At 43.6% G+C, this 115,343-nt stretch carries 110 protein-coding genes (1 of these 110 only partly in view); 17 read left to right on the top strand and 93 right to left on the bottom strand.

Translation table 11 applies throughout. The annotated features are described in order from the left end of the window. The 34 genes from NQ117_RS17305 to sucC all read right to left on the bottom strand — a co-directional run. Positions 1-893, bottom strand: the 5' portion of a protein-coding gene (locus NQ117_RS17305; protein WP_258279265.1) for a protein-glutamate methylesterase/protein-glutamine glutaminase. Its footprint begins 508 nt before the window's first position; 893 of the gene's 1,401 nt are visible here — the first part of the coding sequence; the start codon lies at positions 891-893; its stop codon lies off the left edge, out of view. Between the two features lie 93 nt (positions 894-986). Continuing rightward, positions 987-1,889, bottom strand: coding sequence for a MinD/ParA family protein (locus NQ117_RS17300; RefSeq protein ID WP_375163095.1), 903 nt, complete (start codon positions 1,887-1,889; stop codon positions 987-989). Between the two features lie 2 nt (positions 1,890-1,891). Next, on the bottom strand, positions 1,892-3,199 hold the full coding sequence (gene flhF, locus NQ117_RS17295) for a flagellar biosynthesis GTPase FlhF (protein ID WP_258279263.1): 1,308 nt from the start codon (positions 3,197-3,199) through the stop codon (positions 1,892-1,894). Further along, positions 3,196-5,229: a flagellar biosynthesis protein FlhA gene (gene flhA, locus NQ117_RS17290; protein WP_258279262.1), complete on the bottom strand. Its 2,034-nt coding sequence runs from the start codon at positions 5,227-5,229 to the stop codon at positions 3,196-3,198. The genes flhF and flhA overlap by 4 nt, the downstream gene beginning before the upstream one ends. Positions 5,230-5,255: 26 nt before the next feature. Further along, positions 5,256-6,350, bottom strand: a complete 1,095-nt coding sequence (gene flhB, locus NQ117_RS17285) for a flagellar biosynthesis protein FlhB (protein ID WP_258279441.1) — start codon at positions 6,348-6,350, stop codon at positions 5,256-5,258. Between the two features lie 8 nt (positions 6,351-6,358). Continuing rightward, entirely contained in the window at positions 6,359-7,153 is a 795-nt protein-coding gene (gene fliR / locus NQ117_RS17280; protein ID WP_258279261.1) for a flagellar biosynthetic protein FliR, read from the bottom strand. A gap of 11 nt (positions 7,154-7,164) precedes the next feature. After that, on the bottom strand, positions 7,165-7,434 hold the full coding sequence (gene fliQ / locus NQ117_RS17275) for a flagellar biosynthesis protein FliQ (protein WP_258279260.1): 270 nt from the start codon (positions 7,432-7,434) through the stop codon (positions 7,165-7,167). A gap of 71 nt (positions 7,435-7,505) precedes the next feature. After that, entirely contained in the window at positions 7,506-8,261 is a 756-nt protein-coding gene (fliP, locus tag NQ117_RS17270; protein WP_258279259.1) for a flagellar type III secretion system pore protein FliP, read from the bottom strand. A gap of 8 nt (positions 8,262-8,269) precedes the next feature. Further along, the gene (locus NQ117_RS17265; RefSeq protein ID WP_258279258.1) at positions 8,270-8,812 is read right to left on the bottom strand and encodes a flagellar biosynthetic protein FliO; all 543 of its coding nucleotides are present in this window, start codon (positions 8,810-8,812) and stop codon (positions 8,270-8,272) included. 4 nt (positions 8,813-8,816) lie between these two features. Further along, the gene (locus tag NQ117_RS17260) at positions 8,817-9,179 is read right to left on the bottom strand and encodes a response regulator (protein ID WP_028595567.1); all 363 of its coding nucleotides are present in this window, start codon (positions 9,177-9,179) and stop codon (positions 8,817-8,819) included. A 29-nt stretch (positions 9,180-9,208) separates the two neighbouring features. Further along, positions 9,209-10,483, bottom strand: coding sequence for a flagellar motor switch phosphatase FliY (gene fliY, locus NQ117_RS17255; RefSeq protein WP_258279257.1), 1,275 nt, complete (start codon positions 10,481-10,483; stop codon positions 9,209-9,211). After that, a complete protein-coding gene (gene fliM, locus NQ117_RS17250) occupies positions 10,473-11,471 on the bottom strand; it encodes a flagellar motor switch protein FliM (RefSeq protein ID WP_258279256.1) in 999 nt (332 codons plus the stop codon). Before fliM ends, fliY begins: the two co-directional genes overlap by 11 nt. Before the next feature lie 61 nt (positions 11,472-11,532). After that, positions 11,533-11,988, bottom strand: coding sequence for a flagellar basal body-associated FliL family protein (locus NQ117_RS17245; protein ID WP_258279255.1), 456 nt, complete (start codon positions 11,986-11,988; stop codon positions 11,533-11,535). Beyond that, positions 11,985-12,209: a flagellar FlbD family protein gene (locus NQ117_RS17240; RefSeq protein WP_258279254.1), complete on the bottom strand. Its 225-nt coding sequence runs from the start codon at positions 12,207-12,209 to the stop codon at positions 11,985-11,987. Before NQ117_RS17240 ends, NQ117_RS17245 begins: the two co-directional genes overlap by 4 nt. A gap of 90 nt (positions 12,210-12,299) precedes the next feature. Continuing rightward, complete coding sequence (gene flgG / locus NQ117_RS17235) at positions 12,300-13,118, bottom strand: flagellar basal body rod protein FlgG (protein ID WP_258279253.1); 819 nt, start codon at positions 13,116-13,118, stop codon at positions 12,300-12,302. Positions 13,119-13,207: 89 nt separating this feature from the next. Next, entirely contained in the window at positions 13,208-13,600 is a 393-nt protein-coding gene (locus NQ117_RS17230) for a TIGR02530 family flagellar biosynthesis protein (RefSeq protein ID WP_258279252.1), read from the bottom strand. After that, the gene (locus NQ117_RS17225) at positions 13,597-14,118 is read right to left on the bottom strand and encodes a flagellar hook capping FlgD N-terminal domain-containing protein (RefSeq protein ID WP_258279251.1); all 522 of its coding nucleotides are present in this window, start codon (positions 14,116-14,118) and stop codon (positions 13,597-13,599) included. Before NQ117_RS17225 ends, NQ117_RS17230 begins: the two co-directional genes overlap by 4 nt. 42 nt (positions 14,119-14,160) lie before the next feature. Then, entirely contained in the window at positions 14,161-15,483 is a 1,323-nt protein-coding gene (locus NQ117_RS17220; RefSeq protein WP_258279250.1) for a flagellar hook-length control protein FliK, read from the bottom strand. 72 nt (positions 15,484-15,555) lie between these two features. Continuing rightward, entirely contained in the window at positions 15,556-16,479 is a 924-nt protein-coding gene (locus NQ117_RS17215; RefSeq protein WP_258279249.1) for a MotE family protein, read from the bottom strand. A 51-nt stretch (positions 16,480-16,530) separates the two neighbouring features. Then, positions 16,531-16,977 (bottom strand): flagellar export protein FliJ, encoded by a 447-nt coding sequence (gene fliJ, locus NQ117_RS17210; protein WP_258279248.1) that lies wholly within the window; start codon positions 16,975-16,977, stop codon positions 16,531-16,533. Between the two features lie 3 nt (positions 16,978-16,980). Beyond that, entirely contained in the window at positions 16,981-18,318 is a 1,338-nt protein-coding gene (fliI, locus tag NQ117_RS17205; protein WP_258279247.1) for a flagellar protein export ATPase FliI, read from the bottom strand. Further along, on the bottom strand, positions 18,308-19,159 hold the full coding sequence (locus NQ117_RS17200; protein ID WP_258279246.1) for a FliH/SctL family protein: 852 nt from the start codon (positions 19,157-19,159) through the stop codon (positions 18,308-18,310). The genes fliI and NQ117_RS17200 overlap by 11 nt, the downstream gene beginning before the upstream one ends. After that, the gene (gene fliG, locus NQ117_RS17195) at positions 19,152-20,165 is read right to left on the bottom strand and encodes a flagellar motor switch protein FliG (RefSeq protein WP_258279245.1); all 1,014 of its coding nucleotides are present in this window, start codon (positions 20,163-20,165) and stop codon (positions 19,152-19,154) included. The genes NQ117_RS17200 and fliG overlap by 8 nt, the downstream gene beginning before the upstream one ends. A 7-nt stretch (positions 20,166-20,172) precedes the next feature. Further along, positions 20,173-21,765 (bottom strand): flagellar basal-body MS-ring/collar protein FliF, encoded by a 1,593-nt coding sequence (fliF, locus tag NQ117_RS17190; RefSeq protein ID WP_258279244.1) that lies wholly within the window; start codon positions 21,763-21,765, stop codon positions 20,173-20,175. 40 nt (positions 21,766-21,805) lie between these two features. Continuing rightward, positions 21,806-22,111, bottom strand: a complete 306-nt coding sequence (gene fliE / locus NQ117_RS17185; RefSeq protein WP_258279243.1) for a flagellar hook-basal body complex protein FliE — start codon at positions 22,109-22,111, stop codon at positions 21,806-21,808. Positions 22,112-22,146: 35 nt separating this feature from the next. Further along, a complete protein-coding gene (flgC, locus tag NQ117_RS17180) occupies positions 22,147-22,599 on the bottom strand; it encodes a flagellar basal body rod protein FlgC (RefSeq protein WP_144990996.1) in 453 nt (150 codons plus the stop codon). Between the two features lie 3 nt (positions 22,600-22,602). Further along, the gene (gene flgB / locus NQ117_RS17175) at positions 22,603-23,007 is read right to left on the bottom strand and encodes a flagellar basal body rod protein FlgB (protein WP_144990998.1); all 405 of its coding nucleotides are present in this window, start codon (positions 23,005-23,007) and stop codon (positions 22,603-22,605) included. Between the two features lie 296 nt (positions 23,008-23,303). Further along, positions 23,304-24,701 (bottom strand): ATP-dependent protease ATPase subunit HslU, encoded by a 1,398-nt coding sequence (gene hslU / locus NQ117_RS17170; RefSeq protein ID WP_258279440.1) that lies wholly within the window; start codon positions 24,699-24,701, stop codon positions 23,304-23,306. Between the two features lie 30 nt (positions 24,702-24,731). Continuing rightward, positions 24,732-25,274: an ATP-dependent protease subunit HslV gene (hslV, locus tag NQ117_RS17165; protein ID WP_192023507.1), complete on the bottom strand. Its 543-nt coding sequence runs from the start codon at positions 25,272-25,274 to the stop codon at positions 24,732-24,734. Between the two features lie 69 nt (positions 25,275-25,343). Further along, positions 25,344-26,672: an FADH(2)-oxidizing methylenetetrahydrofolate--tRNA-(uracil(54)-C(5))-methyltransferase TrmFO gene (gene trmFO, locus NQ117_RS17160; RefSeq protein ID WP_258279242.1), complete on the bottom strand. Its 1,329-nt coding sequence runs from the start codon at positions 26,670-26,672 to the stop codon at positions 25,344-25,346. A gap of 51 nt (positions 26,673-26,723) precedes the next feature. After that, positions 26,724-28,814: a type I DNA topoisomerase gene (gene topA, locus NQ117_RS17155; RefSeq protein ID WP_258279241.1), complete on the bottom strand. Its 2,091-nt coding sequence runs from the start codon at positions 28,812-28,814 to the stop codon at positions 26,724-26,726. Positions 28,815-28,876: 62 nt separating this feature from the next. Next, positions 28,877-29,995 carry a DNA-processing protein DprA gene (gene dprA / locus NQ117_RS17150; protein ID WP_258279240.1) on the bottom strand — a complete coding sequence of 373 codons (1,119 nt, stop codon included), beginning with the start codon at positions 29,993-29,995 and terminating at the stop codon, positions 28,877-28,879. 309 nt (positions 29,996-30,304) lie between these two features. Beyond that, on the bottom strand, positions 30,305-31,243 hold the full coding sequence (gene sucD, locus NQ117_RS17145) for a succinate--CoA ligase subunit alpha (protein WP_258279239.1): 939 nt from the start codon (positions 31,241-31,243) through the stop codon (positions 30,305-30,307). Positions 31,244-31,269: 26 nt separating this feature from the next. Then, positions 31,270-32,430 (bottom strand): ADP-forming succinate--CoA ligase subunit beta, encoded by a 1,161-nt coding sequence (sucC, locus tag NQ117_RS17140; protein ID WP_258279238.1) that lies wholly within the window; start codon positions 32,428-32,430, stop codon positions 31,270-31,272. 477 nt (positions 32,431-32,907) lie between these two features. On the opposite strand from sucC, the gene NQ117_RS17135 reads away from it, so the two are divergent. Continuing rightward, the gene (locus NQ117_RS17135) at positions 32,908-34,455 is read left to right on the top strand and encodes a YifB family Mg chelatase-like AAA ATPase (protein WP_258279237.1); all 1,548 of its coding nucleotides are present in this window, start codon (positions 32,908-32,910) and stop codon (positions 34,453-34,455) included. A gap of 392 nt (positions 34,456-34,847) precedes the next feature. On the opposite strand, the gene NQ117_RS17130 is transcribed toward NQ117_RS17135, so the two are convergent. From NQ117_RS17130 to NQ117_RS24075, 18 genes are all read right to left on the bottom strand, one after another. Next, positions 34,848-35,249 (bottom strand): YraN family protein, encoded by a 402-nt coding sequence (locus tag NQ117_RS17130; protein ID WP_258279236.1) that lies wholly within the window; start codon positions 35,247-35,249, stop codon positions 34,848-34,850. Continuing rightward, positions 35,242-35,556, bottom strand: a complete 315-nt coding sequence (locus tag NQ117_RS17125) for an EscU/YscU/HrcU family type III secretion system export apparatus switch protein (protein WP_258279235.1) — start codon at positions 35,554-35,556, stop codon at positions 35,242-35,244. The genes NQ117_RS17130 and NQ117_RS17125 overlap by 8 nt, the downstream gene beginning before the upstream one ends. Continuing rightward, positions 35,553-37,523 (bottom strand): flagellar hook-length control protein FliK, encoded by a 1,971-nt coding sequence (locus tag NQ117_RS17120; RefSeq protein WP_258279234.1) that lies wholly within the window; start codon positions 37,521-37,523, stop codon positions 35,553-35,555. Before NQ117_RS17120 ends, NQ117_RS17125 begins: the two co-directional genes overlap by 4 nt. Positions 37,524-37,614: 91 nt before the next feature. After that, positions 37,615-38,277, bottom strand: a complete 663-nt coding sequence (locus NQ117_RS17115) for a ribonuclease HII (RefSeq protein WP_258279233.1) — start codon at positions 38,275-38,277, stop codon at positions 37,615-37,617. 138 nt (positions 38,278-38,415) lie between these two features. Further along, entirely contained in the window at positions 38,416-38,808 is a 393-nt protein-coding gene (locus NQ117_RS17110) for a hypothetical protein (protein WP_258279232.1), read from the bottom strand. Between the two features lie 243 nt (positions 38,809-39,051). Continuing rightward, positions 39,052-39,912, bottom strand: a complete 861-nt coding sequence (ylqF, locus tag NQ117_RS17105) for a ribosome biogenesis GTPase YlqF (protein WP_258279231.1) — start codon at positions 39,910-39,912, stop codon at positions 39,052-39,054. A 34-nt stretch (positions 39,913-39,946) separates the two neighbouring features. Then, on the bottom strand, positions 39,947-40,564 hold the full coding sequence (lepB, locus tag NQ117_RS17100; RefSeq protein ID WP_258279230.1) for a signal peptidase I: 618 nt from the start codon (positions 40,562-40,564) through the stop codon (positions 39,947-39,949). Between the two features lie 121 nt (positions 40,565-40,685). Beyond that, on the bottom strand, positions 40,686-41,027 hold the full coding sequence (gene rplS, locus NQ117_RS17095; protein WP_192023494.1) for a 50S ribosomal protein L19: 342 nt from the start codon (positions 41,025-41,027) through the stop codon (positions 40,686-40,688). Between the two features lie 312 nt (positions 41,028-41,339). Then, positions 41,340-41,540 (bottom strand): Ni2+-binding GTPase, encoded by a 201-nt coding sequence (locus NQ117_RS17090; protein ID WP_258279229.1) that lies wholly within the window; start codon positions 41,538-41,540, stop codon positions 41,340-41,342. 21 nt (positions 41,541-41,561) lie between these two features. Next, positions 41,562-41,981 carry a GNAT family N-acetyltransferase gene (locus NQ117_RS17085; protein WP_258279228.1) on the bottom strand — a complete coding sequence of 140 codons (420 nt, stop codon included), beginning with the start codon at positions 41,979-41,981 and terminating at the stop codon, positions 41,562-41,564. 419 nt (positions 41,982-42,400) lie between these two features. Beyond that, positions 42,401-43,186: a tRNA (guanosine(37)-N1)-methyltransferase TrmD gene (gene trmD, locus NQ117_RS17080; protein ID WP_258279227.1), complete on the bottom strand. Its 786-nt coding sequence runs from the start codon at positions 43,184-43,186 to the stop codon at positions 42,401-42,403. Then, positions 43,186-43,704 carry a ribosome maturation factor RimM gene (gene rimM, locus NQ117_RS17075; protein WP_258279439.1) on the bottom strand — a complete coding sequence of 173 codons (519 nt, stop codon included), beginning with the start codon at positions 43,702-43,704 and terminating at the stop codon, positions 43,186-43,188. Before rimM ends, trmD begins: the two co-directional genes overlap by 1 nt. A 133-nt stretch (positions 43,705-43,837) precedes the next feature. Beyond that, positions 43,838-44,068, bottom strand: a complete 231-nt coding sequence (locus NQ117_RS17070) for a KH domain-containing protein (RefSeq protein ID WP_144991030.1) — start codon at positions 44,066-44,068, stop codon at positions 43,838-43,840. 23 nt (positions 44,069-44,091) lie between these two features. Continuing rightward, entirely contained in the window at positions 44,092-44,364 is a 273-nt protein-coding gene (gene rpsP, locus NQ117_RS17065; protein ID WP_144991032.1) for a 30S ribosomal protein S16, read from the bottom strand. Positions 44,365-44,403: 39 nt separating this feature from the next. After that, the gene (ffh, locus tag NQ117_RS17060) at positions 44,404-45,777 is read right to left on the bottom strand and encodes a signal recognition particle protein (protein WP_258279226.1); all 1,374 of its coding nucleotides are present in this window, start codon (positions 45,775-45,777) and stop codon (positions 44,404-44,406) included. Positions 45,778-45,796: 19 nt separating this feature from the next. Continuing rightward, the gene (locus tag NQ117_RS17055) at positions 45,797-46,156 is read right to left on the bottom strand and encodes a putative DNA-binding protein (protein WP_258279225.1); all 360 of its coding nucleotides are present in this window, start codon (positions 46,154-46,156) and stop codon (positions 45,797-45,799) included. Positions 46,157-46,375: 219 nt separating this feature from the next. Beyond that, complete coding sequence (locus NQ117_RS17050; protein WP_258279224.1) at positions 46,376-48,127, bottom strand: glycoside hydrolase family 19 protein; 1,752 nt, start codon at positions 48,125-48,127, stop codon at positions 46,376-46,378. A gap of 197 nt (positions 48,128-48,324) precedes the next feature. Beyond that, entirely contained in the window at positions 48,325-49,977 is a 1,653-nt protein-coding gene (locus NQ117_RS24075) for a glycoside hydrolase family 19 protein (RefSeq protein ID WP_309137888.1), read from the bottom strand. A 597-nt stretch (positions 49,978-50,574) separates the two neighbouring features. Between NQ117_RS24075 and NQ117_RS17030 the strand changes: the two genes are divergently transcribed. From NQ117_RS17030 to NQ117_RS17020, 3 genes are all read left to right on the top strand, one after another. After that, positions 50,575-51,330, top strand: coding sequence for a MerR family transcriptional regulator (locus NQ117_RS17030; RefSeq protein WP_258279223.1), 756 nt, complete (start codon positions 50,575-50,577; stop codon positions 51,328-51,330). Positions 51,331-51,453: 123 nt separating this feature from the next. Next, on the top strand, positions 51,454-52,032 hold the full coding sequence (locus NQ117_RS17025) for a thymidine kinase (protein ID WP_258279222.1): 579 nt from the start codon (positions 51,454-51,456) through the stop codon (positions 52,030-52,032). A gap of 161 nt (positions 52,033-52,193) precedes the next feature. Continuing rightward, the gene (locus NQ117_RS17020) at positions 52,194-53,417 is read left to right on the top strand and encodes an MFS transporter (protein ID WP_258279221.1); all 1,224 of its coding nucleotides are present in this window, start codon (positions 52,194-52,196) and stop codon (positions 53,415-53,417) included. A gap of 130 nt (positions 53,418-53,547) precedes the next feature. Here the strand turns inward: NQ117_RS17020 and ftsY are convergent, their stop codons facing one another. The 12 genes from ftsY to NQ117_RS16960 form a co-directional block, all read right to left on the bottom strand. Beyond that, positions 53,548-54,555, bottom strand: a complete 1,008-nt coding sequence (ftsY, locus tag NQ117_RS17015; RefSeq protein WP_258279220.1) for a signal recognition particle-docking protein FtsY — start codon at positions 54,553-54,555, stop codon at positions 53,548-53,550. Positions 54,556-54,569: 14 nt separating this feature from the next. Further along, positions 54,570-58,142, bottom strand: a complete 3,573-nt coding sequence (gene smc, locus NQ117_RS17010; protein ID WP_258279219.1) for a chromosome segregation protein SMC — start codon at positions 58,140-58,142, stop codon at positions 54,570-54,572. Between the two features lie 202 nt (positions 58,143-58,344). Continuing rightward, positions 58,345-59,043 carry a ribonuclease III gene (gene rnc / locus NQ117_RS17005; RefSeq protein WP_028595615.1) on the bottom strand — a complete coding sequence of 233 codons (699 nt, stop codon included), beginning with the start codon at positions 59,041-59,043 and terminating at the stop codon, positions 58,345-58,347. A gap of 12 nt (positions 59,044-59,055) precedes the next feature. Then, positions 59,056-60,291 carry a beta-ketoacyl-ACP synthase II gene (gene fabF / locus NQ117_RS17000; protein WP_258279218.1) on the bottom strand — a complete coding sequence of 412 codons (1,236 nt, stop codon included), beginning with the start codon at positions 60,289-60,291 and terminating at the stop codon, positions 59,056-59,058. Between the two features lie 134 nt (positions 60,292-60,425). Further along, on the bottom strand, positions 60,426-60,662 hold the full coding sequence (gene acpP / locus NQ117_RS16995) for an acyl carrier protein (RefSeq protein ID WP_028595617.1): 237 nt from the start codon (positions 60,660-60,662) through the stop codon (positions 60,426-60,428). 108 nt (positions 60,663-60,770) lie between these two features. Beyond that, the gene (gene fabG, locus NQ117_RS16990) at positions 60,771-61,517 is read right to left on the bottom strand and encodes a 3-oxoacyl-[acyl-carrier-protein] reductase (protein ID WP_258279217.1); all 747 of its coding nucleotides are present in this window, start codon (positions 61,515-61,517) and stop codon (positions 60,771-60,773) included. 227 nt (positions 61,518-61,744) lie between these two features. Beyond that, complete coding sequence (fabD, locus tag NQ117_RS16985) at positions 61,745-62,677, bottom strand: ACP S-malonyltransferase (protein WP_258279216.1); 933 nt, start codon at positions 62,675-62,677, stop codon at positions 61,745-61,747. 35 nt (positions 62,678-62,712) lie between these two features. Further along, positions 62,713-63,705, bottom strand: a complete 993-nt coding sequence (locus NQ117_RS16980) for a beta-ketoacyl-ACP synthase III (protein WP_258279437.1) — start codon at positions 63,703-63,705, stop codon at positions 62,713-62,715. A gap of 11 nt (positions 63,706-63,716) precedes the next feature. Further along, positions 63,717-64,715 carry a phosphate acyltransferase PlsX gene (plsX, locus tag NQ117_RS16975; RefSeq protein ID WP_258279215.1) on the bottom strand — a complete coding sequence of 333 codons (999 nt, stop codon included), beginning with the start codon at positions 64,713-64,715 and terminating at the stop codon, positions 63,717-63,719. Continuing rightward, positions 64,699-65,307 (bottom strand): transcription factor FapR, encoded by a 609-nt coding sequence (fapR, locus tag NQ117_RS16970; protein ID WP_258279436.1) that lies wholly within the window; start codon positions 65,305-65,307, stop codon positions 64,699-64,701. Before fapR ends, plsX begins: the two co-directional genes overlap by 17 nt. 302 nt (positions 65,308-65,609) lie before the next feature. After that, the gene (gene rpmF / locus NQ117_RS16965) at positions 65,610-65,783 is read right to left on the bottom strand and encodes a 50S ribosomal protein L32 (protein ID WP_258279214.1); all 174 of its coding nucleotides are present in this window, start codon (positions 65,781-65,783) and stop codon (positions 65,610-65,612) included. A 52-nt stretch (positions 65,784-65,835) separates the two neighbouring features. Then, positions 65,836-66,348, bottom strand: a complete 513-nt coding sequence (locus NQ117_RS16960) for a YceD family protein (RefSeq protein ID WP_258279213.1) — start codon at positions 66,346-66,348, stop codon at positions 65,836-65,838. Positions 66,349-66,612: 264 nt separating this feature from the next. Between NQ117_RS16960 and NQ117_RS16955 the strand changes: the two genes are divergently transcribed. Further along, positions 66,613-67,875: a nucleotidyltransferase gene (locus NQ117_RS16955; RefSeq protein WP_258279212.1), complete on the top strand. Its 1,263-nt coding sequence runs from the start codon at positions 66,613-66,615 to the stop codon at positions 67,873-67,875. Positions 67,876-68,024: 149 nt separating this feature from the next. Here the strand turns inward: NQ117_RS16955 and NQ117_RS16950 are convergent, their stop codons facing one another. After that, positions 68,025-69,107: a YlbL family protein gene (locus tag NQ117_RS16950; protein ID WP_258279211.1), complete on the bottom strand. Its 1,083-nt coding sequence runs from the start codon at positions 69,105-69,107 to the stop codon at positions 68,025-68,027. Between the two features lie 119 nt (positions 69,108-69,226). On the opposite strand from NQ117_RS16950, the gene NQ117_RS16945 reads away from it, so the two are divergent. Further along, the gene (locus NQ117_RS16945; RefSeq protein ID WP_258279210.1) at positions 69,227-70,633 is read left to right on the top strand and encodes a nucleoside recognition domain-containing protein; all 1,407 of its coding nucleotides are present in this window, start codon (positions 69,227-69,229) and stop codon (positions 70,631-70,633) included. Positions 70,634-70,647: 14 nt separating this feature from the next. On the opposite strand, the gene coaD is transcribed toward NQ117_RS16945, so the two are convergent. From coaD to NQ117_RS16925, 4 genes are all read right to left on the bottom strand, one after another. Further along, complete coding sequence (coaD, locus tag NQ117_RS16940; RefSeq protein ID WP_258279209.1) at positions 70,648-71,151, bottom strand: pantetheine-phosphate adenylyltransferase; 504 nt, start codon at positions 71,149-71,151, stop codon at positions 70,648-70,650. After that, the gene (gene rsmD, locus NQ117_RS16935; RefSeq protein ID WP_258279208.1) at positions 71,148-71,738 is read right to left on the bottom strand and encodes a 16S rRNA (guanine(966)-N(2))-methyltransferase RsmD; all 591 of its coding nucleotides are present in this window, start codon (positions 71,736-71,738) and stop codon (positions 71,148-71,150) included. The genes coaD and rsmD overlap by 4 nt, the downstream gene beginning before the upstream one ends. Before the next feature lie 274 nt (positions 71,739-72,012). Continuing rightward, positions 72,013-72,606, bottom strand: a complete 594-nt coding sequence (locus tag NQ117_RS16930; RefSeq protein WP_258279207.1) for an NAD(P)H-dependent oxidoreductase — start codon at positions 72,604-72,606, stop codon at positions 72,013-72,015. An 89-nt stretch (positions 72,607-72,695) separates the two neighbouring features. Then, the gene (locus NQ117_RS16925) at positions 72,696-73,334 is read right to left on the bottom strand and encodes a copper amine oxidase N-terminal domain-containing protein (protein ID WP_258279206.1); all 639 of its coding nucleotides are present in this window, start codon (positions 73,332-73,334) and stop codon (positions 72,696-72,698) included. Positions 73,335-73,828: 494 nt separating this feature from the next. Between NQ117_RS16925 and NQ117_RS16920 the strand changes: the two genes are divergently transcribed. Then, a complete protein-coding gene (locus tag NQ117_RS16920; protein ID WP_258279205.1) occupies positions 73,829-76,111 on the top strand; it encodes a PA14 domain-containing protein in 2,283 nt (760 codons plus the stop codon). A 191-nt stretch (positions 76,112-76,302) separates the two neighbouring features. Here NQ117_RS16920 and NQ117_RS16915 read toward each other — a convergent pair whose 3' ends face one another. From NQ117_RS16915 to NQ117_RS16905, 3 genes are all read right to left on the bottom strand, one after another. Beyond that, positions 76,303-76,824, bottom strand: coding sequence for a GNAT family N-acetyltransferase (locus tag NQ117_RS16915; RefSeq protein ID WP_258279204.1), 522 nt, complete (start codon positions 76,822-76,824; stop codon positions 76,303-76,305). 49 nt (positions 76,825-76,873) lie between these two features. Next, positions 76,874-77,854 carry a hypothetical protein gene (locus NQ117_RS16910; RefSeq protein WP_258279203.1) on the bottom strand — a complete coding sequence of 327 codons (981 nt, stop codon included), beginning with the start codon at positions 77,852-77,854 and terminating at the stop codon, positions 76,874-76,876. 329 nt (positions 77,855-78,183) lie between these two features. Further along, positions 78,184-78,531 (bottom strand): hypothetical protein, encoded by a 348-nt coding sequence (locus NQ117_RS16905; protein WP_258279202.1) that lies wholly within the window; start codon positions 78,529-78,531, stop codon positions 78,184-78,186. A gap of 428 nt (positions 78,532-78,959) precedes the next feature. Between NQ117_RS16905 and NQ117_RS16900 the strand changes: the two genes are divergently transcribed. The 5 genes from NQ117_RS16900 (at position 78,960) to NQ117_RS16880 (ending at position 81,986) form a co-directional block, all read left to right on the top strand. Further along, the gene (locus NQ117_RS16900) at positions 78,960-79,805 is read left to right on the top strand and encodes a helix-turn-helix domain-containing protein (RefSeq protein WP_258279201.1); all 846 of its coding nucleotides are present in this window, start codon (positions 78,960-78,962) and stop codon (positions 79,803-79,805) included. A gap of 64 nt (positions 79,806-79,869) precedes the next feature. Further along, positions 79,870-80,232, top strand: a complete 363-nt coding sequence (locus NQ117_RS16895; protein WP_258279200.1) for a VOC family protein — start codon at positions 79,870-79,872, stop codon at positions 80,230-80,232. A gap of 66 nt (positions 80,233-80,298) precedes the next feature. Further along, a complete protein-coding gene (locus tag NQ117_RS16890) occupies positions 80,299-80,784 on the top strand; it encodes an SRPBCC family protein (RefSeq protein WP_258279199.1) in 486 nt (161 codons plus the stop codon). 83 nt (positions 80,785-80,867) lie between these two features. Continuing rightward, on the top strand, positions 80,868-81,275 hold the full coding sequence (locus tag NQ117_RS16885) for a VOC family protein (RefSeq protein WP_258279198.1): 408 nt from the start codon (positions 80,868-80,870) through the stop codon (positions 81,273-81,275). A gap of 372 nt (positions 81,276-81,647) precedes the next feature. Continuing rightward, complete coding sequence (locus NQ117_RS16880; RefSeq protein WP_258279197.1) at positions 81,648-81,986, top strand: L,D-transpeptidase; 339 nt, start codon at positions 81,648-81,650, stop codon at positions 81,984-81,986. Between the two features lie 98 nt (positions 81,987-82,084). Here NQ117_RS16880 and NQ117_RS16875 read toward each other — a convergent pair whose 3' ends face one another. The 7 genes from NQ117_RS16875 to NQ117_RS16845 all read right to left on the bottom strand — a co-directional run bounded on the left by NQ117_RS16875 (position 82,085) and on the right by NQ117_RS16845 (position 92,802). Continuing rightward, entirely contained in the window at positions 82,085-85,459 is a 3,375-nt protein-coding gene (locus tag NQ117_RS16875) for a GH36-type glycosyl hydrolase domain-containing protein (RefSeq protein ID WP_258279196.1), read from the bottom strand. Between the two features lie 34 nt (positions 85,460-85,493). Next, a complete protein-coding gene (locus NQ117_RS16870; protein ID WP_258279195.1) occupies positions 85,494-87,665 on the bottom strand; it encodes a glycoside hydrolase family 3 N-terminal domain-containing protein in 2,172 nt (723 codons plus the stop codon). A 94-nt stretch (positions 87,666-87,759) separates the two neighbouring features. Further along, on the bottom strand, positions 87,760-88,521 hold the full coding sequence (locus NQ117_RS16865; RefSeq protein ID WP_258279194.1) for an alpha/beta hydrolase: 762 nt from the start codon (positions 88,519-88,521) through the stop codon (positions 87,760-87,762). 30 nt (positions 88,522-88,551) lie between these two features. Beyond that, positions 88,552-89,547: a LacI family DNA-binding transcriptional regulator gene (locus NQ117_RS16860; RefSeq protein WP_258279193.1), complete on the bottom strand. Its 996-nt coding sequence runs from the start codon at positions 89,545-89,547 to the stop codon at positions 88,552-88,554. Between the two features lie 134 nt (positions 89,548-89,681). Beyond that, positions 89,682-90,500, bottom strand: coding sequence for a carbohydrate ABC transporter permease (locus NQ117_RS16855; RefSeq protein WP_258279192.1), 819 nt, complete (start codon positions 90,498-90,500; stop codon positions 89,682-89,684). A gap of 45 nt (positions 90,501-90,545) precedes the next feature. Next, positions 90,546-91,445, bottom strand: coding sequence for a carbohydrate ABC transporter permease (locus NQ117_RS16850; RefSeq protein ID WP_258279191.1), 900 nt, complete (start codon positions 91,443-91,445; stop codon positions 90,546-90,548). Between the two features lie 118 nt (positions 91,446-91,563). Next, positions 91,564-92,802 (bottom strand): sugar ABC transporter substrate-binding protein, encoded by a 1,239-nt coding sequence (locus NQ117_RS16845; RefSeq protein ID WP_258279190.1) that lies wholly within the window; start codon positions 92,800-92,802, stop codon positions 91,564-91,566. An 874-nt stretch (positions 92,803-93,676) separates the two neighbouring features. Between NQ117_RS16845 and NQ117_RS16840 the strand changes: the two genes are divergently transcribed. Together NQ117_RS16840 and NQ117_RS16835 are read left to right on the top strand one after the other, a co-directional pair. After that, on the top strand, positions 93,677-95,005 hold the full coding sequence (locus tag NQ117_RS16840) for a S1 family peptidase (protein WP_258279189.1): 1,329 nt from the start codon (positions 93,677-93,679) through the stop codon (positions 95,003-95,005). Between the two features lie 25 nt (positions 95,006-95,030). Beyond that, the gene (locus NQ117_RS16835) at positions 95,031-95,483 is read left to right on the top strand and encodes a hypothetical protein (RefSeq protein ID WP_258279188.1); all 453 of its coding nucleotides are present in this window, start codon (positions 95,031-95,033) and stop codon (positions 95,481-95,483) included. A 308-nt stretch (positions 95,484-95,791) separates the two neighbouring features. On the opposite strand, the gene NQ117_RS16830 is transcribed toward NQ117_RS16835, so the two are convergent. Beyond that, complete coding sequence (locus NQ117_RS16830; RefSeq protein ID WP_258279187.1) at positions 95,792-96,697, bottom strand: BsuPI-related putative proteinase inhibitor; 906 nt, start codon at positions 96,695-96,697, stop codon at positions 95,792-95,794. A gap of 77 nt (positions 96,698-96,774) precedes the next feature. Further along, positions 96,775-97,746, bottom strand: coding sequence for a phosphotransferase enzyme family protein (locus NQ117_RS16825; protein WP_258279186.1), 972 nt, complete (start codon positions 97,744-97,746; stop codon positions 96,775-96,777). Between the two features lie 136 nt (positions 97,747-97,882). Between NQ117_RS16825 and NQ117_RS16820 the strand changes: the two genes are divergently transcribed. Beyond that, positions 97,883-98,227 carry an LSm family protein gene (locus NQ117_RS16820; protein WP_258279185.1) on the top strand — a complete coding sequence of 115 codons (345 nt, stop codon included), beginning with the start codon at positions 97,883-97,885 and terminating at the stop codon, positions 98,225-98,227. 132 nt (positions 98,228-98,359) lie between these two features. Here NQ117_RS16820 and NQ117_RS16815 read toward each other — a convergent pair whose 3' ends face one another. The 5 genes from NQ117_RS16815 to NQ117_RS16795 all read right to left on the bottom strand — a co-directional run bounded on the left by NQ117_RS16815 (position 98,360) and on the right by NQ117_RS16795 (position 103,743). After that, the gene (locus NQ117_RS16815; RefSeq protein ID WP_258279184.1) at positions 98,360-99,571 is read right to left on the bottom strand and encodes an MFS transporter; all 1,212 of its coding nucleotides are present in this window, start codon (positions 99,569-99,571) and stop codon (positions 98,360-98,362) included. Between the two features lie 188 nt (positions 99,572-99,759). Further along, on the bottom strand, positions 99,760-100,599 hold the full coding sequence (locus NQ117_RS16810) for a GAF domain-containing protein (RefSeq protein ID WP_258279183.1): 840 nt from the start codon (positions 100,597-100,599) through the stop codon (positions 99,760-99,762). 209 nt (positions 100,600-100,808) lie between these two features. Beyond that, positions 100,809-101,093 (bottom strand): hypothetical protein, encoded by a 285-nt coding sequence (locus NQ117_RS16805; protein WP_258279182.1) that lies wholly within the window; start codon positions 101,091-101,093, stop codon positions 100,809-100,811. A gap of 968 nt (positions 101,094-102,061) precedes the next feature. Further along, positions 102,062-102,943 (bottom strand): NAD-dependent epimerase/dehydratase family protein, encoded by an 882-nt coding sequence (locus tag NQ117_RS16800; protein ID WP_258279181.1) that lies wholly within the window; start codon positions 102,941-102,943, stop codon positions 102,062-102,064. A 122-nt stretch (positions 102,944-103,065) separates the two neighbouring features. Continuing rightward, entirely contained in the window at positions 103,066-103,743 is a 678-nt protein-coding gene (locus NQ117_RS16795) for a YitT family protein (protein WP_375163084.1), read from the bottom strand. Between the two features lie 658 nt (positions 103,744-104,401). Here NQ117_RS16795 and hmpA point away from each other — a divergent pair. Beyond that, a complete protein-coding gene (hmpA, locus tag NQ117_RS16790) occupies positions 104,402-105,616 on the top strand; it encodes an NO-inducible flavohemoprotein (protein ID WP_258279180.1) in 1,215 nt (404 codons plus the stop codon). 269 nt (positions 105,617-105,885) lie between these two features. Here hmpA and NQ117_RS16785 read toward each other — a convergent pair whose 3' ends face one another. From NQ117_RS16785 to NQ117_RS16775, 3 genes are all read right to left on the bottom strand, one after another. Next, the gene (locus NQ117_RS16785) at positions 105,886-106,605 is read right to left on the bottom strand and encodes an HAD family hydrolase (protein ID WP_258279179.1); all 720 of its coding nucleotides are present in this window, start codon (positions 106,603-106,605) and stop codon (positions 105,886-105,888) included. A gap of 152 nt (positions 106,606-106,757) precedes the next feature. Further along, a complete protein-coding gene (locus tag NQ117_RS16780; protein WP_258279178.1) occupies positions 106,758-108,770 on the bottom strand; it encodes a S9 family peptidase in 2,013 nt (670 codons plus the stop codon). Between the two features lie 174 nt (positions 108,771-108,944). Further along, on the bottom strand, positions 108,945-109,520 hold the full coding sequence (locus tag NQ117_RS16775) for a delta-aminolevulinic acid dehydratase (protein WP_258279177.1): 576 nt from the start codon (positions 109,518-109,520) through the stop codon (positions 108,945-108,947). Positions 109,521-109,848: 328 nt separating this feature from the next. On the opposite strand from NQ117_RS16775, the gene NQ117_RS16770 reads away from it, so the two are divergent. Next, positions 109,849-110,514: a class I SAM-dependent methyltransferase gene (locus NQ117_RS16770; RefSeq protein WP_258279176.1), complete on the top strand. Its 666-nt coding sequence runs from the start codon at positions 109,849-109,851 to the stop codon at positions 110,512-110,514. Positions 110,515-110,625: 111 nt separating this feature from the next. Here the strand turns inward: NQ117_RS16770 and NQ117_RS16765 are convergent, their stop codons facing one another. From NQ117_RS16765 to NQ117_RS16750, 4 genes are all read right to left on the bottom strand, one after another. Next, a complete protein-coding gene (locus tag NQ117_RS16765) occupies positions 110,626-111,888 on the bottom strand; it encodes a glycosyltransferase family 2 protein (RefSeq protein ID WP_258279175.1) in 1,263 nt (420 codons plus the stop codon). Then, a complete protein-coding gene (locus NQ117_RS16760; protein WP_258279174.1) occupies positions 111,885-114,164 on the bottom strand; it encodes a glycosyltransferase in 2,280 nt (759 codons plus the stop codon). The genes NQ117_RS16765 and NQ117_RS16760 overlap by 4 nt, the downstream gene beginning before the upstream one ends. A gap of 73 nt (positions 114,165-114,237) precedes the next feature. Beyond that, positions 114,238-114,900, bottom strand: coding sequence for a glycosyltransferase family protein (locus NQ117_RS16755; RefSeq protein ID WP_258279173.1), 663 nt, complete (start codon positions 114,898-114,900; stop codon positions 114,238-114,240). 2 nt (positions 114,901-114,902) lie between these two features. Next, positions 114,903-115,232 (bottom strand): alpha-helical endospore appendage domain-containing protein, encoded by a 330-nt coding sequence (locus NQ117_RS16750; RefSeq protein WP_258279172.1) that lies wholly within the window; start codon positions 115,230-115,232, stop codon positions 114,903-114,905. Between the last annotated feature and the right edge of the window lie 111 nt (positions 115,233-115,343).

Below are 115,343 nucleotides of genomic sequence, written 5' to 3'. Positions count from 1 at the left end.
TTTGACAACAATTCCTTAAGAGCTCTTGGTCCCCCGGTTGATGTCCCTACGGCAACAATTTGACTGTAATTCGTGTTGTTAGACATCCGCTTAGACATGTTGAAACGGGAACTTTGATGTTCAGAAGGTGCTCGGTGCTGATCCACCGCATAGCGCTTCTTATCAGGCAATTTTTGAATTGGAACAGCTTCATCCAATTGTTTGTTAACAGATGATGTTTGCTTGCTTCGAACAGAAGATTCATCCTTAGAAGGAAGCTGTACGTCTTTTTTCTGTTTGTTAACAAGTTCACTTGAAGTATTTGGACGCAATCTTTTGTTGTCCAGACGCTCAGACAATGTCTTGCCCACGACTTCTTCCGATCGTGTTGTTTTTGATAAACGAACGTCTTGTCCAGTGGATGGCAAAGTGCTTTTCTTATCCGAACGCTGTTGTTCGGAAATGTGCTTCTCTTCGACCATGTTGTTTAATTGCTTGCGTCTAACATCTGATACGATTGCCGCATGAAGCTTTTCGCGCAGCATTATACCTACTTTGTGAATATCTTGCTGTCCTCCTGATGGGCTTGGCTTGCATACGAAGTCAAATGCACCATACTCTAAGGCTGCCAATGTTTCTTGACGCCCTTCCTCCGTTAAGCCTGACAGCATAATCGTCGGTGTTGGACATTCAGACATAATCTGCCTTAGCGCATCAATTCCATTTCGAATTGGCATTTCGACATCCATCGTCACAGCATCAGGATTCAACTGCTTAACTTGCTCTACAGCCTCCACACCGTTGCTAGCTGTTCCAACTACAACAAAAGCGGAATCTTCTAAGATAAGATCGGAAATGATTTTTCGCATAAATGGCGAATCGTCCACGACAAGAATTTTCTTCGTTGCCATCATTCCCACTCTCCTCCGTCATGGTATGATTGAGCGAACCTTTATGTAAATCAAGGTCGTTCTATCATTATCTTAATATGTATCGAGTCATTTCGACTACTTAAAACTTGTAAATCTCTTTAACCAGCTACTTACTTTTTGTTTCACATTACTGTCTTGCTGCTGTTGGCTGTTATTCATATAAGCCTTGGCAAGCTGCCTAATCTGCTGTGATGCTAGACAATCTTGAAATAGCACACTGTACGGGATTTGCTTCTTTACAGCTTTCATGACATGAACATCATCGAAAATGTAACCGAGAACAGTGATATCTAGCGACAAAAATCGACGAGCAACCGTTAAAATGCGATCTGCTGTCTGTCTTCCTTCTGCCCAATCCGACGCACGATTTACAATTAGTCGGAATGAGGTATGTTCTGCCTTACGATGTACCACTTTAATAAGCGCGTAAGCATCCGCAATCGCAGTAGGCTCTGGAGTTGTTACAACAAACGTCTCATCCGCTGCTGCGATGAATCTCAAACTTTCTTTGCTTAATCCTGCACCCGTATCGAACAAAATAACATCGTAGCGCTCACTCCAGCTTTCCAACTCTGCTAGGAAAGACTCTAAGCTGTTATCAGGCAAATTGAACAGTTCATGAAGGCCAGAACCACCAGAAATGTAATGCATCCCTTTTGGACCAATTTGCACAATGTCTTCAAGGCTTTTCGTACCGTTAATGACATGAAATAAGTTGGCAGAAGCGGGATTTCCTATAAGCACATCAATATTGGCCATTCCGATGTCTGCATCGAACAATAATGTTCGGTAGCCAGCTTCTTGCAAAGCTATTGCAAAATTCAAAGAAAAGTTAGATTTTCCAACTCCGCCTTTTCCACTTGTAACTGCGATCACTCTTGCTTGCCGATGTGATACGGATGCTCTCTCTTCTCGCTCAGCAGATAGTTGAGAGGCGCGAGCCACTAAATGTCGAAGAGCTTGAGCTTGATCTTTCATCATTAGAGCTCTCCTAACAATTGCTCTGCTGCTTCATTAGGCGAGAAAGCTCGAATATCATCAGGAACATTTTGTCCATACGTTATATAGCTAAATGGTACTTTCGTACGCATCGCTACATTAATATAGGCACCGTAAGTAACTGTCTCATCAGCCTTTGTAAAGATGATGCGGTCAAGCTTATTAGCTTGGAATTGCTTTATGATTGCCATCATGTCATCTGATTTCGATGTCAGGCTAAGAACGAGAACAGACTCAGAACCTTCCAACGGCTTCAATAATGAACGCATCTCATTAACAAACATATCGTTCCGATAATTGCGTCCAGCAGTGTCCATCAATACTAGATTACAATCTTCTAATGATAGTAAAGCACGCTGCAAATCGTTTGGAGATGTAACAACTTCTAATGGTGCATTTAATATCGAAGCATATGTTCTTAATTGCTCGACTGCTGCGATTCGATACGTATCCGATGTAACAAACCCAACCTTACGGTTATGATGGAACATTTGATCAGCAGCTAACTTCGCAATCGTCGTTGTCTTACCTACCCCAGTAGGGCCTACGAAATAAATAATTCGTGTATTTGGGGCAATTCCTTCTATAACGTTTTGCATGAACAGCTCCGACAGTATGGAGCTCGCTTCACGCTTCAGCGTTGCTGCATCCGGTTCATTCACTCCAAGCTGGATGCATCTTTCCATCGATTGCTTCGCCAAGTCATAAGCGTATTCTGAGAAAACCCCTTGTTCGAGTAAATGCTTTTCTAACTGTCTTACTGTATCAGGCCAACGTTCATGCTCTGTGTGACGAAGCATAGACTTGACCATTGCTTTCATTTCCTTCAGCTCGTACTGTAGCGAAGCTTCAGACGCTTCATTAGTAACAGCAGGAGTGGAAGGTGTTAAAACTACAGAAGTTGCTGCTACCTCCGGCTGAACAATGCGATCCGAAGTTGTGAAAGAAGTGCTCTTCACTTCTTTCACTGGAAGTTCATATTGTCGAACAGGTTTCTGTTGGATACGTTCTGATGGAAAAGAAGTCGCCTGATTCCGACCCGCATAGGCATTGCGAGCTACCGAAGATGGTACGGAAGGCCTTGCTGATGCCATCTCCTTTGCAGGCACCGAAGCAGGCTGATCATCAACAGCTGCTGTTACCTCGATTTTCTGTTTAGCAAAGAATCCAAGGAATCCTCCGCTTTTTATTTCTTTCGTGCTGACGATGACTGCGTCCTTCCCCAATTCTTGACGAATTTGGCTCATTGCCTCGGGCATCGTTTCGACGATATACTTCTTTACCCTCATACGTTAACCACTCCGACACTTTGAATTTCGATGCTTGGCTCCAACTCGTTATACGACAACACCGGAATATCCTGCATCGTTCTCTCCATGAGCTGTCTGAGATACATACGAATGGATGGAGAAGCCAGTACAATTGGCTGGTGACCAGATTGCACAAGTCGGCCAACTTGCTCATTGAAACGTTGGTACAATTGTTGTGTTGTTCCGGGATCCATAGCAAGATAACTACCATTTTCGTTTTGCTGCACACTTTCAGAAATTTTTCGTTCAAGTGCTGGTCCAAGTGTTATAACATGAAGCGTTTCTCCAGGAACTGAATACTGCTGGGTAATTTGACGAGCCAGTGCCTGTCGTACATATTCAGTCAAAACATCGGCATCTTTCGTATAGTTACCATAGTCAGCCAGTGTTTCGAAAATAGTGACAAGATCACGGATCGATATTTTTTCACGCAGCAATTTAGCAAGCACCTTTTGAATGTCTCCGACACCAAGTACGTTAGGAATAAGTTCATCCACAATTGCAGGATATTGCTCTTTCACCGTTTCAATCAATGACTTCGTTTCTTGACGACCTATCAATTCATGTGCATGCTTCTTAACCATCTCGGTCAAGTGCGTCGCTACAACAGAAGGTGGATCGACAACTGTATAACCTGACATTTCAGCTCGTTCCTTCATCGTTTCATCCACCCATAATGCCGGAAGTCCAAACGCAGGTTCCACCGTGTCAATACCAGTAATCGTCTCATCATCATATCCTGGGCTCATCGCCAAGTAATGATTTAACAGCAACTCTCCGCGAGCAACAACATTACCTTTAATTTTTATTACATACTCATTTGGTTTAAGTTGAATATTGTCTCGAATACGAATGACAGGTACCACAAGTCCTAATTCCAAAGCACACTGTCTGCGTATCATAATGATACGATCCAGTAAGTCTCCCCCCTGCTGTGTATCAGCTAACGGGATTAGGCCATATCCAAATTCGAATTCAATGGGATCGACTTGAAGTAGATTAATGACGCTCTCTGGGCTGCGCACCTCTTCGATTTCCTGTTCCTCTTCGAGCTGTTCATTCTCAATTGCTTTACGATCTAGCATCTGCTGCATACGATAACCCGAATATGCTAGCAAGATAGCAAACGGCCATGTTGACATGAGCGGAATCGGTGTGAATGCTCCGAGCATAGCAATTGTACCTGCTACAATATACAACAATTTCGGATAAGCAAACATTTGAGCGCTTAGCTCATCTGCTAAGTTCCCTTTGGATGCAGATCTTGTAACGATAAGACCTGCTGCCGTTGAAATAAGAAGAGCTGGGATTTGGCTGACTAAGCCGTCACCGATAGATAAAGTGGAGAATTTCTCGGCTGCTTCGGAGAAGCTCATCCCCATCGAAGCCATACCGATTATAAATCCGCCCACGAGATTAATAATGAGAATGACGATACCTGCGATCGCATCTCCTTTTACGAATTTACTGGCACCATCCATCGCACCATAAAAATCGGCTTCACGTTCAATTTTCTGACGCCGCTCTTTCGCCTGCTGCTCGTTAATCAGTCCTGCATTGAGATCGGCATCGATTGCCATCTGCTTACCAGGCATCGCATCGAGGGTAAAGCGAGCAGCAACCTCAGCTACGCGCTCAGAACCTTTTGTGATAACAATGAACTGAACTACGACCAGAATGAGGAACACAATAAGTCCAACAGCTACTTGACCTTGTGTAATCCACTGACCAAATGTTTGTACGACTTCACCGGCATGTCCCGTGCCAAGGATTTGCTTGGTAGTGGAAATGTTCAATGCCAGGCGAAACAACGTCGTAATCAAGAGCAACGCGGGGAATATAGAGAATTCTAATGCTTCCCTCGTATTCATAGCTATGAGCAGAATCATGAGCGCTATCGAAATGTTAATGACAAGTAAAATGTCCAATAATAGCGTTGGTATAGGGAGAACCATCATCAGCACGATGCCAATAACACCCAGTAAGACGATTAAGTCTCTCGCTTTCACGAATTGTTACCTCCATCCATGCCTGCTCATTTAGATGTACCTTTGAGCTTATATACATAGGCTAATACTTCTGCGACCGCTTGGAACAAGTCTGCTGGAACGGCATCACCAATTTCGGCACGTTCGTGCAAAGCACGTGCCAACGGCCTGTTCTCGATCATAGCAACACCATGTTCTTTGGCAATATCTTTAATGCGAAGAGCGACATAATCTTGACCCTTTGCAATAACCTGAGGAGCTTCCATTGAACCTCCCTCGTACTTAAGCGCAATCGCAAAGTGCGTAGGGTTTGTAATAACAACATCCGCATTCGGCACTTCCTGCATCATTCGCATAAGTGCCATACGACGCTGGCGCTCTTTGATCTTGCCTTTAATTTGCGGGTCGCCTTCCATCTTTTTGAACTCATCCTTGATATCCTGCTTGGACATTCGGATGCTTTTCTCGAATTCAAATCGCTGATACATATAATCGAAAATAGATAGTATGCACAGGGCGATCCCAATCTGTATTCCTAAATCGACCGTCAATTTTGCTGTATATGTCAACATATTCTCTACAGGCATATGATTGAGCTCTAAAATACGATCTCGCTCTCCCCATAAAGACATATAAACAATAACTCCGATAACAACCAATTTAATAATAGATTTAAGAAACTCCACTAATGCTCGTATCGCGAAAATATTTTTGAATCCTTTAATAGGATCAATTTTACTGAACTGCATTTTAAGAGGCTCACCTGTTAATAAGAAGCCAATCTGCATGTAGTTGATTAACAATCCTATTACAACAACGACGAGAAATATTGGCGCCATTACAATAAGGAACTGAATAAATAAATGCTTAAAGTAATCTACAACATTCGCGACGCTTAACTCCATATTCAGTCGATGTTGAAACGTGTCTGCAAATAAAGCGACAATCCGCTCATGCATGAACCCGCCTAACATTAGTAGACAGAAAAAGGTCGCCAATAATATGACGGAACCAGACAAGTCCATACTTTTGGCTACTTGTCCTTTTTCACGTGATTCTTGACGTTTCTTCGGTGTTGCCTTCTCCGTTTTCTCTTGCGAGAATAGCTGGAGGTCCAGCTTGAGTGAATAACGATGTGTTATCGTGTCCACTACGAAGCTCCCCCCTTAGCGAATAATCGTAGTAAATCGTCCAACGATTGGAACATTTTACTGAATAAATGCTCCATCACGTATACCATACTTGGCATCGTAAGCAGCAGTACGACAAGACCTAAAATAATTTTTAGAGGTATGCCGATGACGAAAATATTAAACTGCGGTGCTGTTTTCGCAAGAAAGCCGAGGGCCACATCCGCGAGAAACATCGAAACAATCAACGGTGCTGCAATTTGTAAAGCGATAATAAATGCCTGTACAAAAGTAGTAACTACGAAATTCATAATGTTCCCATTTTGAATTTGGCCAAAAAAAGAGTTGCTATCGATAGGGAGCCACTGATAACTTTTCATAATGGCATCTATTAGATAGTGATGACCATTCATTCCTAAGAACAATAAAATCATAAATATGTACTTGAAGTTACCAGTGACAGGAGAACTCATTCCCGTTAATGGATCAACGACATTCGCAATACCGAATCCAATCTGCATATCCACAAAAGACCCAGTAATTTGAACGATTGTAAAAAACAACTGTGCAACGAATCCGATCAGCAAACCTATCATAATTTCGCGAATAATGTAGGTAACATATATTCCGTCCATTGGCACTGATATTCCTAAACCGAATAACAGATAGGCGGTTAAGCTTATACTAAAAGCTAGTCCGACTTTAAAATGATTCGGCACACCTCGCGAAGAAAAGACAGGCGCGGCGACAAAGAAAGCGGTAATTCGACACAGTATGAGCAAAAAAACAGGGAACGCCTGAGCTAACATGTCCATGGTTCCACAGCCTAACCAATATATTGATGCAAATTATTTAAAATAGAATACGTAAAATCAACCATTGTTGTTAATAGCCAAGGCCCGAAGATGAGGATAATAATAAATACAGCAACAATCTTTGGTACAAATGCAAGAGTTTGCTCTTGAATTTGTGTTGTCGCTTGAAAAATACTAATAATTAATCCTACGACGAGCGCTACAATGAGCATCGGAGCGCTGACCTTTAGTACAGCCAGCACCGATTGCCCCGCTAGACCGATTATAAACTCTGCACTCATGATACTCTCCCTTTCATTTTCTTATTTCATACATTCGTCCTATACTTCGCTTGTTAATACGTGACAAATTGTCACGTATTAAAGCTAATAAGTAACGACTTCACAACTAAGTGCCAGCCATCAACAAGTATGAACAACAGTATTTTGAAAGGTAAAGATATCATTACTGGCGGCAACATCATCATTCCCATCGCCATCAATGTACTAGCCACAATCATATCAATGACAAGGAATGGAATAAATATCATGAAGCCCATTTGAAATGCGGTCTTTAATTCACTGATTGCATAAGCTGGTACGAGTACGGTAAGCGGAATGTCTTGATATGTCTTCGGCTTCTCCGTTTTCGTATATTTCATAAATAAGAGCAAGTCCTTCTCACGCGTCTGCTTGTACATGAATTTCTTCATCGGTTCAGCAGCTTTGGTCAAGGCTTGATTCTGGTTCAATTCGCCCTTCATGTACGGCTGAAGAGCAGCTTGGTTTATTTCACCAAGTGTAGGAGACATCACAAACAAAGTCATAAATAGAGCCAGTCCGATTAGCACTTGGTTCGGAGGCATCTGCTGGGTACCAAGAGATGTTCTCACGAAGCCTAGCACGATGACGATTCGTGTGAACGAAGTCATCAGAATTAAAATGGCAGGAGCCAAGCTTAGTATCGTAATCAGCAGAACGAGGGACAATGAGGTCATGCCTGGTTGTCCTTCTCCGCCTCCAACCTTGATATCAATATCCGGCAATATAGGAGCCGCGGAGCCCACGGAAGCTGATAGAGCGAACAATGCTGCTGCTGCCATCAAAGCCAACATGTATTTCTTTTTCATGGGTCCATCTACCGATCTTCATTGGTTTCGTCTTGCAACAATCGTTTCATACGAGCATCCCGGTCAGGAAGCTGCTCCAGTTTCGATTGAAACATCTCATGAAAAGTGGTGGTCGTCGACTCATTCTCTTGGTTCAATGCATTTGAATGAGAAGCCGATGTGTTGCCACGTCGTTTATTCCACCACTCCACAAGTGTAGGAGGCAAACTTATACCTGACGGTGCATGTTGTTGTTGGAAGGAAGCAAGCCAAACTGCTACTTGCTCCTCATCGCTGATCTTGTCAATAACGGTGATGTCTTCCCCAACGCCAAGCACATAAATGACGCCTCCAACTTCTACGATTTGCAACGATTTGTTCTGTCCCAAACCCGTTCCACCTAGTGTGCGAATGTTCTGATTCATCTGCCACATACGGCTTTTTCGACTAAGTATTTTGATAAATAGAACGATAAGTACAATGATCAATCCTAATGACATCAGTACAGTCAATACACTAGACGTATGAGTTCCGAAATCGGGTGTAACAGGTGGTTGCGCTTGTAGAAACATAGGTTTAGCTTAACGTTTTCTTAATAGCTTCAATTACACGGTCTGCTTGGAACGGTTTCACGATGAAATCTTTAGCTCCAGCTTGAATTGCATCGATAACCATAGCTTGTTGTCCCATAGCAGAACACATAATAACTTTTGCACTTGGATCCATCTTGCGGATTTCTTTAAGTGCTGTAATACCGTCCATCTCTGGCATCGTAATGTCCATAGTGATGAGATCTGGCTTATGCTCTTTATATTTTTCAATCGCTTGAGCACCGTCTGCGGCTTCTCCTACGACATCATAACCATTCTTGGTTAAAATATCTCTAATCATCATTCTCATAAAAGCAGCATCGTCCACGATTAAAATACGGTTAGCCATCGTTGGGTTTCCTCCCTAACTTATCTTTATTATTGAAGTTTCTGAATGCGGTCCCATTGATTAATAATATCTGTTACCCGCACACCAAAGTTCTCGTCGATTACTACGACTTCCCCTTTGGCAATTAGTTTGTTGTTGACCAAAATGTCAACGGGCTCCCCTGCCAACTTGTCCAGTTCAATAATCGAACCTTGAGAGAGCTCTAAAATATCTTTGATTTGTTTGTGTGTCCTACCTAATTCTACTGTGACTCGCAATGGGATGTCCAACAATAAATTCAAGTTGGAATCATCACCCATTTGATAAGGTGTTGCTTGCAGATTCGCGAATTGCACAGGCTGAACATTTACTTGACGATTCGGAGCCATTCCAAACGATCCCGGTGCTCCATATGGGTTACCTTGTGGGACTTGTCCCATAGGCATATTCATTGGCTGCTGCATATGCATGTGCTGGTTAGGAGCTGTTGGATAAGGCGTTTGCTCCATAGCATATCCTGCTCCATTTGGATGCATTGGTGGCGTCGCCGCAGTCCCCATACCAAAATCCGCCGAAGGTGCAGGCGTGGAATAGTTTTGTGCTTGTTGAGTCGGTTGCTCCTCCACCTGTGTTACATCCATCTCAGATGTATTCAATAAACGCGCTACCATTTCTTTTGCAAATGGAATCGTTAATATTTGCATAATGGTGGAATCAATCAAGTCACCGATCATGAGTCGGAACGACACTTTAATCAGCATATTTTCTGGAGGCAAAATGTCAATTCCCTCTCCGCTTTCAGCATTCAAAATGCCTATTCCTGGCGGAGAAATATTCACAAGTCGGTTAAAAATAGTTGACATTGATGTAGCAGATGAACCCATCATTTGATTCATCGCTTCTTGCACAGCGCTAATATGAATTTCATTCAATTCATCGGCGACATTTTTCCCATCTCCGCCAAGCATGAGATCAGCAATTACCTGTGCATCGGAGGTCTTAATGACGAGCGAATTAATACCTTCGAATCCATCCACATAATGTACATGTACAGCTACATGCGGCCTAGGAAATTCCTGTTCCAAATTCTCTTTCTCTATCAGCTTCAGGCGAGGAGTTGTAATATCAACTTTACGACCAAGCAGGGTTGATAGGGCAGTGGCAGCACTGCCGAACGTGATGTTTCCAATTTCACCTAGTGCGTCAATTTCTAATTCCGTTAAAAAATCATTAACTACAGGATCCGGGTTTGCTGACGACTGGTCATCACTCTTGTTCAATAGAGCGTCGATTTCTTCTTGTGACAAATATTCTTTACTCGTCATCCTCTTCCACTTCCCCCTCTATTACATCAACGATTTGAACCGCTAAACGGTCCTTTACGTTTCCTGGTGTAGCGATATATTTCAGGCGCTCCCCAACGAACACTCCCAGCCCTTCATTCACTTTCTTCTGAAGTGGTAGGACATCACCTATAGTCAGCTGCATCAGCTCATGAACCGTTATTTGAGACTGCCCTAGTTCAGTAACAATTGGCAGCTCAGCTTTCGTAACACGCTGACGAAGCTTTTCGACTTCGACGGGCTCGCTCATCTTTTTCTCAGATACGAACCAGTGATGGACAGATAATTTCGGCATAATCGGTTCAATGACTACATGTGGAATACATAGATTGATCATACCTGTCGTATCACCGATTTTGGTGCTTAGAGAAATCAATGCGATCGTTTCATTAGGCGAAACAATCTGCATAAACTGTGGATTTGTCTCCAAGCTTTCCAAGCGCGGACGAATATCCAATACAGTCTTCCATGCCTCATGAAGACTATCAAAAGCTCGACTGAACACCCGCTCCAAAACTGTAGTCTCGATCTCAGTCAAACCTTGAATTTTACTTGGAGCGATACCAGCGCCGCCTAATAGGCGATCCAACATCGCCAAAGCGACATTCGGGTTCACTTCAAGCACCATTCTTCCTTTGAGAGGCTCGGCATCAAAAATGTTCAAAATTGTCATTTTTGGAATGGAGCGAATAAACTCATCATACGGAAGCTGTTCAACCTGTACGACATTTATTTGAACAAATGTGCGCAGCTGTGCTGAAAAATACGTCGTTAAATATCTTGCAAAATTTTCGTGGATACGTGTTAACGTCCTTATGTGATCTTTTGAAAAACGAACGGCCCGCTTGAAATCGTAAGAACGGATCTTGCGTTGCGTTTCTTCCTTTTTAAGTTCTTCCGCATCCATTTCACCGGAAGATAGTGCCGCTAGAAGAGCGTCGATCTCATTCTGCGATAAAACGTCAACCAATCGTTTCACCCCCTTACAGGAATCAGCCGCATCAATCTATCATTGATGCTTGATGCTAGTGCTAGATACGTTGCATGATGAAATTCGTAATGTCTACTTGAATTACTTTTCCTTCAGGAATCTTCTTATTAATTAGATCCAGCAACTTAGCAGACAACTGGTCTTTACCCTTGGTGCCTTCTAAATCCTCTGGCTTCGTATCAGCTAATGTTTTCAATACTTCTGGCTTAATAATAAGCTCTTTAATCTTCTCAAACTCTTCTTTTGTCTTCTTTGAATCTAACTGGAAAGCGAAGTCGATTGCTACTACTGTATCTCGGCCAGCAAGGTTCGTCTTAATATCTTTCAGTTCGGATGTCATTTCAACAATTTCATCTGCTGATAACCTTACTACCGCTGATGTTTCACTATTTCCTTCTGAATTCCCACTCATAGAGTTGATGACCATTATTATTACAAGTGCTACCAACGTAATCGCTAGAAGCATTGTAATCATCCATGGTAACATTCGTTTCATGACTGTCCCTCCGTTGACTGCAGCTTGATCGTGCCGGCAATTGCACCGACTGATTGAACATACTCAGAGATAAGACGAATGACTTCAGGAGCTTTTTCTAAGACAATAATTTTTTTGCCGCTAAAAAGGGTTATGTACGTATCCGGCGTTTCTTCAACTGATTCGATATGTAAGGCATTAATCCACACCGTCGAACCGTTTAGCTTGGTTACTTTAATCATGCCCGATTCCCTCCTCCTCGCCTCTGTTTGCTCGGTCGCCCATGATGGGCGACCGAGATAAAGCTTACATTAATATTGAACAATCAATGATTAACGTTTGAGGTTAACTACTTCTTGAAGTACTTCATCAGAAGTCGTAATGATACGTGAGTTGGCTTGGAAACCACGCTGAGCAACGATCATTTCTGTGAACTCTTCTGTTAAATCTACGTTTGACATTTCCAGCTGACCGGAAATAATTGCGCCTGTTCCTGCAGCAAGATCACCAGCAGCTACGATCTCAATTTCACCATCGATTGCCGCATTCGGTGTTACACGATACAGATTGCCGCCTAGCTTTTCCAGACCTTCAGGGTTAACCACTTTAACCATACCGATTTGCACATCAAGCGCCTCAGTTGTTCCGTCTTCCATTTTCGCTATGATTTGACCCGTTTGAGAGATTGTAAAATTAGTTACATCCTCTGGGATTTGAATGATTCCACCATCCATACTGGATACGAGGAGTCCGTCAGCAGTAACCAATTGACGCTCTGCATCCATATGGAAATCACCCGCACGCGTTAGGAAAGGCGCTTCTTGATCTTCATTCAATTTAACAGCGAAAAATCCATCACCATCAATACGAAGATCTAGCGGACGGTTTGTTGTCATTGCACTACCGCCTGTGTGTACCGTGTCGATCGCAGCTATAGACACACCAAGACCTACTTGCATCGCGTTTACGCCGCCTCGACCGTCGCCTGGAGCAGTAACACCAGACATCGTTTGACTCATAATATCTTTAAACATAACGCGACCTTTTTTGAAACCAGCTGTATTTACATTGGAAATATTGTTACCAATGACATCGAGTTTCGTTTGGAAGCCACGCATACCCGATACTCCTGAATACATAGAACGAATCATCGTTTATCCTCCTTAATTGAACTTGCATTTGTGTCCACATCAGTCGGTCAGCGGACAAAAGGCCCCCAAATGGTCCGGCCAAACATGATTTAAATAAATACGGTACTATCAATCGCGGTAAATACATGACCTTGTTTGTAAGGATCCGCTAAAGCTGTAATTACCGTTCGAGAAGGTACATTAACAATATAAGCCGCATTATCAGCAAGGAGCAGGGATTGTCTTGATCCTTTGGCCTCTACTTCAACTATGGCTTTGTTCAACTTGTCCATCAACTCAGGCGTTAATTTCAACCCACGCTCTTTCATACGCTGCTCTGCATGATGACTAAAGCGAAGCTCTCCCGTGCGTGAAATTTCGCGGTCCAACATTTGTTGAAACGTAGCATTCCCTTGTAAGGAAGCTGCCTTTGTCGGCACTTTAGCTGTTTGATGTATTGAAGGTGATTGTCCAATCACCCCAATCGGGATATTCATTCTCATGCACTCACATCCGTTTCCTTATCGGAATTGGATGGTGATGGACTACTAGCACTTCCATCACTCGCATTTCGAATCTCCGAAATAACCGTCATATCAACTTCTTCTGCTCCTACCTTCGCATAGGTCAAGCCATTGCGAACGATGATAGAATCGACAACTCCAGATTTCAGTGTCGTTTCACCTGGTTGGCCATCTGTGCCCATTTCCCCTCCAGATGTCCAAGAAATCTGCTTGCCGATTAGGTTAGAAGACATGCCGAACGATTGCTGCAACGTGTTCAACTGTTGATTGATAGATGTTAACTGCTCTACCGACGTGAACTGTGCCATTTGCGCAATAAATTCTTTATCTTGCAGCGGCTGCGTCGGGTCTTGATTCTGCAATTGCGTCATCAATATTTTCAAAAAATCATCTTTGCCCAATTGATTGCCGTCATAGGGCTTAGCAAGCTTCAAATTATCTTGATGATAGTTAGGCCACATTAAATGATTGTTTACACCTGCATTGACACTCGTCATTTGTACACCTCCTTACCGCTTGTAGGTCCCGAAAAGAAATTCTTAGGCACTAGCTTCAAAGGAAGAACCAGCTAGGCTGGAAGATGCACGATGCACTTGGTCTTCCGACTCTAATCCTTCGACATTATTCGCATCCAACTTCACGCTATCCGCCTTAGAAGAAGAACGGTTAGAAGAGTGCTGCTCTTTACTCGAATGAGATTGACGATCGCCTTGGAACATCGAAGATGCCATTGCGGAAGCTTCAGTAGTTGAATGCTGACTTACTTCTAGTTTGTCTACCTGGATACCAGAAGCTTGCAGCGCACCACGTAGAGAAGCAAGTTGTTGGTCGATCATATCCTTTGCCCCAGCATGTTCGGTAAAGAACTGAGCTATCAATTGACCATTCTGCATCGTAATCTTAATATCTACTTGTCCCAAATGCTCAGGATACAGTCGAATCTTTGCTTCCGAAGTACCGTTAAAGTGACGAATAGACATTTGCTTGATCAACATCTCGCCCATGTTATGAGCAAATTGCTGAATTGGCACTTGCGGAATCGGTTTAGCTGAAGTCATCCCTTCTGCTCGAAGAGCAAACTGGCTAACTGTCATATGTTGAGTCGGCGCTTCCGTTCCATCATTGCTCATTGCTGTCGCCATCATTTCACCACTCTTGCCAATACTTTGCTCTTGGTGAGCTGTAGCAGTAAGCGATTGGCGCAATGTCTCGGCCCCAACCGTGTTCGTATCCGTTACTTGAGCCAGCACATTCGCGATAGCTGTCTGATTCGGGTTCGATTGCTGATGCTTCATTAGCACTTCACCAAGTTGTTTCAGATGCTGCAGCATATCGTCTACCTTTACAGCAGCCATTTCACCAGCTGCTTGGTTCGTCATCACACGCGCGTATTGTGCAAATTGTTGGAACTGATCAAGTGCAACAATACTTACCGTTTGCGGCTGGCTCATCAACGCTTGAATCGCTGCTTGCTGTTCAGCAGATAATGAATTGCCATCCTGTTGTGTTAACAAATTTTGAGCTTGTACAATCCATTGCTGTAATGCATCCAGCAGGCTTGGATCCTGTTCGATCTGTTGCTCCGCTCCTTTAAGGGCGCTCTCTAATTGAACAAGTAATTGTTCGATTAGAGCTAGTTGCTCGTCACCTTCTATTAGAGAAGCATCCGCTAGTAATGGCAAAGGATAAGCAAGCCCTGTTTGAGAAGCAGCAGTCGAAGAACCATTCATCAGCTGCGCAAGTGAGCTGCTAAATGCTGCTCCATCAACTGGTGTCACACCACTAGTAGAAGTAGTGTTATTTCCAGCCACAGAGGAAGCTGCGCTTGTTGCAGAAACGCTTGATACGTTCATTGTCATCATTTTTCACCTCCTTTCTTTAAGACTCCCAAGCTCATCTTGCCACTTAACATTTATCTACAAATCAACTTATTTCTACTGATTAGGAAGCAGCTTAGCAACAAGCTTAGCTGTCGCTTCTTTATCGATCTTAGTCATAGCGTCTAACAGTTTAGAGCGTACGTTATCATCCACCGTATTCAATACTGCCAACGCCTTAGTCGGACTTACCTTCGCTGTTTCTAGCAGCACTTCAGCACCACTTTGTGGAGTCATGCTGGCAAATGTTTTAGATAATGCTGCTTTATCAAGGCCCGTGTGGGACTTTTCTTGCACTTGCTGTTTCTTCAATCTTGCTTGCAGAGCTGCAATCTGCTGATTTTCAGAAGACTTGCTTTCCTTAAGCATCATACTTACTTCAGCAGCTGTTTTAGGTTTCATTTTCTCTAAAATTTTTACACGCTGCTCTTCTTTCATCTCATTCATAATGAGACTTACCTCTTCAGGCGCCCAATTTTCCATAATTGGAGCTGCTTTGCTAGGCATCATTTTTCCATACATGGAAGCAAGTTCTTTAATTTGCTTTGTATAACCATCTTGATCTGTGCTTTCTTTCTCTTGCTTAAACGTTTCAACTTGTTGTTTTAAGTCTTTAACTTCCGATTCAAGTGCTTGGCGTTTATCAGCCAAAACTCTCAAATCCTTATCCTTGGAAGCGAGCAACTCCTTCAAATCAGCAATTTGCTCTTCTGCTGAGGGATCTGATGGAGAGGAACCTTTCTCTTCATCCTGACTTTTGTCTGATCCTTCAGCTGCTTCCTTCTTATCCGATTCAGGTAGAAGCTTATTAATAACAGGTATGTCTTCTGCCCAACTTAAAATATTGTTGCGCCAATCTACATTGAACAGCGTCAGCAATACACCTAGTAAAATAACCGTAAATACGATCGGTGTAATGATAAACAAAAAGCGTTCAAACCCTGAATAAGACGTCTTTTCTTCATACATCTCTTGCGCCATAGTTATCCCTCCTGCTTGTGCGGCGGGTATAGATGTTATGTAATCTTTACACTAACGAGAAGCCATAAAATATCGTACTGTAGCCATTTCGTCGAGTTCATTTTGCTCTATCAACGAAACTTGAAGCTTAAATTGCTGTTCTGCTTTTTCACGAGCTTTCACCCATAACTTTTCATCGGACATGCATTGGTGCAAGGCACTTTGTTTCGTGGATACGACGCCTTCCGCTTGCTTGACACGTTGAAACTGAACGATTAGCTTCTCATCCAAATATAGAATGTGATGCTGCCACATTTGAAGCTCATGAACAGGTGCACATGCGTTTACCAGTTCCTGCAAAGTAATAGTCGCATCATGACGTTCTTGCTTAACACGAGACAATGAATCTTCTTCTGCTTGAAGCTCACCAATTGCTTGCGACAACATCCATTCCGCCTGCTTTTTCGTGTTTGTCTTTAGATCGAGTACCTTTTGAAAAGGATACTGGAAACCTTTCACCTATTACTCACTCCTTGTGAATTGCATCTTCAATCGTTCAATCGTTTCCTCATAATCAGGGTGCTCGTGTATACGCTGTTTCGTAAAATCATTTATGGCTTCAATGGAAGCAATGGCTTCGTCAATAGTTGGGTTCGAACCATGTTGATACGCCCCGATATTAATCAAATCTTCCGACTCGCGATATACGGCCAACAGACGTTTTAGCTGCTCAGCTGCCAGTTGATGTTCCTCGCTCACGATATCTTTCATAACTCGACTTATGCTTGCAAGTACATCAATAGCCGGGAAATGTCCTTTATGAGCAATATTTCGATTCAGTACAATATGCCCATCTAATATGCCTCGTACAGCATCGGCTATTGGTTCGTTCATATCATCCCCATCGACGAGAACGGTATAAAAGGCAGTAATGGAACCATGGGTTCCTGTACCGCTTCGTTCCAACAGTTTCGGCAAATTAGCAAAGACAGACGGAGTGTAGCCTCGCGTCGCTGGCGGCTCACCAATTGCAAGTCCAACTTCACGCATAGCCATCGCATATCGAGTCACCGAATCCATCATCAGCATGACATTCATGCCTCTGTCTCGGAAATACTCCGCAATCGTCGTAGCAATGACTGCACCTTTAATCCGTACTAGTGCCGGTTGATCTGAGGTAGCAACTATAACCACTGATCGTGCGAGACCCTCAGGACCAAGATCACGTTCAATGAATTCCAACACTTCTCGTCCACGTTCACCAATTAAGGCAATGACGTTTACATCTGCTGCTGTATTACGAGCGATCATACCTAGAAGCGTACTTTTCCCGACGCCTGATCCAGCAAATATACCGACACGCTGACCGTTACCAATTGTCAGCAACCCATCAATCGCTCTTACACCTACACCAATAGGTTCTTCAACCCGCATTCGCTTCAATGGATTAGCCGGGCTATTAGAAGTAGAATATGGCTTCATTCTGGTTGGTAAGTACGAGCCATCCAAAGGTTCTCCTAGCCCATTAAGCACTTTGCCAAGCAGCTCAGAACCAACTTGTACCGTTAATGGCTTACCCGTACCTACAACATCACAGCCAGGACCAATATCGTCTAGTTCCCCTAATGGCATCAAAAGAACTTTATTATCACGGAAACCTACAACTTCGGCCTTTAAAGGGTTTCTGCCTTTGCTCGGATAGATATAGCACACCTCTCCGATGCTTGCATCTGGCCCCTCCGATTCCACAGTCAGACCAATTACCTGAGTAACTTTTCCGTTAACACGTACAGAATCAACATGTTCTAATCGTTCCTTATACTTCTCAACATTCCAACGATAATGGGTATTAGATGTCATTATCGCTTCTCTCCTCTTGTTGATGCGCAACTTGCAAGAGTGCTTTCTTTATCTCAGCTAGCTGCGTATCAATTCTCGCATCGATGCTACCAAGTGCTGAACGGATCACACAGCCGTGATCTTTAACCGTAGCATCTGGTATAATTTGCAGTTCTGCTTGCGAATCTATCGATAGACTCAGTTCTTCTCTCGCTGCATGAAGCATGTTGAAATGCTCTGCAGAGACACATAATGTAATTGTTCCAGATTCTCGCTTACGCAATAATTGCGTACGAATCATATCGACAATGCGCTCTGGCTCAATAGCAACTTGTTCATTCATTATTTTCTCTGCGATGATACAACTGAGTGATACAACGAACGGCTCGGCTTCTTGAATGATCTGTTCCTTGAGCTGATAAGCTTGCTCAAGAATTGCTGCTGACTCTGAAACCTTGCTGGAATATACTTCTTCTACAGCAACTTCAGCCCGTTCGTAACCCTCAGCATACCCTGTTGATTGTGCTTCTGTTCGGATCTCATCACGTAAAACATCATCTTCACTGCGACGTTCGTTCCACCATGTTGCGATCTGCGCTTGAGCTTGTTCTATTAATTGTTCCGCCTCAGCGGTCGCATGACGTACTTGATCCTCTGCCAACGTTTGCGCATCATCCAGTATCGTGCGGCGCAAGTAAGCCAACTGCTCATCCTGCGCCAACAATCGCTCTGCATTCCATTCTTCTTCTGTTTTGGCAGCTGCAGCTTCTTCTTGCTGCAGCTGCTGGTGCTTGCGCACTGCTTCAAGCAGGCGGAGCTGTTCAACAGGTACATAGTGAGAAGGTTTGATCACATTAGACAATGATATCGTCTCCTCCGCCACGTGCGATAATGATCTCCCCAGACTCTTCTAGACGGCGAATAATTGCCACGATTCGAGTCTGAGCTTCCTCAACGTCACGCAGTCGCACTGGGCCCATAAACTCCATTTCTTCTCTGAATGTATCCGCCATTCGCTTCGACATGTTGCGGAATACAGCATTTCGCACATCTTCGCTTGCCACTTTAAGAGCAAGCTGTAGATCACTGTTATCGAGATCACGGATAATACGTTGAATCGAACGATTGTCGATATTGACGATATCTTCGAATACAAACATCCGCTTCTTAATTTCTTCGGCAAGTTCAGGATCTTGAATTTCAAGCGAATCCAAGATGGTACGTTCTGTACCACGGTCTACACCGTTCAAGATGTTTACAATTGATTCGATGCCGCCTGCACTTGTGTAATCCTGTGTAACGGTCGCTGACAACTTCTGTTCCAACACAGACTCTACCTGACTGATTACTTCAGGTGTAGTGCTATCCATCAAGGCAATACGACGTGCTACTTCTGCCTGCTTCTCTGGAGCTAACGAGGACAGAATCTGAGAAGATTGCTCGGTTTGCAAATAAGACAATACCAATGCAATCGTTTGAGCACTTTCATTTTGAATAAAGTTCAAAATTTGAAGTGCATCTGCCTTCCGAGCGAAGTCAAATGGTCTCACCTGCAAAGTTGCTGTCAAGCGATTAATAATATCGATAGCTTTAGAGGAGCCCAATGCTTTCTCCAAAATCTCTTTCGCATAATTAATACCGCCTTGAGAAATGTACTCTTGAGCTAAGCAGATTTGATGAAACTCACTTAAAACCTGCTCCTTCTCAGGTGTATCTACTTTGCGTACATTCGCAATTTCTAATGTCAATTGCTCAATCTCTTCATCGCGTAAATGCTTAAAAATTTGTGCTGACACTTCCGGCCCTAATGATATGAGCAGAATTGCTGCTTTTTGTCTGCCTGTCAAACTAACTGAACCTCTAGCCATTATCTGCTCACCTCGAATCATCTAGTAGCCAAGTTCGTAGCAAGTTCACAAACTCTTCTGGCTTTTTCTTTGCTAGAGCTTCCAACTGCTTACGCACTTGGTGCTCACTTGTAACATGTTCCAAATCGATCGAAGGAAGCTCGATATTTGTCGGAATAAATTGCACATCATCGAGTTCATATTCCTCTTCTTGACGTTTTCGCTTGCGCATTACAGCAAATGCAATTCCGCCACCAACAAGCAATAATAAGAGGACTCCAGCCCCATACCATACCCATGTCGGGATTCCAGACTCAGTTGTTACCGCTACATTAGTCTCATTTTGCGTAAGTACAGAAACTTTTGGGCCTAACATCTCGTCTGTAATAGTAATGTTATTTTTTGCTGCTGTTGTCTGCAGTTGCGCAGCAACGATAGACTTAAGAACTTTTTCAATTGCTAGTCGTTGTTCATCACTAAGTTGTGATTCAACAGCTGCATGAATGGTTAAATCTGTTACAGCATATGGGCTAGATTGTATCGCTTTCTTGATCCGCGTTACTTCATAGTTTACGGTACGCTGTGACTTTTCGGATTGCGTTTGACCGCTGTTAGTGTCGCCTGGGTAATTGGGAACTTCACCATCGCCAACACCTGCAACTCCACCTTCACCAGCGCCGCTGCCATTAAATGATTCTTGCAGCTCTTCGACGCTAATCTCGATACCTTTCATGTTCTCTTCGTCAACGGGCTTAACTTCATTGTGCTCTTCGGTCTGAATATCGAAGTTTAAATTAGAAGAGATCAAAACATTAACTTTGTCAGGACCTACGAAACTGGATAAGAACATGCGAACCTTTTCACTTAGTTCACGTTCATATCTACGTTGTACAGCCAACTGATCATCAACGGTCCCAAGGAATGAACCATTTACACCATTACTCGAGCTTGATGCATGCAATGGGCTGTTCCCTGTCATCATGCTTATATTGTCGATCTCTAAGTTAGGTACAGCAGTACTTACTAGATTGAAGTATCCGTCTATCACTTTTTGATCTGGCACATAGCCTGGTTTGAATTGCAAAACAATTGATGCAGAAGCTTGCGGCTTTTCTGCTTCCATAAATACGGTTTCTTGCGGCAAATTAATTAATACTTGCGCACTTTGGATGCCTTCCATTTGTCCTAGCAAACGCTCAACTTCACCATTAAGAGCGTCTTTGTAACGAACATCGAACACGTTATCGGTCATCCCGCCCATCATTCCGTCTGGAGCGAAGGAGTCAAAACCGAGAGAACCATTCTGTACGATACCTTGTGCGCCAACATCAACCTTTGCTTTTGCTGCCATAGCCGCTGGAACTGAGATAGAGGCTCCATCAGCACTTAGTTGATATGGGATGCTGTTCGTGTTTAAATACTCGATAATTCCTGCAGCGTCACTAGCATTCAAATCTTTAAAAGCTAGTGAATATTCTGTCTTGGATAACTGATATGTAACGATTCCAATAGCTAAAAGTAAAATGATAAATGTTGATCCTAGAAGCAGCTTCTGCTTCTTACTGTACTGATTCCAGTACTGGGTAACTCGCTCCCGATACTGGCCAATTTTTTCATTCACACCTCGTCACCCCACCAATACTGTGTAAGACATCACGACATTACAGTTGAATGCGCATGATCTCTTGATACGCTTCAATCACCTTGTTGCGAACTTGAGTTGTTAATTGCAAGCTAAGAAGCGCACGTTCCGAGGTAATCATAACCTGATCAACACTGGCCTCACCTATTAGGAACTTGTCATTTACATTATGTACTTGTTGTTCTTGATGCTCTAATTTTGAAATTGCGTCTGTAAGGAATGAGTTGAAGGATTCTGTAATCTCAGCTGGAGATGTCGGTTTAATTACATTGCTCATTCCTGAGATTGAGCCTGTTTGCACAGGTGAAATCGAATTATGAATCATGGTGGACCTCCTAGTCAATTATAGCTTGTTGCATATTAGCCTCTACCAATCTCTAGTGCTTTCATTATCATTGACTTGGAAGCATTCAGGGCCGTGACATTAGCCTCATAGGAGCGTGTAGCAGAGATCATATCTACCATTTCTTTTGCAATATCAACATTCGGCAAGGATACGTAACCTTGTGCATCTGCATCAGGATGTGTTGGCTGATAGACTCGCTTAAATGGAGTTTCATCTGCTTTAATTTGAGTGACTTTTACGCCACGAGGAGTAGATTGTCCATTCATAGCTGCGTTCAATGATTGTTGAAAAGTCGGTTCTGTTGGTGACATTGCAACCATTTTACGTCGGTATGGTACGAACTGCCCGTTTACATATTGAGCACGAGTCGATTCAGCGTTGGCAATGTTAGCTGAAATAACATCCATTCGCAATCGTTGGGCAGTCAGGCCTGAAGCACTGATTTGAAAGCTACTGCCTATCATTATTTATTACCTCCTTGCGTCAATAGCTGTCTTCATCATGTTGATATGATGGTTCAGCTGCTGGACATAAGTATAATAACGAAGCTGATTCTCAGCCTGTACTGTCATCTCATGTTCCATGTCCACATTGTTTTTGTTGTTCCCCATTACGCTTTGCTTGTCCTGGATGAGTGATGCTTGAGGTACCCCGGATCTAGGACCAATGTACATATGCTTCTCATGAGTTCGTCTTCCTCTAAGCTTGTTGCTGCTGAGCTGGTCACGTAGCAATGATTCAAATTGAACCTCGGAGCGCTTAAAGTGAGGGGTGTCAGCATTAGCAATGTTGTTCGCAATAACGTTTTGTCTCAATACTGAGGCCTGTATAGCACCTTCTAAGCGCTGAACGTGTGAACCTCCCATTAAATTCATGCACTTAACCTCGCATTCTACACATTTTCCTTTGTATCGTAGTTCTACATGTCTTGCTATTATCCTGCAATGTTTCGACAAAAAAATAAAAAAATGAGACAGTGTTACCTGTAACATTTTAATTTCTTTCATCATTCGAGCATGTTTTTCATATTATTACATTCGTTCATATATCGAAACAACTTAATCATCTTAAAATTTGTCGAAAATGACAATATGAAAAAAGCCCTATCTTTCATACGAAAGATAGGACAATTTTTGGGAAATTATCAATACTTAGATACAGTTTTTTACTCCTAAAGAATGTATTGACTTAAATCACGATCTTTTGAAATATCCGTAAGCTTTTCGCGTACATATTCTGGAGTAATTACAAATTGTCCTAAGTTTAATTCTGGAGCTTCGAAGGATAAATCCTCCAGTAATTTTTCCATAATTGTATGCAATCTTCTAGCACCGATATTCTCCATATTCTGATTGACCGAATAGGCAATATTAGCTATTTCTCTAATCGCTTCTTCAGAAAACTCAAGGTCAAGTTTCTCTGTTCGCAGTAGTTCCACATACTGCTTTGTAAGTGCATTTTTCGGCTCTGTTAAAATAGATACAAAATCGTCTGTAGACAAGCTAGTCAACTCTACACGAATTGGAAAACGACCTTGCAACTCAGGGATCAAGTCAGATGGCTTCGCAATATGAAATGCTCCTGCAGCCATAAACAAAACATAATCCGTTTTTACAGGACCATATTTCGTCATGATCGTTGAACCCTCCACGATTGGTAAAATATCACGTTGAACCCCTTCACGTGATACATCTGGCCCGTTTCCACGACTGCTAGATGCAATCTTGTCAATTTCATCGATGAAAATAATTCCCGATTGTTCCGCGCGATGAATCGATTCTTGGATTACATCATCCATATCGATCAATTTAGCCGCTTCTTCTTGGGTGAGTACTTTACGGGCTTCTTTAATCATTAACTTCCTTTTTTTGGTCCGCTTCGGCAGTAAACTCCCTAACATCTCCTGCATGTTCATGCCCATTTGTTCCTGTCCGGGGCCTGAGAACATATCCAACATGTTAGGCGCTGCTTCTTCCACATCAATTTCTACAACATCTTGTTCCAATTTGCCTGACAACAAGTCAAAGCGTGTTTTACGACGTCTCTCATCCAATGTCGGGTCAACTTCCGGCTCTGACTTGTTCGCTGAGCCATTATTTTGGCCAAACAACATCTCGAACGGATTGCGTTGTTGAGAAGATTGAGCTGCAGAGGGAACAAGAATTTCAACTAAACGCTCATTCGCCTGCTCTTCCGCTTTCTCTTTAACCTTCTCTGTACGTTCATTTTTGACCATACGTATAGCCGTTTCAATTAGATCACGAACCATAGACTCCACATCGCGTCCAACATAACCTACCTCAGTAAACTTCGTAGCTTCCACTTTGACAAAAGGAGCTTTCACAAGCTTAGCTAAGCGGCGTGCTATTTCTGTCTTACCAACGCCAGTAGGTCCAATTAGCAAAATATTCTTTGGCACGATTTCATCTTGAAGGTTCTCTTCCAGCAAGCTTCTACGATAACGATTGCGTAATGCAATAGCGACGGAACGCTTTGCTTTTTTTTGACCAACAATATATTTATCAAGTTCGTTCACAATTTGTCTTGGTGTCCATGCCTGCTCACTCATCATTTAGCCTCCATTTCTGCAACTACTGTTTTAGCATTCTTCTACAACAAGGTTATCATTGGTATATACGCATATTTCACTTGCAATATGAAGAGCTGCTTCAGCCATTTCTTTCGCTGTCATATCAACAGCATGTCGCTTCAATGCACGAGCTGCTGACAAGGCAAAGCTGCCCCCAGAGCCAATCGCCACAATCCCATCATCTGGCTCTATAATCTCTCCACCGCCCGAAATAAGCAGCATATGTTGTTTATCCATAACGATCATCAGCGCCTCCAGCTTGCGAAGCACTCGATCTTGTCGCCAATCCTTAGCAAGTTCAACAGCGGCACGCTGTAAGTGACCATGATGCTCTTCCAGCTTCCCTTCGAACTTCTCGAACAAAGTGATTGCATCCGCAACTGAACCTGCGAAACCTGCCACTACTTGGCCTCGATATAGTCTACGCACTTTGCGAGCATGCTGCTTCATGACCATACTATTGCCGAATGTTACCTGTCCATCGCCTGCAATGGCGCCTTGCCCATTATGCCTCACTGCACATATTGTTGTCGCATGAAACTGCATTTCCATTGGATGAACCACCTTTCGTGTGGGTATATCGAAAAGAAACAGCAGGATATCCTGCTGTTTCTATATACGTTATGAAGAATGAATCGTTTCAAGCTCTTCTTTAAAGATACGAATCGATTCCAACGCTCGTTGTGCAAGCGCGTCATTTTTGTCTTTTTTATTGCGAATACGTGTTTCGAGTGCAGGGAACAAACCAAAGTTCGCATTCATAGGCTGGAAGTGCTTCGCATCTGCAGTCGTAATATAATGCGCCATACTGCCTAAAGCAGATTCTTTCGGTAGTGTCACACACTCTTGTCCTAGAGCAAATCTAGCAGCGTTCAAGCCTGCAATCATACCAGATGCTGCGGACTCTACATAACCTTCAACACCTGTCATCTGTCCAGCAAAGAACAGCGACGGACGTCCCTTAAATTGATAAGTCGGCTCCAACAATTTTGGAGAATTAATGAACGTGTTACGATGCATAACACCATAGCGTATAATTTCAGCGTTCTCAAGGCCTGGTATCATACGGAATACACGCTTCTGCTCTCCCCACTTCAAATGAGTTTGGAAACCAACCATATTGTACAACGTACCTGCTGCATTATCTTGACGAAGTTGAATAACTGCAAATGGAATTTTACCAGTCTTCGGATCAGGAAGCCCGACTGGCTTCATAGGACCAAACAAAGCCGTTTGTTTCCCACGTTTCATCATAACTTCAATCGGCATACAGCCTTCGAAGTAAATTTCCTTTTCGAACTCTTTTAACTCCGCCTTCTCAGCTGTAATCAGCGCCTCATAGAACGCATTGAATTCCTCTTCTGTCATCGGACAGTTCAAATAGGCTGCCTCGCCCTTATCATATCGAGATGCAAGATATACTTTGTCCATATCGATACTGTCTTTATCGATTATTGGCGCAGCTGCATCATAGAAATAGAAGTATTCTTCGCCCATCAAATCTTTAATTTGCTGTGACAAAGCTGGAGATGTCAACGGACCTGTCGCAATTACCGTAATCCCATCCAATGGAATAGATTCCATTTCTTCGTTACGAACTTCAATTAGCGGGTGATTTTTTAATGTCTCTGTAATTTCACCGGAGAAGCCGTCACGGTCTACCGCTAAGGCTCCACCAGCTGGAACAGCATGTTTGTCAGCAGCTTTGAGTACTAGAGAATTCATCATGCGCATTTCTTCTTTAATAACACCTACTGCATTCGTCAAGCCATTTGCCCGCAAACTATTAGAGCATACAAGCTCTGCAAATTGATCGGTGTGATGAGCTGGTGTTTTGCGTACCGGTCTCATCTCGTATAAGGTAACAGGAACCCCCTGCTGTGCTATTTGCCATGCCGCTTCACTGCCCGCTAAGCCGGCACCAATGACGGTTACTCTCGGCTTATCCATCTATGATGTACCCCTCTCCATTGTTACAAAACTGTACCTGTAACGATTCAACTATTCTTCTTCTGATTCTTGTAATACTTCATTATGGTCACACTGTGTACATTGCAGCTTCGTACCTTGCTTGGAGCGCTTCTCAACCATTAACTTACCACAGCTTGGACAAGGCTTCGACGATGGTTTATCCCACATCACATGATCACATTCTGGATAACGATCACAGCCGTAGAATACGCGTCCTTTCTTGCTTCGACGCTCCACAAGCTTACCTTCGTTGCAAGTTGGACATGCTACCCCAGTATCTTTAACGATCGGCTTCGCATTCCGGCAGTCAGGGAACCCTGAACAAGCAAGAAACTTGCCAAATCTTCCGATCTTATACACGAAATGTCTACCACATTTTTCACATATTTCATCGGACACTTCATCTTCAATTTCTATTTCTTTCATTTCTTCTTCGGCAACTGTCAGTCGCTTCTCGAATGATTCATAGAAATTGCTAAGTACTTGATCCCACTGCTGCTGGCCATCTTCTACTTGATCGAGATCTTCTTCCATATGTGCAGTAAATTCTGCATCAAGAATTTCTGGGAAGAACTCTTCCATTTGCTGAATGACCAACTCTCCAAGTTCTGTAGGTACAAACTTTTTCTCCTCGATTGCAACATAGCCGCGTTTCTGGATCGTCTCCAGTGTAGGCGAATACGTACTAGGTCTGCCTATACCCAACTCTTCAAGCGTCTTAATCATACGTGCCTCTGTATATCGCGGCGGCGGCTGTGTAAAGTGCTGCTTGGGCTCGATGGTTTCCTGTTTCAATTTGTCTCCCACAGTTAGTGGCGGGAGCAATTTATCGGTTTCTACCGTACCGTCATCGTTTCCTTCTACATAGACCTTCATAAATCCAGGGAAACGTACCTTGGAACCATTTGCGCGGAACAAAGCTCCTCCAGCCAGTAAATCCACTGTCATTGTATCCATAACAGCAGAGGTCATTTGGCTCGCTACGAATCGCTCCCAAATGAGCTTATACAAGCGAAGTTGATCACGAGACAAGAAAGGCTTTAATGTTTCAGGGTCACGAAGTACAGAAGTAGGACGAATTGCCTCATGCGCATCCTGTGCATTAGCAGCTTTCTTAACATATTGACGTGGTGTTTCTGGTACGTAATCTGCTCCGAACTTCTCAATTAAGTAAGTACTCGCTTCTTCTTGGGCAACAGGAGAAACACGCGTCGAATCTGTACGCATATAAGTAATAAGACCAACGGTACCTTCTTTGCCTAAGTCAACCCCTTCATATAATTGCTGTGCTACAGACATCGTCTTACCAGCACGGAAATTCAATTTACGGGCCGCTTCCTGCTGCACCGAGCTTGTTGTGAAAGGTGGCGAAGGATGACGCAAACGCTCTTTCTCCTTCACTTCTTTCACTTCAAACGACTTCTTCCCTATCGCATCCATAATAGCAGATACATCAGCTTGAGAGCCTAGCTCCTTCTTCACTCCGTCCATACTGTGGAACTTCGCTTCTATCGGAGACTTGTCACTCTTCAGCATTGCTGTGATGGTCCAGTATTCCTCTGGAACAAACATGTTAATTTCATTCTCACGGTCCATAATGAGCTTGACTGCTACGGACTGGACACGTCCAGCGGACAATCCCTTTTTCACCTTTTTCCAAAGCAATGGACTAATCTTGTAGCCGACCAAACGGTCAAGGATACGTCTTGCTTGCTGTGCATGCACAAGATCCATATTAATTTGACGCGGTGTCTTAAACGCATCCTTCACCGCTTGCTTCGTTATCTCATTGAAGACGACTCGGCATGGCTCTGCTTCATCCAATTCCAACACATGAGCAAGATGCCATGCGATCGCTTCTCCTTCGCGATCCGGGTCAGCCGCAAGATAAACTTTTTTTACTTTTTTCCGTGCATCTCTTAATTCCTTAAGAATAGAACCCTTGCCACGGATCGTAATATATTTAGGATTGAAGTTGTTATCTACTTCTACTCCAATCTGACTCTTCGGCAGATCACGCACATGGCCCATCGATGCTTTAACAATATATTTACTACCTAAGTACTTGCCAATGGATTTGGCCTTAGTTGGTGATTCTACAATAACTAGTGAATCCGCCATAGGCGCATCCTCCTCTCCGACAACCAATCAATACTATCCTATAATTCCTTGAGAATAATCATTCATAACGAACGATACACTCCAGGTTGATGTTCATAAATACGTCTTTTTATTTGTAAGGATAACAAATGCTGATGTAACTTCGCAAATGGCATGCCACTCTTCTGAAATAGCTCATCAAGTGTACAATCTTGTGCATTTATGATATGGAGCAACAATTGCTCCATATCATTCAGCAATTCATTAGCCTTCACAGCTACGACCGTTTCATTATTGTATGACTTAGGCAGGCTTGTCAACAGGTGAACGTATTCTTCCACAATATCCCCTGCTGTTGCAACAGGCTTAGCCCCCTGCTTCAACAATTCGAATGTCCCTGCGGATTTAGGTGAAGTAACGGGACCTGGGACTGCAAATATATCTCGCGAAGCTTCTAATGCAAACTGCGCTGTAATAAGCGCCCCGCTTCTAACAGCTGCCTCGACAACGACTGTCCCTAAACTAAGTCCAGCAATAATACGATTGCGTCGTGGAAACATACCAGGATGCCCTGGGGTTCCTAAGGGGTACTCGGTTAGGACCAAGCCAGACGCTGCTATCTTTTCTGCTAAATGATTGTGTTGGGCGGGATAAATCGCGTCAGAGCTCGTACCAAGTACGGCTATCGTTTGCCCATTATTCAGCGCTCCCTCATGACTTACGGCATCAATGCCACGTGCAAGCCCGCTCACCACGACTAATCCATGATCCGTCAATTGCGAAGATAAAGACTTTGCCACTGTCTTGCCATAGACAGTTGGGTTTCGTGTACCGACAATAGCGATGGAATATTGCTGTGCCACAGACCAATCTCCACGGCCATATAACACCCAAGGTGGCTCATGGATCTCCTTCAAGCATTCTGGGTAGCTTTCATCATACATCGTAATCCAATCTATACCTGATTTATACGTCAGCTCCAACCTTTTTTGCAAATCGCCCGTCGTGTACCCTGCAGCAAGGCGTTGTGCAAAAGCAGGCTTAAATCCCACATCTATCCACTCTGCATATGGCCGATCAAGCCATGCAGGCAATTGCTCGCCCCCAAGCAGTTTGATGCATGTATCGATTGTATGCCAACCTATACCCTTTATTTGATGTAAGGCAAACAAACAATCTTGAATCCTCCACATTCGACTCATCTTCTTTCCTCCTCTTACAGATGAAGGAAGCTGGTCAACCGCTCCCCTTATTTTGCTTTACCTTAAGACAGAATGCAAGTATACGTTTACATGCGTATATCTTAACTTTGCAATATCCCTACGATTCCTTTACATAACACCTGAAAAAAAACAAGCTCTAACCAATACTTCTCTTGATAAGTTTGTAAAATAAAATTTCAAAATTAAGATGTTAACCGACTCATTCGACGTGATGTAAATAAAAATAAGCAACCTCTCGCACTCAAGTGCAAAAGGTTGCTTACCTTATTTAACTGCTATATGAAATTATTACGCGTGTTGATGTGTAATACAGTCTTTCAACATACCCTTCTCTTCAAGAACACGAACCAATGTAGAGCCCATTTCAGAAGGTGTAGGCGCCACTTGGATGCCGCATGCCTCAAGAACCGCAATTTTCTCAGCCGCCGTACCTTTGCCGCCGGAAATAATTGCGCCAGCATGTCCCATACGCTTCCCTGGAGGCGCTGTTGCACCGCCGATGAAGCCAACGACAGGTTTCTTCATGTTAGCTTTAACCCATTCTGCCGCCTCTTCTTCAGCTGTACCACCGATTTCGCCAATCATGATAACAGCATATGTGTCCGGATCATCATTGAAACGGCTTAAAATATCGATGAATTCAGAGCCTTTAACCGGGTCACCACCGATACCTACAGCAGACGATTGCCCGATACCGCGCGTTGTCAACTGATGTACAGCTTCGTATGTCAATGTTCCACTACGGGAAACAACACCAACATGTCCTGGTGCATGGATGTATCCAGGCATAATACCAATCTTGCACTCGCCTGGTGTGATTACGCCTGGGCAGTTAGGTCCGATAAGAACCGTACGCTTGCCTTCCATATAGCGCTTCACTTTTACCATATCAAGAACAGGAATTCCTTCTGTAATACAAATAACGAGATCCAAGTCCGCATCTACTGCTTCCATGATTGCATCTGCCGCGAATGGTGGAGCTACGTAAATAACGCTTGCCGTAGCGCCTGTTTTTTCTTTAGCATCTGCAACCGTGTTGAAAACAGGAAGCTTAACTTCTGTACCGTTATCAAGTGTAATGTCAACCGTTGTGCCACCTTTACCCGGTGTAACTCCGCCGACCATTTGTGTACCATATTCAAGGGCGCCTTTCGCGTGGAACAGTCCTGTAGCGCCCGTAATTCCTTGTGTAATGACTTTGGTTTCTTTGTTAATTAAGATACTCATCGCACATCCACCTCTCGTTCGCCAGATTATTGAACCAAAGCGACAATTTTTTGCGCTCCGTCAGCCATGGAATCCGCTGCTACGATATTCAGGCCGGATTCGTTCAAGATGCGTTTACCAATCTCAACGTTCGTACCTTCTAAGCGTACGACTAGTGGACGACTTAAGCCAACTTGCTTCGCCGCTTCAACCACACCGTTCGCAATAACATCACAGCGCATAATGCCGCCGAAAATGTTGACGAAGATGCCTTTAACATTCGGATCCGACAAAATAATTTTGAATGCTTCTGTAACTTTCTCAGTCGTCGCGCCGCCCCCTACATCAAGGAAGTTAGCCGGCTCGCCGCCATAATATTTGATAATATCCATTGTAGACATCGCAAGACCCGCACCATTAACCATACAGCCAATGTTACCGTCTAACGCAATGTAGCTCAGATCATACTTGGATGCTTCGATTTCTTTCTCATCTTCTTCATCAAGGTCACGATATTCCAAAATATCTTTATGGCGATATAGTGCGTTAGAATCGAAGTTCAACTTCGCATCCAATGCCATAACTTGTCCGTCACCAGTAACAACAAGAGGATTGATCTCTGCGATCGAGCAATCTTTATCTACGAAAGCTTGATAGAGAGCCAGCATGAACTTAACTGCTTTGTTCACAAGCTCACCTGGGATATTAATGTCGTATGCCAACTTGCGAGCTTGGAATACTTGAAGCCCTACAGCTGGATCAACTACAACTTTAATAATCTTTTCAGGCGTGTTCTCTGCTACCTCTTCGATATCCATACCGCCCTCTTCAGAACCCATCATAACGACGCGTCCTGTCGCGCGATCTACTACAATACCAACGTAGTATTCTTTCTTGATGTCGCAGCCTTCCTCTATTAAGAGACGCTTAACCTCTTTACCCTCAGGGCCAGTTTGGTGTGTTACGAGCACTTTACCTAGTATTTCGCTTGCATAGGCACGAACCTCATCTAGGCCCTTCGCAACTTTAACACCGCCTGCCTTACCGCGGCCGCCTGCATGAATTTGAGCCTTAACGACTACTACTGGTGTACCTAATTGTTCTGCAGCTTGCACGGCTTCATCCACGCTGAACGCAACTTTACCATTCGGTACAGCAACGCCGTATTGTTTTAATACTTCTTTGCCTTGATATTCATGGATATTCATTGTGCATCCCCCTATCCGAATCGTATGGGTTAGAATGATAATGCTTATGCAGCCAAGCTAATGCTCCTTGCATATTTCGACAGCTGTGTCGTTAACAGAGGAACGGTTAATACTAAGGTCTGCTGCAACTTTAATACAAGTGCATGTCAAGGAATGGACGATAATTCCAACCAATCCGAAGACATTGTATCATGTTTTTAAAGCGCTTTCCTACCAAAATTATTACAAAAAGCACATTTGTTTGATATCAAATTCATCTCCTATTGAGATAGATCACTATTTTTAGGTCATTTAGCATACAATTTTAGTACCTAATTTCTCTAAAACTAGTAGAATTCTATCAGCTAGTTGACGAAAAATGCGTTTCTTCCATATAATATATCACAAATTGATATTATTCGCGCTTTGATAAGGAAGCACCTTTCTTGCGCATTCCTTTACTACAATCCGGAATGTGAAAGAAGAGGTGTTTTTTCTATGTATGGAAGTGTATGGAGTGCAGCTGTATATGGAGTCGAAGGCCGCATGATTCAAATGGAGTTTGATATTTCCTCAGGATTGCCACATGTTGCAGTAGTAGGCTTACCAGACGCAGCAGTGAGGGAATCTATCGATCGAGTCCGCAGCTCGGTGCGCAATTGCGGCTGGAAGTTTCCTTTAGAACGCATAACAATTAATTTAGCCCCGGCTGATTTGCGCAAAGTAGGAACCTCTTACGACTTGGCCATGGCAATCGGCATACTTGGCACTAGCGGCCAACTCGATTTATCCCCTTTTCGTAATATGCTTGTCGCAGGTGAATTATCCTTAGACGGAACGACGCGTCCCATCCCAGGTATATTGTCCTTAGTCGATGAGGCGAGAAGACAAGGCTTTACTCAAGTACTTGTTCCCAGTGATAACGCACCCGAAGCAGTATTGGTAAGCGGAATCGAGGTTTACGGCCTGTCTACATTAGCTCAATTACGTCAGGTAGCTGACACTGGTGGCAGCTTGTCCAGCCTTTTGTTCTCTCCTAATTCATCTTATGCACCACCTATGAATAAATCCGAAACACCAGTCGAGGGACAAGAAGACTATGCCGATGTCCGAGGTCAAGAACATGCCAAACGAGCCATGACCGTCGCCGCTGCTGGCATGCACAACATTTTGCTTAGTGGTCCTCCTGGAACAGGCAAGACGATGCTCATACGTCGTCTTCCAACGATACTTCCGTTGTTAACAGAAGATGAGGCCTTAGAAGTTTCCAAGCTGTATAGTGTGTCTGGCAAATGGGAGCATTCATCAACAGGATTGATTCAGACGAGACCTTTCCGCTCTCCCCACCATTCGATTTCTCCTGCTGGATTAATTGGTGGAGGGAGTATCCCTAAACCCGGTGAAATTAGCCTCGCTCATCGAGGCGTGTTGTTTCTAGATGAACTGCCCGAATTCCCACGTCAAACGCTAGAAGTGCTGCGACAGCCCTTGGAGGATCGACATGTCACGATTAGCCGCACACGGGCTGTATATCGTTTCCCTGCGCATTTTATGCTGGCGGCTAGTATGAATCCATGTCCTTGTGGGAATTTTCAAGCTACTGAGCACTCCATATGCACTTGCACACCCGCACGCCTGCATCATTATCGCTCGCGCCTATCTGGCCCATTATTAGATAGGATTGATATGCAGCTAGAAGTACCTCGCATCTCGTTGCACGCAAGCAGTAACAAAGTTATCAGCTCCGCTCAATTGCGAGAGCAGGTCATGCAAGCTCATGACCGCCAGTTGCACCGCTATCGTCATTTGCCATTACGCTTCAACAGCGAATTAAGGGGATCCTGGCTCCAGCAATATTGCGCCCTTTCTACAGCGTCTTCTACTATGCTTCAGCAAGTGTATGATGAACTCGGATTAAGCATTCGTGCGCACGATCGCATTCTTAAGCTCGCACGCACCATTGCAGACCTAGATGATTGTGATCAGATCGAGATCGGGCATCTGGCAGAAGCGATCAGCTATCGCAAACTTGATCGACCTGCATAATGTATTTCCTTAAGTGCTAAGCTTAGGATTAGACCATTCCAAAGCAATAAACGTTACCCACGTTATGCAAATAAATTAATATTGGAATCTTGTAAATAGATGAGGACGTAACAGTGGAATGGGATTAAACGAATCTGATAAATGTGTTAAAGTACGGAATCCAATCCGTTAATACTTTGCGATTCAAACATACTCAATCATTTAAATACGCCGCTAATAACAGCACCCTATACCTACTGTTATTAGCGGCGTATTCATATTTCTGCAGTTGTATAAGGCACCAAATGCCTCAACCGATTCTATTTTACGTATTACTGTTAGTATGAAAGCGTCTGATACCCTTACCCTTAATCCAACATGATTCATCCATCTACTGCAATCGAAAATTACAGTTAAAATGCATGAGCAATATGTTCAAGTTCCGGCAATGCATCTCCTCGCCTTGTATACGTAATGATAATGGCATCACAGCGAATCTTCGCCTCATACAGACGATGCCGATGAATGTACTGTTCTACTATCGCTCTTACTTGCTGCTGTTTGCGCATATCTATCGCTTCACGAGCTGTGCCAAAGGAGCCGCCTTCCGTACGGCTGCGAACTTCAATGAACACCCACCACTCACCGTCCCGAGCAATCAAATCCAACTCTCCCTGACGACAGCGCCAATTGCGCTCGACAATTGTCCAACCGATCCGCGTTAAATGCTGCTCTGCTTGTTGCTCCGCTTGTTTGCCTATCTCACGACGGTTGCGCTGAACGCCTCCAGTTGACGACTGCTTCCGCTCAATCATCCCCTCGCACCCACCCTTTCGCTGCACGTTGATCGGAACGATATACAAATGTGAGTACCTCTGCTACTAACTGATACAGCTCACCAGGAATCTGCTGATCCAGATCAAGCTTAGAAAGAACCTCAACAAGAGAAGCATCCTCTTGTATGGGGACACCATTTTCGACAGCCGTAGCAACAATACGCTCAGCTAACAATCCTTGCCCTTTGGCTACAACAACAGGAGCTGTTGCTTGTCCTGGCTCATAGGAAAGCGCAACCGCCTTGCCTCGCTTCTGCGAAGCTGATGTTGATGACTTGCGACTCATATGCGCAGATCCACCCCTTTATATGGAGTCGGTGAATACGAATCGAGCTTACGATCTACTTCTGCTGTATCCACATGCTTCTCAGGAGGCTCCTGCACTCGGAATGCCGACAATTGATAACCGATACCTGCTAGCGCTTGGTCGATTTCTTCACGATAGCCTTGCAGCGCTTCTTGCACCTGCTCGCTCGGATGGTGGATGTTCAACGCAACGAGTTTGTCGACCACGTTAACGTCGACAACGGTATGTCCTAGCGCCTTCAGGTCCAAATCGAACCATAGGCGGCAATTGTCTGCATCAAGCTCGCCCTTACGGCCTTGGCGGGCTTGGATATGCACAGCTGCTGTCTGACGCCCATCTGGCGTCACAAACGGGACGTGTAAGGTGACATGTGCGAATGGCAATGATCGATCACTCGTTAAGAGCAACTGCTGTCCCGTAATATTTTGCACGAGCTGCTGTGCCGCATCGCGTACTGCTGGCGGCAGCTGCTCGTGCTGGAGGAGCTGAAGCAGCGTACTCTTCAGCGACTCCGTGGCGGCAGCCGGAGCGGCGCTCTGCGCTACGGCTGCCGCTGGCAATGGGGCAGAAGCCGCTCCTGCTTGCGCGGCGTCCGCCCCTAGGCGTGCCATAGGCACGCCAGCGCGAGCGCTATCCGCACTTGCAGGCGTAGCCTGCTGTTGTGCGGCTGTGCCGCTCGCGCTCGCAGGCGGCGCATCAGCCTGCGGCGCCGCCTGTGCAGCGCCTGCTGTGCTGTGCAGCAGCGCGCGCTGCACTTGCTGCTCGTGCGATACGCCGAGCAGCGTCAACATACGCCCGATAAGCGCGCCTCCATTGGATGGAGCGCTTGTCGGGCGCTGCGCTGCGGGATCCGCGCCATCACCTGTAGGTGCGGATCCCGCAGCTTGACGCCCAGCCAGCCCAGCTTCAGCTGGTTGGGGGCTTCCAGCAGCCCCTGCGCCAGTTGGCATCGCAGGGGCTGCATTCGCCGCCGCGCCGCCAACTGGCGCAGCGGAACCATTTGCGGCAGAGGCTCCCGCTCCTGCTTGAGCAGCTGCCCCTCCTGCCGATCCGTTCGCCGCACCTTGGGCAGCACCACCTGTTGCAGCACCTGCCTGTGCCGCACTTGAAGGTTGTGAAATTCCAGCGGACTGTGTTCCAACTGGCGCTCCACTACCCGCATTACTATTTAAGTTCGTAGCAAACGGCACAGTTGTTCCTGCGGCCGATGACTGCCCTCCACGTGCCGAACCGCCGCCATCCCCCGTCAAATCCCCACCATTAGTAGGGTTGGGCATCATGGCTATCAGCGTACGAACAAGTGCCATCGCATCCTTAACAGCCCCTGTCATCGCAGGTGCTCCAGATGAAGCCGAAGAATTAAGCCAAGCTTCACTACTGCGTGTCAACTGCGTCAGCATATCATGCATCGGCCTGCCAAATAGAACAGTCTGCAAACCTCGCATCGTCTCGGCCGTCAGCGGCAAATTGCGCTTCAAAGCCAGTGCAGCCGTCTGCACCCATTCCTCCATTGCCACACCATCAGGCTTCATTGCCATTACCTTTGACAACTGCGCCATTGTTTCCCTCGTCAACGGAATTCCACTCTTCTGCAAATCGCGCAGTATCGTTCGCGCCCACGGCTCGTCTGGAAGCCCTGCTTGCTTAAGCGCGTCTGCTATCGTAGGCAGCGGCTGCGAAGAATGAGCTTCCGATTGCTTTAACATAATAAGCCCATCTTCTTGTTGGCCTTGCACTTGCATCCATGTCGTCTGACCTGGACGCATAGGTGTTTCAAGCACCGCTTTGACGGGCACGCCATTTATTTGTACAACTGCTTCTTGTCCATTTTCCGATACACTCATAACGACACCGCGGACAACTTGTCCGGAACGAAGCTCTAACGCCCGCGAGTCTCCGGGCTTCGCCTCCCCGGTCATCCCTCGCACCAAATGTGATATATTCAAACATAACCCTCCGATACTTGCAGCATCACTATCCTATATATCGGCAGATATCTCTTAAATAATAAATGAACATACAAAAGACGCAGCCTGTTTAAAATAACGTCAGCTGCGTCTTCGCCTCTTCCCATTTCTTCAAGAACGTTCTACGATGCATCTTAGTCGGCCCATACTCATCCAATGCCACATAATGCGCTTTTGTTCCATAACCCTTATGTACCGCAATACCATACTGAGGGTACAATTCATTCCATTCTTTACTGCACAAACGATCTCTTGTAACCTTTGCAATAATCGATGCTGCTGCGATGGATTGGCTCGTTGCGTCGCCTTTAATAAGAGATTTTTGCGGTAGATCCACTTGTATTTTTTCTGCATCAATGAATAATATGTCTGGCGCAACTTGCAATTGCTCAACAGCTGTTTTCATCGCCAACCTAGTTGCTTGCTTAATATTCAACTCATCAATTGCTTTTGCATCCATATGAGCCACCGACCATGCAACAGCATTAGCAATAATATCCTCATACAGTGCTTCTCGTTTCTTCTCTGACAGTTTCTTGGAATCATTTATCCCCTCCAACTGCCAATCACGAGGCAAAATGACGGCCGCTGCTACCACATCACCAAATAAACAGCCACGCCCCACCTCATCAATACCTGCTATCGCTTCATATCCTGCTGACCAAGCTTCACGCTCCAAAGCCAACAGATCAATAGCCTCTGCTTCAGATGCAGACGATCGCTTCGCTCCCACAATCGTTTCCCCCTACCATTTGTACCTTATGAACAAAAATATCAACTCACGGAATCTATACGTTCCATTTACAGACTTTTATTGTATAGGCAATCTCATATCTACTCAACCCATATGAACATTCCACATGCTGGAGCTTTAGTGATCCTGCGAACGGAATAATGCTTTACAATAAGAATAGCCAGCAGCCAACCCAAAGTAATATACATACTCATCCTTATACAAAGGAGTCAACCATGACCAATCCAACGGTATATGCATCCACATGATCGGTACTAACGCAATAAGCAAGCATGGAATTGTAATGACATAAAACAGCTTCCAGTTTGTTGGTCTTCTACGTTTCGCTCCTCCAATCCATACGAGCAAAGCTCCACCAACAGCAGAAAATAATACTTTAGCTACTAATGCGAACTCAACGAAATCACCTTTTCGTGCCCATTGAGTCATGAATTGTACGCCTTTCTGTCCAAAATAAATAAATACGATAGCCCCTATCAGCCAGAGCATATAGATGAGTACTTTCTTCACCCAACATCCTCCTAACCATTGATGTGTATAATTGTTTCTACTTGTTATATGAGAAAATAAATAATCATGCAAACCATCCCAATTCGATAGTAACAAGGGCTGTTCACAAATGCTATATGAAAATGATCCAGCAGCAACAATATATTTTATAGCTCTCCTAAGTTACGTATATGCCCATACAAAAAGCTGCCCACCCAATGGCGCAGCAGCTTACTGAAAAGCATATTTCATTGTATACCGGCATTAAGGATGTTCCAACGTTATTTGTCCCATCTTGCCTGCCCGAAGCTCACGTAGAATAATCCCTGAAACTTTCTCAAGATCGATGCGTCCACCGCTAACCAAACATCCGCGCTTGCGTCCTATTTCCTCCATAATGGAGACAATCTCATTTGGATCCTCAATATCGTGAAGCGGCGTTTCCAATTCAAAACGCTCTTTAAGACGATCCCAATAATGAGCAGACATAAATTTCAGCGCATAGAAGGCAATATCTTCTATATTTAATATTTGATCCTTAATCGCCCCGGTAGCCGCCAAACGATAACCAACCAACTGGTCCTCGAATTTAGGCCACAAAATACCAGGCGTATCGAGCAGCTCCATCTCAGAGCCTACACGAATCCATTGTTGGCCTTTCGTTACACCCGGGCGATCACCCGTAGCAGCAACTTGTCTGCCTGCTAACTTATTGATCAATGTAGACTTACCTACGTTAGGAATACCTACGATAAGAGCACGAACAGGTCGCGGCTTCAATCCTTTAGCTATTAGGCGCTCAAACTTCGCTTCCAGCAGCTTACGTGCTTCCACTTGGATGTTCTGAATATTATATCCAGACGAAGCGTCCACTGGAATCGCTGCATGCCCTTCTTTACGAAAGACTTCCAACCATTTCGCAGTCGCTTCTGGATCAGCCAAATCGCACTTGTTCATAATGATCAATCTTGGCTTATCACCAAGAATCTCATGGATCATTGGATTTCGGCTGGAAAGCGGCAAGCGTGCGTCCAACAGCTCGATCGCTACATCGATAAGCTTCAGCTTATCCTGGATCTGCCTACGTGCTCTTGTCATATGTCCAGGAAACCATTGTATCGACATCGCGTTCCACCTCCCTTATCTATGCTGTAATTTTCTAATAATGATTGATAAACTTCATTTGATTCAATGGCCAGAAAATGACATCTGCACGGCCAATTACTTCACTCAATGGAATAAAGCCTAATACACGGCTGTCTGTACTATTGTCGCGATGGTCACCCATAACAAATATATGACCTTCAGGAACTTTATTTTCCGTTCTCATTTCATTCGGGAAATCGCTGTTGTTGTATGTTCCACCTTGCTTTTGCGCTTCTGCAATCGCTTCTTGTATGTATGGTTCTTCAACTTTCTTACCATTCACAAACAAGTCGTCTCCACGATACTCAATCGTATCACCAGCTACACCAATTACACGCTTAATGAGATCGCGATTCTCATCTGGCACATGGAATACAACTACTTCCCCACGCTGCGGCTCGCGGAACTCATACAAGATCTTATTTACAATAAGACGCTCACCCGTGTAGAAATTCGGCTCCATGGAAGGGCCATCAACAATAAATGGTGCGAATAATAACCAGCGCACCAACACGACAAGCGTGACAGCGACAGCAATTGCCTTAATCCATTCCACTAGTTCGTTTTTGCGGCGTGGCTGCGCCGATTGTTCCGCTACAGACGTTTGATTCGATACTTGATCTTGCTCCATAGGCCGTGCCCCGCTTTCTTCCTAGGATGCTTATCCAATGTAACTTACATATCATTAGCGTACCAAATTGTTTAAAGAATAGCAAAAGGGACTTGCGAGATTGCAAGCCCCCGGTCTTCCATTATCGAATCTCTTTGATTCTCGCTGCTTTACCGCGTAGGTTACGAAGATAATAAAGCTTCGCACGACGGACTTTACCACGGCGAGCCACTTCGATTCTATCGATTTTTGGCGAGTGAATCGGGAATGTACGCTCAACCCCTACACCGTAGGAAATTTTACGAACAGTAAACGTTTCACTGATTCCGCCACCGCGACGTTTAATTACTACACCTTCGAAAAGTTGGATACGCTCACGAGTTCCCTCGATAACTTTGACATGTACTTTCAAAGTATCACCAGGACGGAAGCTTGGTACATCTTTACGAAGTTGTTCTTGAGTAATCGCTTGTACGATATTCATCTAGGACTCCCTCCTTCCACACAGGCGTTCTTACATCTCGGAGTCGCTATAATTGCGTTCTCGTCATCAACTGTAGAGGACCGCCGTATTCCACACAACAAAAGTCATTATAACATATCACTTTCTCTTACACAAGAGGATTAATTCCAAAATAATTATCTAGTCTTTATGATGATCATACACCCACAAATTGCGAAAATGGCTACTTCTCGGATACTCGTCAAAATAAGTATCAGCATATTTAAATAACGTTATCCATACCGAGATAATAGCTAACGCTCATTTGTATATCATTTCATTTAGATCACCAGACTATTCATACAGTGCGTCTCTTAATTTACTAGACATCCCACTTGATTTCCTTGATGCAGAGAGAGATTTCCGCAACCGTTCATTTGCATGGTTTAAAGATTCTAACTCTCGAAGCAGATCTTCAAGTAGTTGGCACGCCTGCTCATCTGCAGTCAACTTAATTGCATCTGCACGTTGGCGATAATCATGTAAATTAGTCATTATTGTCTATACTCCTATCACTTAAGATATTAGCCGATATTGCCATATGTACATCCCGCGACTTTCTTGTACACACTGCCACCCTGTCTTTTCATAATAGGCGTTAAAGGTAGACTTTGTAGGACAGTTAGCCTCAATGTATTCCACATCTATTTTTTGCAGCATCTGCGCTATTACCCCATTGCCTCGAAAACGTTCATTAAGGGCAAACTGATACAGCGAAGCAGAGTTGCTGGTCTTTCTGCGATAAAATCGAAGTGCCCCTACCAACTTGTGTTCTTCTGCCGCGATTATAACTTGTTGTCTGCGACATGCAGCTTTTGCACCATCTGGGCATAAAAACTCAAGATTGCTTATTCCCTCATGTGAAGCCTGAATATGCTTGGCAAAAAATCGTGCAACTACTTCTGCACAGCGATAATCGGCTGTGTGTAATTCCATGACACATCTCTCCATTCCTGAATAAGAAGTACCTTAATTAACTGTCCGTCGCTCGCATATTTAACATGTATCCTACTATTATATACGAACAAAACACGAACAGCTATACTTATTCGTTTAGATGTGCTATACTATGAAAGTTGCATGTATGACCCTCACCCATAAGTTCCTCAAAACAAGAATAATTTTATTTCCTCATATCTTGTCTAATTCCCAACTAACCCTAAAGAATTGACGATGGTAGACTTGATTCACACTGGCGCGGTCATCGGAGCCGCAAGGACGGAAGAGAGGTAGGGCTTTTGTCGTTTCAGATAACCTAATATGATCACCGCATTTTATTCTTATAGAAGGAACAACAAGCGGCTGTTTCATGGATGTCGTTACCCATTGAAACAGCCGCTTTTCTATCGCTAGCGTTATTTCGAATTGTTTGATTTTAGCCGTTGCAAAATCGCTCGATCTTTATCGCTCAGTTCCACTTTATCCAGCAGATCAGGTCTGCGCTCTATCGTTCGACGAAGCGACTGCTCTCGACGCCATGCTTCAACATTCGCATGATGCCCGCTTAACAGTACATCTGGCACTTTCCAACCGCGGAACTCTGCCGGGCGTGTATAGTGAGGATACTCCAACAAACCTGTGCTAAATGAATCCGTTATCGCAGAAGATTCATTGCCCAGAACGCCGGGTAGCAATCTCACTACAGAATCCACCACGACCATCGCAGGCAGCTCTCCACCTGTTAACACATAGTCACCAATGGATAGCTCGTCCGTAACAAGATGCTCGCGTATACGCTCATCATACCCTTCATAATGTCCACAAATAAAGATAAGGTGATCCTCTTGCGACAATTCCTCAGCCTTGGATTGTGTAAACGTCTCTCCTTGTGGACACATAAGAATAACACGCGGACGGCGTAAAGTAGGTTTCTCAACTCCGTCCTCATCTTCAGTATGTTCAACAGCGGCCTTTTGAATAACATCTTCCACAGCTCCGAATATTGGATCTGGTTTCAATACGATTCCACCGCCGCCGCCGTATGGATAGTCATCGACGGATTGATGCTTGTTCGTGGAGTATTCGCGGAAATTGACTGTATTTAAAGATACAAGCCCTTTCTCACGCGCTTTCCCCAAAATACTTGTGCTAAATACACCATCGCACATCTCAGGAAAGAGCGTTAGTACATCGATGCGCATTACAGTAGTCCCTCCATGAGGTGAACCTTCACTAGCTTGTCCTGCACATTGATATCGAGCACAACATCTTCAATGTACGGCAATAGCAGGTCTGAACCTTTTGGACGCTTTACAACCCACACATCATTTGCTCCTGGGGACAGTATTTCCTTGATAACTCCAAGTTCTTCACCTTCATCACTGACAACACGGCAGCCAATAATGTCACGATAATAGAACTCATTTTTTTCTAGCTTCACTTGCTGATCTTCGGATACTTTAAGTAAGCAACCTTTATATTTTTCGACATCATTAATGTTGTCGTATTCTTTCATCTTTACAATGTATGATTTTTTATGTTCACGAGCTTTTTCTACCGTTACAGGCAGATGCAACTGCTTCGCTTCATTGACAATAAACAGCTGACTATTTTTAGCAAAGCGGACTTCTGGAAAGTCAGTATGCGGAACAATTTTTATTTCTCCGCGAATACCTTGTGTATTAACAATTTCTCCGACCGTAATCAACTTCTCGTTCATCATTCAACCTCCTGCGCCAATCAAGCACACAACTTTCGTAAGAAGATAGTTACTCCTTCTCACAGTTTCCAACAAACCATAATAAAAATATACGAAAACGGGTTAGGAACGTATCCTAACCCGTTTCGACTTATTAAGAAATAATGTCCACAGCTACCCGCTTAGGAACCTTTACGGCTGCTGATGTAACGACCGTGCGAAGTGCTTTCGCAATGCGGCCCTGCTTGCCGATAACTTTACCGACATCTTCAGGATGAACATGAAGTTCATAAACGAGCACATGCTCCTTTTCCACAACTTCAACACGGACATCATCCGGATGATCGACCAAAGCGCGTGCAATTACTGACACCAACTCTTTCATCTCCGACCCTCCGAACGAATGAATTACTTCTGAAGTTTAGACTCATGGAACTTCTTCATTACGCCAGCTTTGCTAAGCAAGTTGCGAACTGTATCAGAAGCTTGAGCACCAGTTTGAAGCCATTTCAACGCTTTTTCTTCGTCGATGCTTACTACAGCTGGTTGAGCAACTGGGTTGTAATGACCGATTTCCTCGATGAAACGACCGTCACGCGGGGAACGGGAGTCAGATACAACTACACGGTAGAAAGGCGCTTTATGAGCACCCATACGTTTAAGACGGATACGTACTGCCACGAAATTCACCTCCTTAATAAAATCTCATTATATTTAAGCTTAGCGGAACGGGAAACGCATCCCTTTGCCGACTTTGCTCTTTAAATTTTTCATCATTTTCGGACCTTTAGGTCCCATCATATCCGAGAACTGCTTCATAACACGGCGCATTTCATCGAATTGCTTGATTAAGCGGTTTACATCAGCAAGCTGTGTACCACTACCAGTAGCAATCCGTTTACGGCGGCTATGATTGATAAGATCTGGATCTTGGCGTTCTTTGCTGGTCATAGAACGGACAATCGCTTCGATACGATCCATCTGGCGTTCATCAACCTGCATATTCGCCTGCTGCTTCATCTTGCCCATGCCAGGAATCATATCAAGAACTTGGTCCAATGGTCCAAGCTTCTTTACTTGCTGCATTTGATCGAGGAAATCGTCGAACGTAAATTCGGCGTTGCGCATCTTGCGCTCCATTTCCTTCGCTTGATCAGCATCGATGTTGGCTTGAGCTTTCTCGATTAGGGAGAGCATATCGCCCATACCAAGAATACGAGAAGCCATACGTTCTGGATGGAACGGCTCCAAAGCATCAATCTTCTCACCTAGCGCTGCGAACTTAATCGGGCACCCAGTGACTGCCTTAACAGACAACGCAGCACCACCACGTGTGTCTCCATCAAGCTTCGTTAAAACAACCCCTGTCAATGTCAGCTGCTGATTAAAGCTTTCAGCGACGTTAACAGCATCTTGACCTGTCATTGCATCAACGACTAGCAACACTTCATCTGGCTTAACTGTCTCATGAATTTGCTTCAGCTCGTCCATCAACGCTTCGTCAATGTGTAAACGACCTGCCGTATCAATTATGACATAATCCAAATGTTGTTCACGTGCATGTTCCATCGCTTGACGCGCGATATCAACTGGATTCGCTTGATCACCAAGCGTAAATACCGGAACCTTAATCTGTTCACCTAAAACTTGAAGCTGCTTAATCGCAGCAGGACGGTAAATATCCGCCGCTACAAGCAATGGTTTATGATTCTGCTTCTGAAGAAGCTTGGCTAACTTTGCAGATGTCGTTGTCTTACCAGCACCTTGCAAACCAGCCATCATAATAACAGTAGGCGGTTTATTAGCTTTCGCCAACTTAGCAGCAGAGCCACCCATCAAATCTGTCAATTCCTTATTGACAATATCGATGATGACCATACCTGGCGTAAAGCTCTTCATGACATCTTGGCCGATAGCTTTTTCTTTAACTTTTGCGATAAATTCTTTTACTACTTTGAAGTTGACATCAGCTTCGAGAAGTGCTAGACGCACCTCGCGCATTGCTTCATTTACATCATCTTCTGTAACTTTTCCTTTACCCTTCAACTTGCTAAATACTGATTGCAAGCGATTCGTTAATCCTTCAAATGCCATGGTTAGTCACCCCGTTCCCTTAATCCAACGCCTGCAGTTCACGGACAATCTCCTGCAGTTCCGCACGCTGCGGGTCGGGTATTTGCATATGTTCTATCAAGGTATCTTGCAGAGAGGATAGCAGTTTCGAACGTTTCTCGAACTTAGCAAGAAGCTTAAGCTTGCTTTCATAAGTATCAAGGGTTTGTTCGGCACGCTTTATATGTTCATATACCGCTTGACGGCTAATCCCAAATTCCGCTGCAATCTCACCTAAGGAGAAATCATCGTGAAAATAACATTTCAAAAACGTTTGCTGTTTCTCTGTTAGTAACGGTTCGTAGAAATCAAACAGCATGTTAATTCGATTCGTCTTCGCTAACATCTGTTCTTCGTTCATACGGGCCACTCCTTTCGTCAAGGAAAAACACTTTACAGCCCATCGACGTTTTTTATCTTATCTGAAACCAATTCAATTGTCAAGCAATTAACCTTAACAACACAGAAAACCCTTCGCCGATCTCTCAGCGAAGGGCCCAACCGAAGGTATTAGAAGAAGAAAAATTACATGTTAAAATAGATTAAAACTAAATCATAACTAATTATTTTACTAGTTTGGTTAGAAAGGTTGCATACCTAGCGTATCAAGCTTCTCACCTTGAATGTTTGCATTAATTCTGCCTGTTATGTCACGATAATGAGCAGCACGACGTCTAATTCGATTGTCGTCTTCTCCTTTATTGCCTTCTTGCATGCCGTTAATGACCATAATGGTAGCACCGAAACCTGGCACAAGTCCTTTAGCAAGCTGCTCCGCTGTCGGTGTCCAGTTGCCTACGATAATGTCATGGCTTGATGGTTTAGGTGCCTGCGGCGTCATCCAGAACAGAATGCCTGTCAAGAATCCCATCTTGCCATCTTGCGTAATGGCATCAGGATTTTGAAGCAGAACATTTTTGTCTCCATAAATAATGGAACTAATTAAGCCGTAGTTGTAATTCCAGCTTAACTGAATCGGACCGCGACCATGATAGGACTTGCCTGGAACAGCAGGATAATCCTTATTCTCAGCATCAATATAACCTATCTTCGTCCGATCATTTGCGTATGCGACTTCTTCATTAAAGAATAATGCCCAGCGAAGCTCACCACCTGGTGCTGTCGACCATCCGCCTCCTGTTTCATGAGCAATGTTGGCCAAGAAAGCGGCTAGCTCACGCTTACGATCATTCTCCGTACCTTCTTTTAAGAACGTTCCGAAGTCTGATACTTCCACGGATTTAGGTTTGGCAACGTTCACAGATGCGTTAAAGTCAGGGCTTTGATAAATTAACATTTCTGTCTTAGCTGCTTTATCGAGTCTGACAATTTGATACGCGCTTGGAACTCCTACACGTGATACAACCTTATATTTAATATTCGCAATATCTCTAACCGCAGCAATAAGATTGTCATATGAGTAGTACTCTTTCAAATCTGGACTATAGAATGGTTGACTCTTCGCACGCTGATGCCATTCTGTCGATCCGAAGCGCAATGGGAATAGCGCTTCAAAATCAGCTCTCGGCAGTGCGGATTGAACCGCTTCGATTGCTTTGTCAGGAGCGTATCTTGCATCAATACCTCCCCACAATTGGACGACTTGTTTGTCCGTAAGCACTCGACTTTGTCCAACTTCCAATCCGTCACCTGGCACAATAATAACAGCCTTCGTCTTCACGGTAATCGTATCTGATTGTGAAGAATTCCCTGCTTTATCATAGGCCTTCACATAGTAGGTGTACGATGTTGACGCCTGTAAGCCTGTATCCGTGAACGCAAGTCGATTCGTCTCGCCTACTTTTACGTTATCACGATAAATCTCATATTTCTTAACACCCACATTGTCTTTGGATGCTTTCCATGTAAGCTTCACCAGACTAGTAGTTTGTACAGGAGATGCGAGTTTCCCTGGCGCTGTAGGCGCCGAATGGTCAGGGCCGTTGTTATCATCGTCATCATCATCAGCGTCGTCGTCATCATGGTCATCGTCGTCGTCATCATGGTCATCGTCGTCATCATCATCATCATCGTCGTCATCATCATCGTCATCTTTATCAATCAACTTCCATGGCGACTCTTTCGATGAACCAGATGGTTGTTCTCCAGAAGTTGTACGCTTAGCCTGGTATACCTTCCCCTTGTATACCACAATATCACCAGCATTGTACGCCTTCTGTGCTTGCCAAGAAGCCGCAGTTCTAACGGATTCATGAACGTGCTTGCCACTAGCAGCAAACGCATGTCCACTAGAAGCTAGCAACGTGACCCCTACAACAGCACTCAACGTGCGCAGTAAAAATGAACGCGAGAATGGATACTTCAAATTCATTAATAAACCTCCCCCAAAACGTGCATGCTAATTACAACCTTGCAGTATTGTGAACAAATACGACTGTATATGATTATGCGAATCTTAATGCTGACTATCACTTCAAAACAACATTTCTATCTCCATTCCTATCCATACTCATTTTCTGAGTTATTTTCTATACCTCTATTACAAAAACCATAGATGGACTCCGTTTATTAGAAGGGCTGCATACCAAGGGTATCTAGCTTCTCACCTTGAATGTTTGCACCGACTCTAGTTGTAATGTCACGGTAATGAGCAACACGACGTTTAACACGATAATCGGTCTCGTCTTTATTGCCTTCCAATCCACCGTTAATAACCATAATCGTAGCACCGAAGCCAGGTACTAATCCTTTAGCCAATTGTGCAGCCGTCGGTACATAGTTTCCTACAATAATGTCATGATTAGATGGTTTAGGGCTTTGTGGCGTCATCCAGAACAAAATAGCTGTCATGAAGCCAAGTTTTCCTTCATCTGTAATCCTCTCAGGATTTTGAAGAAGTACATTTTTGTCACCAAAAATAATAGAACCGATAAGACCATAGTTATAGTTCCAGCTCAATTGCATTGGACCACGTCCATGATAAGACTTCCCTGCTACTGCTGGGTAATCTGTATTTGCAGCTACGTAACCGACCCTCCCTGGTTGATTGATATAAGCCATTTCTTCATTCCAGAACAGTGCCCAGCGAAGTTCTCCGCCTGGTGCTGTCGCCCATCCTCCTCCTGTTTCATGCGAGATATTTGCCAAAAATGCTGCTAGCTCGCGCTTCTTGTTATTTTCTGTTCCTTCCTTCAGGAACGTACCGAAGTCAGTCACATACGGGATTTTCGCCTTATTACGGTTCCATTCTGAGTTAAAGTCTTTCTCTTCATAGATTAGGGTTTCTTTTTTAGCGGCTTTATCTAAGCGGAATACTTGATTCGTCCAAGTGCTGCCTTCACGGTAGACAATCTTGTATTTGATATTGGCTACGTCACGTACAGCAGCGATGAGGTTGTCGTAGGAGTAATAATCTGCTTGGTTAGGTTTATAGTAATCTTTCGTTTTAGCAAAGTTATGCCATTCTGCTGTACCAATACGCATTGGGAATAATAATTCAAATTCTGCTTTTGGTAATATCGATTGTACTGCCTGTACAGCCAAATCAGGTCCATACTGAGGATCAATGCCGCCCCATAAGCTTTGAACCTGTGCATCTGTTAATACGCGACTCTGACCTACTACAAGATCATCAGGAATAACAACAACATTTGTCGTGCTTACCGGTACGGTAGCAGAATCAGCGAAATTGCCTGCTGCATCAAGGGCTCTAACCTTATAGGAGTAAGATGTTAACGCTTGCAAACCATTGTCTGTAAAAGTGGTTGTAGTCGCTGTTCCGACCTTAACATTGTTGCGGTAGATATCATACGCTGTTACGCCTACATTATCAGTGGAAGCATTCCAATTGAGAGTAATAGAAGTGGCAGATTGAGAAGGTGAAGCGACATTCGTTGGTGCAGTAGGAGCAATCGTGTCATTTTGGCCGCCTCCGCTAACGACTTTCCATGCGCCCCATTGATTCGAAGCATTTGGTGTCTCGCCTTGCGACCACCACTTGGCTTCAAATACTTGGCCATTGTAGGTAACTCGCGAACCAGCCGCATAAGCTTGAGTCGCTGACCATGGTGCTGGCGCATTAGCTACTTGAGCGGATGTAGCTTGTGCTAGAGGCGAACTTGCAGCAAACGCGGCAGTGCTCGATGCAAGCATAGATACGCTTATTGCAGCAGTCAGTGTGCGAAGCAGGAAGGAACGTGAGAACGGATACTTCTGTTTCATGATAAATCCTCCTTTTTATGGAATTATGGTAACACTACTCTATTATAGTAGAGCTACTAGACAGTAACTATAGGTATAAAGACCTATAAATAAGTGATAAAAGTGTCGTTTTTTGCTTGATTCTGGATATTTTTCGAAGTTTATAGTACAACCACGGCAATTGTAAATTCTAAGAAATAATGCTTGACTGTGACGCCACGTCATCCCTTACAGTGGTAGTAGAAGGAGGAGCGACAAATGCAATAAATGGAGGAAGCAGCCTAAGAAACCACCAAGCCACTGCAGCTAGAAAGGTTGCCAGAGCACTAAAGCACGCTGAGAACCTATTGCGTAGATTGCAGCGCAGATTATCTCAGAAATACGACATGAATAAGGAGGGAAGCCGCTTTGTCAAAGCATGCAACATTGTAGAGGTGCGAACTTCATTCCAGCCACTCGTTTCTTAACTTACATTTATATATAGCTCAGATATCACTAAATAGGCATAACGGACTATATCATGGAATGATAGAATCTACTACTAGTAATAGGTTCTACATGGCTATATAGAAAAAGAAAACGAGCACCTCTTACGATCCTTTTGACATCGGTGCCACTGTGCCCTATACAGTTCAAGCCGTAGCAGAAATTTCAGGCGTGAGTGTTCGCACACTCAGGTATTACGATCAAATCGACCTCCTCAAGCCTGCATACTATGGAGACAACGGATACCGCTACTACGAACAAGAGCAGCTTATTAAGCTTCAGCATATACTGTTCTTTCGTGAACTTGATCTACCACTAGCTGATATTCATGAAATGATACAGCGAGATACTTTTAATCAAGCAGAAGCATTGCAGCACCATCGCCAATTGCTGATGAGCAAAGTAAATAGACTTCATACACTAATCAAGACGCTGGATCGTACCATTGCCAATTTGCGTGGAGAATGTGATCTGACTGAGCAACAGCGCTTCGCTGGCTTCGACAACGGGAAGCAGAATCGCTATGTGAAGGAATTAAAAGAACGGTATGACAAAGCAGGACAACTCACCTTGCATTCTTCAACCAGTTCAACGATGATCCATGACAATAGCCCACACGATGAAAGACTCGCCTGTCTAATCGCACAATTACTTGAAGATGGCATTCAGCCCGATGATGAGGAAGTACAGCGATTAATTGGACATCATTATGCATGGGTAAGTCACATGTACCTTACTACACCAGAGGGATATGCAATGCTTGCCGATCTGTACGTGAACGAAGAGCAGTTTCGCTCCTATTACGACCTTATTCATCCCCAGCTAGCCCCTTTTCTACGTCAAGCAATGCTTATTTTTACAACACAGCACCATAAGAACAGCCGATAGTTGCATAGCTTCTTTTTAATGGTAGACACTTGTAAAGACAGGTGTCTTTTTCCTTTCCTATACGACCGACTCTAGATATGTTATGATGTGATTCGATATTTAGAAAGAACGGGAGTGGCTAGTTTGGCTCAATTATTTTTTCGCTACGGTGCCATGAACAGTGGAAAGTCCATCGAAATCCTAAAAGTAGCACACAATTATGAGGAGCAGAACAAATCCGTCCTCATTTTCACCTCAGCAGTCGACAACCGAGATGAAGTTGGATATGTATCATCTCGCATTGGTTTAAGACGTAAAGCGATCCCTATCCATCCAAACACGAATATATTTGAACATGTTCGCTCTCATGCCGATTCACTTTCGTGCATTTTAGTTGATGAAGTACAGTTTCTTGGACATGAGCATGTGATGCAGCTTACCCAGATTGTAGATGAGCTTCACATTCCAGTAATGGGCTTCGGACTGAAAAACGACTTTCAAAATGAGCTGTTCGAGGGCAGCCGTTATATGATCCTCTACGCAGACAAAATTGAAGAAATGAAGACCATCTGCTGGTTCTGCGAACGTAAAGCCATTATGAATCTACGAGTAGACGAGGCTGGCCGTCCTATTTATACAGGTGAACAAATTCATATTGGCGGCAATGATAGCTATTATCCTGTATGCCGACGCTGTCATAAACAACCACCAATAAGCGAATAACAAGGAAGAGCACTTTTATCCATTTCGGATATAAAGTGCTTTTTTATCACCCAGTTCCGAGGAACACAGATAGGATTTTCCTCATCGACAGGAATCTTTTCCCATGATATATTTATTAAACATTTTCGTTTCAAAAGTAATTGCTTACTGGGGGAGATAGGATGGGAAAGTCATTCAAAGCTTTGTGGTTTAACCACTCTGCTGCCGAACTCGCTTCTGCACTTTGGCTGATGACTTGGATTGCTGCGGTCTATCAAATATCAGGTTCAGCTGCTTTGGCTGGGGGAATTTCACTTGTTCGCTCAATATCTGCCCTATGTAGTGGGCTTACGCTGCCACTATGGTATAAGCGATGGTCCGTAGAAAAGGTATTGCGTCGATTCCAATTTATAAACATTATCGTTTCACTCGCCTTTGTCGCCTTGCTGCAATTTGCAGATATCGGCTCGGTACCTTTAATTTTGTTTTTTGCATACATAAGCAATGTAATCTCTGGATATTCACGAGGCTGTGCTAACGCAGCCACAACAGCTTTATATCCAAGACTTGTGAACGAAGAACAACGAGCTAAATCAAATAGCATCGTCAATATGGGCACACAATTCGTTTCCATGTTCGGATGGACGGTTGGTGGAATATTGATTCAACAACTATGCTCCTTCAACGTGTTGTTGTTAAGCGCCGTTATTCTATCATTAGCGGCATTACTATTGGCAGTTATCCCGCTTCCTGCAACCATTCATGACACAATTGCTAAGAAACAATCGATGTGGTCAGGTTGGGGCATTTTGTTCCGTGATCCGCGTATACGCATCGTTACTACGATGGATATTATTGAGGGGCTAGCAAACGGAATTTGGATAGGAGGCGTCACACTACTTTTCGTTCAACAAGTGTTGAACGAAACAGAAGCATGGTGGGGCTATATAAATGCCGCTTATTATGCAGGTTCCATTTTTGGAGCCTATCTTATTATGAAACGAGCCAAACAACTGCAAAATCATCTACTGCCATCTATGATTATAGGATCAGTGATGTTTTGTCTCATGTTATTTGCCTATGCTTGGACAACATCTGCTTGGGTAGCGCTTATCATCGTATTCGTTATGGGTCCAGCTACACAAATGCGGGATGTTTCTCAACTTACTTACATCCAACTGAACGTTGCTATTGATCAACAGCCGAACTTATATGCAGCTAAAAGTGCACTGGGAACTCTCCTCTTTGGTCTATCGATCGCATTCACAGGATTGATTGCAGATTTGTGGGGAGCGCAAATGGTCTATATCATCGCTGGCATTATGTATTCTATTTCATCCCTTTTCGGATTCTTCTTATTTTCCTTTAGAAAACATCACATAGTATCTAAACACCATGAAGCATAGTGAGTAATATTCAATATAACCTTGTCTAACATATAAAAAAGAAGCTAAGACTCCGTAGTTAATATGGGCACTGCCCCATTGGAGTGTTTAGCTTCTTTTTATTGATTCATCCCTGTTCGGCTATCTATTTCTATACTTGCTCTGTTTGCTCTTCTTTTTTCTCTTGATCTTGAATGATACCAGCAAACAAGGCGTGAACAAACTGCTCCGAATCAAACTGCTGCAGATCATCCATTTTTTCACCAAGGCCAACGAACTTAACTGGCAAGTTCAACTCTTGGCGAATCGCAACAACGATACCACCTTTTGCTGTTCCATCCAGTTTCGTCAATACTAGTCCTGTCACACCGCTCTTCTCACCAAACAATTTTGCTTGTGAAAGTGCATTTTGGCCTGTAGTCGCATCCAATACCATTAACACTTCATGCGGAGCATCAGGAACTTCACGTTGGATAACACGGAATATTTTGTTCAACTCTTCCATCAAGTTCGACTTGTTCTGCAAGCGACCTGCGGTATCGCACAAAAGAACATCGACACCACGCTGCTTAGCAGCTTGTACCGCATCGAACATAACAGCCGCCGGATCAGAACCAGCTTGCTGCTTGATCACTTCAACTCCGACACGTTGCCCCCAAACTTCCAACTGCTCGATCGCACCAGCACGGAATGTATCCCCCGCTGCCATAAGTACGCTTTTGCCCTCTTGCTTGAAACGATGTGCCAGTTTACCGATCGTCGTCGTCTTACCAACGCCGTTAACACCAACAAACAAAATAACCGTCAATCCGTTCGGATCCATGCGAAGCTCGTTATTTTGGTCACCGCGCAGCAATTCGATCAACTTTTCTGACAATACAGGCTGAAGCTCAGCCGCCTCTTCAATTTTGCGCTTGCGCACTTCATCACGTAAATCTTCGATAAGTTTCATAACCGTGTTGACACCAACGTCAGCACCAATAAGAATCTCTTCTAGCTCTTCGTAAAATTCTTCGTCAATTTTTTTGCGGCGTGTAATAAGATCGGTTACTTTTTCAACCAATCCTTTACGCGTTTTTTCCAAACCTTCTTTAAAGACCGATGTTACTGCTTCTGTCTTTTTCGCGATGCTTTCCTTTAGCTTCTTAAAAAAACTCATCGTTCTCCTCCGCTCTATGCAATATGCGCTTCATCATCTTCCAGCTTCACGGATACTAGCTTCGATACGCCGCCCTCTTCCATCGTCACGCCATATAGAACATCTGCTTCTTCCATTGTACCTTTACGATGAGTAACGACAATAAATTGTGTTTCTTCCGAGAACTCACGCAAATATTGTGCAAATCGAGTCACGTTCGCTTCATCCAAAGCAGCTTCAACTTCGTCAAGTACGCAGAACGGCACTGGCTTCACATGTAAAATAGCAAACAATAGGGCCATAGCCGTTAATGCTCGTTCTCCCCCTGATAACAACTGAAGGTTTTGCAGCTTTTTCCCTGGCGGCTGTGCCACAATATCAATACCCGTCTCCAAAATTCGATCAGGCTCCAACAATACCAGGTCAGCTCTGCCGCCACCGAACAACTTCGCAAATACGACTACGAATTGTTTGCGAATCTCATCAAAAGTAGATTTGAAACGCTTGGACATTTCATCGTCCATTTCCTTAATAACTTGATACAGCGTAGTCTTCGCCTCAATGAGATCATTTTTCTGCTCACTTAAGAACTGGTACCGCTCATTGACACGCTCAAATTCTTCAACAGCACCCAGATTCACTTCGCCAAGCGCTTGAATTTGACGCTTCAAATCTTTCACTTCCAGCTGGGCAGCTTGAATGTCTTCTGGAACGGGATAGCGATATTTCGCCATCTCATAACTTAGTTCATATTCTTCACTCAGCTTACGCAGCAGATTTTCCAACTCGACATCCATTCGATTCGATTGAATCTCAGTTTGTCTCATCGCTTCTTCGGTCTGTTTCAACTCTGTGCGCTGCTCGCGAGTTTCACTCTCGGCTAAGTCAAGCTGCTGTACGAGTGTTGCACGATCTGCACGCTTGAACTCGATCTGCTTCGACGCCTCTTGCTTCTTGACATGGAAATGGTTCAAATCCTCGGTCTGCTTACCAGACTCCCGTTCAACTGTTTCCAGATCGATCTGAACTTGAATAAGCAATTGTGTCTGATGCGAATATTCCTGTTCGTACGTGCGAGCCTCCTGCTCAGAACGCTTCAACTGCTCACTAAGTGAGAAGAGCTCTTGATCTAGCTTACCTTGCGATACTTTCAAGTCAGTTAATTGACCTTGCAGCTCTTCCTTAGCCGTTTCACTAGCGCGACGTGACTGTTCAGCCGACTGGATCGCCACATTCAAACGATCCTCTTCTACCTTAAGCTCGGCAAGTCGTTGCTCAGCCGTTAAACGACCCGCTTGGAGTGTCGACATTTCCTCATTCGCAAGTGATAACTCTTGATCCTCAGCTTCTACAAATGTATCATGCTGGCGTTCCTCTTTCTCTAGCTGAGCAATCTCATGAACGAGCTGCTGCTCATTCATACGCTTCGCTTCGCCTTGCTCTCGCAAGTCCTCAATCCGTTTGATCGAGGTTGTCGTACGCTGCTTCAGTTCTTTGACGGAAATAGACAGCTTCTCAAGTTGATTATCAATCGTGCGAATCTCTTCATCAAGCTGCTCAAGTTGGCGCTGACGACCGAGCAAATTCGCACTTTTCTTATTTAAACTTCCCCCGGTCATGGAACCGCCGGCATTGACCACATCACCCTCACGGGTTACTACACGATAACGATAATTAAGCTTCGCTGCAATTCGGTTGGCATCTTCCAATGTTTCGGCAATAACGACATTGCCTAGCAAGCTGCCTACAACTTGACTATATGCACTGTCCGTCTGTACAAGATCCGCAGCGATACCAACAAATCCTTCAATACCATCGACGATTCTACGATCCGTATCATGCATGGTACGACTACGTATAACATCCAATGGCAAGAAGGTAGCTCGTCCCAATTGACGTTGCTTCAAAAATGAAATCGCTTGACGAGAAACCGTCTCATTCTCCATAACAACATGCTGCAATGCTGCACCTAATGCAGTTTCGACAGCTGTTTCTAAGTACTCTGGTACACGTATAAGCTCTGCTACAGCGCCATGAACACCAGACAATCCATTCGGTCGACGTGCGGCCTTCAACACTTCACGCACACCTAGCATAAAGCCATCGAAATCATCCTGAAGCTCTTTCATCGTATCTCGTCGAGAGATAAGAGAATCATACTTCTGCTGCCATTTACGCAGTGCTTGCTCGCTTTCCTCTAACAGCTTGTCATCTTGCTTGAGCTGCTCATTCTCTTGCATATATCGATTTCGAATATACAGCAAGTCTTCCGCGAGCGTTTCCGTACGTCCCTTTGTCTCTTCAATTTTACGAAGAAGTTCTGTACGCTCCGCCTCCCGCTTGCTGCGGTTGGCAGACATCTTGTCCATCCGTTTCTGCAATGTCTCTTGCTGCTGATCATAATACCGAATATCATTACGCTGTTGAGCCATCTGGTTCATAATATCTAGCAGTTGGCCTTTCAACGACTCCTCGGCGTTTGAATTAGCACTTCCCGCAACACCAACAAGCTTAGACTGCTCGTCCTGAATAAGACGCTGCACTTCACTCCGCTCTACTTCAAGTGCACGCAATTTATCGCGAACACCCTGCACTTCCATCTCTTTGGCCTGCATTCGTTCAGATGTCATCGCGATGGACTGCTTCAATTGAGCTTCATTAGTCTCTAGGTTGCGCCTACGCTCACGCAGTACTTCACCTTGTCCTTCACATTTTTCATACTCTTCACTATAGTGTAGAAGCGAAGCTTGAAACTTCTCCAGCTCTTCTTCCAACTTACGAAGCTCGATGCGATGGACTTCCAATTGTGCATCATGCTCGCTTACGACCGTCGCAAGCTCCAGTTCCCGATGCTTGAGTGTCTGCAACTTTTCAGTTGTAGCCTGCCATTGATCATGCAGCTGTTGAATCTGATGAACATATACAGCAATCTCTTTTGTCTTTAGCCACTCACGCAGCTGCTTATAGTGACGAGCTTTCTCCGATTGTTCCCGTAAAGGTCCAATTTGATCTTCCAATTCGGTAACCAAGTCATGGATCCGGAGCAAGTTCTGCTCTGTGTCATCCAACTTCTTCGTTGCGTCTTTCTTTCTTGACTTATATTTGACAATACCCGAAGCCTCTTCAAATATGCCTCGACGATCTTCTGATCGTGTACTCAATATTTCTTCGATACGGCCCTGTCCAATAATCGAATAAGCTTCCTTACCGATCCCTGTATCCATAAACAACTCGGTAATATCGCGAAGACGACATGCCTGCTTATTGATAAAATATTCACTTTCACCGCTGCGATGAACACGACGCGTTACGGTTACTTCATTAAAATCCAAAGAAAGCGCGCTATCACTGTTATCCAGTGTTAACGACACTTCACCAAAATTAACTGCCTTACGGGCATCACTACCCGCAAATATAATGTCTTCCATCTTGCCGCCTCGCAACGACTTCGCACTCTGTTCACCAAGTACCCAGCGGATGGAGTCCGAAATATTACTCTTTCCACTGCCGTTCGGACCAACGACACCTGTAATCCCTTGCACAAACTCCAATTCAGTTCGATCGGCGAATGATTTGAAGCCTGCAAGTTCCAACCGCTTTAAGAACATTGTTCTCCATTCACCTCAAGTTTCTTAGTACTACATCGCTATCCACTCATACGATGCATATCATACCTATGCATTCGTCTACTGCCATCTGGACAAAGAAAGAGCAAAAACCAGCCGCTGACGGCAGTTCCGTCCATCTCGCACGCTGCCCTTTGCTCTTTCTGCGAAACAAGCCGGCAGCGACGCGCCGGCTTACAGTACGTTATGATTTCGGTATGACTGCATGCTCCAATGCTTTTGCTGCTGCCTGCTGTTCCGCTTCTTTCTTAGAACGGCCTGTGCCGCTGCCTAGACATTGATCGCCCATGTAAACTTCGGATACGAATTCACGCTCATGCGCAGGTCCGCGCTCTTCCACGATTCGATATTCCAGCACCCCTAAATTATGATGCTGTGTAAGCTCTTGAAGCTGTGTTTTGTAATCGTTTGTTTGCAGCTTCCCATCTAATGTGAGATGCGGAAAAATAAATCGCCGCAAAAAATCGCAAACCGCCTCAAGCCCTTGGTCAAGATACAACGCACCGATGAAAGATTCGAATACATCAGCAAGCAATGCCGGTCGCGTACGACCACCCGTCAGCTCTTCGCCTTTACCTAGTAAAACGTACTGACCGAATTGCAGTTGATTCGCAAATTTGACCAGTGAAGGCTCACAGACAATCGATGCCCGCATCTTCGTTAATTCTCCTTCAGGCCGAGTTGGGCAACGCTCGAACAAAAACTCCGAGACAGTCAATTCCAACACGGCGTCACCAAGAAACTCCAACCTTTCGTTGTCTTGATGCTGTCCGAAGCGGTGTTCATTCACATAAGATGCATGAGTGAACGCCTGCTTCAACAGCTGACGATTACGAAATGTAATGTTGAGTTTCTGCTGCAACTGTTTCAGATCTGCACTCAACTGCCTGACCCCTTACGCTTCGTATTTCTTCAAAATAATTGTTGCATTATGGCCTCCAAAGCCAAATGAATTAGACATAGCAACCTTCACGTCTGCTTGACGCGCAACGTTAGGTACGTAGTCCAAATCACAATCTGGATCTGGATTGTCCAAATTAATCGTTGGTGCTATAACGCCTTCCTTCAATGTCATTGCACATACAATTGCTTCAACGCCGCCTGCTGCACCTAACATATGTCCGGTCATAGACTTAGTCGAACTAACAGCTACTTTGTAGGCATGATCACCGAAAGCGATCTTGATTGCATTTGTTTCGGATTTGTCCCCAGCTGGCGTAGACGTGCCATGAGCATTAATATAATCAACATCAGTCGTCTCAAGACCAGCATCCCGCAGCGCCCGCTGCATGCAACTAGCAGCTCCTTTAGGATCTGGCTCTGTAATATGATGCGCATCTGCGCTCATGCCATAGCCAACAACTTCAGCATAAATATGTGCTCCACGAGCAAGCGCATGTTCCAATGATTCAAGTACGAGTACACCCGAACCTTCACCCATAATGAAACCATCGCGATCTACATCGAAAGGACGGCTTGCCTTTTCTGGCTCATCATTGCGATTGGACATTGCACGCATCGCGCAGAAACCTGCAATACCAAGAGGACGAATCGTTGCTTCTGCACCACCGCATACCATGGCATCTGCATCTCCGCGTTGAATAATTTTGAACGCATCGCCAATCGAGTGAGTACCTGTCGCGCAAGCGGATACAGATGCGGTGTTAGGCCCTTTAGCCCCAAGTGTCATCGACACTTGACCTGAAGCCATGTTCGCGATCATCATTGGAATAAAGAATGGACTTACGCGCTTCGCACCTTTTTGCATCAATGTCGTATGCTGCTCTTCCCAAGTTCCAAGTCCACCGATGCCTGAGCCAACGATAACACCGACACGTTCAGGATCCTCAGATTCCATGTCCAATTTCGCATCTTCGACAGCCATTTTACTAGCAGCTACTGCAAATTGAACAAACCGATCCATACGGCGTACTTCTTTCTTATCCACATACGCTTCTGGATTGAAATCTTTGACTGAAGCTGCAATCTTAGTCGAGTATTCAGATACATCAAACGATTCAATTTTGGATACTCCTGATTTCCCTTCCGTCAAATGATTCCAGAATGTCGGTATATCTGAACCAAGAGCGGTAATGACGCCCATTCCGGTAACGACAACCCTATGCTTCAAACAAGATCACCTCATTATATTCACTTTCGGCTCTATACTTCAACAACATCTATTTGTGTACCGTAGACTTTACCATTAAAACATGTACTAAATGTGGAGAAGTCCCGTCAGTAATGAACGGGACTTAAACAACCTTAGGTATGAGATTGTATGTAGCTGACTACTTCACCTACACTCGTAATCTTCTCTGCGTCTTCATCAGAGATTTCCATATCAAACTCATCTTCTAGTTCCATTACCAATTCCACAACGTCGAGGGAATCAGCACCAAGATCATCTTTGAAAGATGCTTCGAGTGTTACTTCCGCTTCGTCTACGCCTAAGCGTTCAACGATAATACGTTTAACACGCTCAAATACTTCTGCAGACATCCGGTTCACCTCCTCTTTGGTATTATACGAGAAATCCTTGTAAATTGCCATATCAATCAACTAACAAAAAAATGCTCAACATCTACTATTATAGTAGACGGAAAAGCCTTACATATACATGCCGCCATCGACATGAATCGTTTGTCCCGTCATATAAGACGAGTCGTTAGAAGCCAAGAATAATACGGCATTCGCAATATCCTCTGGCTGGCCAAGTCGAGCAAGCGGAATGCCATGGAGCAGCTGTTCACGCATCTCGGAAGACAATGCATCTGTCATATCTGTCTCGATAAAGCCAGGTGCAACACAATTCACCGTAATGTTACGTGAAGCGAGCTCACGTGCAGAAGCTTTCGTCAAGCCGATAACGCCAGCTTTAGCTGCAACATAGTTCGCCTGACCTGGATTGCCAAGTACACCTACAACAGACGAGATATTAATAATGCGACCAGAACGCTGCTTCATCATTGGACGAGTCACAGCCTTCAAGCAATTGAAAACACCTTTAAGGTTTGTCTCAATAACTTGATCGAACTCTTCTTCCTTCATGCGCATAATTAAATTATCTCTTGTAATGCCTGCATTATTCACGAGAATGTCAATACGGCCAAACTGTTCCATGGTGGATTGGATGAGCTGATCTGCCTCTTGTGTTTTGCCGACGTTTGCACGTATCGCAATAGCACGGCGTCCCATAGCTTCAATTGCCGCTACAGTATCAGCAGCAGCCGCTTCACTACCTGCGTAATTAACGACAACATCTGCACCTTCTGATGCGAGCTTAAGCGCAACAGAACGGCCTATGCCTCTAGAAGCTCCAGTAACAAGCGCAACTTTACCTTCCAATTTGGACATCCAAATACCCTCCTTGTCCTTTAATAGGGCATACGCCGCATCGGGGTATGCCCTGCATCGCCATTAACGATGACGACGATTAGGCCTGTTAGATTATGTAGATGGATCTATCTACTTACAACAAGATGACAAATCCAATGATACCTTTATACATTGTCAAGGTTCAAGTCAGCATCGACGCGAGGCTGGCACTGTCGTATCCATAAGATTCAAACAGCAGCATCCTCTTACGGCTGTAATTGGAATGCCTCAAGCGATTCTAAACTGTTAATGGAAACAACTTTAACCGAACGATCAATCTTCTTAATAAGTCCAGCTAGCACTGTACCGGAACCAAGTTCGATAAATGTATCTACACCTTGTCCAATCATATACTGTATACTGTCTTCCCATAGTACAGGGGAGCAAACTTGTTCAACAAGCAGTTGACGAATACGTCCTGCTTCTTGCTCCGCCTGAGCGGATACATTCGACACAATCGGAATGTGCGCATCTTGTAAGCTGACATGATCAAAAGCGTCGCTAAGTTGATCAGCAGCGGGTTTCATCAGAGAGGAGTGGAATGGACCGCTCACCTCAAGTGGAATGACACGTTTGGCTCCAGCTTCTTTCCCGCGTTCGACTACCGCCTGAACACCATCGGCTGAACCAGAGATAACGATTTGTCCTGGGCAATTGATATTTGCCATTTCAACAGGAGCTCTGAAGGCAGAAATATCATCACAAAGTGCCCCGAGCTGCTCACGCCCCGCTCCAAGTACGGCTGCCATAGCGCCCTGACCTTTCGGAACAGCAGCTTCCATGTATTCGCCTCGCTTGCGTACAGTAGCAACCGCATCTTCAAAGCTCATTACGCCAGCCACAGCTAAAGCACTGTACTCACCAAGACTATGTCCTGCTAAATAGTCGGGGCGAATCCCGTGTTCAGCGAATGCTGTGTATAATGCATAACTAACTGTCATGAGAGCAGGCTGCGTATGGATCGTTTGCTTCAATACCTCTTCGGGTCCATTAAAAATAATATCAGTAAGGTCATATCCAAGCACCCGGTTTGCAAGCTCAAAAATTTCACGCGAAGCTGGATTGGCTTCATAGACATCTTTGCCCATTCCTACAGACTGAGCTCCTTGTCCAGGAAACACAAACGCGATCTTACTCATCAAGTCCACTCCTTGCATCCAAATGAAATCTTTTTTTATTTATACCAAGTTAATACCGTTGATCCCCAAGTCAATCCACCACCGAAACCAACGAGAACAACTGTGTCTCCACGCTTTAAGCGCCCTTGCTCCACAGCTTCTGCTAACGCCAGTGGAATTGAAGCTGCAGACGTATTTGCATAATTCGGAAGGTTAATCACACATTTTTCTTCCGGTAACTTCAGACGTTCCAAAGCTGATTGGATTATGCGCATATTGGCTTGATGCGGAATAAATAGATCGATATCTTCTTTTGACTTTCCTGCCTTAGCTAACGCTTGCTCTGCAGCGCTTCCCATAATGCGAACCGCAAACTTGAACACTTCGCGACCATTCATATAAATGAAAGGACGCTTCTCTTCTGAAGAATCGGCCGTTGTTAGGCAGCGCGAGCCTCCACCTTCTATTTTAAGCAATTCCGCGCCTGTTCCATCCGCTCCCAACTCGAACGACTGAATGCCATACCCTTCTTCTACAGGACCCAATACTGCAGCCCCTGCTCCATCACCAAATAAAATACAAGTGTTGCGATCCGTATAATCTGTAATCCGCGAGAGTGTTTCTGCACCGATTACTAATACATATTTGTACATGCCCGTAGCAATATAATTTGACGCAGTAGCCAATCCATAAATAAATCCTGCACAAGCTGCAGATAGGTCAAATGCTGCTGCATGCTTGGCTCCAAGCCGTTCTTGCACGATACATGCAGTGGATGGGAACGGCATATCTGGTGTTACTGTCGTTACCACAATCAAATCCAGTTGCTCCGCTGTAATTCCTGCTGCGGCGAGCGCTTGAACAGATGCCTCATAAGCCAAATCTGAAGTCATCTGATCATCAGCAGCGATGCGACGCTCTTTCATCCCTGTGCGTGTTACAATCCATTCGTCAGTCGTATCTACCATTTCTTCCAATTCTGCATTGGAAAGAATACGTTCAGGTACATATTTACCCGTCCCAATAATACCAACCGGACGCAATTTCATAGCTCTCACACTCACTTCCCGCTAGGTTGACGAACAATTTCAGCGGAGATAGTCTCCGTTAAATTATGCTGTAATGCTGTACGCGCTTGTCTTATCGCATTAAATACTGCACGCCCATCAGAAGATCCGTGGGCTTTGATGACGAGTCCATTCAATCCAAGCAAAGGAGCTCCGCCGTGTTCCTTGTAATCCATCGTTTGTTTCAATCGTTTCAATCCAGGCATCACTAGCGCTGCACCTAACTTCGTGAGCCAAGAACGAGTAAATTCCTGTTTCAAGACATTAAATAACGAACCAGCCGTACCTTCTAATGTCTTCAACATAACGTTACCTGCGAATCCATCGCATACGATAACATCACAAGCGCCTTCCAGCACGTCACGCGACTCTACGTTCCCGATAAAATGGATAGGGGCTTGTTCCAATAAAGGAAATACAGCTTTTGTAAGTTCATTTCCTTTCTGTGCTTCACTGCCCACGTTCAACAAACCTACACGCGGTTTCTTAATGCCGTGTACTTTCTCTCTATATATCCTGCCCATAATGGCATATTGTACGAGATGTTCAGGTTTCGCATCCATGTTAGCTCCAAGATCCAGTGCCAACATTCCTTTTCCATCCATTGTAGGAATCATAGGTGCAAGAGCAGGACGCTCTACTCCTTCCATCCTTCCGACTACCAATAGCCCTGTCGTCATTAAAGCTCCCGTATTACCCGCTGAGATCATGCAGTCCGCTTCACCTTCACGTACCATTCGTCCTGCCATGACCATCGAAGCACCCTTCTTACGGCGAACTGCGCGAACAGGCTCGTCGTCGGCTTCAATACGCTCTTCTGTATGAACAACACGGATATTGGAAGGCTGGTTGGATAAGTGCGGCTTAATAGCTTTTTCATCTCCGACGAGAATGATTTCTAGTTCATTCCAATTTTTAGCCGCTTCCAATGCACCCTCTACTATACTGGCTGGCGCACGGTCTCCTCCCATTGCATCAATGGCGATTCTCATCTTCATGTCCTCCTTCGCTGACTGCTCCCTCTGATGTAGAACGGAAAATAATAAAGTGTCCGTGGACAACCAAATCATCACCGACATAACTAAACACTTCAACTTTGGCTTTGTTTCGCTCTCCTAATACGGAGCGCACATATGCTTTAGCCACTACTTTCTCACCAAGATGCACTTGCCGAACAAAGCGTATGTCTGCTGTAGCAGTCAAAGCAACTTCTTCGTTTATAACTGCGATGGCTAATGAGTTCGCTTGTGCGAACAAGTGATGTCCACGTGCGACATGCGTACGAGAAAATACGTGTTCCTGCTTAATTTCGAAAATAGAAATACCACTTCGGTCGAGCTGCAAATCAATAACTTCCCCGATTACCTCATCAATTGGAAGTGACCGAACCTGATCATAAGATTGTTCTGCCATCACTTTCATTCGTTCTCTTAGTTCGGGTATACCTAACTCCATTCGATCCAGTCGTATGGTCTGAATGCTGACTCGAAGCTTGCGTGTTAGCTCCTGATCTGTAACAAATGGGTTTTCTTCTATAATACCGGCCAATTGCCGTTGTCTCTCGCGCTTAGGTAGCTTTTCGATGTGTTACACCACCTTTAATCACTATGAGTAACATGTTGCTTATCCGTTCTTGTTAACCTGTTCCAATCCAATCATTAGCGAATGAGCATATCCGCCTATGAGGTTTAGGTTCGTATTAGAACCAGGTACTAATTGTAGTATATATAATATTTTCACTTCTGAAAAGCATAAGTTCACATTTGGATTAAAATGGAGCCAATGACGCATAAAAAAAGTAGCATTCCACCAAATGATGAAATGCTACATTTCCCGTACTTAGAGACTTCCCTCACAAAATGTGAATGCGGTCGCTAATTATACGATTATTGTGTGATGATCTCTCTTGTTTTGTATGTTCCGCACACTTTACATACATGGTGGCCCAATTTCAACTCACCACATTGATCACACTTAACCATGCCCGGTACGGACAGTTTGAAGTGCGTACGGCGCTTATCACGACGTGTTTTAGAAGTTCTTCTCTGAGGTACTGCCATGTTTACACCTCCTTACCCAAATTACATCTTGCAAATTTCGGTTGTAAGTTCTTTAGTTCTTAAAGAAATCTTTCAACCCTGCTAGTCTCGGATCAATTCGTTCATTCGAACATCCACAATCCTTATCGTTGCGATTCGTTCCACAAGTTGGGCAAAGCCCCTTGCAGTCTTCAGCACATAAGGTTGTATACGGCAAATGAACAAACACCGCTTCCTCCACATATGGAATCAGATTAACGCGTTCATCCGTCACGTAAATGACATCATCCTCGTCATCTGCTGGAAGATCAGTAGTAGAGTCCGTCAGCTTAAAATGCTCATGAAACGGAATGACAACTGTCTCAGTGTGAGGCGTTAAGCAACGTGAACAGCTAACGTCCAACGTTGTTGTCAAATTCCCTGTAACGCCAACTTGGTCGTCGTCTTCCGCAGCCGCTGTTAAGTCGACATTAACGGGTGCAATACGACGAATATCGCTGCGATTGAAAATAGGATCTTCTATCTCAAACGTTTCTCGTATGTGCGCCTGTTGACCATTGATCGCGTCCCGATAAGAAAATTTCATGTTATCACCCCAAACAAACAAAATTAATTATAGCGATTTTTCTCATGCTTTGTCAACCAATTATGTTTGACAGTTTACGAGATTGCGTGCGGTGACTTCCTTCTTCTCTTTGCCGGTAGCCATCCAGTCGATTGCATCGTTCCTCTCGTTGCGAGCAACTAGGACATGGATGCATGTCCATGTTATGATTATGACATCACTTGCACAGGAACGATATTGAGAAAATTATACATCCATACCTGATGGAAAGGAATATTAAAATATATGCAAACGGTTGGTCTCATCGTTGAATACAATCCCATGCACAATGGACATTTGTATCATCTCCAACAATCGAAACAAATAGCCGATGCAGATGCAGTTGTTGCTGTTATGAGCGGCCACTTCCTTCAGCGTGGCGAGCCTGCTCTGTTAGATAAATGGGCGCGAGCCGACATGGCGCTCGCGAATGGGCTTGACCTTGTGTTGGAGCTGCCTACCGCGTATGCGGTACAGCCAGCTGAATGGTTCGCCCACGGGGCGGTGGCGACTCTTGCCGCCACCGGTGTCGTGGACGCCTTTTGCTTCGGCAGCGAGCTGGGCGAGCTTGCGCCGCTTGCAAGTGCTGCGCAGCGACTTACGCGGGAAAATTCCGCGTTCGCTGCAAGGCTGCGTGATGCATTGAAGCAGGGCGTTAGCTACCCTGCTGCCTATGCCCAGGCGGCAGCAACAGAGACAGCTGCCGAAGGCGGCGATGCTGCTGTCGACGCGAGTTGGCTGGCAGAGCCGAACAATTCGCTCGGCCTGCACTATATGATGGCTTCGGAGCGGCTTCAATCCGCGATGAAGCCCTATACAATTCAACGTGTCGCAGCGGGCTATCACGACACGACCGCGCATTCGGACTCGATTGCAAGCGCCACGGCGGTAAGGCGCCTGATTCATCACGAGTCCGCATTGGCAGCTGAACCATTCCTGCCCTTTGCATCGCAGGAAATAATCAATCAATGGACGACAGCAGGCAAGCATTTTGGCCACTGGGAGTCGTATGCCGCATCTTTGTTCTATCGTCTATCTACTTCTTGTCCAGAATCATTGAATAGCATACTCGAGGTCACAGAGGGCTTAGAGCATCGTATTTTACACACACTGCCACAACTATCAGAATGGCGAGTTCAACCATTTCTAGAAGCATTAAAAACCAAACGGTATACACTGACAAAACTTCAGCGCATGCTTACACATATTTTGCTCAACCATACGAAAGAAGACTTTGGTCCTGAAGCGCTTCAGTGCGGTCCACACTACATTCGTGTGCTCGGATTTAGCCAAAAAGGCCAGGCTCTGTTGAAAAAAATGAAAAAATCCGCTTCCTTACCTATTGTACATACAGTAACGAGAGAGAATAACATGCTTGGTGGAGCTGCTGGCTTAGCCGCAGATGTTCGTGCTACCGCCGTCTACGCAGCTGGCATTTCTCTCGTACAAGGACGCACTGCCTATCGCGACTTTTACGAGCCGCCGCGTCGCTGTCATCCAAGCAATTAGCATAAAACCGGATGGAATAGAGATCACGTCAGAATCCATTTTATTAAACATACCTGCCTTTCCTTACCGATAAAAAACAAGCATCCAATCGCTCATCATAACATGGGCTTAGGATGCTTATTTTTATGCTTATATAAATATAGCACGATTTATTTAACTTCATTTACCTTAGCAGCTTTTACCTCTAACTGTTCAATTGCTGTTAATGCGTCTTGGAGCGTACGTACAGGCACAAGTTTCATCTTCGTATCCATAGTGTCTACTTTCGCCTTGGCTTCCTCATAGTTTCCTTCCGGGACGAGGAACAAACTAGCTCCTTCTTGATCTGCAGCCACCACTTTATGCTGAACGCCGCCGATCATGCCTACTTTGCCTTCAGGTGTAATCTCACCTGTACCTGCAATGAAATGACCGCGTGACAGATCTCCTGGTGTCAGGCGATTAATTAGCTCCAATGTGAACATGAGCCCAGCTGAAGGTCCACCGATATCACTTTCGTGGAATGTAATCTTATCCTTCGGATTGCGAGGTACGATATCCACCTTTTCTCCAAATGTGGTACCAAAGCCTACTACCGTGTTCTCTGCTTGTTTATATGGCTTGTAGCGAACCAACTTAGCTTTAACGTCCTGCTTCTTGCCTTCACGCTCAATCTGAACCGTAAGCGTCTGCCCTTCCTTATACTTCGCAATAATCGCTTTTACTTCCTTGACTGTATTGACCTTTTGCCCTTCTACACTCAGTATGCGATCTTGCGTCTTAAACTCATTACTCGACACATTAGGCAAATTGTAGATGACATACAAACCCGTATTGACCTTATCGTATGGAATGTTTGCCGCGTTATATGCAGCTAATATAGCGCTGCTCTGAGAACCGCTCATACTAAATACGAGCTCGGTCTCATATTCTGCCTCTGAGCGTCCTTGCAGCGCATCCTGTTTCTTCCCAAATTGGGCATCTGAATTGAAGGAGTGCCAGATAATGAGCCCCATATTCGCATAGGTTCTGCGGACGGTAGTCAGCATGAAAGCACCTTGCTCTGTATCATCCCCGCCTTTTACTTCAACAAGCGGTTTGATCGATTCTGCGCTTCCCGGTGTATAAATCACGTAAGAAGTTGGCATGTACACCAAAAAATACACCAGTGCTACAATAGCGATTAGCCAACGCCAGGAAAAAGACCATCCACCATAGCGTTGCTTCTCAAGCTGCTCATCATTCTCATTCATCAGACTCACCTTCCTTCTGTATGGTCTAAAGCCCGTCCATTTCACGTACATATGAAACTATATGCAGCTTCGTACAGACTTACGTCTTGCCTTTAATCTTTAACAAAGAGGTGAATTCAATGCGGTCCGTCCGTTTACTCCACACGTCTGTCTTTCAACACCCGTTGTACACGCTCTTTGTCGGAGCCTCGGTCGTACTGCTTGTCGTCAGCATCATGCTGTATCCTACAGCAGCTTTTCAAGCCTCATTGCAAGGTCTACAAGTATGGTGGACGATTATATTTCCAGCCCTGCTTCCGTTCCTCGTCTTGTCTCATCTTCTGTCGGCATTTGGCTGGGTTCACGCGCTAGGTGTTGTGCTCGAACCTATTATGCGTCTATTGATTCGCGTTCCCGGAGTCGGGGGCTGGGCATGGGCTTTAGGATGGACCGCGGGCTATCCAGCTGGAGCAGAAGTCATTGCCAAACTGCGGCAGCAACAGAGCATTAGCCGCACGGAAGGCGAGCGATTGCTCGCTCTTGCCCATGTGAGCAACCCTGTCTTTCTCGTTGCTGTTGTAGGTGTAGGCTTTATGAAGCAAGCCGATGTTGGACTATTGCTCGCTTGCATACATTGGATCACTGCATTGCTAACGGCTGTCTTCCTACGTATGGTTGATGGACGAAAAAAAGTTGCAACGATATCTAGCTTCACCTATTTATCCCGTTCAACCACAGCGGAACAACCTACCACAACAAGCATTCACCCCACTGAGCTTGCTGCAACACAATCGCTTAAACCGTCTTTTTCTCAACGAGTGCTTAACAGTATGGAACAAGCCCGCCAAATGGATGGCAGACCCATTGGCAGGCTGCTTGGCGAAGCTGTCTCATCAGCTGTCCAGACCTTAATGATGATTGGCGGCTATATTATGATGTTCTCCGTCCTCATTCAAGTCGCTCGTCTTGCACTCCCATCTACAATGGGAAATTTGCTTATGAATGGTCTACTGGAAGTTAATCTCGGGGCATTCACAATCAGCTCCGCCGCTTTTAGCTCTTCGGAGTTCCAAGCCGCCCTCGTCAGCGCTGTCTTGGCATGGAGCGGTATTAGCTCACATTTGCAGGTCCACAGCTTAATCAAGCAAACGGACTTACGATATTGGCGCTTCTTTGCAGCTAGACTGCTTCACGCCCTGCTCGCATTCATCTTAACGTATGTATGCTGGACACCCTTGCTGGCACTTTTTCGAAGCTCAGCTGCTATTGCTCCGGTATGGGTAGATGCTGCACCTGCTGTGCCAACTGGAATCGGTATCGCAGCTCACAGTCATCATTCATCCATATCCTTATTTCAATCCTTGCTTGAAGGAAATGTTGATACCCTTTGGATCATGATTTGGAACAGCATAGTCGGAGCAGAGCAATACTTATCATTGTTTTATGTCTGGCTTCAGCCATTTGTACTGCTCCTTTTTGCAGGTGCAGGCTTGCTCTTACTCACTGTACTTAGCTACTGGATACATGCAGCTGTACCGAAGAAATAATTCATAACAAATAATTAGTTCATGTCACTATATTTGTGACGAAGAGCCTGCTCCACTTCTGGTGTGACGAACTCTCCAACTGCACCACCAAAACGGGCGATTTCTTTCACCATACTAGAGCTTAAGTAAGAATATTTAGGATTCGTCATCATAAAGATCGTTTCGATGCGCTCATTTAACTTTTGATTCGTACTCGCCAGTTGCATCTCATATTCAAAATCAGTAACGGTACGGATTCCGCGCACAATAACGTGCGCTTCTTTTTTATCCATATAGTTAACGAGCAAGTCTCGGAACCCATCTACTTCCACGTTCGGAATATCAGCCGTTGCTGTTCGCAGCAGCTCTTTTTTCTCTTCCACCGTAAACAATGGATTTTTGCTTAAATTGTTGAGCACCGCAACGATAACTTTATCAAATTGCTTCGCCGAACGACGAATGATATCAATATGCCCTAACGTGACAGGATCAAAGCTGCCTGGATAAACAGCAATCCGTGGTTTGCATTCGTTCGTCATGATGATGACTCCTCTCCTCGTTCCTCTAGCTCGTCTTGTTTCTTTTTATACAGAGATAAAGCGATTTCACCATATTTAGCATTTCTGAAGCAGTCCATACTTCCTATTTGCTCAGGATAGGTGTAGTTGGAATCATGCTCAATTACTACGATCGCATGCTCGCTTAACATTTCCTGCTCCAGCATCGTTGTCAGCATTTCATCTGCATCAGTCATCCGATAAGGAGGATCCATAAAGACGAGATCAAACTTCATATCTCGCTTTGCTATTGCTTTAAGCGCTCGTTTTGCATCATTGCGGAAAATCTCAGCTTTCTCAGCTACTCGTGCAGCGTTCACATTATGTTTGATCGTCTCGATCGCTTTCGGGTCCATATCAATAAATACAGCATGGTCTATACCTCGGCTGAGCGCCTCGATTCCAAGTCCACCTGTACCTGCAAACAAATCAAGTGCTGTCCCGCCATCAAAATAGGGGCCTATCATACTAAACAATGCTTCCTTAACTTTATCCGTCGTCGGGCGTGTATTCATGCCCGGTACCGCTTTCAATGAACGACCTCTCGCCGTCCCCGAAATGACTCTCATCTTATCACCTTGCCTGTACGTTTATCATGTATCACTTCGTTGCATCACGAAATTGGAGATTATTCTCCAGTATTCGACGTTAATCGTAACATATTCAATGATAGAGTGAAAGGAGCGTAGGCAGTTCCAAACTCCTCTGCAAAGCAACAAAGTACCTTCTCCTAGGGAAAAGGTACTTCATTAAACTTCTGCATTTACTTGATATACAACTACTTGATATACGGCATATAAGGTGACAGGCATAAATTTATTGCTTGCTTGTCAATTTTTCATTTTAACTTGATGTAATATGGGTTCGAATCAATTCCTTCACATGTTCCAACATATTTGCTCTCGTGGTATCGTCTACGGTTGGTACAGATTCAAAATAACGATGTTCAAGTACCTGGATACCTACAAAGTTAAATATGCCTTCATCAATCGTCTTCTCCAGAGCTTCAAACATACCAACTTGTCGGTAATGTGCTTCACTGTTGCCCATCGTCGTCACCATTAGCGCCTTCTTGCCTGTTAACAACTTATGTAATCCGTTGTCATCCATGGAATAGGCAAAACCATACGAAAATACGCGATCGATATACCCTTTTAACAACGCAGGTAACCCTGCCCACCATAATGGATAAATAATAAGTAGTATATCCGCCCACAACACCAACTCCTGCTCCGCCAGTACATCCCCTCGTGCCGTTCCTTCTTTTGAATTGGCCAAATCCTCAACTGTCATGACTGGATCAAACTGCAAACTATATAGATCACGGATCTGAATTTCATGTCCGAGTGATTGCAATTCAGATACTGCTTCATCCAAAACACCGTGATTGAAGCTGTCAGAATTGGGGTGTGCGCTAATGACTAACACATTTGTCATGTGTGCGACCTCCTTCATCAATTTTCCCTATTTGTTAAGATGCTTCGATGAAGGAAGATCCATTCCTATTGTATTTTATATTTTTTTCCTTAATCCAGTCCATATTTCAATTTTAGACGTAGACTTTCTAGTTCTATTACCTTATTCAAATCCTGCTCTATTGTTGCCTCATCAACGAAAACTACTCGTAGAAAATCATACAACACTTGCACGTCGTTATAATGCAACCGACCGTCTTTCGTAATGGTTAAGTTACCGCTATCAGAATCATACGATAATCCTTCAAATGAAGAAGTATTTACAAGTACTACATTACTCTTTACTACATTAGCAACCAAGCTTCCTGTTGCTTCTCCCACTACGCGCACCGGAACGTAAACACTTCCACTTTCATCATCTATAAATGGGGCAGCTTGTAATGCTTTCTTTTGCCCATTAATAATTGACGATTTACTACCGACTGTAAATGTTATCTTTATATTTTCACCTGGAAACAGAGATGTTCCCGTTACTTGTTTTTTCTCTTCATCGTAACTGACAGTTAATCCAAGCACTTGAAACAATTCACGAAAAGGTACGAAAGTTACGTTGTTTTTCACCTTCGCACTGCCTTCCAATGGCTCCCCATTTACAACAACAAAGGTGTTGCTTAGACGGGCTGCTGCCGACATTGGCATAACAGAAACTGCTACAAGCACAAATAAAGTAAAAAATAATATCTTTTTCATTAGACCCACTCCTGTTCTTTTATGTCAGATGAATATTATCCCATATGAAATAAACTAACAGAAGTAAAATTATGGTTCTATAAAAAATAAAATCGGGGCCCTCTTTCGAGAGCCCCTTTTCATGGGAGAGGAGAAACCGGACGAAGAGCTTATGGGGAAACGTAAGTCTTCTCCGCGGTTGTCTACGACATTCGATGATGTCGATAATTTTAGGATTGCCGATTCTTATAAAATTATACGTGCAGGAACAAATTGTTTTTCTTTTCATGTGGAGAAAATATTCACCTGTCGTGGAGAAAATGTTCACCTGTTCATTCTATTGCACAACTAAAAAAATAAGATTAGACTTTGAAGGAACATACTTCCATCTCGTAATCAGACAATTTTGTTAGGGGGAATATGCTAGCCATCCCTCTGGAGATCTTGATCAGGTTAGGGACGGAAATTTGTTCTTGCAAGGTATCACAATAGATAAATAGAGAGAGGGAAGCAAAATGAAATTTAGAAAATGGACAGCTGCAAGTATCGTAATAGTGCTGCTATTTACCTTGTTGCCGCTAACAGCTTCATCAGCAGCCACAGGTATGCCAGGAACACCTGCCCTATCGCAAGACAACTGGGATGGAGATGGAAACTATGCCATTACGATGAACTTGCATTGGGGACAAAATGGAACATCTCTAGAATGGTATGAAAATGGTGTGTTGATCGACACACAAGCGTTAACGGACAACAGCCCCAACCACCAAACAGCAACCAAAACCTTTAGTAGCAAGGTAAATGGCTCCTACATATATACAGCCAAGCTCATTAACAATTTCGGAAATGCATCAAGCCAACCTATAACGGTGACTGTCACAAACAGCAATACGACGCCCGCGCCTGTAGGAAATGGCACAGGACTTACAGGGTACTATTATAACAATGTTGATTTTTCGAACTTAAAGTTAAAGCGCTTTGATTCTACTATTCAATTCGACTGGGGCACGAACTCTGCTAGTCCACTAATTGAAGCTGATACGTTCTCGGTTCGTTGGATAGGCGAAGTTCAAGCACAATTTAGCGAAACTTATACGTTTACGACCGCATCGAGCGACGGCGTGCGATTATGGGTTAACAATCAATTACTTATTGATCAATGGAATGATCACGATACGACTGAGCATAGCGGTACAATTGCGCTCACTGCCGGACAGAAATACACAATCAAGCTGGAATATTATGAACGCACCACTAATGCAGTAGCTAAATTATATTGGAGCAGTCCATCTACACCAAAGAGCATCATCCCACATACACAGTTGTATCCTGCCCCTACACCCGACATTGAAGTTACTAACTTTACCGATAATCAAACCATCGACTATCCACTGCCCTTGATCCGAGGTTTAGTTAGTGATACGAATGCGACTTCTGTCACACTAACAAACACATCTTCGAATCGAAACACGAAAGTAATGCAAGGTCAGGTCCATCAAGGCCAGTTTAAAGTATTTGCAGATTTGGTCCCTGGTGAAAACAATTTAATTATCCAGAATGGCACGAAACAGACCACTTTGAAGATGACTTATGTACCGCAATCCAACAACGCAGTTGTCCGCATCTTCTGGTATGTCCCAAGTGACGGAAATACTAATTACCATACCTTTTTACCCAACGACCCTCAGAACTATGCAGCAAAGCTCAGTACCTATATGAAGGTAATCCAATCCTTTACTGCGGAGTCTATGAACAATAATGGATATGGTCGCAAAACGTTTAATGTGGAGCTGGACAATACCACCGGGAAAGTAAATGTACATGTACTGAAAAGCAATCATCCAATCTCCTACTATTACAACACGACTTACAAGGGAGACGATTTATATCATGAAGTAGCTGGTCTTATTCCTCAACAATATCCGCAGGCAGGCACGAAAAATCTTACCTTTGTCGGCTTTACCAAGTATGACGCAGCCACTAACTATACGTATGCCAACGTTGCGCTAGGCGGAGGAGATTACGGCGTAAGCGGCGGCGCAAGCGTATGGCTGTTCCCGAACAATGAGACCGAGGTACAGAGCAAATTTGCTGATTTTAGCATGATCGACCCTGCCTTCATTGGAGAACCTTATACTAATGTACAGAAAGCGCTCTCGGTCGGTTACGGAACCGCACTGCATGAACTTGGACATGCCCTCGGCCTGCCACACGAAGGTGGACCGAACTCCATTATGTGGCGTGGCTTCGATTGGCTGCATCGGTTCTTTGTATTGAAGGACGGAAATGGCTACGTCTTTAACGACAATGAACTTCCAGTATGGGATCCTATCAGTGCACTTACATTAAGCAACAGTGCTTTTTTTAATGCAAGCCAGCAACCTAGAGGTATAGCTGTAGGCGGGACAGTTACGGTCAGCAATACGAATAGCCCTGTAGGTCAGACCAAAGAAAGTGCCTTTGATCATAATGAAGCTTCGAAGTGGTTGGTATTTGACAGTACAGCGTCCATTCAATACCAATTCCAAGGAACAAACGCACATGCAGTACAATCGTATGCGATCACGTCTGCCGAGGATGTGCCTGAAAGAGATCCTCGTAACTGGACCCTATCCGGTTCGAACGACGGAACAACTTGGACTGCCCTTGATACGAGATCAAATGAATTATTCACTAGCCGACATCAGACAAAGACGTATAACATCAGCAATACAACCGCCTATCGATACTACAAATTTTCTCTAGTCAACAACAGTGGCGGAATACTCCAGCTTGCGGAAATTCGTTTATATGAGTAAGTCGTAATAAGCTACTCACTACGCTGATGCTAACACCTAGAATGTAATGCTCCATAGCAACACACATATGACTAGGCATACGAAACAGAGGTATTTTGCTAGCGATACCTCTAGTTCGTATGCCTTTCTTGGATAAAAGACGTGCAATTGCTTCCGAGACGTTGATAGCTTACATTTCTCTCCGAGAGATCCTATTCTACTATCGATTCTGTTATTTTCTCATCTAGATTTTTAATCGCCAACATCGAATTATCCTGAACGATGCCTGTATCTACAAAACCAAATGAAGCGTATAATGTTTTAGCTTTGACATTACTTGTTCGATAAAAGAGGGATACATATTCTGCTTCCCCATATGGCATATTTTCAATATCCATCAACATTTTTTCAAAGGCAAGTTTGCCATATCCTTTCCCCTGATAACTCTTTTCAATCATAATATGCCATATAAAATAGCTCTTCTTCCCGTAAAAAACTTCATTTTCAAATGATTCATGATCCAACGTATCATAAATATACATCAAAAATCCGACCGCAACTCCATCGGCATAAATGGCAATGGGAATCGCTGGTATCCCATCTGCGTTCAACATATGAGCGTCTGCAAAACTTCTGAGGTTAGTAGTTTGTATAAAGTCTTTCTGGTTTTCTCCAACTTCAAGTGCTATTACTTCATCTATGTTATCCCCACTTATTTTTCGTAATTCAATCATTTATTATCTCCTCTCCTAAGACAAGCGACTACCGAAGTATCAATAGTGCCTAATTACGAATTCCATTTACAGGCTTGATTGACATTGATGTAACTACTTTATTGGAGTTAAAATCAACCACGACCATTGGAGCACCTTGTTTCGTCATTTCGTATACCGGAAAATCAGGTACTTTTCTAGCCGTATATCCTTTAAGATCAATATTAAATACTTTTTTCGCGAAGGCTGCCGCATAGGATACTGCGTTCTTCTCTGTTAACGCGACCTTGTCTGTTTTACCAACTGCTTGAAAATCAGTAACACTCCATACTCTACCTGTTTTAGCACCTATATCTACAGCTGTTTGACCATTTTTACCTAGAACGGACCAAACATCCTTACCCTTATCTTTATTTCTCGCTATACTAGATATCTCCATTGTTCGACCCATCGCCGCTTTAAACTCACGCTCTGCTTTTTTCTTTATTTCAGCATTCCACTCAGACTTTGGATAGATTACCGTTGCAAAGTCTACTTTGTCACCAAGAAACCTTACGCTGAAGTTTTTTCCTTGTAGGTATGCAGTTGCTATCTCGCTAGATTTGTCATCATAACTTATCATTTTCATTACTTTCTCAACTTCAAAAGTTTGTGCAGCGTCTATTTCCTTCAAATTGTTCATCGCCAACTCAACTTGTTTAGGATTTGCTTTATCTTTACTTACATAAATAGACGCCGTTAATACTTTTCCTGTTTTTTGGTCTACCACAACATATCCATTGTCTTCTTTTGCCTTGGTACGAAGAAAAATTCTATTATCATAAATAGATACTGCATCAATTAGTTCCACATCTTTGTCTGCCAGTTGTCGCAAGCTCTTTTTCGCTGCTTCTACGATTTTCGCATCCAGATCAGCTAGCTTTTTTGCCTCGCTCTTCTTGGACGCAATACCTTGTAGGGGCCCATCCTGCGCTGCTGTTACCTTGGAATAAGGAGTAAGTAACACCCCTGTCGCTACAACGAATGCCAACAACCATTTTCCTATTTTCATATGTATTTCCCTCCTGGTCTATGATGTTTCCAATTATTAGATCGTTTATCTTCCAAAATAGCTTTACATTTTCAAACTTTATTTATTTTCTAGAAAACAAGTAAAGTAATAGCAGCATTCCTAATTAGTAAGTCAAACTCCATAAAAAAAGAGCTGATACCGACAAACTATCGGTACCAGCTTATTGAAACCTGAGCGCGAGTAACCGCCCATACGCGTCGGCGCTACAGATATACTCTGAACCATAGAATTCTCACCCCACTTCATTTCATTACGTATGAAAATCAAACTGTTGATCGTTGCGAAGGCCAGACTGAAATAAATGACCTTTAAAATATAACGATGCGAAAATAGATCAAACCAATCACTAATAAAAAGATCGATATAACAAATTGATTTGTTCCTTTCAAATACCACCATTCCATACTAATGTGAAATACCGCTCCAACTACAAAAACGATCAAGAAAAACCACTTCATTGTATCTTCTTCTGTCGTGTCTAGAACAAAGAAATAAAGGTAGATTAAAAAAAATAAGATACATCCTTTTCCCCATCTGTTTATATTTTTTCCATTGGTATCAGAAATTTTCGGTGATGGATTTTTAAGTATATATTTTTCTAAAATAATGCCTATAACTGCTAACATCAATACTAATATAGAAATGGATAACTCCATAAATGCCCCCTACTTTTTTTCCACCAACATGTTCGTTTGCTTGTAGCAATCGTTATTGAATCGGCCCCGTCTCAATTTGCTGTTCATTGCAGGCTGTCAACAATAATAAAAGGAACAAGAAGATTGGTTTGATCTTATTCATCTTAAGTTCACTCCTCCAATTCTATGAAGCTACTAAATTGTATGTAACTACTGAACAGCATAACTTTTACATTATTATACATCTAATAGTCGAATGGAGAAAGCTTTGGAGCGTGAAGTCAGTGTTATCTAGCCCCGCCTCATTTTCAAACATTCAGAAATCGTCATACTATGTGAAAATTCCATTTAGTGACCAAACCAGAAAACCCAAGGGAGGAGATTCACCTTCGATTGGCTATATGTGGTAAAATATAGTTGATTCCCGTGCCATAGATAGGAGGATTGTTATGTCTTCACAAATCGAGAATGAGCCGAACCATGAGTCGAATCTTTATATAGAATCAGATGGACACAAAGCAGCTCTTCGCGCGATTCAATATATGAAAGACCATCTTGATGAAGAGATCACATCCGAACAGTTAGCTGCTCATGTCGGCTACAGCCCCTATCATTTTACAAGGGTATTCAAGCGAGCAACGGGCATTTCTCCACGTCATTATTTGACTGCTTTGCGGATGGAATCTGGCAAGGAACTACTGCTTAAAGAGCCTTCCCTAATGACGAAAGTGATGCTTTCAATTGGCTTTCGCAGCGCTGGTTCCTTTACCACAAGATTCAAAGAGCATGTAGGCGTATCACCAAAACGATTTCACGGGTCCGCCCGTTCACTGCTTACCTATATGAATCAATATAAAGAACAAGAGGTTGAGCTTGAGCAGCCTCAAATTGTAGAACATTCCCTTTCCACTGGAACCGTAACATGCCATATCGGAGCACCTACATCGTTTCGCGGCATTATTTTTGTAGGACTATTCCCAAGGCCGATTCCCAATCAAAGACCGATTGCTGGAACCGCATTGAATCGTGGACGACATTCCTATACATTTACTGGTGTGCCATCCGGCAGTTATTACGCGATGGCGGTATCCATACCATGGAGCTTGAACCCGAAAGATTATTTCGTACTGGATCATTGTTTACGAGGCATGTACGAGGAAATTGTGCATGTTTCAGATAATAGCGAACATACATTAACACTCTCCATGCGCGAGCGCCAGGAGACCGACCCACCGATCATCGTCAATTTGCCACAACTTCTCTTCGAGCACACTTCTTCCAATCGAGCAAAGTAGAAGAATTTATCATCTCCATCCTCCTTTACAATGTGGTCACTACCACTCTAAAGGGGAATTTTTCATGTTCAAACTTTGTGTCATTTCTATTTATGTAAGCGATATTGAGCTAGCGAAGGAATTTTACTGTGAGAAACTAGGCTTTACCATCTCGGAACAATACGATGAAGCGACAATTGGTCTGGTGAACGATGGAGTCGCAATTGTTTTATGCAAAACCGAATGTGAGTCAACTGCAAGCTATTCTCAGGAAGCACAAGTTGTGCTTGGATTCGAGACTGACAATTTGCTCAACAAAATGCAAGAGCTGTCCGCCAAAGGAATTAAAATGCTCTTCGATACACCTCAACCATGCCCGCCTGGCCACTATAATGCGTTTCTCGATCCATTTGGCAATGCATTCGAATTGCTAGAGTTCAGCAAATAATTTAGTGTTCACTGCTAAAAGCAACTATCTACCATTAACTATCTATCATCACTCGGAGGTCTACCTATGACGATTATCCAACAGATTCATATTGAAAATGGTCAAGATCAAGTTTGGCAAGCATGGCTTGAAGCAGGTCATCTTGTAAAATGGTTCTCCCCCGCAGCTGAAATCGAAGCCACAGTTGGCGGCAAATTCGAACTGTATTTTGACCCTTTCAATAAAAACTCAATGAGCACAATAGGATGCTGTATTTTACACCTTGAACCTTATCAATCCTTTACTTTTCAATGGAAAGGACCCGATCCTTTCGCAGGGGTGATGAATCAGGAAGATCACTTAACCGAAGTGAAAGTCGTATTACATCCTGTTGCTAACGGAACGAATATCCTCCTTAGTCACTCAGGCTGGCATAACCCTGATTCGATGGAAACACAACAAGCAATCGAGTGGCATAAGGGAGCTTGGGCAAATATGCTATCTAGTTTGAAATCCTATTTAGAATCTACAAATGAAGATACGCAAATAAAATCATGTGAAGGTTGCAGCTAATGTTTGCGTTCCATTTACTAATTACCTAAGTCCAGCACAGCACATGACACAATATCAATAACCAAACGAAAGGGAATGATAGCATGGTTTTTGAAATGACGGTCCAAGTTCGTGTGACAGATATGAAAAGAGGAATCTTCTGGTATGAAACTTTACTAGGTAAACCACCCGAATGTGCAGCGCACGAAGATGTTGCTGAATGGGAGATTCTCCCCGGATGTTGGCTGCAAGTAATAAAAGGAGAGCCTGCGAAAGGAAGCGGCCCTATTCGATTAGGGGTAACAGATATAGAAGCAGAACGCCAGCGGGTCGAAAGTCAATTACAAGTTGAACCATTTGACATCCATACGAGAGAAGAACTATCCGTGAAATGGGGAACGTTTACGGATCCTTGGGGGAATCGTCTTGGGTTCTTTCAATACTTGAATCAGGCAGACCAAGATGAGCGAATAAAGGCCATTTTAGCAAATGAGTCCTGCACAAATGGATAGTATGGACAAAAGTGCAGCTATTTTAGGGGGAAAACATCATTTCGCACTAATTCTGGACAAATATGCAGTTCACTTTCACGATTAGGCCTGAAAATGGTCGAGATCACAAAAATAAATGTATTTTTGACGTTAATTAATAAAATAGGCACACTTTCTAATTAAATAACTGCATAATTGTCACTAAATAAACGAGTAGCCTTTCTACGAATGAATTTTTTGGCTTCCGAGTAACAGCACTGCCGCAAAGGTAGTGCCATAAGTAGTTCAAGTTCAATAAAAAGTAATACAACAATACGAACGCAGCCTCACTCCTTTTCAGAAAAGGGCATATAGTAAATGAATCCCTACCTCTAATAACTGGAGGAGAGCAATATGCCCAATTATCGTATTATCGTCGATCTTTCGGATCGGGCCTTATATTTATTGGATAGCGATATCGTTGTTCGAGGATTTCCCGTCGGCATCGGTAAAATGTTAACGCAGACTCCCGCAGGAGAGTATACGATCATCAACAAGCAGCCCAACCCCGGCGGTCCATTCGGCGTTTTTTGGATGGGACTTTCCAAGCCCCATTATGGCATTCATGGCACAAATGATCCTGCTTCCATTGGTCACTTAGTGTCCCACGGCTGTATTCGTATGTACAACGAGGACGTGTTAGCATTAGCTTCCCTAGTACCGATCGGTACACGCGTTACCATACGACCGTAGCTATTTGTAGGCAACATGTAGACAACATACAGGCAACACCATCCACACAATAAAAAACAGCCCTGGTCCTATCATTCCTAGGGTCCAGGGCTATTACTTTACATATAAATTTCAATAATTGCTCTATCTTCACCGTGCTTCCGAAGCGTGTTGAACTCATGCTGACTCACACGAATACCACCACTCCGATAGCGATTATCCACAACAGTCGCAACCGCCTCTACGCCGTTCACAACAACCTTACTAACTGACGTTCCTGCTATATGATAGATAAATGTAACTGGCACACCTGCATATTCGAACTCAAAACGCATTCCATCCAGCATCTGTGGCAGCACAGGATCGATAAGAAGATCCCCATTTTCCTGCCGGATGCCAAGCGCATTCGAGATTAGCTGGTTCATGTAAATCCCTGGCCCGCTGGAGTAGATTCTCCAACCGCCTTTCACCGCTACCTCGCCTGTACGAAGCTTGTCGAAGCACTCTTGCGCTTCGTAGCGGGTATTAAACTTTCCATCTGAGCTGCTAAAATACGCATTACTTTGACGAAGCTCCGCATTTTTCACTACATCACGAAGGCCAATCGGATTAATCGTCGCAAGCCCGCTCCATACTTCATCCGCCTTGCCTAGTTTCGCCATCGCTTCCACATATCGAATATGAGCATGCACATATTGAAGACCAATTTCTCTGCCGAAATTGGCAGCTTGCTCAGCACGCTTGAAGTGTGTGCTTACCCCTCCAGCATATTGTGCTGGTCGGTTCATAAGCCTTACCCCATCTGGGCAGTAAAACTGCTCACGAATGATGCGGTAATGGGCTTCCGCTTGCTCCGGCGGCAGCAATTCACTAATCATACTGCGCGTCATCGGCAGCAGTCGATACTGAATGCCTGTTTCTTTATCCGTTGGATGCAGCATAAGCTTCGCCTGATCAGGCTGCTCCATATAGACGAACCCCGGAATAACGTCCGTCTGCATCATATATCGGTTGAAGTCGCGCTCGATTCCCTCCGCCATTTCATGCAGCTCAGTACCCAATCCCTGATCATACTCACGAATAACTTTTGAAAATTGACGAATCGTCTGGTACGTTAGCGCAACCGTCCAACTGCTAATCAAATATTGCTTTAACTGCGCGTTCGCAGGCTGCAGTGTATCATCCCAATCACCATCACCGTAGGAAGACAAATACGTATCATGTAGAAAATGATTACGAATATAAGAGATTTCCTTTTGCGCATGTGCTAGTACTGTCGCACGTTCTTCAGTAAAGTCAAAGCTGTGCTTGCGAGTGTACGGCACCAATTCCTCCAAAATACTAAAGTCGCGTGTGACAGCCAAATAGTCGCCAAGCACTTTTAAAGGCCAAACGATAATATCGCCGTGACTGTCTTCTTGTTGAATTTTCGTATATTTATCAAACATAAACCACTGCGGCCAGTTGCCGTCATCTTCATACTGATGCGCGAACACAGTCAGCAATATTTCACGAACCTGCTCATATTTATGAGTCGCCATAAAATATTCAACAGGTCCTTGGCACACATCACGTGTCCCCCAAGCGGCGCCGCCATACTGCTCCAAGCCATGCGGCATGGAATAATGCACAAGCATGTTATGGGTATACCACCAGGCCAATGCGTTAACTTTGAACAAGTCGCCTTCTTGCTCATCTTTATGAGATAAACGGAATCCATTCATCACACCATCAAAAAACTCGCGGTAACGCTCTATTTCAGATGCCATATCGAGCTGTCGCAAAGGCAACTGTTCGCCATCGATCAGCCCTTGCACGCTCATTGTCCAATCACTGCTCGCACTTAACTCCAGTACAGATAAGGATGCATTTCCTTTACTGATTCTTGGAGCCAACATACGCTCATCCAATATAGACACATGAGCTCCATCAATATGCATTTGGTATGCTAAATTCGGATGTACCCCCGCGCTAAGCGAAGACGCATCTGCGTGGAACAGCAACGTACTCCCATTCTGGCTCATATGATAAGGCATCTCATATTCATCGACGTTCATCGATATTTGACTTGTCACAACGAAACGATAGCTGCTGCCATTCATCGAACGAACATTCAATCTCACTTCAGGGGAATCCACAGTCGTAAAGTTTGTAATCATCAATAAATCATCTTCTGTTTTGTAGTACCAACGCGTATAATTGAAGCCCATCTCGAACAAAGACGGCATCGCAAGCAAACGATAGATTCCATCCAACTCCACATAAATGCGCTGCCCAGACGTCTTAGGTATGTTAAGCGCATTGCGAGCATTCGTCATCATTTTATTAAAGCTCGTATTACCAACGACAAGTTGAGAGTTAAATATGCCGTACATATACGAAGTCGTCGTTATCACATTATCTTTCATATGCGCATTGTCGCCGCTCATCAAAATATGACCATGAGGACGCTCTACGCGCAGCTCTTTCTCTTTTAAGACGACATGCTCATATTGTTCCGTGAAGAAGGACAAAAGCTGTCCATCCGCCCGTTCCTCCTGATAACGTTGTGGGAACAGCTTCTCTAGTTCTTCCTCAGTAAAAGGAACCGTTTGCAGCGGAGCACCAAAACTCGGCGACAATCGCACAGCATCGAGCCAAGTTCCACCTTCGCCAAGCTCCCGTGCATTTTCTATACCATCCCACGCTTTTTGCACTTTATCACTATATTCTAATGTTGAAATCGCTTCAGGATGATTCTCTTGGAATACGCCGTAAAATACGAACTTAGCCTCTCCCTTTAAGCGTACTCGCTCTGACTGAAGTGCAGCATAAGCAAATTCATATTGATAGATTTCATTCGCTAATGTCGTCTGCGTCAAGCGCTCAGGTTCGTTCGTTTCTTTATAGGACAAGCCGAAAAATTGAAAACCATCTGTTGAATAGCCTATCGCTTTTGTCAAAGATCCTTGCTGTATATATGGAAATTGTCCGCCTTGTGGCAAGTTCTGACGCGAACAAATCACATAACCTCGGTTATCATCTTCAAATACGGCATGATCAATATAATGGGACAAATATGCTTCATTGCTGCGAACAGCGCGAGGATCAGCGATACCGATGTCTTGCCCATAAATGACATCTATATCTAGGTCTACATCATGTCCTTCTACGGATACATCCCAGAACCACATTCCTTGTTCCGTCAAAGTCAGTACGACACGATAGCTGACCAATGCTCCTTCTCTAGGCAATTCTCCTTCCCACATCATCGTGTTTCCTTCTGTCCAAACACGGCTGGAGGAACGTACACCTAAGAGCGGATATGCTTGAATGCCATCTGCTTCGTACACGCGTAAATACAAATTGTTCATCGAACCATCTATCGAGTTAGCCAACCATTGGTTGATCATTACATCCTGATAAGTCGCTTGATATAGATCTCCACTAGTTAAGAAAGTAAAAGCTAGAGATCCCGCTTCTAGACGGATTTTGTTATTCGTCAACGTTGTCATCTCCTCACTCCCAATCCTCATCATCTCTATGACATTACCGTACGAAATGGAATCTGCGTTCCATCACATCTCGACTGTTCGATCCTACAAATACTGCAAACTCCCCTGGATCGCTTGTAAACTGCAAATCGGCATGATGATAGCGAAGCTGCTCTTCTGTAATCGTAAATGTCACCTTGCGACTTTCTCCTGGCTCAAGCGATATCTTCGCAAAATTTTTAAGCTCCTTAAGCGGTCTTACGACATCACCTGAGATATCACGCACATACAACTGAACGACTTCTTCACCTGTCTGTTTTCCCATGTTCGTTACCGTTACTTCCACTTGGAGTGGACGTTCTTCCGTCATTGTATCCTCCGAAAGAATAAGCTCCCCATAGGAGAAAGTCGTATAGCTCAGACCATAACCAAACGGGAACAACGGTGCATTCGGAACATCTAAGTATCGAGATACATATCGAGCATCTACATCCTTCGGATCATGCGGGCGACCTGTATTGAAGTGATTATAATAAACAGGCACTTGTCCTACGGAATAAGGGAAGGACATCGTTAGTCGACCTGACGGATTCACATCGCCATACAAAATATCCGCAATCGCTGCCCCGCCTTCGCTTCCTGGGTACCATGCTTCAAGTACTGCATCAACTTGATCATAGACACCATGCAAATCAAGCGGGCGTCCATTAAACAGCACAGCAACCATCGGCTTATGCAGCAGCTTCAATCTTGCAATTAGCTCCAACTGTGCTTGCGGCAGCTTAATGTCGGCTCTACAACCGCCTTCACCGCTCATATCTGAGTTTTCTCCTAATGCGAGCACGATTATATCTGCTTGTTCAGCTGCCAATAACGCTTCGCTGTACTGCTCCTCGCTCATCATCTCTATGCCTGAACCTTCGGCAATCGCGACGATTGAATCTGGAATTTTCGTAGATAACGCCTGATCCAGACGAACCGCATCTTCCTTCGATCCCGTCCACGACCAATTGCCCAAAATATCATTGTTCTTCGCAAATGGTCCAATTAAAGCAATACGGCTGCTCGGTTGCAGCGGAAGCACATCTCCTTCATTTTTCAACAGAACACAGGATTTAGCGGCCATTTCACGTGAAACTTTGCGATGCTCCTCACAAAATACCACTTCACGCTCGATTGTAGGATCAGCACCGCGCAGCGGGTTATCGAACAAACCAAGCTTTTCCTTCAACTGAAGAACACGTAGGACAGCTTCATCCACAAGCGCTTCATCCACTTTGCCGCTAGCGATCAGCTCTGGTAAATGATGAACGTATGTTGACGTCATCATTTCGATATCAACGCCAGCATGAATGGATTTGTAAGCAGCTTCTTTTTCATTCTCCGCAACTCCATGAGGGATAAGTTCCTTAATAGCAGCCCAGTCGGAAATTAACACGCCGTCAAAGCCCCATTCATCCCGCAGCAAATCACGCATCAGCTTGCTGTTCGCAGTAGCTGGAATGCCATCTACGGTATTAAATGAGGTCATGACCATTTCACAACCTTCATCTAAGGCAGCTTTATAGGCAGGCAAGTAATATTCACGAAGTTGACGTTCTGACAAATCCACAGTGTTGTAATCTCTTCCGCCTTCAGCAAGACCATACGCTGCAAAGTGCTTCACACATGCAGCTACACGATGCAAGTCATTCGTGAGGTCGTCTCCCTGAAACCCTCGGACAAATGCACGTGCGAACATACTGTTCAAGTACGGATCTTCACCTGTAGATTCCATTACTCGTCCCCAGCGAGGATCACGGACTAGATCAACCATCGGTGCAAACGTCACATGGACACCCGACACAGCTGCTTCTTTAGCTGCAACTTCCGCACTTCTCTCAGCCAAGGTCAAATCCCATGAGCAGCCGATAGCAAGCGGGATAGGAAATATCGTCTTGAAGCCATGTATAATGTCCGCCATAAAGAGGAGCGGGATGCCAAGCCGATTATTCTTCAAATGTTCTTGCTGAATATGCTTAATCTTGTCCGCACCAGCTAGCCCTAAGGCAGAACCAGCTTGACGCACCGTCTCCTCGGTAATACCCAACTCTTTCATCGGCCCCGTAATAACGCCGTCACTATCATTTCCATCATAGAAAGGAGCCGCTAACTGGAGCAGCTGCGCAATCTTTTCTTCTAACGTCATTTGCTTCAGTAAATCTACCATTCGCTGTTGATTAACCATCACTGTTTCCTCCCGTTCATCCATGCCTTACTGAGCATGCTGCACTTTATCGAAACGTTTCACCAAACAGACATACGAAATAAACCTCGTACCCTCATAGAGGAAGCCAATCCAATACTCGCTTTATTTTTCGATCCCAATAGCCCCATTCATGTTCACCAGGCTCTTCTTCATACGTGATATCCAGTCCAACATCTATAGCATGATCATAAAAAGAAAGATTATCTTTGTGTAAAAAATCTTCCGTGCCGCAGCACTGGTACAAATGAGGCTGTTGCTCTTGACTAGCAGCGAGCTCAGAAGCTAGCGCAAATAAATCATTCTCGCTTCCCTTTAACTCCTCAGTATTTCCAAAAATACATTCTACTTCATAAGGCAAAAAGCTATTCGGGCCATTGACCCGACTGACAATATCCAATCCACCAGATAAACTAGCAGCTGCCGCATACCGCTCGGGGAAGCTTAACCCCAACTTGAATGCTCCATAGCCTCCCATCGATATGCCAGCTACGAAATTATCTTCCCTACGTTCAGACAAAGGAAATAAAGAACGTGCCACAACTGGAAGCTCCTCGCTCACATAAGTGAAGTAAGGAGAGCCTTTCTTCATATCGGTATAGTAACTGCGGCCAACACTAGGCATAACGAGGGCGACCCCTGTTTCCTCTGCCAGCCTTTCTACAGATGAATGGCGTCCCCATTCCGTATGATCTGCCCCAAGTCCATGCAGCAAAAACAGTACAGGTAGCTTGCCATCACGACTCGCACGCAAGAAAGAATGCTGAGGCAAGACAACCTGGATACTCGTGGATATTGCTAATGTCTCCGCATAAAACCGACACTGAATATTCGCCAAAGCGACCGTCTCCTGCCCACGTTAATGACCTTAGTTTTTTGCAGCAATTACCGACTTACGCTCCATGAGCTCAATTCCTAACTTGTAGGCAGGATTTACTTCATCCCCATCCATCATCTGGAACAATAGATGACCTGCCAATGATCCAGCTTCACGCTTCGGCTGGCGGATTGTCGTGAGCGATGGATTCACATATTCAGCAAGCTGAATATCATCGTAGCCAATTACGGAAATATCATCAGGAACGACAATCGAACTTTCTTCAAATGCTTTCAATCCACCGATCGCCATTTCGTCATTGCCGTAAAAAACAGCCGAAGGCAGTTCCCCTTGCATAATCATCATCTTCGTGGCACGGTAGCCACCTTCACGTACAAAGTTACCGCTCAACCGCCATTTAGTCTTCTCTTCAAGACCCGCTTCCTGCAAAGCCCGAAGATAACCTTCATAACGGCGTTGATTGTCGTAGGAACTGGTAGGGCCGCTAATATAAGCAATCGTCTTATGACCCTTCTCAATTAAATAGCGAGTAGCTGTGTAACCTCCTAGCTCACTATCCACTAGCACATTGATCAAGTAATTACTGGATATTTCCCGATCCATAATGACAATCGGAAAACGTTCACTTGCACATTCTTTCAACGTGTCATTGCTAATGTTGTACGCAAGCACAATAGCTCCATCAGCCCTATTCTCGCGTAAAAACTTTACAGCAGTAGAATCTCGACCGCCCATAGAGCTGCATGCAATCAAGTCATAGCCTCGCGCAAGCGCGACATCTTGAATGCTCTGGATCAGTTCGGAATAGTACGGTCCAGACAAATCGGTCAAAATAAGGGCGATCGTCTTCGTACGGCTCCTTTTCAAATCCATGGCGAAGCCGTTTTTGCGGTAGTTTAATTGACTAGCAGCTTCCAACACCTTCGTTCTCGTCTTTGCGCTCACCTTGCTGTCTCCATTAAGCGCGTATGACGCCGTTGAAAGCGCGACCCCCGCCAGCTTTGCCACATCCTTAATCGTTGCCATTAAACGTCGTCCTTTCTTTCCTCAAGCATAAATATGCATCATCAAAATCAGTAAATGGGTATGACCGTAAGTTCGTGTGTTCATAGGTTTGTAAGTTTGTCAATTTCCACCAAACCAACTCTTTACAGTCTATATTACTTCATCCCAGAGATCGTGTAACCTTCAATAATATGTTTTTGGAAAAATGAGAAAATAATAATTATCGGCACAACCATGAACGCAGCCCCTGCCATTTGCAGGCCGAAGTCAGTACCATGCTCCCCTTTTAACAAAGACAATCCTACTGATAAGGTGTAGAGAGAATCATCGTTTGCCATAATGAGCGGCCAGAGGAAGCTATTCCATGCACCGATAAAAGTAAGTATGCCTTGAACCGCAAACACCGGCTTCGCGATTGGCAGGATAAGTCGGAAAAATATTTTAATTTCCCCTGCTCCATCAAGACGTGCAGCCTCTAGCAAATCCATCGGTATCGTCGTCATAAACTGACGGAATAAGAAAATACCGAATGCTCCAACGAGCCCTGGCAGCACGATTCCCGTCATCGTATTTGTTAGTCCCATCGCATTGACGATCAAATACACTGGAATCATCGTAACTTGGCCTGGAATCATCATCGTCGCCAACACCAAGTAAAACATTTTGTTACGTCCAGGAAAATCAAACTTGGCAAACGCATAGCCAGCCATCGCGTTAAGCAACAATCCAATAAAGGACCAAAATACAATCGTCATCGTGTTTTGGAAATAAACGAGAAAGTCCATCTCCAAAAACAATCGTTTATAATTATCAAGCGTCGGCTGATCAGGAAAAATCGTTGGCGGTACAGCTGTAAATTCATTAGCTGGCTTGAAAGATGAACCGATCATCCAAATGAACGGAATCATCATAATAACGCCTCCCACAACGAGAAGTGTTGTCATAAATACCTTTTCAAGTCGTCTAGCGGTCATCCTATATTCCTCCTTCCCATTCCATACGGTTCAGAAAGCTGCTTATTAATACTCCACATCTTTTTTCCTTACAATGAACTGAATGATGGTCGCTGCAATAATAAATAGGAAGAGAACAAAGGAACCTGCAGCAGCATAACCGAAATTACTGAGCTGGAATCCGTTATTGTAAATAAAGAGCGCCATGGACATCGTTTCATTCAATGGTCCACCTTTTGTCATTACGAGCGGTTCCTCGAAAAATTGTATCCAACCGATTAGCGTCGTGATCGTGACAAAGAAAGTAGCAAAGCCAAGCAGCGGAACAGTAATGTAAAACAGCCTTTGCCGTTTGCTCGCGCCATCGATTTCAGCAGCCTCATAATACGTACGTGGAATTCCTTGAAGGGCAGCTAAGAAAATGATCATATTAACGCCCATCGACTTCCACAGTGCCATTAAAATTAATGACAATTTCGCCAAAACCGGGTCCTGAAGCCATTTCTGTGCGGGAATATCAAACCAAGACAACATATGATTAAATAATCCGTACTGACTGTTGTACAAATAGCCCCATACGACAGCGACGGCTACAATGTTCGTGATTGAAGGCATATAATAGATAACTCGGAATGTCTTAAACAGCCGTCCTGTTCCGTAATTAAGCAGCAGGGCAGCACTCATAGAAAGAATGATAACGAGCGGAACCCCGACGACGACGTAGAAAGCTGTGTTATAGATCGATTTCAAAAATACCGGGTCTTTAAACAACTGTACAAAATTATCGAAGCCCACTGCACTAATGTTGGAGTAGTCAGCAAGCCCAGCTAGATCGATGTCTGTAAAGCTAATGACCAATGCAATAAGGATTGGAATGATTGAGAATACGATTAGCAACAGAAGCGTAGGTGCAATAAATAAGTATGGGACTCTGTATTTGGTCCACTGCTTCCAAATATGCTGCATCGTCTTTCACCCCCTCGGATTATAGCTGCAGCCTGCCCACGTCGGAGCAAGCCGCATCGAACATACAACATGATTGCTAGTTTTGATCTAGCAATCAGCTAACTATGAAAGTAAAGCTTTACTTGCTTAAGATTTCTTTTGCCTTCTCATTCAAAGCATCTAGCTCAGTCTTCACATCAGCATCACCGACTGTAATCTGCTCGAAACTAGCGATAATCGATTGAGCAATCGTTTCCCATTCTTTAATGAATGGAGCAGGACGGGAATTTTCCAACTGTTTGCCGAATGCAGCGACAAGCGGCTCTTGCAACTTATCATCGTTCCAAGCTTCTTTTACAGATGGAAGCGTGTTGGCCATCTCATACCATTTCAGCTGTGTCTCTTTCTCAGACATGTAGGAAATGAACTTCACTGCTTCATCCGCCATTTTCGTATGACTGAATACGGAAAGATTCGATCCACCGATGGAAGAAGTATTCGTTTTCTTCGCAGGCAACACTATTGTTGCCCATTTTCCATCAATCTCTGGCGCCTTTTCCTTTACAGTACCAATCATCCAAGGACCACTAATGAACATAGGGATCGTTCCATCTTTGAACGCTACAGTAAGATCCAAATCTAGACCTTGCGGCACCAAACCTTCATCCCAGAAGCTCTTCAAATATTCGATGGACTCCACATACTCTGGCTGATTAAATAATGGCTCGCGCTTGTCATTAATTAACTCACTGCCGTTCTGCCAACCGAACAAGGCGGTCGTGATTTGGTCGCGTCCATCGATGGTAATACCGTATTTCCCTTCTCCTCGTGCTGTCAGCTTCTTCGAAGCTTCCTTCAGATCATCCCATGTTTTCGGACCTTCTGGATAACCCGCCTCTGCTAGCAAGTCTGTGCGATAATAGAGCACACGCGTCTCTACATACCATGGAATGCCTACGACTTTACCGTCATGTTTCATCGTTTGAACGGCTCCATCGAAATAGTTCTCTTCTTTTAAGTTCGGATATTTCTCCATGTAAGAAGTCAAATCAAGCAATGCGCCTGCATTCGCGAATTCCGGTATCCAAGATGTGCCCATTTGGATTACATCAGGACCGCTTTTTGAAGCTACTGCCGTCATCAACTTGTCATGAGCGTTCCCCCAAGGGATCGCTTGCACATCGATTTTGACGCCTGGATTTTGCTGCTCATACTGCTTTACCAACTCAGGCAGTTTCTGTCCCTCTCCACCCATTGCCCAAACTTTTAACACCTTTTCTCCATCTGCTGTTTCTTTAGACCCACCTGAACAACCAACTAAAGCTACCGAAAACATGAGTAATACCGTCAAAGCTAATAATAACGATTTTCTCTTCATTTCCATTCACCTCGTCTTTAATGTACGTGCTCTTCAACCCGTAATGATGAATACTTATAAATTCGAAACGTTTCGATAATTGTCGAAAATACGACCACTTTTCGTGCAAAAATACCTGATTATGATAATACTAAATACTTCAAACCATCCTTATTAATTATGCAAACAACCTGCTCTACAAGTAAACAGCTGTTTACGAGCAAAGGACACTTCACTAATAAAATAACTTAACCATGATTCGAAACGTTTCGATGATCATATTATAATCTTGCATGTTAGCGTTTTCAACTACTTTTTTATTACTCACATTTGCGAGCGGTTAAACACCGTAAAATAAAAGACCTGGCATTAGCCAGGCCATGTTCAACATATACACTGCATCCTTAGTTACCACCCTATGAATATATGTAATAAAGTAAGTGGGGCGTGTTGCCCCGTCATCTCAGTCGAGTTGACCGAAGCAGTTACACCTTCAGGTTCATACAGAACGGTACGTGAATCTCTCGGTTCATAAAACTCTTATCACTCAACCTATTACCATAAAATATTCCGAGAGCCCCATTATCGTTGGATGCAATGCCTTAAACCAAGCCCCGTGAATCAAGATGAAACAATAAAAAATGCTGCGGTTTCAACAAAAAACGTGGTGTCGGAGCAACTACGTAAAAAGGAGTAGCCTAATCTTCTTGGGCTAATGCATAGAGAAATTGATTCTTTCACCAAACCGATCTTGACAAAGAAGAGCGAGAGAATGATATAATATCACGCATAAGAAATTATTTACAAATTATGAATAGCGGTGTTTTTATGTAAAATTTATGATTAAAATGAAAATTAATCTTATTGCTCTATGAAACTAATTGGAGGTTATTAAATGAAACTAAAAATTAAAAATATGATTTTAAGCCTCATTGCTTTGTTGACTCTGATTGCGATACAATCACCTAGTACATCCGCTTATGAAAATGAGCAGCTCAATCATAGCCTGGAGATTCGAAAAAAATTAGGGTTAAATACAGACGTTAATGAAGTAAGCAGAATAAATGCCAACTTTCAAGTAACTGAGAATAACTTTGGTATACCACTAACTATTGAAGAACTAGCCGAAATGAATGTTCGTGCTGAGCTGATTGCTGAAGCTTCAGATTTTCAAAATAACTTAGCTGAACTAGGATTGAGTTCTATATTCTCTGGTTTGTATCTGGACCATCAAGACAACGGTACTCTCAAAATAGGTTTGGTTAATCTTGACAAACAAACACAAAACATAGAAACTATAAAAAACTTATTCGCCAGTAGTAACAAAGAACGGATTAAATTTTTCAACACAACTCTAAATGAAAATCAATTAATTAAGTTACAAAATGAAATTAACCTCTTAATGGATAGACACCCCATAAATTACACAGATATTTCCGTGAAATCAAATAAGGTAATTGTTGGGGTTTCAGAAAATAATGCTGATGTCTCCCAGGCCATATTGAATCTTTCACCCCGAAACATTGAGATACGTAAAGAACCTATTCTAATGAACCCTAATAGTAGGACATCATACTCCAGACCTTTAAAGGGCGGGCTAGCAATTCAACTAGGAGGTTATTGCACAGGCTCCGTGACTGCACGAAAACAACAATCTAATTCTTCATATAAGTATTATTATATAACGGCTGCTCATTGTGGTGAAGTAAACAGCACTTGGACTCAGGGCGGTGTTATAATCGGAAAGATTTCATATCGAAATTATGGAGGACAGTCTGATATGGCAGCCATTGAAATTAATTCAGCTCATGCATCGCATAAAATATACAACACTTTGGATGGTACACCAAGTGATGTGGATATAACAGCTATCGAGCATAAGGATGTGGTGGGAACCTATCTTTGCATGGCTGGATACTCCAAAACCTATCCACAATGTGGAACATTAGAGAGCAAAAATTATTCAGCATATAATCAACTCGGAGTAAAATTTACAAACCTAAGAACAACTAATATTACATCTTCTGTTGGCGGAGATAGTGGAGGTCCCTATTATGCTCGAGGTCCTAGTGACCCGATTGAGAAGCGTAGATTCCATGGCGTACACAATGGACTTCTACGTGATTCGCAAGGCAATCCAATTGGTACGTATTATAGCCATGTAAATAGAATTTTTGCCGATCTTGGTATGGATCAAATTTTGACGGAACATATTGCTTATTAAATCTTGCATAAGTAGGAGAAATCTTATGAAATATGTACTACTCCTTTTATCTATCTGTACATTGTTATTTACGACAAACTGTGTAAAAGTTGATCAAGTTCTTTCCGAAATGGAAATCAGCGACACGATGACTGATTCTATTACTTTAGACGATTTTCGAATTGAAGTAACGATTAGAAAAATAGATAACAACGCAATTGAAGTACAGAGACAATTGAAGTATATAGGAAATAATACTGTCACCATTCACCATGCCAACCCTCTTATATATACGATAATAGAAACCACTGAAAATAAGCCCTTATTGAACTGGGAGAGCGTTGGCTATTATAAAACCCTGCAGCCAAACGATGTATATCAACACGATAAAGATATCACATTCCGTGATATAAAGAATAACAGCGTATTACGCGTATGGGCCAACTTTTCAGTAGAAGATAAAGAATACAACATTCCTCTATCTATTTCATTAGATTAGCGCTAGAAAAGAGCACTCAATAAAATTAAACACTTAATAAAGAACGAGCACAACCAAAGAAAAGTTAAAAGTGGCGACAGCTCCCATATAGTCTACTCGGGAGACATCGCCACTTTTTTTACTATACGGAGTTTAGCTGCTTTTTATTAAGTTCCTTCATCTATCTAAACCAGCGTATTTTCAGCTAAACTTCCCGTCATGTAAACAGGTTCACTCATCATTACATGAACTCTTTTTCACTCGCTAGCACAAGGGGAAAGCATCAACTGTTCTATATAAAAATCATCTTTTCAACCTGCTCGACTACATCACTCCACCGTAAATCGCTTAATAATACGGACGTTATTCTCTTGAGCCGTAGTCCAAAATTCTACTGTATACGATTTGCCCCGCTCCAGCTTTGCTTGATGATCATAAGTCATCGTCTCATTAGGACGAAGTGAGCTTTCACCAAGCACTTGCATAAACATTTGGTCTGCGGATAAATGCTCAACAGTACCTCCAGTTTCATCCCTAATAATCAAGTCAAATCGTTGCGATGTATTATACTCCAACAACAACGTCTCCGATCCCGTATTGCGTACGGTAAATAGGAAATTGGTCTTTCCTGTCGCTGCATCGGTACTAATCTGGACATCTGTCGTCAATACGCCAGCTGCACGTTGGTCGGTACCTGTATTTGCCAAGATTCTCACCAGTTTAGTAACATCTTTGCGCTTAACTTCCGTACGGAACGATGTCGCATCCGTCAATATACCTTTATTCAATGCCGTAAATACATACGGAGCGGCCCACGCGGAGCTATCCAATAGTTCCTTCGATCCCGTTTCTAACGTAACCTTGTCATCTAGGGGAATCTTAAAACCTTTCATCAAAGCAACCAGCAATTGTTCCAATGTAACCTTATCATTCGGTTTAAAATGATTATTCGACACTCCACTCATCAACTTCGCTTCTACCACAGCAGGTATAGCCCCATTGTTGACTGCCCAATGTGCTGTCGTATCTTCGAAGGACGAAGATGTCGTCGTTGAACGAAGTTCAAATAAACGAGTAAGCACAGTCGCCAGCTCAGCGCGTGTCAGATTATCTTCAAACCGATCATGGATTAGGCGTACAGGCATCTTAAACTCAGGCATAAGCGGAGCGGCATAAGCAGACGATCCAAGTACGCCGAATACAACCAACATAACGATAGCTATCTTTTTCTTCATAGCCTTGCTCCTTTCGCATCTTTATGTTCATAGACGACCCTCCAACTTATATTGTTGCAGACAGTTGCTTATCTGATTCAAAAAAGAAGATTTATATCTATTATGTCTTCATCGCGTTCAATCTCACCCCGAATACGATCGAGCCTAGTCTGCATTCTTTCTGTGAGCTGCCCTTCTGCTTTCTTTTCACTAATCGCAATGTACAATAGGAACTGACGGAGCTTCAAAAAGGTTGGTATCCGTTCTAGCTCTTCACGCTCAAACATACGATGCCGTGTATACCCTTCTAAGAAGCAGGTGACGAACTCCCGAATGGCCTCACTACTCGGACCGACGTGATTGCCTTTTATCACATAATATAAAATGACAGCTGCGTCGTTAACATACCAGTTATACTGCATATCATCAAAATCGAATAAAGTAATTTGTCCATCCGCAACAAAATAGTTCCCGCGATGACAGTCATAATGGATAAGCCCGTAGTTATTAGGTGTCACCGGAAAAGCATGCAATTGTTCGAGCACCTCTTGCCCGTATTTCATAATAGCCGGCTCGCCCTGTAACAATTTCGAAAAATTATGTAAACGCGGCTCCTCATGCCATTGGTTACGAACATATGATGGGTCTGAAGGTGTATACACCTCTGCAAGCCGATGCATTCGACCTACAATGTCTCCTAATTGCACAAATAAGGCAGGCGCCCAATCCTCCTCTGACACTTTACCACCCTTAGCCTTTTCATAACTAACGAAGTAAAATTGAGCTACCTTATATACATACTGCCCATCTATCGTCGGAATACAACGAGATACAGATATTCCGTTCTCAGCTAAATAATTTATATATTCTACTTCTGCCAGCAGCATCAATTTGGTACGACGCTCGCGGTTAATAATTTTAAGGATGTAGGCCTGATTTTCCTTCGTATATTCATAGACATAGCTTTCAAAACCGCCAATTTCAATCATCGCGCTTGGTGCTACACCGTATAACATTGCCGCTACTGCTACAACATCATGTAACTTTACGCTAGTTACTGCATCATTCATGCAGCATCCCCTCATCTCTTTTACATCTCTTTCCATTCATTTAATCAGGAATATAAGTACATGTAAAGAGGAACCGTTACCTGGGCGCATACATACAATAATAAGAAATGTATCGTTAGATGGAGGTAATGCCAACATGCCATGCTCCTGCCAACAACCCAAGCCCGGCATTTTATATCAGGGCGATCCAAATGTATTAGGGAAATGGAAAACCTATCGTGACTCGATGCAAGAGGTACTTCAACCTCATCTTCATAGGACCGTTCGGATAACTCTTGATAATGGCAATATGTATGAAGGTACAATCGTTGGAGTCGATGGAAGTTTTCTATTACTAGAAGTAATGATGCCTACAGCAGTTGCTCAAGCTGCCCAATCTGGTGCTGAAGGATATGCTGCATCACATGAGCACAGAAATTATCGCAACGTTATTTTACCTCTCGTGCTGTATGAACTGCTTGTCATTACATTGCTCCTATAGGGACATATAGTGACAATCCTTATCAATAAAAATGCCGCATCGCCACGCTTAGTTAGCGTGCAGCTAGATGCGGCATTTTTAATCATTCTAACTGACTTTATGAGCTTGTTTCAAGCACTCTTCTCGTGCTCTTTATTGCGCTTGTTCCGTAGATGTAGCTGTCTTTACTTGCTTCTCCGGCGTAAAGCGCAGCATGGATACTAGAATCAATGCGAGGGATAGTGCGCCAAAGATACCAGCCATATACTGCAGCCCAATCGTATCCAGCAGCAATCCTACCGTCAGGAGCACGACTTGAAACATGACCCGATCAATCATGCTGCGGAATGAGAAGAAGCGACCATGATATTCTTTAGGAATCGTCGTCTGAAAATAAGTAGAGAGCAGCGGGAAATAACAACCTGCCGCAAAGCCAAACAATCCGAAGGAAGCCAGCGCAACCCAGGCATAGTCTGCAAATAACAACATGAATTGAGATATGGCTATCATCACAGAGAACAAATATAACCGATTAAGCAAATTACCGTTGCCTGAAATATGCCGTACAAGAAAAGCTGCTACGATAAAGCAAATCCCTTCCACCGCATATAACGCACCTTTAATCTGAGAACTTTGATGCATTTCACTAATATTGATGACCATAAGGTTGAATGCACCAATGAATAGCAATGGAACAATAGAAATAATAAGCGCCATCGTTGCTACAGGCATATTTTTCAGCATAGGAATCACTTCTTTAAAGCTGCCTTTCGATCCATGACGCTTGTTGTTGTCTTCTTTCTTCGCTTCGTCTACACGTAGCATCATCGTAGATAGTAACAACAGCACATAAGCGACAAATGAGGCCATGTATAACGTATACAAGTCAACGACCATTAACAAGCTTCCTGCCAACGCAGTACCTAATATTCGCGCTATGGTAGAAGCATTCATATTCACCCCATTTAAAGTAATGAGGTCTTTCTCAGCGACAATTTGCGGTATTAACGCTTGTAGAGCAGGCAAAGTAAATGCAGCTGAGATTTGTAAAAACACAGCGAACATCACCATCCATGCTACTGAATCAAAAGCAAGTGCAAGAAACATAAAGCATACACTTATTAATCGTCCAATACCGGAATAGATAAGTATCGTCTTTTTCTTATTCGCATCGATAACTCTCCCCGCTAAAGGGCCGACCATAACACCTGCCAATAAGCCCGTAAACAGAATCAAGGACTTCATAAAATCAGATGGGACATGCGCCTGCATAAATTCCAAGTTCGCGATAATCGACATCCACAAGCCTAAGCTCGCAATAAATTCCCCTGCCAGTACAATCCATACATTGCGATTTCTCCACATTCTCTATCCACCTCATTTCATATGTATAATTTTCCTCATTTTTTAATGTTCCTATCATACCAGCAGTCCCCTAAACAAACAACTGTTCGCTATCAAAACATACATAAAAGCAGGCCCGTGGCTCAACACCAAGACCTGCTTGAAAAGACGGTATTATGAATAAATAAAGATATGGATGAGACATAAAGTCATATACCTAAGTTCTGACCTACCACTTCATCTTCCGACAAGGACATTCCATCATGAATGCTACGATTCATCTGATCTGACCAGCGTTGATAAGCCTGCACATGTTCAGCCAGAACACCTGTAGCAATCTCTGCATAAAGCTCGCCAATTAATCGACTAGCTTCACTGAACGGTTCTATCCCATCCACGGTCATAACACCATAGGAACCAAGCGGAAGGCAAAGCAAGGTTTGGTATGGACTCTTGGAATCCGTATTGCGCTCCCAATCTTCGTCCCTCGTTACATCAGCGCATTGGATAATGGACTGTTTGCGATAGGTGCGCCCTGCAACTGAACGATCAACATGCAGCTGCCGTTCACCGACATAATGCTTCGGGAAACCAGCTGAGGCGAAGCGAAGTGTCAACTTCTGATCCGCATACAGCCATATGCCGCATCGATGATGTCCTCCGGGCTGGCGTTTCATGTCGATAGCAATCATGTCGAGCATCCTTTGCATTAAGAACGCTGTGTCTGTCAGTACGTTATAAGCATCCTGCGTGGAACGCAGGTCGTTTAACGTCTCAAGAAAAGGCTTCATATTACGCAAAGCGGATATCGTCTGCTGTGCAGCCTGCTCACTGTTCAGTTTATCCGTTTGAACTTGATCCATCTTCTCCTGATAGCCTTGCAGTCGTTCATCACGCTTCAATACATCCGTAATCATTTCACTAAATTTCTTATTAATGTACATCGTGCGGACAAAATAAAACAACAATCCCACTGCCAATACGACAGCAAATAAATGATATCCCCAAGGCGGCAATTTATCCAAAACTACTTTGATAACCGCTTCCATCCTCACCCCTCCTTGCTCGAACGCTCGACCATGTAATGGTACATGCATATGCAGCAAGTGAAGCGAACATGCATTCTTGAAGAAAAAAATAAGGAATAATTGTTAAATTACATCCAACTTACTGCAAGATGCTGTCGGAATAAGCTTCGATGCAATATGAATTGGATATTATACAAATCAAAGTATTAAGCTCTATGAGCATATACCAATTAAGAACGAGGCATTCTCCGCATCATCACCAACAAAATTCCACAAGCAAATACATAACCAACTGAATACATCAAAAATTGAATTTTTCTTCCAAGGGTAACCGTTGTTCCATCCTGCCATGAGAAATCTGGAGTATGAAAGCCAGCTTGCAGCTGTGCCGCTTGTGCAACTTCAGCTGTTTGCTGAGCAGCTGCGTGCAATTGATCCGTCCACATAAAATACTGAAAAAATCCTCCAGCAGCTATAAACATAATGACAAACAACCATAACATTTTTCGTTTCATCATCATTACCTCCCGGCATCCATATAATTATGGTTTTCTCTTAATCCCAGCCTTTTGTCCATTCATGATGCATACGAATTCGTCCATTCAAATAATAAGAAGCCAAATCGTACATGTTCGTAATCGGACATGCTCTGGCAACGCTTACAACTTGGTTGGACGTTTATTTACTTTTCACCATTACTAAAGATATTGAATAGACAATTGAACTTATTAGAGGGCTTCTCAGTTCCGTAATCATCCACGCTTAATTGCAAGTAGCAAGTATGATAGTTCGACTGACATGAGGTAAGAGCAGCGGCGGCTGTAGATGAAGGGATGATTGAATGAAATGCCGATTGCCTGTTGGAACTGTATATGTATAGTATAACGCAATCATTCACAAATAATCCATACTTTTTTCACACATTATTCACATCTATCACAAAATTTCAGTTGCTTTATCAGACACTTAAGAGAAATAAATGTGAAATAACAAATAGAAAAGCCAATTTATAAGAAGTGAGTGGAGAGTTTTTTCCGATTAAAAGTGAGAAGAGTGAATTTGCGAACATTGAGTAGTGAATAATGAGTAATAAGTCCAATTTAGCGCAGCACATAAATGGTTTAAATGCTTATATTGATGCAAAAATGCATCTTTTGATTCCATTTTTACGAAGTTCCATCAAATTCGTGCATATATGCATGTATTTTGCTCCTTTTTGCGTTTTAAGGGCTTAATCCAATAAAAAACCTGCATATTTGCATCCTTTTTGACTTTTCTTCCGGTTTAAGCAAAGAAGGATGCACTATTGTAGTTTTTGTATTAACTGTGCTGCTAACGATCATGTCTCCGCAAAATAAAAATTATTAATGCGTAATGAAGTAACATCGTAGCAAAAAGGCCGAGTCCGGGTTCTAAAAGGAACCCTAACTCGACCGACCTTCCATGCATAGCACAGTCCTCATTTTTTATATTAAGTTGTACCCTACAACTTTGCAGCAAGCTCTTTTGCCAGCGGTGGCAGCCAATTTTGCAACTCTTCAAACTCAAACCCAGCTTTACGAGCAGCGCTATTATCCATTAACCAACTGTCTGGTACGCCAAATGGAGAACGAGCATCGTCAGATCCAGTGTTCGTCATGATTGCTTTTTTCCCAACTGCCTGCTCCACAATGTTCATAACCTCTGCAAGCGATATCGTTCCATTGGAACATGCATTAATAGGACCTTTCCATAACTGGTTACCCGCCCATTCTAGGAATGACGCCGCTTCTCTTGATTGGATATAGTTCATATGAGCATTCACATTTGGCATATAAATAGGAGTTTCATTGTTCACGCGCTCCAGATGATATTCCAATCGCTTCGTATAATCATCTGGCCCCAGCACGATTGGTAACCGTACAGAAGTAACAGGAAATGCAGCCTTCTGATGGAACACGGCTTCGCATAATTGCTTCCCTTTTTGATAAGACAACTGCTCTTCTCCTAGTGATTCATCCAAACCAACATTATACGGGTCGAAATCTGATTCGACGTGCAGCCTGCCTGTAGGATTGTATACCGATAAGGTTGAGGTAAATACATAATGACCTACTCGCCCTTCAAACGCCTCAACCGCATACTGCGCGGCTTCGGGAGAATAGCATATATTATCGTAAACGATATCCCACTCATCCAGTTGAGCAGCAGCTTGAACGGAATGACGGTCTGCGCGATCTAAGATAACACGCTGTACTTGTTCACCAAAAGAATCAGCAGTGATTCCACGTGTAGCAATTGTAACTTGATCTCCATTTTCCAACAGTCGCTGTACTAGCCTTTTTCCAAAAAACCTTGTTCCACCCATCACTAAAATGCGTCTCATATGTAATTTCAACTCCTACAATTGTATGTATGAATGCACAAAAACCGCCCAGTTTCCTTCAAATGTATTGAAAAAAACTAGACGGTTCTTCTTCATGTTCGTTATGATATTTATGTTATTCATCACGAGTGACGTATTGCTGTAGGTGAAGCTGATACAGCTGCAGCCTTAGACTGAACTTTCTCCACTACTGGACGATGTACGGTAATTCCACCTTGTACCATCCATGTAATGACTTGACCTGCAATGCCGACCGCAAGAATGGTGTACAACACATCCATGATAGGCAAATACATCAAGGACACTAGCAATACGACTACGTCAAATATAATAAATACAGTACCTACACTTAACTTGGTGACACGGCTTACGAATAACGCCATAATGTCGTCACCGCCAGTTGCTCCGCCAAAGCGCAGCACTAGTCCTGCACCGAATCCGGTCAAAATACCGGAAACGACAGCCGCCCAGAACAAATTAGGGCCGAAGTCAAGCACGAGCGTGGAAAACTGCTCGCACAAATAGTACGTAAGCGAAAATGCGCCTGCAGCAATCGCTGTGTTCATAATAAAGGTACGGCCTTTCAAAAAATATGCCGCGATAAAAACAGGAATATCTAATACAAGTACTGTAACCGCTGGCGACCAGTCAAATGCATATTTGCCTAGCAGTGCCAACCCTACAAAACCACCTTCAGCCAAGTTGTTCTGAAAGTTAATGTGATAATAACTAAATGCTAGTAGTACGGATCCTAGCAACATCCATGCAATCTTACGTAATTGTTCATTTCTCCTCATCATAGTAACCTCTCGCTTCTGTTGTCGTTGTTGTCCTTCGACAGACAGCGAGGGCAAGAGATGAGGACTTCATCCTTCGAATCATCATAGTTCTCGCTTCCTTTTCCGCAGTCTGTCATACCGTCGTGGCAACTTTACTCTGCGAAGGGAAGCTAGATGTAGGAAAGATCATAACGTTTCCAGATTGTCCTTTGGGGCATCATCCTTCGGGGACGCATTGGTATCCTGATCCTTTCTTTTGTTTGGTTTGAGTCAGAGATTTTTCTCTCACTTACATATATTATACCATATAAATCACACGCTCCAAAGCAGCTTCATTCCTTAAATATCGGCGCCGTTTGCTGTATAACGGAATGAACCGTTGGAAATGCTGAAGATCTCCACTCAAGTTCTGCTTCCTCTTGGATTTGCTCTTAAATGCTCCTATAAGGACACTATTGACTTGATATTCCACCACTGGAACCGATTGTCCACAAGATGTTCATCAACCTATCACATTCCTTGTGCGTTAAATCACACTGTGACAGATTAGAAAAATTTAAGATTAACTTGTGAAGGAAATTAAGCGACTGGCAGCTAATTTAGTGCTGACCATCATTAAACCACAACCATATAGAAGTCAAAATCATGTCATTTTTGAAAATGGATGGAGGACACCACTATGTTATCTTCCCGTACTATTGAAATTGTTAAATCTACAGTCCCTGTTCTCGGCGAACACGGTACTGCCATTACAAAACGTTTTTACGCACTCTTGTTTGAGAATCATCCCGAACTACTTAATATTTTCAATCATGCGAATCAAAGCCAACACCGTCAGCAAACTGCACTTGCTAATGTAGTATATGCAGCTGCCGCAAATATCGATAAACTGGAAACCTTACTTCCCGTCGTCAAGCAAATTGGGCATAAGCATCGGGCGCTCAATGTTAAGCCGGAGCACTATCCTATCGTAGGAAAATACTTGCTCATGGCAATAAAAGACGTACTCGGAGACGCAGCTACAGATGAAATTATTTCGGCTTGGGGGGAAGCTTACGGGGTTATCGCCAATGTATTCATCCAAGTAGAAGTTGATATGTATAAGGAAGCAGAGCAGCAGCCAGGCGGTTGGAGCGACTATCGTCCCTTCATTGTTATGCGCAAAGTTCAAGAAACGGAATTCATCACTTCCTTCTACCTGAAACCGCATGATAATGGCCCTATTGCTCATTTTGCTCCGGGACAATATATTACGGTTCGTGTGAAACCAGAAGGTTCCGCAAATACACAACTTCGCCATTACAGTTTGTCACTTGCACCAGGCGGTGATTTATATCGAATCACGGTCAAGCGCGAGGGAGCAGATGATAATAAACCTGGAGGAGTCGTTTCCTGTTACTTGCATGATGCTGTACACGTCGGGGATACATTAGAGCTAACTCCACCTGCTGGTGATTTCATTTTGAATCAGGAGAAAAACACTCCTGTCGTTCTGATCAGCGGTGGTGTAGGATTAACGCCAATGGTCAGCATGCTGCATACACTTGCTAAGCAAGAGTCAGCACGCGAAACGATTTATATTCATGCAACAAAGAACCGTGAGCAGCATGCTTTACGGAACGAAGTAGATAAACTATCTAAAGAGCATTCTCACGTTACAGTCTTGACTTGCTACGAAGAAAGAGCAGTTGGTATGGACTGTGATCATCTAGGATACATTGATGCCCCGTGGCTCAAGTCTGTGCTGTCCACGAACCATCTTGCAGAAGCAGACTTCTACTTCTGTGGACCTGTTCCATTTATGAAATCGATGAATGCCCTATTGCAACAAATTGGTGTCGCTGCGGATCGCATCCATTTTGAGTTCTTTGGACCATCAGGGTCATTAGAATAAATAATAAATAGTGCGATATAGCCTACTGCTTACTTAATAGAGAAATGCCCTTAACCAGTTTAGAAGTTAAGGGCATTTTTATGTAAAAAACGTTACTCTACTTTATCGCTAAAAGTAGCTTGAATAACTTAAATAATCCAAAATGACGATAAACTGGTTGACTACTATCTGTATTCTCCTGATCTTGATGACTCATAATAGACCTCCTATGAATGTAACATAGATTTGTGTATACGAGGCATTTCAAGCTATTTTCCACAAGTACATACTTAAGTCAGCAACTTCATTAATTCACCAATATGGTTAAAATATTTCCTCGGAAATACACCTGCTTTTTTCATCTTTTCTACGTCCGCTCGATAAGCGATAAATTCGATCCCAGCACTTTCTGACGCTTTCCCATCAATCCAAGCATCTCCTATTGATAGCCAGTCTCTAGCCGAAGTATTTGGGTAACAATCAAGAATAAACACAAAACCGTCCGGGGATGGCTTTAGGGATCGCATTTGTTCTCTACCAGCTATATGATCAAAATAATGAATGATACCGTTATCTCGCAATGCTGCATTGGCAGCTTTCACTGAATTGTTAGTAACTACAGCTAAATGGTAGCTTCCATGCAATTTTTCCAAAAGCTCAGTGACACCGGACTCCAGCACTGCACCATCCATGCCTGCTACTTCATGCTTAACAGGGATTTCCCACATCGCTTGCAGCAACTCTGATGTCATCCGATTTGTTGCGACCGCTTCTTCTATAATGGTAGAGGTTGTGTACTGCTGTAAAGAAAGTCCTTCGGGTAGAATCTGCTGTTCCACGAGGAACGAATATGTCTCTTCCTTCATAGTTTGGAAATCAATACTCGATTGCAGCAATGTATTGTCCATATCGAAGATAATACCCTTTATATGCTTGTAGCTATTAGACATTCTGTTCTTTGAAGGTTCAGCACTATTATTCTTCTCACTCTTATCATCAAATACGTCCATCTTCTCCCACCTCACTTCATCCTGCGCTTCAGCTCACTATATTGATCCTATCGCCTGCTCGCTGAATCGAATACGCTTTAATGATAAAAGAACACCAAGTACAGCAACGTACATGGTGTTCCGCATAAATAAATTCATAGCTACATGCAAAATTACATAGCCCCACTAGGGATAAAACGATTCATCCAGCCGACAATTCGATCTAATCGCTCAATTCGAAGTTCTGGGTGACCGCTGCGCGACAAGTTATGGTTAGCATCTGGGAAACGGACGAATTGTGTCGCTTTGCCCTGACGTTTCAAAGCAATAAACAATTGCTCCGCTTGTTCAATCGGGCAGCGCAAATCTTGTTCCCCATGCAAAATCAATAGAGGAGTATTCATCTTTTCTACATAAGCAATCGGAGAGTGCTTCCACAGCTTCTCCATATCTGCCCATGCATTTCCATCGATTTGATCCTCTGTAAAGTAATAACCGATATCACTTACTCCATAGAATGAAATCCAATTACTAATAGAGCGCTGTGTGACAGCTGCTATGAAGCGATCCGTATGACCGACAATCCAGTTCGTCATAAAACCACCGTAGCTCCCACCCGTCACGCCCATGCGCGTTTCATCAATGTAATCGAAATTTGCAATTGCGTAATCGACTGCTTCCATTAAATCTTGATAGTCGCGCCCACCATAGTCGCCACGGCATGCATTTACAAACTTTTGCCCATAACCATGCCCACCGCGTGGATTTGTATAAATAACAGCATAACCTTGTGCAGCAAGCAATTGGAACTCATGCATAAAGGAGCTTGCGTACATGCCATGGGGGCCGCCATGAATTTCAAGAATAGTTGGATACTTACACCCTTTTTCCATTCCTACAGGTGGAACCATCCAACCTTGAACCTTCCAACCGTCAGATGTCTCGAACCAGAATATCTCTGGCTTGCTCAATTCCAGTTCACCGAGAAATGCATCATTATGATGAGTTAATTGAACTTCCGTTTTCGTTTCCAAGTTAAATGAGAATAATTCGCCAGGCTGCATCATATCAGCCTTCACCATTACGATACTTGTCTCATCCTCAGTAAGTTCAAATTGGATAATCTCTTGAGGCCCTTCAGTTAATAGCTCATGTGTACCATCCAAACCAAACTTAATGATGTGTACACTTCCTTCGATCGTAGCAAGGGTATAAATGGTTTGCCCGTCTTTGCTGAATAGCGGGCCCTCAAATTCCCCAGCCTTCATATCTGTAATCGCATTGTTGCCCAACTGCCAATCCAAGTGCTGAGAGTGACAAGTAAGATTACCTTCTGGATAACTCAATGTATATAATCGCTGCAGCGATGCAAATCCGTGCGAATAATCTGAAGCATGGAATGCAATGGTTCGACCATCAGGTGCGAATGTAGGCTTGCCAATCGTTAACCTAGAATCTGTTATTCTACGAGATTCCCCATTTGTACGTTCAACGATGAATAAATCATTCGTTCGCGTTAGATCAGGATCGACCGTCTCATCTTGCAGCTTCTTTGCCGTGTATGCAATTGTTGTGCTATCCGGAGCCCACGCAAAGCTCGTAACATCGAACTCTCCACTCGTTAGTACTTTGGATTCATCTGTTGTACAGTCGTGTACAAATAGATGCGTTCTCTTCCCATTCCAAAGTCCTGACCCATCAGACTTATACATAAGTCGATCCACAACGTGAGCTTGCTTGCCTGCCTTGCGAATTTTTTCTTCATCTTCTTTAGATGCTTCTGTTAATGCCGCAGCAGCCTCTACTTTGGACAAGTAAAGTATGTACTGCCCATCCGGTGAGAAAGCAAAGCTTGAAACACCAGTTTCAGCCTTCGTAACCGCATAAGCTTCGCCACCAGAAACATCCATCATCCATACTTGATTATGTTCTCCATCCTTACGAAGAAAGGCAAATGAAGTTCCATTCTGTGACCACGCAGGGGATGAATCTCCCGAGCCTTGTGTCCAAGCACGATCCTGCTCCCCATTGCTAGTTACGACACGAATCGATGTATCGTACCCGCTTCTATCTTCGTTAACTTTCTTCGATACATACGCAATACGATTGCTGACTGGACAGACGGAAGGATTGCTCACCCATTTGAACTTAAATAAATCCTCAGAAGTTATGTTACGTTTCCCCACTTGCTGTCTCCTCCTCCGATGATTACGTATACAATAACCCGTCCGGATATCCGAACGGGTTATGTATCTTCTTACATCATATCATCATATTAGAAAATATTGCATATAGGTTTGGACATAATTAATCTTTCGTTCTGTTCTACTCGTAGATAGAACGCATGTACAGGCCTGTTATCAGCTTTGTAATTCGCGAGCCGCCGATTGTTCATAAATGCGATACATATCCAACTCTTCGTCCATTTCCTTTGCAACGAGAAAAGCGTCTTGTGCACTCTTCTTATTGTGGAGTACCTCGTAAAAGTAACGCACTACGAACATAAGTGCAGAGCTGCCGTAAGGATAATCATCCGGTCCGATATACGTTTGGCAGCCCCCATTTAAAAAAGCTTGCGCCAGCTTCGGATCACCAAGTGAACATCCGTTAGCAATAACGATCTTGCCTGGCAAGTTTATGAATCGCGCTACTTCCTCAGGGCCAAAATCATCCCTCGGCTCATGCTCTTCATAAACAGACTCGTCCAGCTCAGGCATCACAAAGCTTCCTTCATCCCCATGAAAGCTAAAAATAATGACATCCGTGTCCGGATAAAGATCTTTTCCAGATAGAATGTCCATAAGATCAGAAGGCCTGCCAATCCAATACGTTATAACACGAGCATCGAATGATTCCAAAGTCGCTCGGATCGCATTTGCCTCCATATCACTGTCTGGCCCACACACTAACGCAATACTCATAACGGGTTTACTCATTTTTATTCCTCCAATATATGAATAGTTATTTGGATAGATATGAGATCCAACTACTACAATGGAGGTGATCGGGCTCGGTATTCGACCCTAATAGCTACACGTTAATGCTTTGCTCTTGTCATGTTAATGACACTCCTCTTTTACCAAATTTATAATATTTTGATAGATTGGATATATAGTATCATGCCTAATATTACCATTTCAACTTTCCGCAGTTCTGCTTCAACAATGAACAAAATGAAAAACCACATAATATACATAATGATGGCCTGCTATCCTTGATTCACTTCGTTTGAATGATATTGAATATGAATTAAGAAGGTGAAGTATGAAAATTTGGCACAAACATAAACCTACTTTTGAATATGAGCAGCTAGAGCCTCGAATCGTACAGCACTCTGCCTGGGTAGGACATCGCCATTTCTGTTATGACTACATCCAGCATTATGAACCACCTGTAGTTGTAGAACTGGGTACACATTGGGGAGCTTCCTTTTTTAGTATGTGTCAAGCGGTAAAGGACGCTGTATTGCCTACTTCATGCTATGCCTTAGATACATGGTTGGGAGATGCACACTCAGGCCAGTACGGACACGAAGTATATGAACAGGTATCCTCTATCGCTTCTACGTTATATCCAACCTTTACACACTTATTACGTGCAACCTTCGATGAAGCATTGGATCAATTTGAAAATGGCTCAATCGACCTGCTTCATATTGATGGATTTCATTCCTACGAGGCTGTAAAACATGATTATGAAACATGGCTGCCAAAGCTTGCCACGCACGGAGTCGTATGGTTCCACGATATTTCCATCCATGCATTTGGCTTTGGAGTATGGAAATTGTGGTACGAGTTAAAAGAACAACATCCTTCCCTTCAATTTGAGCACTCTGGCGGGCTAGGCATTTTATTCCCAAAAGGAATCAACAAGCATTATGATGTACTAGAAAAGCAATGGATAGAGCTCAAACCAGGCTACGAAAAATAAAATAATTCCTGTACGAAACAGCGCAACGTACCTAAGTAGGACGTTGCGCTGTGTTTAGTATAGGTCAACTTAGCAAAACTTTGTGATAGAGGCTATGCTAGCGAGCTTGCACTAATGAATCGCATCCTTTTCTTGAGAACAAGGTTCAAAATAAATTTCTATATCACTAATCAGTACATTTTCGTTATAAGCGGTCGAATTGTCTACCTGCAATAACGGAAACGATCTCTGCATGAGCCGCACTTGAGATTCGTTCGACACTATATCCGTATCCGCACGCGCACATAACATCGCAACACCAATCGTATCTTCCGTAATAAAGCGTTTTAATGCTCGAATCTTTCTTCTCATCTGGTTAGATATATATTCATCAACATTGAGCAGCATGAGGTAGGGACACTCTGCTTCCTCCACAGCTCGTTGCCATTGCTTCTGTTTGCCTATATTCGAATGCCCCGAAACATATTTAGCCCTGTACGTAGTCGCAACCTCGCTGCATGTTCCTGTACAATCGACAACAATAATTTCATCCGCAATCTCCTTAATGGAGTCTAGCGCTCTAATTAGGGCAGTTTCTGTGACTGCAATAACACAACAACTGAGCTTTACATCTTCTTTATAGATCAAATCAAATATATCTGCGCCCCACTTCTCTTTTGCCTTCTTGCGATTTATCCCCATTAAATGCTGCACATTGTTTTTTTGTTCATCCACCATGTCGTTCATTGTTGCATGACCCACATGGTGGATGAAGCAGGCATTGGCAATATACAACCTATAGCCAGCTTTGGCAGCCCGCAAGCACAAATCGTCGTCTTCAAAGTTACCTATATCGTACAATTCATCAAAACCTCCGACTTCATCGAGCACCTTGCGCTTTACAAGCAGACAAAAACCGATCAGACGACGTACCTCTGTCGTTTTACCTGCATTGACAATTTGATGTTCATGCGCGAATACATTTAGATCGAACAATTCCTTATACGGTACAGGTATTATTTGATGGCCGCTTGAATAATTGGTCAATGGCCCTACTATTCCAATATCCGGACTTGCATACAAAGCGTCTATAAGATGTGTCAGCCAGTTCGGAGTTACAACCGTATCATTATTTAAAAATAAAATTTGGTCCCCAGTTGCAATGGCCATCCCTTGATTGCACCCAGTTGCAAATCCTTTATTATACTCGTTGCAGATGAGCGTCACATCTGGTTGCTGTTTCAAGTACATCACTGTCAAATCCGTCGAACCGTTATCCACCACAATTAATTCATAGGGCTCAGTTGTATATTTTCGGATGCTCGCCAAGCAAAGTAACGTATGGTGAAATTGATTAAGCGTAAGCATAATAATACTCGTCTTACCTATTTTCATACTTCGCTCCCTCCACCATCATGGTCTGAATGAACGGAATTAACAGATACAAGTTCATATTTTTCTCTCAAAATTCGCTTGAAATAGTTCTGATTGTACAGCATGCTTGGATGGTCGGGATAGTAACTAAGCGCGATCTCATTATAATAGCAAGCCTTTTCGGGTTGGCCCATTTGGTCGTAGCAAACACAAAGCTTCAGATTAGGAATCCATGTCCATGTCGAAGATTGCGTCATCGTCAATTGGTCAGACGGAATTACGAGTTGTGTTGCCTGTTCAAACCAATAAATAGCTTGATGATGGCGTTTATTGGTAAGCATCCACTCTCCAATTTGGCAGCAAATATCCGAATGCGGCTTATCATATTCGAACGAACGGAACAGCACCGACAGCCGCTCAGATTCTTGATTGAGCTTTTCGTGACAGGACTCCATTTTCAGGCAAGCCTGAATACAATCCTCATACCACCCTTGCTTCGTTTCCAGAAATTGTTCATAACAATCAAGCGCTTCTTTATAACGAGCATGATCTTTCAGCTCATTTGCATAATAGTACAAGTCTCGTGGTGTAAACGCTTCTCCAGCCGCCAGTCTATTTTCATAGATTCGCAAATTTCGATCGGTATACTGCTTATCTTTTTTATGGTATACACATATTTCACTATGAAAAATAGGGCCGCTAACTTCTAAATATTCATGGACCGGACCAATCCATGTAAAGTTCGCATCTCTTCGTACAAGTCGGTTGCGGCGAAGCGAGAACAATGGCTCTCCCGACTCATTTGTCGTCAGCACATAAGGCATACTTACACTTTTAATATCCCTTGACAGATTACGTTTTAACTCTTTTAATGCGATACGATCTTTGCTTTCGATAACATCATCTGCATCCAACCATAAGATATATTCCTTTGTCGCCTTGCTAAATGCAAAGTTTCTTGCTGCACTAAAATCGTCTACCCACTCAAAGTTATATAGTTTAGCTCCATTTTGACCGGCTATTAGCTTCGTATTATCCGTGGATCCTGTGTCCACAATGATTACTTCGTCCACGATATCACTTACGCTGTCAAGACAGCGCTGCAAGCTCTCTTCTTCATTTTTTACAATCATGCATAGGCTAATCTTAATCGCTGACAAATCTAACTGAACCTGTATCAGCAAGCGCTCAAGGGCTTGTTGCGCCAGTTCATACTTGGTATTGCTTGCAAGGGATTGTTCATAGGCTTGTATCGCCTCCTGACGTCGGTCTAACTTCTCATAACAGAGGCCGATACGGTACCATGCATGAAAGCTGCCCATACCGCGCATCGTGAGATGCTGCAAACTCCCCTCACCTAGTTCAATGCAATGTTCGAAGGATTCAAGTGCTAGTGCCGGTCTATTTTTGTGATAAAGTATGAGGCCTTTATAATAATGTAGATCCACGTAATCTGGATAAAGGAGAATGACATGTTCAATAGAAGGCCAGGCTCCCTCATAGGAGCCGTTTGAGAGAAGAATATCGTATTTTAATTTGTAGCAAAATGAGGGGGGAAACTGCTGGTTCTTTATAAATAATTCGATTGCTGCATTCACTGTTTCATAGGCTTCTTCATACTGCCGTAGACGGTAATACTCGCTTGCCAAATGATAGTCAATCCAAGGAATACTCCCCTTGTTCTGCTTCTCTTTTAAGAGCAACTGCTTGTTGCGTTCAGATTTGCACCGCCCGTCAACAACAGCATTCCGATAACCAAAATGATGTACTCTGACAGGAAGCTGATGAACAGGGAAATTCTCCCCTAATATTTCTTGTGTATTCAGCTGTTCGTACACGCATCCTTTGAATTGAAGCCCTTTATAATTACGGAACACGCGCTGCTGGTATAACAAAAAGGCATCGTCTAAGTTTTCGTTGGCTCCCATATAGGTAATAAGCTCTATGAGCGCAATATCGGCTTCTTGCACATTCCATATTTCACGCAAGGATAACGCTGTATCTGAGTCCAATTGCTCGTCTGCATCCAACCATAAGATCCACTCTCCTGAAGCTTGCTGTAGGCTATAGTTGCGTGCTTCAGCGAAGTTATCCTGCCATTCAAACGGAAATACTTGTGCACCATGGGCTTTGCATATGGCTGGCGTTTCATCCGTTGATCCTGTATCTACAACGATGATTTCATCAACGACATGTTTAACACTGGCCAGACATTTATCAATAAAGAATGCCTCATCCTTCACAATCATGCACAAAGATATGCGATTAGCCGTGACGCCCTGATCAGTCTGATGCATACTTCTCATCCTTCCTAAGAAAATACACAGTCAAGCCACTTATTCAAATAATCTTGTCTACTGATGTTTATGATCACATATAATGTCGAACAAATAGCTTCCGGTACCGTTCATAAGAAACGTGGTCAAATTCATCGCCATTGTAATGAATACACCATGGGCTTTGCAGTACAGGAACACCTACTACGTATCCCGCAAGCGCCATTTCTTTGGAATGTGCAGAATCATAAAAGTGGAAGCCATCGAATACATCATTACGCCAAGGAAAATGGACACTTGTCGCCATAAAAAGTCCATCTATCGCTTCTACTTCTACATAATCAGTGGACTCACGAGCTCCGTGGTCAAAACGTAGAAGCTGGTACCTGTCACTCCGATGCTCAATTACTTGACCAACCAATCGCTCTCCCTCCCACCATATCCCACTGGAGGGGAGTTCTACACATCCTGCAAGCCCGATCATGCCCAACTGAGGATGTCGATCAAACAGTCGAATGAGATCATAGATCATGCCTTGATGAATGAGAAACGTATCTTGATGAATAAAAATTCGATAGGTCGCCTCAAGTTGAAACGCACAGTTATAGCCGCTGGCCATACTTTTAGCATTTCTGACTTCATATAGCTCTACCGTGAAACCTGGCGGAATAAATAAATTAGCAATTTGTCGTTTGGCTTGTTGAAATAATGCTTCATTATTTACGCACATTACAAACAAAATTCGCTGTAATCCCATATCTACTCGGCCATTGCTAATGGTGTAATTGGCAAGCTATTCATAATGCTATCTAACTTGATTTGAAGCAATATTTCTTTCTTCATTACTTCTTGCAATGTTCTTACTACGCTGCTGTCTATAGCAAGCAAATTAGAAATTGTAGCAGGTGGAGATAGCCCCTCACTTCCAGGCAAAGTCCCGATCACATATTGAATTCTTTCGGCCTCAGCATTAATAATATTCGCCAAAGCCAACCCTTCAAGTGCAGTGGACGCTAATAACAAGTTAACCGAATCGTCGAGCGTAATGGAAATTGTAGGTGTAACATTAGGTATGTTAGCTTGAGACATTTTCAAATCACCTCTGTAATTGAATGTAAAGGCTTTTGCTCCTTCTATGTCTATGCGCATTAATCTAGAAAACTGAACCATCACATCCTATGAGCATCGCAAATATAACTG

Origin of the sequence: Paenibacillus sp. SC116 (assembly GCF_024733555.1) — a bacterium.
Taxonomy (GTDB): Bacteria; Bacillota; Bacilli; order Paenibacillales; family Paenibacillaceae; genus Paenibacillus_B.
The sequence above is the reverse complement of the archived record's forward strand: the minus strand, read 5'-3'. Positions and strand labels throughout refer to the sequence as shown.

Excerpts from the sequence above, each read along its gene's own strand:
- NQ117_RS16910 (WP_258279203.1), bottom strand. The coding sequence starts at position 77,854 with ATGAAAATAGGAAAATGGTTGTTGGCATTCGTTGTAGCGACAGGGGTG.
- hslU (WP_258279440.1), bottom strand. The coding sequence starts at position 24,701 with ATGAGTGAGCAGGCATGGACACCAAGACAAATTGTGAACGAACTTGAT.
- rsmD (WP_258279208.1), bottom strand. The coding sequence starts at position 71,738 with ATGAGAGTCATTTCGGGGACGGCGAGAGGTCGTTCATTGAAAGCGGTA.
- smc (WP_258279219.1), bottom strand. The coding sequence starts at position 58,142 with ATGTTCTTAAAGCGGTTGGAACTTGCAGGCTTCAAATCATTCGCCGAT.
- NQ117_RS16915 (WP_258279204.1), bottom strand. The coding sequence starts at position 76,824 with ATGATTGAATTACGAAAAATAAGTGGGGATAACATAGATGAAGTAATA.
- NQ117_RS16800 (WP_258279181.1), bottom strand. The coding sequence starts at position 102,943 with ATGAGACGCATTTTAGTGATGGGTGGAACAAGGTTTTTTGGAAAAAGG.
- NQ117_RS16900 (WP_258279201.1), top strand. The coding sequence starts at position 78,960 with ATGTCTTCACAAATCGAGAATGAGCCGAACCATGAGTCGAATCTTTAT.
- fliR (WP_258279261.1), bottom strand. The coding sequence starts at position 7,153 with ATGGACATGTTAGCTCAGGCGTTCCCTGTTTTTTTGCTCATACTGTGT.
- ylqF (WP_258279231.1), bottom strand. The coding sequence starts at position 39,912 with ATGTCGATACAATGGTTTCCTGGACATATGACAAGAGCACGTAGGCAG.
- NQ117_RS17050 (WP_258279224.1), bottom strand. The coding sequence starts at position 48,127 with ATGAATTTGAAGTATCCATTCTCGCGTTCATTTTTACTGCGCACGTTG.
- NQ117_RS16890 (WP_258279199.1), top strand. The coding sequence starts at position 80,299 with ATGACGATTATCCAACAGATTCATATTGAAAATGGTCAAGATCAAGTT.
- NQ117_RS17070 (WP_144991030.1), bottom strand. The coding sequence starts at position 44,068 with ATGAAAGAGTTGGTGTCAGTAATTGCACGCGCTTTGGTCGATCATCCG.
- NQ117_RS16795 (WP_375163084.1), bottom strand. The coding sequence starts at position 103,743 with ATGATGAGGAGAAATGAACAATTACGTAAGATTGCATGGATGTTGCTA.
- flhF (WP_258279263.1), bottom strand. The coding sequence starts at position 3,199 with ATGAGGGTAAAGAAGTATATCGTCGAAACGATGCCCGAGGCAATGAGC.
- NQ117_RS17300 (WP_375163095.1), bottom strand. The coding sequence starts at position 1,889 with ATGAAAGATCAAGCTCAAGCTCTTCGACATTTAGTGGCTCGCGCCTCT.
- rplS (WP_192023494.1), bottom strand. The coding sequence starts at position 41,027 with ATGAATATCGTACAAGCGATTACTCAAGAACAACTTCGTAAAGATGTA.
- dprA (WP_258279240.1), bottom strand. The coding sequence starts at position 29,995 with ATGAGTCGAATGTGGAGGATTCAAGATTGTTTGTTTGCCTTACATCAA.
- hmpA (WP_258279180.1), top strand. The coding sequence starts at position 104,402 with ATGTTATCTTCCCGTACTATTGAAATTGTTAAATCTACAGTCCCTGTT.
- NQ117_RS17220 (WP_258279250.1), bottom strand. The coding sequence starts at position 15,483 with ATGATGACAATGAACGTATCAAGCGTTTCTGCAACAAGCGCAGCTTCC.
- NQ117_RS16905 (WP_258279202.1), bottom strand. The coding sequence starts at position 78,531 with ATGGAGTTATCCATTTCTATATTAGTATTGATGTTAGCAGTTATAGGC.
- NQ117_RS16860 (WP_258279193.1), bottom strand. The coding sequence starts at position 89,547 with ATGGCAACGATTAAGGATGTGGCAAAGCTGGCGGGGGTCGCGCTTTCA.
- NQ117_RS16930 (WP_258279207.1), bottom strand. The coding sequence starts at position 72,606 with ATGACAAATGTGTTAGTCATTAGCGCACACCCCAATTCTGACAGCTTC.
- NQ117_RS17225 (WP_258279251.1), bottom strand. The coding sequence starts at position 14,118 with ATGACGAGTGTCAATGCAGGTGTAAACAATCATTTAATGTGGCCTAAC.
- NQ117_RS16895 (WP_258279200.1), top strand. The coding sequence starts at position 79,870 with ATGTTCAAACTTTGTGTCATTTCTATTTATGTAAGCGATATTGAGCTA.
- NQ117_RS17260 (WP_028595567.1), bottom strand. The coding sequence starts at position 9,179 with ATGGCTAACCGTATTTTAATCGTGGACGATGCTGCTTTTATGAGAATG.
- NQ117_RS16925 (WP_258279206.1), bottom strand. The coding sequence starts at position 73,334 with ATGAAAAAGATATTATTTTTTACTTTATTTGTGCTTGTAGCAGTTTCT.
- ffh (WP_258279226.1), bottom strand. The coding sequence starts at position 45,777 with ATGGCATTTGAAGGATTAACGAATCGCTTGCAATCAGTATTTAGCAAG.
- NQ117_RS17085 (WP_258279228.1), bottom strand. The coding sequence starts at position 41,981 with ATGGAATTACACACAGCCGATTATCGCTGTGCAGAAGTAGTTGCACGA.
- NQ117_RS17090 (WP_258279229.1), bottom strand. The coding sequence starts at position 41,540 with ATGACTAATTTACATGATTATCGCCAACGTGCAGATGCAATTAAGTTG.
- sucD (WP_258279239.1), bottom strand. The coding sequence starts at position 31,243 with ATGAGTATCTTAATTAACAAAGAAACCAAAGTCATTACACAAGGAATT.
- NQ117_RS16855 (WP_258279192.1), bottom strand. The coding sequence starts at position 90,500 with ATGACCGCTAGACGACTTGAAAAGGTATTTATGACAACACTTCTCGTT.
- NQ117_RS17230 (WP_258279252.1), bottom strand. The coding sequence starts at position 13,600 with ATGAGAATGAATATCCCGATTGGGGTGATTGGACAATCACCTTCAATA.
- fliG (WP_258279245.1), bottom strand. The coding sequence starts at position 20,165 with ATGGCTAGAGGTTCAGTTAGTTTGACAGGCAGACAAAAAGCAGCAATT.
- NQ117_RS16845 (WP_258279190.1), bottom strand. The coding sequence starts at position 92,802 with ATGAAGAGAAAATCGTTATTATTAGCTTTGACGGTATTACTCATGTTT.
- NQ117_RS16810 (WP_258279183.1), bottom strand. The coding sequence starts at position 100,599 with ATGGAAGCGGTTATCAAAGTAGTTTTGGATAAATTGCCGCCTTGGGGA.
- NQ117_RS16785 (WP_258279179.1), bottom strand. The coding sequence starts at position 106,605 with ATGGACGTATTTGATGATAAGAGTGAGAAGAATAATAGTGCTGAACCT.
- NQ117_RS17130 (WP_258279236.1), bottom strand. The coding sequence starts at position 35,249 with ATGATTGAGCGGAAGCAGTCGTCAACTGGAGGCGTTCAGCGCAACCGT.
- NQ117_RS16835 (WP_258279188.1), top strand. The coding sequence starts at position 95,031 with ATGAAATATGTACTACTCCTTTTATCTATCTGTACATTGTTATTTACG.
- NQ117_RS16805 (WP_258279182.1), bottom strand. The coding sequence starts at position 101,093 with ATGAAACGAAAAATGTTATGGTTGTTTGTCATTATGTTTATAGCTGCT.
- NQ117_RS16825 (WP_258279186.1), bottom strand. The coding sequence starts at position 97,746 with ATGAATGATGCAGTAACTAGCGTAAAGTTACATGATGTTGTAGCAGTA.
- rimM (WP_258279439.1), bottom strand. The coding sequence starts at position 43,704 with ATGAACGAGAAGTTGATTACGGTCGGAGAAATTGTTAATACACAAGGT.
- NQ117_RS16945 (WP_258279210.1), top strand. The coding sequence starts at position 69,227 with ATGCGGTCCGTCCGTTTACTCCACACGTCTGTCTTTCAACACCCGTTG.
- ftsY (WP_258279220.1), bottom strand. The coding sequence starts at position 54,555 with ATGAGTTTTTTTAAGAAGCTAAAGGAAAGCATCGCGAAAAAGACAGAA.
- hslV (WP_192023507.1), bottom strand. The coding sequence starts at position 25,274 with ATGGAAATGCAGTTTCATGCGACAACAATATGTGCAGTGAGGCATAAT.
- NQ117_RS16840 (WP_258279189.1), top strand. The coding sequence starts at position 93,677 with ATGAAACTAAAAATTAAAAATATGATTTTAAGCCTCATTGCTTTGTTG.
- sucC (WP_258279238.1), bottom strand. The coding sequence starts at position 32,430 with ATGAATATCCATGAATATCAAGGCAAAGAAGTATTAAAACAATACGGC.
- NQ117_RS17215 (WP_258279249.1), bottom strand. The coding sequence starts at position 16,479 with ATGGCGCAAGAGATGTATGAAGAAAAGACGTCTTATTCAGGGTTTGAA.
- trmFO (WP_258279242.1), bottom strand. The coding sequence starts at position 26,672 with ATGGATAAGCCGAGAGTAACCGTCATTGGTGCCGGCTTAGCGGGCAGT.
- NQ117_RS16820 (WP_258279185.1), top strand. The coding sequence starts at position 97,883 with ATGCCATGCTCCTGCCAACAACCCAAGCCCGGCATTTTATATCAGGGC.
- acpP (WP_028595617.1), bottom strand. The coding sequence starts at position 60,662 with ATGTCTGCAGAAGTATTTGAGCGTGTTAAACGTATTATCGTTGAACGC.
- plsX (WP_258279215.1), bottom strand. The coding sequence starts at position 64,715 with ATGAGAATCGCCATTGATGCAATGGGAGGAGACCGTGCGCCAGCCAGT.
- NQ117_RS16775 (WP_258279177.1), bottom strand. The coding sequence starts at position 109,520 with ATGAGTAAACCCGTTATGAGTATTGCGTTAGTGTGTGGGCCAGACAGT.
- fabG (WP_258279217.1), bottom strand. The coding sequence starts at position 61,517 with ATGTCCAAATTGGAAGGTAAAGTTGCGCTTGTTACTGGAGCTTCTAGA.
- NQ117_RS16770 (WP_258279176.1), top strand. The coding sequence starts at position 109,849 with ATGAAAATTTGGCACAAACATAAACCTACTTTTGAATATGAGCAGCTA.
- NQ117_RS16815 (WP_258279184.1), bottom strand. The coding sequence starts at position 99,571 with ATGTGGAGAAATCGCAATGTATGGATTGTACTGGCAGGGGAATTTATT.
- NQ117_RS16750 (WP_258279172.1), bottom strand. The coding sequence starts at position 115,232 with ATGTCTCAAGCTAACATACCTAATGTTACACCTACAATTTCCATTACG.
- NQ117_RS17125 (WP_258279235.1), bottom strand. The coding sequence starts at position 35,556 with ATGAGTCGCAAGTCATCAACATCAGCTTCGCAGAAGCGAGGCAAGGCG.
- flgB (WP_144990998.1), bottom strand. The coding sequence starts at position 23,007 with ATGAATTTAATGGGAGGTTCACACGTTCAGCGCTTAGAAGGTGCTATA.
- lepB (WP_258279230.1), bottom strand. The coding sequence starts at position 40,564 with ATGGAGCAAGATCAAGTATCGAATCAAACGTCTGTAGCGGAACAATCG.
- NQ117_RS17135 (WP_258279237.1), top strand. The coding sequence starts at position 32,908 with ATGTATGGAAGTGTATGGAGTGCAGCTGTATATGGAGTCGAAGGCCGC.
- NQ117_RS16760 (WP_258279174.1), bottom strand. The coding sequence starts at position 114,164 with ATGCATCAGACTGATCAGGGCGTCACGGCTAATCGCATATCTTTGTGC.
- topA (WP_258279241.1), bottom strand. The coding sequence starts at position 28,814 with ATGGCGGATTCACTAGTTATTGTAGAATCACCAACTAAGGCCAAATCC.
- NQ117_RS16885 (WP_258279198.1), top strand. The coding sequence starts at position 80,868 with ATGGTTTTTGAAATGACGGTCCAAGTTCGTGTGACAGATATGAAAAGA.
- rpmF (WP_258279214.1), bottom strand. The coding sequence starts at position 65,783 with ATGGCAGTACCTCAGAGAAGAACTTCTAAAACACGTCGTGATAAGCGC.
- NQ117_RS16980 (WP_258279437.1), bottom strand. The coding sequence starts at position 63,705 with ATGAAATTGCGTCCGGTTGGTATTATTGGGACGGGTAAATATGTACCT.
- NQ117_RS17020 (WP_258279221.1), top strand. The coding sequence starts at position 52,194 with ATGGGAAAGTCATTCAAAGCTTTGTGGTTTAACCACTCTGCTGCCGAA.
- NQ117_RS24075 (WP_309137888.1), bottom strand. The coding sequence starts at position 49,977 with ATGAAACAGAAGTATCCGTTCTCACGTTCCTTCCTGCTTCGCACACTG.
- NQ117_RS16755 (WP_258279173.1), bottom strand. The coding sequence starts at position 114,900 with ATGGGATTACAGCGAATTTTGTTTGTAATGTGCGTAAATAATGAAGCA.
- fliQ (WP_258279260.1), bottom strand. The coding sequence starts at position 7,434 with ATGAGTGCAGAGTTTATAATCGGTCTAGCGGGGCAATCGGTGCTGGCT.
- NQ117_RS16880 (WP_258279197.1), top strand. The coding sequence starts at position 81,648 with ATGCCCAATTATCGTATTATCGTCGATCTTTCGGATCGGGCCTTATAT.
- NQ117_RS16875 (WP_258279196.1), bottom strand. The coding sequence starts at position 85,459 with ATGACAACGTTGACGAATAACAAAATCCGTCTAGAAGCGGGATCTCTA.
- NQ117_RS16830 (WP_258279187.1), bottom strand. The coding sequence starts at position 96,697 with ATGAAGAAAAAGATAGCTATCGTTATGTTGGTTGTATTCGGCGTACTT.
- coaD (WP_258279209.1), bottom strand. The coding sequence starts at position 71,151 with ATGACGAACGAATGCAAACCACGGATTGCTGTTTATCCAGGCAGCTTT.
- fliP (WP_258279259.1), bottom strand. The coding sequence starts at position 8,261 with ATGAAAAAGAAATACATGTTGGCTTTGATGGCAGCAGCAGCATTGTTC.
- NQ117_RS16955 (WP_258279212.1), top strand. The coding sequence starts at position 66,613 with ATGCAAACGGTTGGTCTCATCGTTGAATACAATCCCATGCACAATGGA.
- NQ117_RS16870 (WP_258279195.1), bottom strand. The coding sequence starts at position 87,665 with ATGGTTAATCAACAGCGAATGGTAGATTTACTGAAGCAAATGACGTTA.
- NQ117_RS17265 (WP_258279258.1), bottom strand. The coding sequence starts at position 8,812 with ATGTTTCTACAAGCGCAACCACCTGTTACACCCGATTTCGGAACTCAT.
- NQ117_RS17245 (WP_258279255.1), bottom strand. The coding sequence starts at position 11,988 with ATGAAACGAATGTTACCATGGATGATTACAATGCTTCTAGCGATTACG.
- NQ117_RS16960 (WP_258279213.1), bottom strand. The coding sequence starts at position 66,348 with ATGAAATTTTCTTATCGGGACGCGATCAATGGTCAACAGGCGCACATA.
- NQ117_RS16920 (WP_258279205.1), top strand. The coding sequence starts at position 73,829 with ATGAAATTTAGAAAATGGACAGCTGCAAGTATCGTAATAGTGCTGCTA.
- flgG (WP_258279253.1), bottom strand. The coding sequence starts at position 13,118 with ATGATTCGTTCTATGTATTCAGGAGTATCGGGTATGCGTGGCTTCCAA.
- fliE (WP_258279243.1), bottom strand. The coding sequence starts at position 22,111 with ATGATTCATAATTCGATTTCACCTGTGCAAACAGGCTCAATCTCAGGA.
- NQ117_RS17055 (WP_258279225.1), bottom strand. The coding sequence starts at position 46,156 with ATGAACGAAGAACAGATGTTAGCGAAGACGAATCGAATTAACATGCTG.
- NQ117_RS16765 (WP_258279175.1), bottom strand. The coding sequence starts at position 111,888 with ATGAAAATAGGTAAGACGAGTATTATTATGCTTACGCTTAATCAATTT.
- trmD (WP_258279227.1), bottom strand. The coding sequence starts at position 43,186 with ATGCGCATCGATGTACTAACGCTCTTTCCTGAGATGTGCGATGGTGTA.
- NQ117_RS17240 (WP_258279254.1), bottom strand. The coding sequence starts at position 12,209 with ATGATTAAAGTAACCAAGCTAAACGGTTCGACGGTGTGGATTAATGCC.
- fliY (WP_258279257.1), bottom strand. The coding sequence starts at position 10,483 with ATGACGAGTAAAGAATATTTGTCACAAGAAGAAATCGACGCTCTATTG.
- NQ117_RS16850 (WP_258279191.1), bottom strand. The coding sequence starts at position 91,445 with ATGCAGCATATTTGGAAGCAGTGGACCAAATACAGAGTCCCATACTTA.
- fabD (WP_258279216.1), bottom strand. The coding sequence starts at position 62,677 with ATGAGTAAGATCGCGTTTGTGTTTCCTGGACAAGGAGCTCAGTCTGTA.
- fliI (WP_258279247.1), bottom strand. The coding sequence starts at position 18,318 with ATGACATCTAATACCCATTATCGTTGGAATGTTGAGAAGTATAAGGAA.
- NQ117_RS16950 (WP_258279211.1), bottom strand. The coding sequence starts at position 69,107 with ATGAATGAGAATGATGAGCAGCTTGAGAAGCAACGCTATGGTGGATGG.